This window comes from Emergencia sp. 1XD21-10 (assembly GCF_009936045.1).
Lineage (GTDB): Bacteria > Bacillota > Clostridia > Peptostreptococcales > Anaerovoracaceae > Senimuribacter > Senimuribacter intestinalis.
On record NZ_QWEQ01000003.1, the window covers coordinates 57672 to 173014 of the forward strand.

The 115343-nt window shown below is 45.0% G+C and carries 129 protein-coding genes, 1 tRNA gene, 2 pseudogenes and 1 CRISPR repeat array; of the genes and pseudogenes, 23 read left to right on the forward strand and 109 right to left on the reverse strand.

Going from position 1 to position 115343, the window contains the following annotated elements:
* Positions 1-80: 80 nt before the first annotated feature.
* Positions 81-665, reverse strand: a complete 585-nt coding sequence (locus tag D1151_RS01620) for a PhzF family phenazine biosynthesis protein (protein WP_334296733.1) — start codon at positions 663-665, stop codon at positions 81-83.
* Positions 666-978: 313 nt separating this feature from the next.
* Here D1151_RS01620 and D1151_RS01625 point away from each other — a divergent pair, with 313 nt between their 5' ends.
* Positions 979-1656: a GntR family transcriptional regulator gene (locus D1151_RS01625; protein WP_161907699.1), complete on the forward strand. Its 678-nt coding sequence runs from the start codon at positions 979-981 to the stop codon at positions 1654-1656.
* Between the two features lie 56 nt (positions 1657-1712).
* Here D1151_RS01625 and D1151_RS01630 read toward each other — a convergent pair whose 3' ends face one another.
* From D1151_RS01630 to D1151_RS01770, 29 genes are all read right to left on the reverse strand, one after another.
* Complete coding sequence (locus D1151_RS01630; protein WP_161907700.1) at positions 1713-2300, reverse strand: FMN-binding protein; 588 nt, start codon at positions 2298-2300, stop codon at positions 1713-1715.
* 10 nt (positions 2301-2310) lie between these two features.
* Entirely contained in the window at positions 2311-3339 is a 1029-nt protein-coding gene (locus D1151_RS01635) for an FAD:protein FMN transferase (RefSeq protein ID WP_161907701.1), read from the reverse strand.
* 76 nt (positions 3340-3415) lie between these two features.
* A complete protein-coding gene (locus D1151_RS01640; RefSeq protein WP_161907702.1) occupies positions 3416-4399 on the reverse strand; it encodes a hypothetical protein in 984 nt (327 codons plus the stop codon).
* Between the two features lie 100 nt (positions 4400-4499).
* Complete coding sequence (locus D1151_RS01645) at positions 4500-5300, reverse strand: RnfABCDGE type electron transport complex subunit B (protein ID WP_161907703.1); 801 nt, start codon at positions 5298-5300, stop codon at positions 4500-4502.
* A gap of 14 nt (positions 5301-5314) precedes the next feature.
* The gene (locus D1151_RS01650; RefSeq protein WP_161907704.1) at positions 5315-5893 is read right to left on the reverse strand and encodes an electron transport complex protein RnfA; all 579 of its coding nucleotides are present in this window, start codon (positions 5891-5893) and stop codon (positions 5315-5317) included.
* A complete protein-coding gene (rsxE, locus tag D1151_RS01655; protein ID WP_161907705.1) occupies positions 5886-6566 on the reverse strand; it encodes an electron transport complex subunit RsxE in 681 nt (226 codons plus the stop codon). Before rsxE ends, D1151_RS01650 begins: the two co-directional genes overlap by 8 nt.
* A gap of 5 nt (positions 6567-6571) precedes the next feature.
* Positions 6572-7663: an RnfABCDGE type electron transport complex subunit G gene (locus D1151_RS01660; protein WP_161907706.1), complete on the reverse strand. Its 1092-nt coding sequence runs from the start codon at positions 7661-7663 to the stop codon at positions 6572-6574.
* Positions 7660-8604, reverse strand: coding sequence for an RnfABCDGE type electron transport complex subunit D (locus D1151_RS01665; RefSeq protein WP_161907707.1), 945 nt, complete (start codon positions 8602-8604; stop codon positions 7660-7662). The genes D1151_RS01660 and D1151_RS01665 overlap by 4 nt, the downstream gene beginning before the upstream one ends.
* 16 nt (positions 8605-8620) lie before the next feature.
* Positions 8621-9943 (reverse strand): electron transport complex subunit RsxC, encoded by a 1323-nt coding sequence (gene rsxC / locus D1151_RS01670; RefSeq protein WP_161907708.1) that lies wholly within the window; start codon positions 9941-9943, stop codon positions 8621-8623.
* A 148-nt stretch (positions 9944-10091) separates the two neighbouring features.
* A complete protein-coding gene (locus D1151_RS01675; protein ID WP_161907709.1) occupies positions 10092-10997 on the reverse strand; it encodes a DNA/RNA non-specific endonuclease in 906 nt (301 codons plus the stop codon).
* 135 nt (positions 10998-11132) lie between these two features.
* Entirely contained in the window at positions 11133-11390 is a 258-nt protein-coding gene (locus tag D1151_RS01680) for a DUF3343 domain-containing protein (RefSeq protein ID WP_160201486.1), read from the reverse strand.
* Positions 11391-11418: 28 nt separating this feature from the next.
* Positions 11419-12669, reverse strand: a complete 1251-nt coding sequence (locus tag D1151_RS01685) for a D-alanyl-D-alanine carboxypeptidase family protein (protein WP_161907710.1) — start codon at positions 12667-12669, stop codon at positions 11419-11421.
* A 161-nt stretch (positions 12670-12830) separates the two neighbouring features.
* Positions 12831-13387: direct repeats of the CRISPR family, unit length 32 nt; unit sequence ATTTCAATCCACGCGCCTACAAGAGGCGCGAC.
* A gap of 218 nt (positions 13388-13605) precedes the next feature.
* Complete coding sequence (locus D1151_RS01690; RefSeq protein ID WP_161907711.1) at positions 13606-14586, reverse strand: D-isomer specific 2-hydroxyacid dehydrogenase family protein; 981 nt, start codon at positions 14584-14586, stop codon at positions 13606-13608.
* 1130 nt (positions 14587-15716) lie between these two features.
* Positions 15717-16007: a CRISPR-associated endonuclease Cas2 gene (gene cas2, locus D1151_RS01695; protein ID WP_161907712.1), complete on the reverse strand. Its 291-nt coding sequence runs from the start codon at positions 16005-16007 to the stop codon at positions 15717-15719.
* Between the two features lie 10 nt (positions 16008-16017).
* A complete protein-coding gene (gene cas1c / locus D1151_RS01700) occupies positions 16018-17049 on the reverse strand; it encodes a type I-C CRISPR-associated endonuclease Cas1c (protein ID WP_160202800.1) in 1032 nt (343 codons plus the stop codon).
* On the reverse strand, positions 17049-17717 hold the full coding sequence (gene cas4 / locus D1151_RS01705; RefSeq protein ID WP_161907713.1) for a CRISPR-associated protein Cas4: 669 nt from the start codon (positions 17715-17717) through the stop codon (positions 17049-17051). The genes cas1c and cas4 overlap by 1 nt, the downstream gene beginning before the upstream one ends.
* 2 nt (positions 17718-17719) lie before the next feature.
* Positions 17720-18637, reverse strand: coding sequence for a type I-C CRISPR-associated protein Cas7/Csd2 (cas7c, locus tag D1151_RS01710; protein WP_161907714.1), 918 nt, complete (start codon positions 18635-18637; stop codon positions 17720-17722).
* 1 nt (position 18638) lies between these two features.
* Entirely contained in the window at positions 18639-20432 is a 1794-nt protein-coding gene (gene cas8c, locus D1151_RS01715) for a type I-C CRISPR-associated protein Cas8c/Csd1 (protein WP_161907715.1), read from the reverse strand.
* Entirely contained in the window at positions 20429-21085 is a 657-nt protein-coding gene (gene cas5c / locus D1151_RS01720; protein ID WP_161907716.1) for a type I-C CRISPR-associated protein Cas5c, read from the reverse strand. Before cas5c ends, cas8c begins: the two co-directional genes overlap by 4 nt.
* A 24-nt stretch (positions 21086-21109) precedes the next feature.
* The gene (gene cas3, locus D1151_RS01725; protein WP_202620363.1) at positions 21110-23263 is read right to left on the reverse strand and encodes a CRISPR-associated helicase Cas3'; all 2154 of its coding nucleotides are present in this window, start codon (positions 23261-23263) and stop codon (positions 21110-21112) included.
* A 218-nt stretch (positions 23264-23481) separates the two neighbouring features.
* A complete protein-coding gene (locus D1151_RS01730) occupies positions 23482-24783 on the reverse strand; it encodes an MFS transporter (protein ID WP_161907717.1) in 1302 nt (433 codons plus the stop codon).
* A gap of 359 nt (positions 24784-25142) precedes the next feature.
* Complete coding sequence (locus D1151_RS01735; RefSeq protein WP_161907718.1) at positions 25143-26075, reverse strand: thiamine pyrophosphate-dependent enzyme; 933 nt, start codon at positions 26073-26075, stop codon at positions 25143-25145.
* Between the two features lie 2 nt (positions 26076-26077).
* The gene (gene porA, locus D1151_RS01740; protein ID WP_161907719.1) at positions 26078-27265 is read right to left on the reverse strand and encodes a pyruvate ferredoxin oxidoreductase; all 1188 of its coding nucleotides are present in this window, start codon (positions 27263-27265) and stop codon (positions 26078-26080) included.
* The gene (locus tag D1151_RS01745; RefSeq protein WP_160202811.1) at positions 27266-27568 is read right to left on the reverse strand and encodes a 4Fe-4S binding protein; all 303 of its coding nucleotides are present in this window, start codon (positions 27566-27568) and stop codon (positions 27266-27268) included. It abuts the gene before it with no gap.
* Positions 27569-27591: 23 nt separating this feature from the next.
* Complete coding sequence (locus D1151_RS01750) at positions 27592-28179, reverse strand: 2-oxoacid:acceptor oxidoreductase family protein (protein ID WP_161907720.1); 588 nt, start codon at positions 28177-28179, stop codon at positions 27592-27594.
* 567 nt (positions 28180-28746) lie between these two features.
* Complete coding sequence (locus tag D1151_RS01755) at positions 28747-29328, reverse strand: NAD(P)H-dependent oxidoreductase (RefSeq protein ID WP_160202813.1); 582 nt, start codon at positions 29326-29328, stop codon at positions 28747-28749.
* Between the two features lie 10 nt (positions 29329-29338).
* Entirely contained in the window at positions 29339-29557 is a 219-nt protein-coding gene (locus D1151_RS01760; RefSeq protein WP_160202814.1) for a YdbC family protein, read from the reverse strand.
* Between the two features lie 19 nt (positions 29558-29576).
* Positions 29577-31373 carry an ABC-F family ATP-binding cassette domain-containing protein gene (locus tag D1151_RS01765; protein ID WP_161907721.1) on the reverse strand — a complete coding sequence of 599 codons (1797 nt, stop codon included), beginning with the start codon at positions 31371-31373 and terminating at the stop codon, positions 29577-29579.
* 187 nt (positions 31374-31560) lie between these two features.
* Positions 31561-32733: a hypothetical protein gene (locus tag D1151_RS01770; protein ID WP_161907829.1), complete on the reverse strand. Its 1173-nt coding sequence runs from the start codon at positions 32731-32733 to the stop codon at positions 31561-31563.
* A 194-nt stretch (positions 32734-32927) separates the two neighbouring features.
* Between D1151_RS01770 and D1151_RS01775 the strand changes: the two genes are divergently transcribed.
* A complete protein-coding gene (locus D1151_RS01775) occupies positions 32928-33797 on the forward strand; it encodes a LysR family transcriptional regulator (RefSeq protein WP_161907722.1) in 870 nt (289 codons plus the stop codon).
* Positions 33798-33812: 15 nt separating this feature from the next.
* Here the strand turns inward: D1151_RS01775 and D1151_RS01780 are convergent, their stop codons facing one another.
* Positions 33813-34370 carry a biotin transporter BioY gene (locus tag D1151_RS01780; RefSeq protein ID WP_161907723.1) on the reverse strand — a complete coding sequence of 186 codons (558 nt, stop codon included), beginning with the start codon at positions 34368-34370 and terminating at the stop codon, positions 33813-33815.
* 183 nt (positions 34371-34553) lie between these two features.
* Here D1151_RS01780 and D1151_RS01785 point away from each other — a divergent pair, with 183 nt between their 5' ends.
* Entirely contained in the window at positions 34554-35336 is a 783-nt protein-coding gene (locus D1151_RS01785; protein ID WP_161907724.1) for a PHP domain-containing protein, read from the forward strand.
* Positions 35337-35444: 108 nt separating this feature from the next.
* Positions 35445-36728: a Na+/H+ antiporter NhaC family protein gene (locus tag D1151_RS01790; RefSeq protein WP_161907725.1), complete on the forward strand. Its 1284-nt coding sequence runs from the start codon at positions 35445-35447 to the stop codon at positions 36726-36728.
* Positions 36729-37480: 752 nt separating this feature from the next.
* Here D1151_RS01790 and D1151_RS01795 read toward each other — a convergent pair.
* Positions 37481-38059, reverse strand: a complete 579-nt coding sequence (locus tag D1151_RS01795) for an indolepyruvate oxidoreductase subunit beta (protein WP_160202820.1) — start codon at positions 38057-38059, stop codon at positions 37481-37483.
* Between the two features lies 1 nt (position 38060).
* Positions 38061-39839 (reverse strand): indolepyruvate ferredoxin oxidoreductase subunit alpha, encoded by a 1779-nt coding sequence (gene iorA / locus D1151_RS01800; RefSeq protein WP_160202821.1) that lies wholly within the window; start codon positions 39837-39839, stop codon positions 38061-38063.
* Positions 39840-40273: 434 nt separating this feature from the next.
* On the opposite strand from iorA, the gene D1151_RS01805 reads away from it, so the two are divergent.
* Positions 40274-40921: a GntR family transcriptional regulator gene (locus D1151_RS01805; RefSeq protein WP_160202822.1), complete on the forward strand. Its 648-nt coding sequence runs from the start codon at positions 40274-40276 to the stop codon at positions 40919-40921.
* A gap of 109 nt (positions 40922-41030) precedes the next feature.
* On the opposite strand, the gene D1151_RS01810 is transcribed toward D1151_RS01805, so the two are convergent.
* The 10 genes from D1151_RS01810 to D1151_RS01855 all read right to left on the reverse strand — a co-directional run bounded on the left by D1151_RS01810 (position 41031) and on the right by D1151_RS01855 (position 47252).
* Positions 41031-42116, reverse strand: a complete 1086-nt coding sequence (locus D1151_RS01810; RefSeq protein WP_161907726.1) for a hypothetical protein — start codon at positions 42114-42116, stop codon at positions 41031-41033.
* An 85-nt stretch (positions 42117-42201) separates the two neighbouring features.
* On the reverse strand, positions 42202-42441 hold the full coding sequence (locus D1151_RS01815) for a DUF6485 family protein (protein WP_160202824.1): 240 nt from the start codon (positions 42439-42441) through the stop codon (positions 42202-42204).
* Positions 42442-42468: 27 nt separating this feature from the next.
* The gene (locus D1151_RS01820; protein WP_330588241.1) at positions 42469-42723 is read right to left on the reverse strand and encodes a GyrI-like domain-containing protein; all 255 of its coding nucleotides are present in this window, start codon (positions 42721-42723) and stop codon (positions 42469-42471) included.
* A gap of 289 nt (positions 42724-43012) precedes the next feature.
* Entirely contained in the window at positions 43013-43975 is a 963-nt protein-coding gene (locus tag D1151_RS01825) for an ORF6N domain-containing protein (RefSeq protein WP_161907728.1), read from the reverse strand.
* Positions 43976-44245: 270 nt separating this feature from the next.
* On the reverse strand, positions 44246-45628 hold the full coding sequence (locus tag D1151_RS01830) for a site-specific integrase (RefSeq protein ID WP_161907729.1): 1383 nt from the start codon (positions 45626-45628) through the stop codon (positions 44246-44248).
* Between the two features lie 14 nt (positions 45629-45642).
* Complete coding sequence (locus D1151_RS01835) at positions 45643-45855, reverse strand: helix-turn-helix domain-containing protein (RefSeq protein ID WP_161907730.1); 213 nt, start codon at positions 45853-45855, stop codon at positions 45643-45645.
* Positions 45855-46265: a helix-turn-helix domain-containing protein gene (locus tag D1151_RS01840; RefSeq protein WP_161907731.1), complete on the reverse strand. Its 411-nt coding sequence runs from the start codon at positions 46263-46265 to the stop codon at positions 45855-45857. The genes D1151_RS01835 and D1151_RS01840 overlap by 1 nt, the downstream gene beginning before the upstream one ends.
* Positions 46258-46497, reverse strand: a complete 240-nt coding sequence (locus tag D1151_RS01845) for a helix-turn-helix domain-containing protein (protein ID WP_161907732.1) — start codon at positions 46495-46497, stop codon at positions 46258-46260. Before D1151_RS01845 ends, D1151_RS01840 begins: the two co-directional genes overlap by 8 nt.
* A gap of 127 nt (positions 46498-46624) precedes the next feature.
* Positions 46625-46876: a helix-turn-helix domain-containing protein gene (locus D1151_RS01850; protein ID WP_161907733.1), complete on the reverse strand. Its 252-nt coding sequence runs from the start codon at positions 46874-46876 to the stop codon at positions 46625-46627.
* Complete coding sequence (locus D1151_RS01855) at positions 46869-47252, reverse strand: type II toxin-antitoxin system PemK/MazF family toxin (protein ID WP_161907734.1); 384 nt, start codon at positions 47250-47252, stop codon at positions 46869-46871. Before D1151_RS01855 ends, D1151_RS01850 begins: the two co-directional genes overlap by 8 nt.
* Before the next feature lie 275 nt (positions 47253-47527).
* On the opposite strand from D1151_RS01855, the gene D1151_RS01860 reads away from it, so the two are divergent.
* Positions 47528-47758, forward strand: coding sequence for a hypothetical protein (locus tag D1151_RS01860; protein WP_161907735.1), 231 nt, complete (start codon positions 47528-47530; stop codon positions 47756-47758).
* Positions 47759-47829: 71 nt separating this feature from the next.
* Here the strand turns inward: D1151_RS01860 and D1151_RS01865 are convergent, their stop codons facing one another.
* Positions 47830-48258, reverse strand: a complete 429-nt coding sequence (locus D1151_RS01865) for a sigma-70 family RNA polymerase sigma factor (RefSeq protein ID WP_161907736.1) — start codon at positions 48256-48258, stop codon at positions 47830-47832.
* A gap of 359 nt (positions 48259-48617) precedes the next feature.
* Here D1151_RS01865 and D1151_RS01870 point away from each other — a divergent pair, with 359 nt between their 5' ends.
* From D1151_RS01870 to D1151_RS01945, 16 genes and pseudogenes are all read left to right on the forward strand, one after another.
* Complete coding sequence (locus D1151_RS01870) at positions 48618-48992, forward strand: TnpV protein (protein ID WP_016307781.1); 375 nt, start codon at positions 48618-48620, stop codon at positions 48990-48992.
* 127 nt (positions 48993-49119) lie between these two features.
* Positions 49120-49281 carry a helix-turn-helix domain-containing protein gene (locus tag D1151_RS01875; RefSeq protein ID WP_161907737.1) on the forward strand — a complete coding sequence of 54 codons (162 nt, stop codon included), beginning with the start codon at positions 49120-49122 and terminating at the stop codon, positions 49279-49281.
* A 156-nt stretch (positions 49282-49437) separates the two neighbouring features.
* Positions 49438-50139, forward strand: coding sequence for a lantibiotic protection ABC transporter ATP-binding protein (locus D1151_RS01880; RefSeq protein ID WP_016307783.1), 702 nt, complete (start codon positions 49438-49440; stop codon positions 50137-50139).
* A 3-nt stretch (positions 50140-50142) separates the two neighbouring features.
* The gene (locus D1151_RS01885) at positions 50143-50868 is read left to right on the forward strand and encodes a lantibiotic immunity ABC transporter MutE/EpiE family permease subunit (protein WP_016307784.1); all 726 of its coding nucleotides are present in this window, start codon (positions 50143-50145) and stop codon (positions 50866-50868) included.
* Positions 50869-50874: 6 nt separating this feature from the next.
* Positions 50875-51606, forward strand: a complete 732-nt coding sequence (locus D1151_RS01890) for a lantibiotic immunity ABC transporter MutG family permease subunit (RefSeq protein WP_016307785.1) — start codon at positions 50875-50877, stop codon at positions 51604-51606.
* Positions 51599-52414 carry a NisI/SpaI family lantibiotic immunity lipoprotein gene (locus D1151_RS01895; RefSeq protein WP_161907738.1) on the forward strand — a complete coding sequence of 272 codons (816 nt, stop codon included), beginning with the start codon at positions 51599-51601 and terminating at the stop codon, positions 52412-52414. Before D1151_RS01890 ends, D1151_RS01895 begins: the two co-directional genes overlap by 8 nt.
* Before the next feature lie 63 nt (positions 52415-52477).
* The gene (locus D1151_RS01900) at positions 52478-53137 is read left to right on the forward strand and encodes a response regulator transcription factor (protein ID WP_161907739.1); all 660 of its coding nucleotides are present in this window, start codon (positions 52478-52480) and stop codon (positions 53135-53137) included.
* Entirely contained in the window at positions 53128-54492 is a 1365-nt protein-coding gene (locus tag D1151_RS01905; RefSeq protein WP_016307788.1) for a sensor histidine kinase KdpD, read from the forward strand. Before D1151_RS01900 ends, D1151_RS01905 begins: the two co-directional genes overlap by 10 nt.
* A 168-nt stretch (positions 54493-54660) precedes the next feature.
* Positions 54661-54783: pseudogene (locus D1151_RS17210) on the forward strand (DUF2000 family protein); the annotation flags it as partial.
* Between the two features lie 15 nt (positions 54784-54798).
* Entirely contained in the window at positions 54799-54969 is a 171-nt protein-coding gene (locus D1151_RS01915) for a cysteine-rich KTR domain-containing protein (protein ID WP_016307789.1), read from the forward strand.
* Between the two features lie 484 nt (positions 54970-55453).
* Positions 55454-55669: a hypothetical protein gene (locus D1151_RS01920; protein WP_161907740.1), complete on the forward strand. Its 216-nt coding sequence runs from the start codon at positions 55454-55456 to the stop codon at positions 55667-55669.
* A gap of 4 nt (positions 55670-55673) precedes the next feature.
* Positions 55674-55976 carry a hypothetical protein gene (locus tag D1151_RS01925; protein ID WP_016307790.1) on the forward strand — a complete coding sequence of 101 codons (303 nt, stop codon included), beginning with the start codon at positions 55674-55676 and terminating at the stop codon, positions 55974-55976.
* On the forward strand, positions 55977-57329 hold the full coding sequence (locus D1151_RS01930; RefSeq protein WP_161907741.1) for a relaxase/mobilization nuclease domain-containing protein: 1353 nt from the start codon (positions 55977-55979) through the stop codon (positions 57327-57329).
* Positions 57326-58222, forward strand: a complete 897-nt coding sequence (locus D1151_RS01935) for a ParB/RepB/Spo0J family partition protein (RefSeq protein ID WP_016307792.1) — start codon at positions 57326-57328, stop codon at positions 58220-58222. Before D1151_RS01930 ends, D1151_RS01935 begins: the two co-directional genes overlap by 4 nt.
* Positions 58223-58231: 9 nt before the next feature.
* The gene (locus D1151_RS01940) at positions 58232-58516 is read left to right on the forward strand and encodes a hypothetical protein (protein WP_016307793.1); all 285 of its coding nucleotides are present in this window, start codon (positions 58232-58234) and stop codon (positions 58514-58516) included.
* A gap of 85 nt (positions 58517-58601) precedes the next feature.
* Positions 58602-60299, forward strand: coding sequence for a recombinase family protein (locus D1151_RS01945; RefSeq protein ID WP_161907742.1), 1698 nt, complete (start codon positions 58602-58604; stop codon positions 60297-60299).
* Between the two features lie 396 nt (positions 60300-60695).
* Here D1151_RS01945 and D1151_RS01950 read toward each other — a convergent pair whose 3' ends face one another.
* From D1151_RS01950 to D1151_RS01965, 4 genes are read right to left on the reverse strand one after another with little or no spacing between them, the layout of a single operon-like run.
* Positions 60696-60890 carry a cysteine-rich KTR domain-containing protein gene (locus D1151_RS01950; RefSeq protein ID WP_161907743.1) on the reverse strand — a complete coding sequence of 65 codons (195 nt, stop codon included), beginning with the start codon at positions 60888-60890 and terminating at the stop codon, positions 60696-60698.
* 17 nt (positions 60891-60907) lie between these two features.
* Entirely contained in the window at positions 60908-61306 is a 399-nt protein-coding gene (locus D1151_RS01955; protein ID WP_161907744.1) for a DUF4180 domain-containing protein, read from the reverse strand.
* Between the two features lie 12 nt (positions 61307-61318).
* On the reverse strand, positions 61319-62686 hold the full coding sequence (locus D1151_RS01960; protein WP_161907745.1) for an MATE family efflux transporter: 1368 nt from the start codon (positions 62684-62686) through the stop codon (positions 61319-61321).
* Between the two features lie 17 nt (positions 62687-62703).
* Positions 62704-63282, reverse strand: coding sequence for a TetR/AcrR family transcriptional regulator (locus tag D1151_RS01965; protein ID WP_161907746.1), 579 nt, complete (start codon positions 63280-63282; stop codon positions 62704-62706).
* Positions 63283-63507: 225 nt separating this feature from the next.
* Here D1151_RS01965 and D1151_RS01970 point away from each other — a divergent pair, with 225 nt between their 5' ends.
* Positions 63508-63867 (forward strand): helix-turn-helix transcriptional regulator, encoded by a 360-nt coding sequence (locus tag D1151_RS01970; RefSeq protein WP_161907747.1) that lies wholly within the window; start codon positions 63508-63510, stop codon positions 63865-63867.
* A 25-nt stretch (positions 63868-63892) separates the two neighbouring features.
* Here D1151_RS01970 and D1151_RS01975 read toward each other — a convergent pair whose 3' ends face one another.
* The 61 genes and pseudogenes from D1151_RS01975 to D1151_RS02265 all read right to left on the reverse strand — a co-directional run bounded on the left by D1151_RS01975 (position 63893) and on the right by D1151_RS02265 (position 115280).
* Positions 63893-65686, reverse strand: coding sequence for a lysozyme family protein (locus D1151_RS01975; protein ID WP_161907748.1), 1794 nt, complete (start codon positions 65684-65686; stop codon positions 63893-63895).
* Positions 65687-65722: 36 nt separating this feature from the next.
* Positions 65723-66508, reverse strand: coding sequence for a class B sortase (srtB, locus tag D1151_RS01980; RefSeq protein ID WP_161907749.1), 786 nt, complete (start codon positions 66506-66508; stop codon positions 65723-65725).
* A gap of 65 nt (positions 66509-66573) precedes the next feature.
* Complete coding sequence (locus tag D1151_RS01985) at positions 66574-66978, reverse strand: DUF6075 family protein (RefSeq protein ID WP_161907750.1); 405 nt, start codon at positions 66976-66978, stop codon at positions 66574-66576.
* Between the two features lie 66 nt (positions 66979-67044).
* On the reverse strand, positions 67045-69378 hold the full coding sequence (locus tag D1151_RS01990; protein WP_161907751.1) for a VirB4-like conjugal transfer ATPase, CD1110 family: 2334 nt from the start codon (positions 69376-69378) through the stop codon (positions 67045-67047).
* A complete protein-coding gene (locus D1151_RS01995) occupies positions 69371-69859 on the reverse strand; it encodes a PrgI family protein (RefSeq protein WP_161907752.1) in 489 nt (162 codons plus the stop codon). The genes D1151_RS01990 and D1151_RS01995 overlap by 8 nt, the downstream gene beginning before the upstream one ends.
* A 13-nt stretch (positions 69860-69872) precedes the next feature.
* The gene (locus tag D1151_RS02000; protein ID WP_161907753.1) at positions 69873-70175 is read right to left on the reverse strand and encodes a hypothetical protein; all 303 of its coding nucleotides are present in this window, start codon (positions 70173-70175) and stop codon (positions 69873-69875) included.
* Positions 70176-70186: 11 nt separating this feature from the next.
* Positions 70187-70396, reverse strand: coding sequence for a hypothetical protein (locus D1151_RS02005; protein ID WP_161907754.1), 210 nt, complete (start codon positions 70394-70396; stop codon positions 70187-70189).
* A gap of 12 nt (positions 70397-70408) precedes the next feature.
* The gene (locus tag D1151_RS02010) at positions 70409-71245 is read right to left on the reverse strand and encodes a hypothetical protein (RefSeq protein ID WP_161907755.1); all 837 of its coding nucleotides are present in this window, start codon (positions 71243-71245) and stop codon (positions 70409-70411) included.
* A 114-nt stretch (positions 71246-71359) separates the two neighbouring features.
* On the reverse strand, positions 71360-71698 hold the full coding sequence (locus D1151_RS02015; protein WP_161907830.1) for a glutamyl-tRNA amidotransferase: 339 nt from the start codon (positions 71696-71698) through the stop codon (positions 71360-71362).
* A 77-nt stretch (positions 71699-71775) separates the two neighbouring features.
* The gene (locus D1151_RS02020) at positions 71776-73569 is read right to left on the reverse strand and encodes a VirD4-like conjugal transfer protein, CD1115 family (RefSeq protein ID WP_161907756.1); all 1794 of its coding nucleotides are present in this window, start codon (positions 73567-73569) and stop codon (positions 71776-71778) included.
* Complete coding sequence (locus D1151_RS02025; RefSeq protein WP_161907757.1) at positions 73556-73753, reverse strand: hypothetical protein; 198 nt, start codon at positions 73751-73753, stop codon at positions 73556-73558. The genes D1151_RS02020 and D1151_RS02025 overlap by 14 nt, the downstream gene beginning before the upstream one ends.
* Before the next feature lie 15 nt (positions 73754-73768).
* Positions 73769-74632, reverse strand: a complete 864-nt coding sequence (locus D1151_RS02030) for a hypothetical protein (protein WP_161907758.1) — start codon at positions 74630-74632, stop codon at positions 73769-73771.
* Positions 74633-74634: 2 nt separating this feature from the next.
* Positions 74635-75483 (reverse strand): PcfB family protein, encoded by an 849-nt coding sequence (locus D1151_RS02035; protein ID WP_161907759.1) that lies wholly within the window; start codon positions 75481-75483, stop codon positions 74635-74637.
* Entirely contained in the window at positions 75425-76837 is a 1413-nt protein-coding gene (locus D1151_RS02040; RefSeq protein ID WP_161907831.1) for a relaxase/mobilization nuclease domain-containing protein, read from the reverse strand. Before D1151_RS02040 ends, D1151_RS02035 begins: the two co-directional genes overlap by 59 nt.
* Positions 76837-77169: a plasmid mobilization relaxosome protein MobC gene (locus tag D1151_RS02045; RefSeq protein ID WP_161907760.1), complete on the reverse strand. Its 333-nt coding sequence runs from the start codon at positions 77167-77169 to the stop codon at positions 76837-76839. Before D1151_RS02045 ends, D1151_RS02040 begins: the two co-directional genes overlap by 1 nt.
* Positions 77117-77281, reverse strand: coding sequence for a DUF3789 domain-containing protein (locus D1151_RS02050; RefSeq protein ID WP_161907761.1), 165 nt, complete (start codon positions 77279-77281; stop codon positions 77117-77119). Before D1151_RS02050 ends, D1151_RS02045 begins: the two co-directional genes overlap by 53 nt.
* Before the next feature lie 108 nt (positions 77282-77389).
* Positions 77390-77734 (reverse strand): hypothetical protein, encoded by a 345-nt coding sequence (locus tag D1151_RS02055; protein ID WP_243151135.1) that lies wholly within the window; start codon positions 77732-77734, stop codon positions 77390-77392.
* Between the two features lie 21 nt (positions 77735-77755).
* A complete protein-coding gene (locus tag D1151_RS02060; protein WP_161907762.1) occupies positions 77756-78745 on the reverse strand; it encodes a DUF3991 and TOPRIM domain-containing protein in 990 nt (329 codons plus the stop codon).
* Positions 78746-78864: 119 nt separating this feature from the next.
* Positions 78865-79026: a hypothetical protein gene (locus D1151_RS16605; protein ID WP_168354805.1), complete on the reverse strand. Its 162-nt coding sequence runs from the start codon at positions 79024-79026 to the stop codon at positions 78865-78867.
* 170 nt (positions 79027-79196) lie between these two features.
* Entirely contained in the window at positions 79197-79616 is a 420-nt protein-coding gene (locus D1151_RS02065) for a C-GCAxxG-C-C family protein (RefSeq protein WP_135976259.1), read from the reverse strand.
* Positions 79617-79650: 34 nt separating this feature from the next.
* On the reverse strand, positions 79651-80070 hold the full coding sequence (locus tag D1151_RS02070; RefSeq protein ID WP_161907832.1) for a nuclear transport factor 2 family protein: 420 nt from the start codon (positions 80068-80070) through the stop codon (positions 79651-79653).
* Positions 80071-80098: 28 nt separating this feature from the next.
* On the reverse strand, positions 80099-80437 hold the full coding sequence (locus tag D1151_RS02075; RefSeq protein WP_243151136.1) for a hypothetical protein: 339 nt from the start codon (positions 80435-80437) through the stop codon (positions 80099-80101).
* Between the two features lie 148 nt (positions 80438-80585).
* Positions 80586-80831, reverse strand: a complete 246-nt coding sequence (locus tag D1151_RS02080) for a hypothetical protein (RefSeq protein ID WP_135976257.1) — start codon at positions 80829-80831, stop codon at positions 80586-80588.
* 76 nt (positions 80832-80907) lie between these two features.
* Positions 80908-81681 carry a PhzF family phenazine biosynthesis protein gene (locus D1151_RS02085; RefSeq protein ID WP_161907763.1) on the reverse strand — a complete coding sequence of 258 codons (774 nt, stop codon included), beginning with the start codon at positions 81679-81681 and terminating at the stop codon, positions 80908-80910.
* A 128-nt stretch (positions 81682-81809) separates the two neighbouring features.
* On the reverse strand, positions 81810-82139 hold the full coding sequence (locus D1151_RS02090; RefSeq protein ID WP_135976255.1) for a DUF6664 family protein: 330 nt from the start codon (positions 82137-82139) through the stop codon (positions 81810-81812).
* A gap of 80 nt (positions 82140-82219) precedes the next feature.
* Complete coding sequence (locus D1151_RS02095) at positions 82220-83119, reverse strand: helicase (protein ID WP_161907764.1); 900 nt, start codon at positions 83117-83119, stop codon at positions 82220-82222.
* A gap of 40 nt (positions 83120-83159) precedes the next feature.
* Positions 83160-85017 (reverse strand): annotated as a pseudogene (locus D1151_RS02100) (recombinase family protein).
* A gap of 54 nt (positions 85018-85071) precedes the next feature.
* On the reverse strand, positions 85072-85263 hold the full coding sequence (locus D1151_RS02105; RefSeq protein WP_161907766.1) for a stage II sporulation protein R: 192 nt from the start codon (positions 85261-85263) through the stop codon (positions 85072-85074).
* Between the two features lie 71 nt (positions 85264-85334).
* Complete coding sequence (locus D1151_RS02110; RefSeq protein ID WP_161907767.1) at positions 85335-85565, reverse strand: YdbC family protein; 231 nt, start codon at positions 85563-85565, stop codon at positions 85335-85337.
* A 77-nt stretch (positions 85566-85642) separates the two neighbouring features.
* A complete protein-coding gene (locus tag D1151_RS02115; RefSeq protein ID WP_161907768.1) occupies positions 85643-86497 on the reverse strand; it encodes a ParB/RepB/Spo0J family partition protein in 855 nt (284 codons plus the stop codon).
* Positions 86498-86505: 8 nt separating this feature from the next.
* The gene (gene mobV, locus D1151_RS02120; protein WP_161907769.1) at positions 86506-87471 is read right to left on the reverse strand and encodes a MobV family relaxase; all 966 of its coding nucleotides are present in this window, start codon (positions 87469-87471) and stop codon (positions 86506-86508) included.
* A 476-nt stretch (positions 87472-87947) separates the two neighbouring features.
* Complete coding sequence (locus tag D1151_RS02125) at positions 87948-88988, reverse strand: AAA family ATPase (protein ID WP_161907770.1); 1041 nt, start codon at positions 88986-88988, stop codon at positions 87948-87950.
* Positions 88989-89138: 150 nt separating this feature from the next.
* On the reverse strand, positions 89139-89612 hold the full coding sequence (locus D1151_RS02130; protein WP_016296664.1) for an RNA polymerase sigma factor: 474 nt from the start codon (positions 89610-89612) through the stop codon (positions 89139-89141).
* A 66-nt stretch (positions 89613-89678) separates the two neighbouring features.
* On the reverse strand, positions 89679-90122 hold the full coding sequence (locus D1151_RS02135; protein WP_016296665.1) for a sigma factor-like helix-turn-helix DNA-binding protein: 444 nt from the start codon (positions 90120-90122) through the stop codon (positions 89679-89681).
* A gap of 501 nt (positions 90123-90623) precedes the next feature.
* Complete coding sequence (locus tag D1151_RS02145; RefSeq protein WP_161907833.1) at positions 90624-90815, reverse strand: cysteine-rich KTR domain-containing protein; 192 nt, start codon at positions 90813-90815, stop codon at positions 90624-90626.
* A gap of 28 nt (positions 90816-90843) precedes the next feature.
* Positions 90844-91344, reverse strand: coding sequence for an acetolactate synthase small subunit (ilvN, locus tag D1151_RS02150; protein ID WP_161907772.1), 501 nt, complete (start codon positions 91342-91344; stop codon positions 90844-90846).
* Positions 91341-93077 (reverse strand): biosynthetic-type acetolactate synthase large subunit, encoded by a 1737-nt coding sequence (gene ilvB / locus D1151_RS02155; protein WP_161907773.1) that lies wholly within the window; start codon positions 93075-93077, stop codon positions 91341-91343. The genes ilvN and ilvB overlap by 4 nt, the downstream gene beginning before the upstream one ends.
* Before the next feature lie 84 nt (positions 93078-93161).
* Positions 93162-93737 (reverse strand): TetR/AcrR family transcriptional regulator, encoded by a 576-nt coding sequence (locus D1151_RS02160; RefSeq protein ID WP_161907774.1) that lies wholly within the window; start codon positions 93735-93737, stop codon positions 93162-93164.
* 136 nt (positions 93738-93873) lie between these two features.
* Positions 93874-94248, reverse strand: a complete 375-nt coding sequence (locus D1151_RS02165; protein ID WP_161907775.1) for a TnpV protein — start codon at positions 94246-94248, stop codon at positions 93874-93876.
* Entirely contained in the window at positions 94229-100435 is a 6207-nt protein-coding gene (locus tag D1151_RS02170) for an LPD25 domain-containing protein (protein WP_306770837.1), read from the reverse strand. Before D1151_RS02170 ends, D1151_RS02165 begins: the two co-directional genes overlap by 20 nt.
* A gap of 158 nt (positions 100436-100593) precedes the next feature.
* Positions 100594-101184, reverse strand: a complete 591-nt coding sequence (locus D1151_RS17285) for a TnpV protein (protein WP_306770829.1) — start codon at positions 101182-101184, stop codon at positions 100594-100596.
* A gap of 615 nt (positions 101185-101799) precedes the next feature.
* Positions 101800-102258 carry a hypothetical protein gene (locus D1151_RS02175; protein WP_135976771.1) on the reverse strand — a complete coding sequence of 153 codons (459 nt, stop codon included), beginning with the start codon at positions 102256-102258 and terminating at the stop codon, positions 101800-101802.
* Positions 102259-102328: 70 nt separating this feature from the next.
* Positions 102329-102553: a hypothetical protein gene (locus D1151_RS02180; RefSeq protein ID WP_135976772.1), complete on the reverse strand. Its 225-nt coding sequence runs from the start codon at positions 102551-102553 to the stop codon at positions 102329-102331.
* The gene (locus D1151_RS02185) at positions 102550-102756 is read right to left on the reverse strand and encodes a hypothetical protein (RefSeq protein ID WP_135976773.1); all 207 of its coding nucleotides are present in this window, start codon (positions 102754-102756) and stop codon (positions 102550-102552) included. Before D1151_RS02185 ends, D1151_RS02180 begins: the two co-directional genes overlap by 4 nt.
* 12 nt (positions 102757-102768) lie before the next feature.
* Positions 102769-103017, reverse strand: a complete 249-nt coding sequence (locus tag D1151_RS02190) for a hypothetical protein (RefSeq protein WP_161907777.1) — start codon at positions 103015-103017, stop codon at positions 102769-102771.
* An 11-nt stretch (positions 103018-103028) separates the two neighbouring features.
* Complete coding sequence (locus tag D1151_RS02195; RefSeq protein ID WP_161907778.1) at positions 103029-103724, reverse strand: hypothetical protein; 696 nt, start codon at positions 103722-103724, stop codon at positions 103029-103031.
* Positions 103724-104329, reverse strand: coding sequence for a hypothetical protein (locus tag D1151_RS02200; RefSeq protein WP_135976776.1), 606 nt, complete (start codon positions 104327-104329; stop codon positions 103724-103726). Before D1151_RS02200 ends, D1151_RS02195 begins: the two co-directional genes overlap by 1 nt.
* Positions 104319-104477, reverse strand: coding sequence for a hypothetical protein (locus tag D1151_RS16610; RefSeq protein ID WP_202620368.1), 159 nt, complete (start codon positions 104475-104477; stop codon positions 104319-104321). The genes D1151_RS02200 and D1151_RS16610 overlap by 11 nt, the downstream gene beginning before the upstream one ends.
* 1 nt (position 104478) lies before the next feature.
* Positions 104479-104754 (reverse strand): hypothetical protein, encoded by a 276-nt coding sequence (locus tag D1151_RS02205; protein WP_135976777.1) that lies wholly within the window; start codon positions 104752-104754, stop codon positions 104479-104481.
* Positions 104744-105115, reverse strand: a complete 372-nt coding sequence (locus D1151_RS02210; protein ID WP_135976778.1) for a hypothetical protein — start codon at positions 105113-105115, stop codon at positions 104744-104746. Before D1151_RS02210 ends, D1151_RS02205 begins: the two co-directional genes overlap by 11 nt.
* An 8-nt stretch (positions 105116-105123) precedes the next feature.
* Positions 105124-105429, reverse strand: coding sequence for a hypothetical protein (locus tag D1151_RS02215; protein ID WP_135976779.1), 306 nt, complete (start codon positions 105427-105429; stop codon positions 105124-105126).
* Positions 105430-105591: 162 nt separating this feature from the next.
* On the reverse strand, positions 105592-109740 hold the full coding sequence (locus tag D1151_RS02220; protein WP_161907779.1) for a SpaA isopeptide-forming pilin-related protein: 4149 nt from the start codon (positions 109738-109740) through the stop codon (positions 105592-105594).
* 214 nt (positions 109741-109954) lie between these two features.
* Entirely contained in the window at positions 109955-110899 is a 945-nt protein-coding gene (locus D1151_RS02225) for a ParB/RepB/Spo0J family partition protein (protein WP_161907780.1), read from the reverse strand.
* Positions 110853-111680 carry a ParA family protein gene (locus D1151_RS02230; protein ID WP_161907781.1) on the reverse strand — a complete coding sequence of 276 codons (828 nt, stop codon included), beginning with the start codon at positions 111678-111680 and terminating at the stop codon, positions 110853-110855. The genes D1151_RS02225 and D1151_RS02230 overlap by 47 nt, the downstream gene beginning before the upstream one ends.
* Positions 111681-111827: 147 nt before the next feature.
* Entirely contained in the window at positions 111828-112163 is a 336-nt protein-coding gene (locus D1151_RS02235) for a hypothetical protein (protein ID WP_135325544.1), read from the reverse strand.
* Positions 112156-112350: a hypothetical protein gene (locus D1151_RS02240; protein WP_044947940.1), complete on the reverse strand. Its 195-nt coding sequence runs from the start codon at positions 112348-112350 to the stop codon at positions 112156-112158. Before D1151_RS02240 ends, D1151_RS02235 begins: the two co-directional genes overlap by 8 nt.
* 369 nt (positions 112351-112719) lie before the next feature.
* Positions 112720-112793: transfer RNA gene (locus D1151_RS02245), tRNA-Arg, on the reverse strand.
* 74 nt (positions 112794-112867) lie between these two features.
* Complete coding sequence (locus tag D1151_RS02250) at positions 112868-113269, reverse strand: GyrI-like domain-containing protein (protein WP_161907782.1); 402 nt, start codon at positions 113267-113269, stop codon at positions 112868-112870.
* Between the two features lie 2 nt (positions 113270-113271).
* Positions 113272-113598, reverse strand: coding sequence for a TfoX/Sxy family protein (locus D1151_RS02255; RefSeq protein ID WP_160202826.1), 327 nt, complete (start codon positions 113596-113598; stop codon positions 113272-113274).
* 28 nt (positions 113599-113626) lie between these two features.
* Entirely contained in the window at positions 113627-114379 is a 753-nt protein-coding gene (locus D1151_RS02260) for a GNAT family N-acetyltransferase (protein WP_160202827.1), read from the reverse strand.
* Positions 114357-115280: a YafY family protein gene (locus D1151_RS02265; RefSeq protein ID WP_161907783.1), complete on the reverse strand. Its 924-nt coding sequence runs from the start codon at positions 115278-115280 to the stop codon at positions 114357-114359. Before D1151_RS02265 ends, D1151_RS02260 begins: the two co-directional genes overlap by 23 nt.
* Positions 115281-115343: the final 63 nt, after the last annotated feature.

Genomic DNA, 115343 nt, shown 5'->3' on the forward strand with positions numbered 1-115343 from the left:
CTGCGACAGAATAAAGTGCTGCTTTTCCTGCCAGCTTTACGCGATCTGCGTCAAGTCTGCAGTACAGGGTACCTCCTCTTTTAGACGCTTGATATGCGATTAGTTCTTTTTTTCCCCAAGACCTCTGCCCAGTATGGTATGATATGGCAGTGCCCAGAACCACAAACTGGGTCTTCCGACACATTTAGTTTCGGCGCAAAGGTGCGAGACACGCAGTCCACATCGTTTCCCGGTGCAGTTACCTGCAACAGTAAACCATCCAGAGCTTTTAGCTTTTCCTGATTCGGCGCAAGGCTTTCTATAATCCCAACATCATCAAATACGCAAAGAAGGTCGCGTCCCATATAGGCCGCCTTCGGTCTTGCACCTATTGCCGCTATCATTTCTTCTGTCACCGCTACCGGCTGCAGATTATAAGCGGGAAAATCCATCTCGTAAAGATCGCCGGCTTTCACCACTGTCAGCTTGCCGCTCAAGGTATGAAATATAATCTGCTCTGCACCCCTTTCATATTCCTGCATTAAAACAAAAGCTGTCGCCAGGGTAGCATGTCCACAAAGGTCAATTTCTCCACCCGGTGTAAACCACCGCAAATGGTATCCGTCTCCCTCCTTCACTGCAAAAGCCGTTTCGAACAAATTATTTTCTATTGTAATATCCATCATCAGTTCATCTGATATCCACTGTTCTAAAATACAGATCGCGGCAGGATTACCCCAAATACGCGATCCGTAAAAGCGTCAACCACATATTGCTTTATCATGTTGAACTCCTCCTTGCCAAAGTTGTCATCATTATAGCATAAAAGCACTGATTTTAAAATCAATTCTTCATAAGACGGTTTATTGCGTTCTTATTTCTGCACAAATTTTTCTTTACTATTTTGCAAAATTTATCTTTATATTATAAACAATTTGCATTTTTCTATGTAATATGGTAAAATACAGATATTCTTTTATTGATTTTGAGAGGACTTCAATGAGCAATAAAACTACTTTATCCGAACAGATTTATCAGGAACTTTTCCACGATATCACAACACAAAAACTCATATTTGGGCAGAAACTGACCCTGCACGATTTGAAGAACCGTTTTCAGGTCAGTCAGACACCGGTTCGAGAGGCCTTAACCAGACTGATCGACGATGGTCTAGTTAACTACTATTCCAATTTAGGTGTTGCAGTAACAGAATTCACTGAATCGGATATCCAGAAACTTTACCAATGTATCAGCGAACTTGACGCACTTGCCATCCTTTTCTGCAAAAATTCCTTCACTACAGCACCTCTTATTTATGAACTTGAAAAAATCATGGAAGCTGGAGATAAATACCTGGCAGAAGGTAACATTGATCAGTGGCGGCATTATTCCGATGATGTACATACCGTGTTTTACCGCCATGCCCAAAATCATTACCTAGATGAAGCCGCTAAAAAAGTACGTGCTAAGATTTACTTCTTCTCTAATATGTACTATTATGACGATCCTGTTCATGTAGAAAACATTCATATGGGGCACCGCGAGATTTTAGAGAATATCAAGCTAGGAGATTTTGATGAAGCTGCTAATATCATGCGGCTGCACCTGCAATACAACATGGTATACGCACTCAACGCCTACAAAGAAGCTCCAAAAGCAAAGGATACATTTAAATAACCGCACGCATATTAAAAGACCTGGCAATGATTTGTCAGGTCTTTTGAACTCAATATTTATTCGGCAGCAGATACAGCATAGTTCGCAAGCACAAATTCCTGTGCGCGGTTTACACCGTCCACCACCGCCTTGGAAGAAATGGTTGCTTTGGAAATTGCATCAATTGGAGAACCCTGTGCAGTTTCGCCTGCAATCACAACCGGCAGATATCTTCCTGTAAACTGACCTTTAAAAGCGTCTGTTGCGATTTTTTCGCCCAGATACTCAGTTTCCTTCTGGCGCAACACATCAATGCCAAGTACTAGCGTGCCATCCGCAGAAATAGTGACAGCCAGTTCAATCGGCTCTTCAGCATTGTAGCCTACTGTAGTTCCCTTTACAACGTAGCCTACCAAAGCACCAGCTGTATCGTACGCTTCTTCCACTGCAGTTACGTTATAGTCTGCTGCATTGGTGCCTGCGATATCAATATCCTGTGTGGAGGCAATGGTAAAGTCCACTTCCACAGGTTCTGTATATTTCTTATTTGCACTGCCATAAATCGCCTCTGAACCAAAAATCACTGCCGCAGAAACTGCAATCATGACAACCAGCGAAATCACCCAGCTGGTAGATTTCGGATTAAAATGTGCACTCTGTTTCATACTATTCCTCCTATTTTATATATTGCTCAAAACCTGCGCTATAGGTCTTTTTATAGTCTTTATCCACCCAAACGGCTTCCACATCGTCCATGGAATCCACAAGACTGCGTCCCTCCTCAATTGACATATTGAAAAGAGTTGTGGACAAGGCATCGCCCAGCGCAGAATCCTTGCAAAGCACCGAAACGCTTGCCATATATTCCGCCGGCATTAGAGTCTTCGGATTGATAATGTGGCAGTATTTCTTTCCATCAACGATATAATATCTCTGATAATCTCCGCTAGTTACTACTGAAAGCTCTGTGATTGCAAGACTCTCAAGGTTTTCCTTGCTGTCAGGGTCAGGACTTTCTATCCCGATGTTCCAAAGTGTCTTCCCATCGTCATTCTTGTAACCGAAGGTTACTACATTTCCTCCGATACTGATTGCCGCCGAGGGCCAGAGATTTTCTTTTGCGTAAGCTGAGGCCTCTCTGACCGCAAATCCCTTTGCTACAGCACCTACATCTAAACGCAGATTTGGATCCTTAAAATAAACAGTACGTTTTTCTTTATCAATGATTAAGTCGTCAAAGTCTGTATGTTCTGCCGCCTGCTTCAACTCCTGCATATCCGGAAGATACGCTTTTTCGGGGTTGTTTACAGAATAGGTTCTGCTGTCATGCCAGAGAGAAAGTACTGTGCCAAAGCAAATGTTGGTCTGTCCATTGCTCATATCGTAAACTTCCCGGCAATATTCCAGAAGATCAATAATCCTTTGATCGACCTCTACCGGTTCGTCTTTTGCACGCTGATTGATGACAGCAAGATTCACCATACCATCGTAAGTATTGTAAATATCATACAGCTTATTATATTCTTCCAGCATTTGATGAAAGGTTTCTAAATGGGCATCAAAGTCCTCCTGGCTATTATCGTAAGCAATCACCGTCGAGGCCGTATCAAAGACGTCGATAAAACTTGAGGAAAACCTCTCCGTCTTACCGCCTTCGGAATTCCCACACCCGGTGCATACCATCATCAAAGCTATGAATAGCAATAAAATTTTTTTCTTCATAGTTACTATGGAAAAGAGAGCAAAGAAGCCCTTGCTCTCTTTTAAACTCCGTCAGTAATTATTTTGCCATTGCCTCTACGATTGTAGCAGCGATAGCAGAAACTACGATTGTGCAGCCAGCCAGAAGGTCTTCGTCTGTAGGGTATCCTTCACCGTCAACATCGGCATTGATTTCGTCTGCAGTTTTGCCTACTGCCCACTTTTCATAAGCAGCAGCCTGTTCGTACCATTCTTTTTCGATTGGGGAAGCGCCCTTCATGTTATAGTCTTCCTTCAATTCTTTCTTAGTCATATAGTTTCCGGCTTCAACTTTGAACTTGCCGCCGTCTAATGTGCATTTAGCCTGAGAAGCGTCGATGAGGCAGGAAGTGATTTTGCCGTCAGCGTCTACAGTTACAGCTGCATAAGCCGCGTCATACTGCAGATTTTCATCGTTGCTCTGATAGGATTTCTCAGCTGTAACAGCCAGCTTCAGAGTATCATCTGCAGAAGCGCCTAAATCCTGTGCGTTGTTGATAGCGTTAGTGATTGCTGTTACGATGTCGCTCAGCCAAATTGTACAGCCGGCAGTCAAATCTTCGTCAGTCGGATATCCATCATCACCGATAGCAGCGGCTACTTCGTCAGCAGATTTGCCCTTTGCCCATTCTTCTAAAGCAGCAATCTGTTCATACCACTCTTTTTCGATTGGGGAAGCGCCTTTCATGTTGTAGTCGTCTCTCTTGTCCAATTTGGATCTCAGGTCTGCAACTGTGCCGTCATCAGTTCCAAGGTCCGGCTTAATCTGCATTTCGTCAACTTTCAGGCTAACGATTTTGCCGTCAGCATCAACCAGAACAGCAGCAACTACAGAATCAATCGTCAATGTTTCATCTTCAACATCTGCGATAGAGCTTACTACTGCATAACCAGTCTTTGCTCCTGCCGCATTTGCGTCGCCGCCGGCATTGTCACCGCCATCATCAGAGCTGCCGCAAGCAGCAAAGGAAAATACCATAGCGAGTGCTAATGCAGAAATTAATAATTTTTTCATCTTCAGCATAGTTTCTCTCCTAATTTTCTTTTCATATTTTAGTATTAGCGTATAGTTATATTATATCGAACAATCTCTTGATTGTCAATATTTTATCAAAGATTCATGATTACTCAAACACTTTAATAATCCTTCTCGGGCACTTCTCCGCACATGCACCACAATGCGTACATTTGCTGTAATCGATTCTTGCAATGTTATTTTCCATTACAATTGCATCTGACGGGCAGTTCTTTGCGCAAAGCCCGCAGCCGATACATCCTGCTTTGCAAGCGTTCATTACCTCTTTACCCTTGGCAAGAGATACACACTGCACCCTGTGAGTTGAAGCAGCCGGTACCAATTCAATTAAGTCGTGCGGACAAACTTTGATACACTTTCCGCAGGCAATACAAAGCGCTTCGTCTACAACGGCTTTCTTATCGATAATACGGATTGCTCTCTCCGGACAAACCTTTGCGCAGGAACCATAGCCCAAACAGCCATATTTGCAGGCATACGGGCTGGAACCCGGCATTTTAGCCGCATAAGCACAGCTTTCGATACCGATGTACTGATAATCCACCTGTTTCATGTCGCTGGTTCCGTTACATCTGACATAAGCAACCATTTTCTCCATGTCGCCTACTTCCTGCCCCATAATCCTTGCGATTTCCTCTGCAACGGACTTACCACCTACAGGGCATGCTGTCACTGGAGCGCTGCCCTCTGCAATGGCTTTTGCAAGAGCGTCACAGCCCGCGTAACCACAGCCACCACAGTTACTGCCAGGCAGCACTTCACGAACTGCCACCTCAAGTTCATTGACTTCTACGTGGAACACTTTTTCAGCAATACTGAGCGCAATACCGATGATTGCACTAATCACACACAGAGAAACGACTGCGATTACAATTTCACTCATATTCATATCTGGTTCCTCCTCTATGCTAACATACCGAATCCGTAAAATGCGATAGACATCAGGCAAGCTGTCATTAATACAGCTGGTGTTCCCCTGAAGGAATCAGGGAAATCATTAGTCTCGCTCTTTTCTCTCACACCCGCCATGATAATGATAGCAATACCAAAGCCGACAGCAGTTCCAATTCCGGATACAACACTTGTGATGAAGTCATTTCCTGCCTGCACGTTGGTCAGCGCTGTACCAAGTACCGCACAGTTGGTCGTAATCAGAGGCAGGAATACACCTAAGCTCTGATAAAGTGGTGGAATCGCTTTCTTCAGGAATAGCTCTACAAGCTGCACCAGAAAAGCGATTACCATAATGAACACGATAGTTCTCAGGTAAGTCAAATCAAACCTTACCAGCAAGTAATCGTAGAGCAGGCTGGACACTGCGGAAGCAATAGTGATAACAAAGATTACTGCACCGCTCATACCAGCTGCTGTTTTTACATTCTTAGATACGCCCAGAAATGGACAGATTCCTAAAAACTGACTCAATACAACATTGTTAATCAGCGCTGTTGTAAGAAGTACTAAAAATAAGCTGTTACTCATTTGCTTCTACCTCCTTACATACAGCCGGGCACTGCTTGCAGTTGCCGCTGCAGCCACCTTCATCCTTGACATGACGGTTAGCCCCTTTCAATTTTAGCTTGTTCTGAATCATACAGAGTATGGACAGTACGAAGAACGCACCTGGCGCCATGACGAAAATAGAAATCGGTTCATAGCTTTCTGGCATAATCTGTATGTTGAAAATAGTTCCATTGCCAATCAGTTCTCTCACCATGCCGATAACGGTAAGACCCAGGGTAAATCCAAGACCTATGCCTACACCATCAAAGATAGAAAGGAATGGACCATATTTGGACGCATAAGTCTCTGCTCTCCCTAAAATGATACAGTTTACTACAATCAGAGGAATAAAGATTCCGAGACTTTCATAAAGGAATGTCATATATGCATGCATCAAAAGTTCCACAATCGTTACAAATGATGCAATAATAATGATATAAACCGGTACTCTGACACCGTTCGGAATCACCTTTCGCAAAAGCGAAATAATGAGATTCGACATAATCAGTACCGCCATGGTTGCGATACCCATACCGAAACCGTTGCTGGCACTGGTAGTTACTGCAAGAGTCGGACACATGCCGAGCATGAGCACAAAGGTTGGATTTTCCTTGATGACGCCGTTATATAATCTTTCTAATACTGCTTTCATCTATCTCACGCTCCTTTCAGTTCATTATTGTAGTACTCAATTGCACCGTTTACTGCGGTCAATACAGCATCCGTTGTAATTGTCGCACCAGCAATCATGTCAATTTCATTGTTTTCCTGCTTTGCGCCAGAAGAAACATGGGAAACAGTCGCTGCCTTCATACCGATAAACTGCGCTGCAAACTCATCGCTGGTACACTGTCCGCCAAGGGTCTTTGTCTCGTTACAAATCAGCGTGGAAAATCCTTTGATGATTCCATCTTTTCCAATTCCCAGTGCAATCTGCAAATCTCCATCATAACCATTATGTGCAGTTACGATAACGACATATCCTTCGCCCTTTGCGTCTTTGACCTCGTTGACAGTATAGTCTTCACCGCCGACTTCACTGAATTCAATGTCGGTCAATTCTTCCGGAGCAATGCCCGGGAATGCTTTTGCCATCGGATCTGCTTCCTCTGTCGGCGCAAGCCCGCCACCAAAGTTAGCTTGGTAGAATGCGATTGCTGCATTGGCTGCATCGGTTACAGCACCTGTCGTAATTGTTGCACCGCCAATAGCATCGATTTCATTGTCAGCAGAAGCGCCGGTCTTGCTATATGCGAGCTGTTCTGCTTTTTTTCCTTTAAATTGCTCTGTAAAAGCAGGTTCTGTACACTTGGAGCCAAGTCCTGCAGTTTCCGAATGAGATACTACATTAAATCCTGTCAATGTGCCATCAGAAGTAATTCCGACTGCGATCTGAATATTACCGCCGTATCCACTGGGGGAAGTCGCTGCGATAACATAACCCTTTGGTGTCGCACTGGAATCTGTCGGGTCGATTACTGCTAAAACATCATTAATAAAGCAGCCGTCGTATCCTGCTCCAGCCAGCATTTCTGCTGAGCCTTCAAGAAGCGCATCTGTGTTATCAATCTGAGCAAAACCCTTTGCCTCTGGATACACAACTTTGTAAACTTCTGCTCTGGCGTTGATTTCTGCCTGATCAATCGGACCTTTGGTAACCTGATAGACAACCGATAATGCCAGAATCGCTATAAAAGTAACAACTACTAATACTAATGTATTGGCAACCGTTGCTGTTTTCTTTTTCATGCTTTGCTTCCTCCTTTCGCCTTTTCACTGCCGAAAGGCTTTGGAATTGTAATATTCTCAATCAGCGGAACAAGAAGGTTGCAGATAATAATCGCATAGGACACACCTTCTGCGGAAGAGCCTACGGTTCTAAACAGAGCTGTGAACAGTCCCAGAAGAATGCCATAAAGCAATTGTCCCTTCGGCGTAATCGGGCTAGTCGCATAATCTGTCGCCATAAAGAATGCTCCCACGAGAAGACCGCCGGAGAGAACCTGTGCCAGCAGATAATTCATACTGATGTCACCGCCGTTAATCAAATTAATCAGCAGAATAAATGCTGCCGTTGACAGTATATAAGTAAGGGGAATTCTCACAGAAATCACTTTCTTTACAACCAGATAAATACCTCCCGCAAAAATCGCCAGCGCGGATACCTCTCCAATACATCCGCCGTGGAAGCCTAAAAACAATGCCAGCAAATCAGGCAGCTCTCCGGCCTTCATTGCTGCAAGCGGAGTTGCAGAGGAAACACCGTCCATAGTAAAATCTGTCATTCTTCCTGAAAATGAAATTAACAGAAAACATCTTGCTGCCAACGCTGGATTCATAAAGTTCTGACCCAGACCGCCAAACAGCATTTTTACTGCAACGATAGCAAAGAGACCTCCCAGTACTGGCATCCACCATATTGCTGTAGCCGGCAGATTGATTGCGAGAATCAATCCTGTCACTACTGCACTGCCATCAAAAACACTCACCGGTTTCTTGACTGCCAAATCAAATAAAAACTCTCCAATTACGCAGGTCACTACTGAAATAATAATTACCTGCAGAGCACCTATTCCGAAATGATACACGCCAAAGGCGAGAATCGGAAGAAGTGCAATGATTACATCCCGCATAATAGATTGGGTCGTACTTTGCTCCCTCACATGAGGAGACACTGAAACATTATACATAAAACACCTCTACTTCTTAACCAATGATACGCATTTCACGCACTTTTGCCTTGCCTAGCTTAAACATCTGCGTGAGTGGAATCTTTGCTGGGCAGCCATAAGTACAGCAACCGCACTCCATACATTCCATACCACCTAAACGGTCGAACTTCTCATAATTCTCTGCCTTAATTTCTTTTGCGAGCATTTGCGGAACCAAATCACTTGGACAAACGCCTACACATCTGCCACAATGGATACATGCGGACTGGGCAAGTGCAGCTACATCGTCCTGATTGAATACAAGAATGGCAGAGGAGGTTTTCACCACAGGAACATCCAAAGTGCTAAGTGCTGCCCCCATCATAGGTCCTCCGGCAATAAATTTCACTGCGTCCTCTCTCGCACCCCCGGCAGCTTCCAGTACTTCACTGAAAGACATCCCCAGCGGAACATCTAAATTACAAGGCGTATTTACACCCTCACCTGTAATTGTCATAATCCTGTGAATCAGCGGCATATTCTGATATACTGCTTCATAAATTGCAAAGCAGGTAGCTGCATTGACAACCAAACATCCTTTGTCTGCCGGCAGCATTTTAGAATTGATTTTTCTTCCTGTCACGGCATAAATCAGCTGTCTTTCGCCACCCTGCGGATATTTGGTCTTCAAAGAAACGACAGAGATTCTCTCTTCGCCTGCAGCCTTTTCCTGAAGCAGCGCAATCGCCTGCGGCTTATTGTCCTCTATTCCGATTACTGCTTTTGCTTTGTCAAAAAGTTTCAGGATAGCTTTAATGCCCAGAATCATTTCATTACTTTTTTCCAGCATTAAACGATAATCTGCCGTCAAATATGGCTCACACTCTGCGCCATTGATAATAATGGTGTCGATATCCTGCGGATTCTTCGGAGAAAGCTTCACTCCGCTAGGAAAACCTGCACCGCCTAGACCGACAATACCAGCTTCTGTAATCGCGTCAATAATTGCTTCTGCTGACATGCTGTCCAAATCACGGCTCTCACCATAACCATCTACGGTTTCATTCACATTATCGTTTTCGATTATAATGCAGTCTGTCTTTTCTCCGTTTACAACAGTTCGCTTTTCAATGGACTTTACCGTTCCTGACACTGCGCTGTAAATTGAAGCAGAAATATACCCGTCAGATTCTGCAATCATTTGTCCTCTTAGTACACGTTCACCCGGTGAAACAATTGCTTTCGCCGGCGCTCCAATATGCTGCAGCAAAGGATATACCATGGTATTTGTCGCAGAGACAGAAGTGATAGGACTATCTTTGGATAGCTCCTTCCCTTCATACGGATGAGCTCCTTTTTTTGCCTTATTTTGACTCATTCAATCACGCTCCTCTTATTAAATAGGCAGTTTTATATCTTATTCTAGCATAGTACTTTAGTACTAGCAACGATTTTGTTAATTTCTTGACAAATTTTCCTAATATATGTATAATATTTTCTAATATATATTATTCAGTCTATTCTATCTACTGTTTTGCTTTTCGATATCCTGCCTCAATCGCTTCTTCCTCTGAATCAAAAATAATCAGATTCTTGGAATCTTCCATCTCCCCATAAGCTCGCTGACCCGGGCAGTGATAAATCTTAGAGCGTTTATTACCCCTTATCTCTTCGACAATTTTCTCCTCTTCATCATCCTGCGCTGCTGCATTATTTAGGTCCAGTCGATTATCCCCATTGCTGTAATCAATTTCGATTCCTGGCTGTACATTATAAACAAATACATTAAAACAAACACCCTCGCCATCGTCCTCCACAGAATATCCTTCCATCTGCACTCCTCTGGCTACTAAATCGTTTCCATCATAAATTGGCGTTACACGATACAGCACATGTCCGCCTGTTTCTTTTACATAATCCGCCACCATATCTTCAAAGGGAAGCATTCCGTCCACATTCATATATCTGGTGCCGGTAATGAGATTCTTCTCATTGGCATTCTCTCCAGTTAGCTGATATCCCAGAAGATGGCAGCGATTATAAAGATATTTTCCGTCTACAATGTCGTATTTGGCAAGCTGCCAGCCGGACGGCTTGACCATGCCGATGCTGCCTCTCTTTTCGGTGGGCATTAAATCCCTGCCTACATTGGCAAAAGCAACACCGCAGCGTCCAAGACGGTCCAGATCGCTATATGTCTCAAAGGATTCTGTGGACATATCTGCTTCTGAAAACGCTGGCATATTATCTTCCAGTACAACATAAGGGCTGTTCTCATAAGGCGGAATTTCTGAAAGAGAATAAGACGCAGTCTCTGAAGTTTCTAAAATCCCCATCTGCTCAAGCTGACTGCACCCGGACAATAATACTGTCAAGGTTAAAATCAGTATTAAAACTCTATTCTTATTATAAAACAATTTGTATAAATCCATTCCTGTACGCTCCTATCTATTTATTCTATTTCATTATCTCAAAAGAACATTCGTTCGTCAAGAGTTATTTTCAAAAAAAAGAAAAACTGTGCATTCAATGTGGCACTGAATGCACAGTTTGGGTCCTATCTCTTTTTACACACTTCTATAAGACTTTGTTCCGCCAATACGAGTCACCTGATAGATTCCTCGAGTTGTAATCTGCCGTTCTGCCAACACTCCCCGCACCCGTTCTATTGAGTCAATCCTCAGATAGAGGCCAGTGCTGCAGGAATGAGTTATCTGCGGAGGCAACTTTCGCAGGGCAGCATGAAATCCATTTTCCTCCAGGACATCTTTGGCATAGGCTGCTTTATAAAAAGAAGAAAAGGAAAGAATATACTCATTCTCCATGGTAGTCTCCTTCTATGTGCTTCTGAAATCAGAATAAATTTTTTATCTTGCGTATGTAATAGGTTAGGAAGGAAACTTTCTTTACATCTCTGTCGGACACCAGATCGTAGGTACCTGCTTTTTCTTTTCCGATATATACAGTCAAAGTACCTACTTTGTCACCTTTTCGCAGAGGCAGTTTTATGTTCTTATTTATGGTAACTTTACATGCCGCCTGCTTTTCTTCTCCTTTTTTGACAAAAGCTGTTATTTTTTCGGTAGTTAATGCTTGAAAATAATAAGGCTCTCCTTTATCAAGGGTCACTTTTTTCATACGCTGCCCCTTGTCTGCCAAGGTGACCGACGCATAGTTAGCAAATCCGTAATTCAAAAGCTTTGAAACTTCTTCAAACCGGATTTTTGAAGTCTTTGCACCTAACACCACGGCTATCAGCGTAGTATCATCCTTTGTCGCCGAAGCGGAAAGACAGAAGCCCGCCTCCTGAGTAAAGCCAGTTTTTATACCATTAGCACCGGGATACTGTTTGATTAATTTGTTGGTATTGGTCAGTCCGAACTCCTTTTCTTTTCCGGGAAGCCCAACCTGTATCGTCGTCTGCCAGGTATTAAACCATTTTTGCGTGTGCTCGTGCTTCAAAAGCTTTTGCGACATCACTCCTATATCATATGCACTGGTGTAATGATCTGCTACAGGTAATCCGTTGGTATTTACAAAGTGCGTATCCCTCATGCCAAGTTCTTCTGCCCGCTTATTCATTTTTTCCACAAAAACTTCTTCACTGCCTGCAATGTATTCCGCTGTAGCAACACAGGCATCATTAGCACTGACAATGGCAATTCCTTCCAAAAGCTCCTCCAGTGTATGGGTTTCACCAACTTCCATATACATCTGGCTGCCTCCCATAGAAGCTGCTCTTTCAGAAATTGTTACCGGGTCGGTCAATTTAACTTTCCCATCTTCAACTGCTTCCATTGCAAGAAGCATGGTCATAACTTTGGTTACTGACGCTGGCGGCAGCTCTTTGTGAGCGTCCTGCTGATAAAGGACTTTACCCGTGTCCGCATCAATGAGTACTGCTGCCTTTACATCTAAATTCAAATTAGCTTTCTTTTGTTCTTCGGTTGGAGCACCCTCAGACGTCAAACTATCAGACACTGTTTCCAGCACTACAGGCTCCTGCGGGTTAGAATAGTATTTCACACCTAAAATTCCACCAGTTCCGCAAAGGCAAAGGGCACAAAGTAGGCATAACGCTCTTTTTCGATTCTTCCTTATCATAAAAACACCTCTCTCATTTGGTGTAATATATGAGAAAAGTGCAGCGGATATGCTAATTGCCGGAAAAGATTGCTGCAAGGTTCGTTGTAGTGATAGGGGATTTTCTAAATTATTGCTGGTTTTTCACCGTGGTACTAATCGGAAGAACAGCAAGCGACATTATTTCAATCCGCACGCCTGCAAGAGGCGCGACCTGAGCGTAGGCAGAAGTAAAGGGTATGAGGTATTTCAATCCACGCGCCTACAAGAGGCGCGACCCAGTCAATATGGAAGTATATATAATCCCACACATTTCAATCCACGCGCCTACAAGAGGCGCGACACGATGACAGAGCATACGCAAGAAGACGGTCAAGTAATTTCAATCCACGCGCCTACAAGAGGCGCGACACCTAATATCGGCGAGCAGGCTATTCTTAATAAGATTTCAATCCACGCGCCTACAAGAGGCGCGACGTTTACTGCAATTACTGCCGCAATTCCCATAAATATTTCAATCCACGCGCCTACAAGAGGCGCGACCCAACAGGGTCTGTGTGACGGATTTTATGCCCATTTCAATCCACGCGCCTACAAGAGGCGCGACATGTACCTTGATGACTGGATTAAGCTGTTTGCAATTTCAATCCACGCGCCTACAAGAGGCGCGACACATTGGACCATCTTTCCAAGGCTATAAACAATGGATTTCAATCCACGCGCCTACAAGAGGCGCGACTGCAAAATTATAAAAGTTTTCTATAATTTTTATCAATTTTTTGTTTTATTTCTATCTCTACATACTACTAAACTGTCAAAACTCTCTTAAGACCACCTCTTTTCATTGAATTACAGGTGCGAAACATCCCAGAAAGTCATGTTCACTTCATTTTCGCACCACCAAAATTTCATCTTTTCCAAAATATTTTTAGGACAAGTGTATTTTATCTGTCTCAATTATACCTCAAAAGGATTTTCTTCACCTGTAAAGTATTTCTTTGCTCCTAAAATAGAGTTTTCTGCCATATTTGCCACCGCTTCATCCGTGTAGAACGCCATATGAGATGTAACGATAACATTGGCATAAGACCTTAAGATTGCTAATCGCGGATTTCCCAGAGGCTCACCCATGCGGTCAAAATAGTACAGACCACTTTCGTGCTCGACTACATCTAGGCACGCAAATCCAACCTTTTCCGATTCGATCGCATCAATCAGTGCATCACTGTCAATTAAAGCACCTCTGGCACAATTTACAATCCCGACTCCGTCTTTCATCATGCGCAGTGCATTATTATCAATCAGGTGATAATTTTCATCTGTTGCAGGTGCGTGAAGTGTAATAATATCTGACTCACAAAACAGCTGTTCAAGTTCAACATACTCGCCCAAAGCTTTGACAGACTCTTTCTGATAAGGATCATAAGCTAAAATTTTACACCCAAATCCAGTTAAATTACGAATTACCGTTTCTCCTATCCGACCAGTTCCGATCACGCCGACAGTGCAACCTGGTAGTTCGCGCGCCAATTTTCCCCGAAGTGTAAAATCTTGTACATCCCCACGCATCATGATATGCTTCATTTTACGAAGCCCCATAAGAATCAGCATAACAGTAAAATCTGCCACGCTGGATGGCGAATAGGTTACATTTGTAATACCCATACCAAGTTTTTTCGCATATTTCCAGTCAATATGGTCATATCCAATCGTTCTAGTCGAAATACATTTTATTCCAAGCTGATAAAATTTATCAATTAACTCTCTGTCAATAACGGTTGTAATAATATCCACGGCATCATAGCCTGCTGCTAACTCTGCATTTGCTAAGCAAGGCGTTTCTGCAGTGTAACCATACTCCACATCATACTTTTCACAAAATTTGTCGAAGAAAGGCTTTTCGTCAAAGTCTCTCATACTATATACAAATAATTTCATGTCGCTACCTCTCGCATTTACTTGCATTTATCATACCACAAATAAAAAAGAATGCATAGCATTTAAGAATGATTGTCAAAATCTATTATTAAAAATTAATAATCTCTCGTCCATTTTAATAGAGGAATATAAATTGAAACTAACTGAAATTCTATATATTTTACTATTTTCACAGCCACCAACTTGTGACTATAAATAGGCACAAGTTGGAACCAGTGATCATAGAAGGTTACGGTAACTACAACCCCGGCGCATTTCAATCCACGCACCCCTCACGGGGTGCGACCTTTCTGTTCTTCCTGATGGCGTGGGGAGGCGGCTGATTTCAATCCACGCACCCCTCACGGGGTGCGACTACTTCCGAAGAAGCAACTTTCAAGTATTTTTGCTTATTTCAATCCACGCACCCCTCGCGGGGTGCGACTTTTGCTAATCCTTCAAAACTCCGGAAAAACACCGATTTCAATCCACGCACCCCTCACGGGGTGCGACACTCTTGTAACCGCCCAAAACTCTCATCAGTCAGCATTTCAATCCACGCACCCCTCACGGGGTGCGACTAGCAAACACCTTTGATGGCGAAACTGGTGAGTCATTTCAATCCACGCACCCCTCACGGGGTGCGACTCTGACACCATGATTGTATCTCCCACATCAAACGATTTCAATCCACGCACCCCTCACGGGGTGCGACTTTCTGTGCTTACAAGTATTTCCGTAGGATTACCAATTTCAATCCACGCACCCCTCACGGGGTGCGACGGATGTAGCACTGTATGAATCAGATCAACAAAGCATTTCAATCCACGCACCCCTCACGGGGTGCGACGTGCAAATAAACCTGTTTCTCCCTGTTCAAATCCGGCGCACTGGCCGCACCCCTCACGGGGTGCGACGCACGACTGTTCTGTCCAATCTTCTTTAAGTTGGCAAGGCGCACTGGCCGCACCCCTCACGGGGTGCGACGTGCAAATAAACGCCAATTTCCCAATAAAATCACCATTTATTTGTAAATTCTTTATAATTTTTAAAAGTATAAATACATATACTTCCAGAAAAGTAACTATTATGTCTATAATTCTGGTGCGAAAGCCCAAGGATTTTATGTCCACTTGCCTTTCGCACCTTTCTTAAACCATCAAAACGCCTTCAGCTTCATAACTTTCTTTGGCTCCGAAATGCTCTACTTTTGTTTGATAATTATTTCCCAAATAGTAAAACCTGACACTATCTTGTCTTTCGTCAATCAAAGACAAAAGTTTATCCTTTAAGAGCAGCATTTGTGAACTGTCCACTATACATTCAAATACCGAATTTTGTACACGCTGACCATAATTGACACATTCCTTTGCGACCTTTCGAAGCCTGGTCTTTCCAGCTTTGTCCTGTGTTGACACATCGTATGTAATTAATACTAGCATCTGAAACCTCCTACTTCCATAAAAACGGTGGATAGCCTTCCAGGTCTCCTCGAATAGTCCGCGCTAACAGCATTGCCTGTATATGAGGCACCAGCCCCCAGCAAAGCTTTTCCTCAAGAAATGGATGGGTAATCATCTCTTTCTTACGTTGTTGCCATGCCGACAAGAACTGTTTTCTTCCGTCTTCATTGAGCAATACCGCCCCATCTGCTTGCGTCTCAAAATGCACTGCTTTCATAATCTTTCGATTGATTAAAGAAAGCACAAAGCGGTCCGCCATAATCCCACGCAGTTCTTCCATCATATCCAGTGCCAAAGACTTTCTACCAGGTCTATCACTGTGCAAAAATCCTACATAAGCATCCAGTCCAACGCCCTCCAGTGCACCTGCACAATCATTTCCAAGCAAAGTGTATGCAAAGGAAAGCAGCGCATTCACTTTATCCAGCGGCGGTCGGCGATTGCGACCGCAAAACTGAAAATCTTCTTTCTGATTGATAATCAAATCATCAAAAACTGCAAAATATCGAGATGCCAGCTCACCTTCAATGCCACGTAAGGAATCCAGCGTATCACATGTGCGAATCCCGGAAAGCCCTTGATGGAGCTGTCCAGAAATTTCTTTGATACGCTCAATATCAACACGCAAACCGTGATCTCTGACAGTCCGCTCCAAGCTCCACCTGCAGTTAAAAACTTTTCCCAAAATCATTGCCTTTGCGTATGACAAACTTCTATCTACATCATCCGAAATTCGATATTGCTCTTTTCGTAGCAGCACATTTCCATATGGTATCCCTGAAGTGCGAGCCAAGAATCTGCCTTGCGGCGAGAAAAAACTCAGCCCAATTTCTTTCCGTGCACAAGCACCCATCAGCGCTGGTGAAGCACCTTTATACGAGAAACTGACAATCTGCTCCAGCGTATGAAGCGGAAATCTTCCGGCAGTTTCCTCATCACGAAGGATTACTACATTTTCTCCGTCCAGTGCCAGATACACATCCTCAGAAAGTACATATAATGTATTGAGCAGCTTCTTCACTACAATGCACCTCCTTCTCCCAGTCTATCTGCAATATACCGTTCCACATTAAGTTTCTTGTTTAATTTTGGCAAACAAAGATCCTTTAACGAACAGCTGCGACATTTTTTACTAGTTTTCACTTTGGGCGTGTTTCCCTTCTTGTAAAGTGTATGCATTTCCTCGCATAGCTTCTCAACTTGTCCTCGAAGTGTCATATCAAAAATAACTTCCGTCCGGCGCTTATTTTCGCCATAAAACAGATACCCTTTGGGAATATCCGTGAGAAACATCTCCTCCAGACATATTGCCTGGGCACAAAGCTGTACTGCATCTTCGCAGCCATCTTTCTCTGTTCCTCGCTTGTATTCCACCGGTACAACATCCCACGTTCCGTCATAATTAGACAAGGCTATGCCGTCACACGCTCTGTGAAACTCCACTACATCACACTGCCCAGAAAGCCCCAACTGCCGTGAGGAAATGCGGAGACCCCGCATGATAATTAAGTCTCCGCGCTTTTCCACAGACATCTCATCATGGGCTTTCTTGTGCATCAAAATCCCTGCTGTCGTTTGATAGTTTTCTGCCCACTGCTGTTCTACATGAATGAGCGCCCACTGCCTTCGGCAAAAGGCAAAGTGCTGAATGCCCGAAAGCTGGATGTATTCTTGTTCCTCATATCCCATAGCTATATTTTTCTTGTTACTTCTACAGACTCAGGAATCATTTCATCGTGAATCACAACTTCATAATCCTGATAACAACGAGGATAAACTACATCCACTCCCCGTCTAATCTCCACTGCTTCAAAGAGCTTATGTGCTGGACAATCCCCCAGTTCAGTGCTGTGCTTAAACACAATGAGCTCTCTAACTGCCATTTTGCCTCTTGCCGCAGAATGATCGATTTCAAACATATTGATAATTGCTTTCCACAATAATTCCAAATCCTCTTCAGAAAAGCCAGTTACCTTTTTCGCCAAATTAGCAGAAATATAGCCTTCTACCCGGTACAGACCATACGGTACAATGCTCTTTCTTCCCATTTCGTTCTGTTTCATTTCTGCATCCTTTTCAGTAGTAATTGCAACACGAGTAATGGTAACTTCCTGACTCATAATCGGATCAACACTACGGGCAAATCCCAGCTGCACAGGACCGCGTACCTGACCGCAATTGAGTGCATCTTTTACAAAAGTAGTCATCACAGCACCAAAGGTCCTGATGTCATAAAAATTTCTGCACATAAAGTCACGTACTTTCAAATCAATATCTGGGTTCGCTTTCTTTGCTTCCTTAATCCTCTTTTCATCCAACCCAAGATATTTATATGCCAAGCTGTCACTTCGATTTAGCGGAACATCACCTTTTATGTAAATTTTATAGCCCTGTCCTCCTTCGGAAATATCCTGTCCATAGTCGGGATCCATTGCAGTTTCTACATAGTTACGTATTTTTCTCTTCAAGCACACATCTGTAACAATACCATATCCGCTTTCCGGATCGATTCTTGGCAGATTTCCCGCGTCAGGATCTCCATTGGGATTGCCATTTTCCACATCAAACAAAACCACAAACTCATATCTGTTCTTGATTACTTCACTCATTTTACTTTACCTCCTGCTCCTTTTTCATATAACGGTCTTGTGTCTGGTGATAATACCCGAGAATAAACATACCCTGTTCCTCTAAGTTCAGCCGCTTAGGATAGGCGATTCCTTGATCATCCGATACAGAGAATTTATCCTGCAGTGTACCTAATTTCTGTTCAAACCAAATTTCAGTGCTTTTATTCCTTACTGCAATCTTTTTCATATGACTGTTTTTCAATTTCAGTAAAACAGGAAAAATGGATGCTGGCATAGCACAAGCCGAATTAAAATACCGATCTTTAATTGTAGCATTCACCTTACCCGGCTTATTGGATTCCTCCTGAATATGCTCAAGCACCGCAAACATCCTTCCTAGATTATATGGGACATTTTTACTGTTTTCATTCAGACTCACTGTAAGTTCCTCCTCTTCTGTTACCCTTGTATTTCGCATAAGGTATGCTTTGATAATTGCTGCACGTCCTCGTGTGATTTTATAAATACCTGCGTTGCTGTCATCCTGGTCAGCCCGTATTCTCTGCAATACTGCCTGATAAAGACTCTCCGGATAACGTCCGCCCGATAAAATCGCTCGAAACGAATTCCCTCCTATATGATCTGGCGCCTTTTTATCCTTTGACTTCTTATTTGCGATTTCCTGCAGCATTCTCCATACACCGAGATGTTTAACAATATCGCTGGCGGGTCGAATCACTTCCATTCGATCATAATGTGTCTTCAAATGGCTCAAAATGTTTCCAAATCCATCTTGATAGAAGAAGCGTACTGACAGTCTTCCCGCATTAGGTCCAAGACCCAAAATGCAAAACCTTTGTTCAGGATTGATAGCTTCTAAATCTGCATCAACATCGACGCTCCATCCCTTCTCCAAGTTTTTAAAAATACCAGCTACAATTTCCTGATTATCTGCGGTAGGCTCTATACAATCAGCAAAACTTTTTTGATAAATTTCCTCTCCACTTTCTGCCCAGTAGACAACCATAGTGGTTCCTATGATACTTCTATAGTCTCTATTGCTGATCAAGTAATTCAAAGCAGTTGTATAAGCGTATGCCGCATATTCGCTCACCGGTGCATTATAACTCTGCTCCTTTCCATAGGAGCAAAATGCCGGTGCATTAAATCCTACTAGCGATGCTCCGCTTGATTGTGCGCCGGGCACGCCTTTTATCTTCCCGTGTATTCTCGCAATAGGTGCACGCTTGCCCGTTACAAGACAGATTCCTTCCTTACCGCCATCTTTCTCATGGTAGGCTTTTTCCCAGGCATTCTGGATTTCATCATCCTCCTGTATAAAACGACCGTCTAATTGAAAAACCAAATTAGATGCAGCACACAATTCTTCATAATTGGCTGCAATCACCGGATGTTCCTCAGCATGCTCCGGATTCCAGCTTTGAAAAAAATTCTTTACCGCTTCGGCGGCTTCAGAGTGAACATCCGCTAAATCCTCTGTATGTAACTTTTTTGAAGCAAGAAAGCAATTTCTTGCTCGATCTGGTTTTCCCTTCGTATCTATGCCTAGAAAGTAGCTGACATTGTCACAGAGAAAATTGGGAGATATTCCGCTGGTCTTGACGCCCTGTTCCGGGACTTTGAGCAGAGATGGAATTTCCACAGTTTTTTTGCCACGCAGTTGCTCAGTTGTCAGCGTTACAATGCCCTTAAGTTCGCCGTTTGCTGCAATATCCAAAGCTGCTGCAACTTTTGCCTGACACCATCCCGGTGCAGTTACCTTGCCTTGCTCTTCTAAGGCTTTATAATATTCCACCAATGACTGCAGTATCATCGAACCACCTCACAATCAGTAAGATCGAGCATACCACCATTTAATACGGCTCTGAAAAACAATGGCTGTATTTCTTCCCCGGTATAGTCAAAGTCGAAAAACATATAGCCCAAATCCCTGTCTTCAGCAGAATAAGCTGTATCAACCCCCTGCTCCTCGTACAGTTCAAATTTTGCCGGAAACTCTCTGCACCCAAAATAAGGTTGATGATAGCACTTTCCGCTGCGCAGCCTGCGCATCATAATATCCTTAAATTTCCCCGGATTATCCCCTACATTTGCTTTTTCTGTCATCTCAAAATGCGCATCTATAACATAGTCAACATCTTTGAGCAAAACGGCTGCACGCTGTGCAATATCTTCTTTCGCATTGATATACAGAGGCTTCGCATTTCCGTTCATCACTGATAACACATTGGTGTGCTGTATTTTACTCTGTAGCTCATTTCTCCGCACGCTGGTAAAGGCAATAGGCTTTCGCACGTAAATCTTGTCAATGACCCATCGCATGCCCGGATGCCAATAGATTGCTTCTAAGATGCCCCTTGCTGCAGAAGGTGTTATCACATCGTAGCTGCAACGTTCCACTTTCATTTCCGGTCTGGAAAACAGGGCATAATCGCCCCACACATGTACTCGTACGCCATGACTCATAAATTTTCACTCCTTTCCTTTATTTTAATAGTAAAGACCAATTCCCATCTCTGCATTTAGCTGTATCCCGCAGCCTTCATGATAATATTCCGCCTGCTCTAATACGGCAAAGTCGTCAAACAAAGGTGTAATCATGCCTTTTTCCCATAGCGTTCTGTAATCATTTTCGTATACACTGATACAATACTTCCCTGCTTTTCTCATTAGCGGCAAGCAATACTGATCGTCTGCAAATTTTTCCGCAATTTCCTTTGCCTCATCTTCCAACGCAATGAGTACAGTCTTTGTATCCTGTTCAATGAGGTGAAACTCTTTTGCTACTGTTGCAAAAGGAAAGTTATAACTCCTAGTACCTTTTTCAAATGCCTCTACTACCTCATGCTTGTCCAAAAAATTTCTTCTGAAATCGTATAGTCTTGCAAAATAATCGTAAATTGCTTCCAAATCTGTAATATCTTCATATTTTCTTACAATCTGTTCTGCCACATCTCTCATCTGCTTCATACTGGATGGAAGTTTTCCTCGCTCCTGGCTTTCCAATTGAAAGAAAACAGTTTTACACTGTTCTGCCGACAGCATTCCTTCTCGATTGCACCGTCCTGCCGCCTGAATGATGGAATCAATTCCTGCCAGTTCCCTAAACACAAAAGGGAAGTCCAGATCTACACCCGCCTCAACCAGGCTGGTTGCGATTAATCTGCACGGTTTTCCTGCCATCAGCTTTTCTCTTACTGTTTTCAAAATCCGCTGCCGGTGTGCGGGATACATGTATGTAGATAAGTGATATATATCCTCTTCACCCTCTTCTAACAAACGATGATAGATTTCCTGCACATCCATTCTTCTATTCAGAATACAGAGGATCTGCTTTTTATTCTTCAGTTCATCAAGCAAATGCGCCTTTGTTATGATACCGCCGTTTTCCACATTGGTACGTTTAAAAAATGCATACATGTTGTGCACGTCTGGGCAGATTTCCTGTACATTTTTAGAAAGTTCTTCCGGAAAATATTTCATCAGCGCCGGCTGAGTTGCCGTACACAAAACCACCGTACACCCATAATTGTAAACCAGCTCGCTAATTGCCTGTATGCATGGCTTCAAATAATCTGTCGGGAGCATTTGCACCTCATCAAAGATAATGACGCTCTTTGCCAAATTATGTAATTTTCTGCACTTGGACGGCTTATTGGAAAATAACGATTCAAAAAACTGAACATTGGTTGTCACGACAACCGGCTTGTCATAGTTTTCTGCGGCCAGTCGGTGCTTTGCTTCTTCTTGCTCGTCTTCAAAAGAGATATTGCAATGATCCTCCAACACATTTTCAGCTCCTAAAATCTCCCGAAACACCTGCGCATTTTGTTCAATGATAGAAGTGAAAGGAATTACGTAGATGATTCGTTCCAGCTCATGTGTCACTCCATGGCGAAGCGCAAATCCAAGAGAAGATACAGTCTTTCCGCCGCCAGTAGGCACTGTGAGCGTATAGATACCCTGTTCTTCCTTTCCTTTCTCCAGACAAGCTTTCAAAATCTCTGTTCTTTTGCCATTGACTGTTTCGCATGCCTGATTGTCGAGCCAGGGTTTAATATGATCATCATATCTTTCTGTAAGCGTCTGCAATGATTCACCGCTTGATTCTCTGAAAACTCCCTCATTCATGAATTTTTCTGTATTCAGAAAGTCCGCATCTACTAGACACGAAAATAACATTCTAGTCCAGAAAGATATAGAAAATCCACCCTTTCCTAGGATCCTCAGCGGTGGTGGCACCAAGCCCCTTATCTCGATTTCTTCTTTAAATTGGCTATAGTCTTCAACTGGTTTCCGTAACCTTCCCTGTAATGTTGGAATTCCCGCTCCATCTGACGTCGTTCCTCCATCTGGAATTCCGCCGTGATGTCCGGCAACACAATATGCTGCGCAGTAGTTTAAACCGCTGCCTTTTCCATAAAGTTCTTTTGCGCCGGCTGTAGAATGGTCGACCCTCGCTCCGCCAAGCAGTCTTTTCTGAAAAGCATTGGAATATTTCCCCAGATCATGAGCCTTTGCCGTCTCCGCTGCTTGTGCACTGGAATAGAATGCCTTCGCAAAATCTCCTGCAAGCTCAGCAGTTTCTAAAAGATGCTCTTTCACAGACTGTTCTCTTTTTCCATCTTCACTGATGTGTGCCAAGTATTTTTCTTCCGTAATCGCTCACCTCTTTCTTCCCTCTGTTAATAAATTGCTTTGCTATTTATAATAACTTTACTATATATAACATTTCCCTTTATGTCAACACTTCAATAGATTTAGATATAATTTTATGCGAGTATCGAATTTAAATTTAGGATTAATATGAGTAATATTAAAACAGGGCCGCTCAGCGACCCTGCTTTTTTATATATAACCTATCACTCCTCCAGTTTCCATATGTGCTTATCCCTGCGAAACATCAAGCAGGTAACCACACCCAAAATGCCAATCACGAAGAAGAATAGCGCTGCACCAGCGCCTTTTCCACTGCCGAACAGACTGCACCACAGGCTGGCAGTACCGGCAGAAGACTGTACTGCCATAAACGGCTCAAAGACCCTGTCAACCAGCAGACCACCTAAAAGATAACCGATAGGAATGGTGAAAAACTGCAGCGTATTTCTTGCCGCATACACTCTGCCCTGCATCTCAACAGGGATATGGCTGCGCATAACTACATCCATATTGGCGTTCATAATCGGAATCCAGATCCATCCCAGCACTCCGCCGATACACCACACCGGTATCGAAGTACCTAAGGCTAAGATAAAATTCTCCGTACTCATAGCTAATAGAAGCGTATTACAGATAACACGGATTCGGCTTTTCGGCTCCGGCAGCAGCGAAGCTGCAATACTGCCTGCCAACATAGCAAGCCCCGTTGCCGTATTGACTGCCGCAAGAGCGGTTTCTCCTCCGCCTGCTCTTGACAGCAGCATTGCCGGAAAAGCTGCATTGTACATAGATGCCGTCAGATTAATTGCCGCCAGAAACAACATTAGGTCGAGAATCCCTCTATTGCTCCACAAATAGGAAAGTCCTGCCTTTGCAGACTGTACCAGAGGCTCCTTGCCTTCTCCTGCACACTTGCCCTCAGGAATTTTTATCCATAGGCACAGCGTTACAAAGGCGCATAGAAAAGTTGCCAGGTCAAAGTAAACCACCGCGGATAGACCAAACACTGCGTATAGTGTCGTTGCTGCTATTGGAGTCAAAATATTTACCACAGAGCCGGACAGCGACCGCAAGCCTGACACCCGTTGGTAATGCTTCTTCGGTACAATCAAAGTCACCGTCACATCTACTGCCGGCTGCTGCACCGTCCCCATGAGACCGTTCAATGCGTTTAGCGCATAAAGGTGCCAGATTTCCAGCTGCCCCGTTTTTAAAAGCACAAGCACCACGAATGTGCAGACCGCTGCAAAGCTGTCGCTTACCAGCAATGTCAGCTTTTTGTTCCACTTATCGCTGAGGGCGCCTGCAAAAATGCTCATCGCAACATAAGGCGCATACGAGCATACTGCCAAAAGCGCCGTCGTCAAAGCAGATCCCTTCTCCTCATATGTCCACAAAATCAGCACAAAACTGGTCATCGAACTGCCCAGCAGCGATAAGGACTGAGTAGACCACAAAATTAGGAAACTGTGAAGTTCCTTACATATCATTTTTAAATTGTTCATAAGACTTTGCTCCTTTTTATTTAGATAATTTCCAAATAGACTGCAAAGCCCTTGGGCGAATCTCCGTTCACTCCATACAAGTTCACCCTTAAGCCTTGCATGGAGCTGCTGCAATAGCCAGTTTCATCATTTTCACTCCCTTCATGCAAAATTCTAAGTAAAAGTATATCATATAATCTTATCCTTGAAAACTGCACCAAAGAAAATTTTCGTTCCTAACACATGTTTTGAAAAAGGTAAAAAACTCACAGCACAGCCCCTAAATAAACACCCGCCACGCATCCAACGCGTGGTTTTCTTATATATAAAATGACCAACTCCTATCAGCGTGATAGGAGCTGGTCATTTTTAAAACGATTTTATCGCTGGCATTTTTCTTTCAGTTTTTCCCACTGTTCGTCCACATAATTCTGGGCATCTTCAATCATCCACTCATTGCCCTTTGCGAACATGTGCTTAAATCTGCCCTGCTTTTCGAGGAAACGTTCCACCGGCAGTTTCTTTGCAGGCTCATAGGTCAGCTTCCATACGCCCTGCTCAATCTCATAAAGCGGCCAAACGCAAGTATCCACAGCCAATTTACAGATTTCCGCAAGATCTTCCATCTCGTATCTCCAGCCTCTGGGACAAGGAGAAAGTATGTTGAGGAAACACGGTCCTTCAGTGTAAATCGCCTTGTGTGCTTTGTTATGCAGGTCTCTAAAATCTCCAAGGAAAGTAGTCTGCGCTGCATAAGGCACGTTGTGCGCAGCGATGATTTCTGTCAAATTCTTCTTGTTCTGTACTTTTCCATAGGACTTGCTTCCTACCGGTGTAGTCGTCGCATCTGCAAAACGAGGTGTTGCAGATGAACGCTGAATCCCCGTATTCATATACGCTTCGTTGTCATAGCATACATAGACCATATCGTGACCACGTTCCATCGCCCCCGATAGAGACTGAAAACCGATATCATAAGTACCGCCGTCTCCGCCAAAGCAGATAAACTTATAGTTGTCCTTAATTTTACCTCTCTTTTTCAGCACATGATAAGCCGTCTCTACGCCACCGGTCATGGCTGCTGCATTTTCAAAAGCGCTGTGAATATAGCTGTCCTCATAAGCTGTATATGGATACATAAAAGTGGAAACTTCCAAACAGCTTGTCGCATTGGATACTACTGCTTTATCTCCTTCGTCAAGGGCACGAAGCACGCCGTTTACGGCAACGCCCGCACCGCAGCCAGCACAGAGTCTGTGTCCTGGTACAAATCTATTTTTCTTTCCTAATTCTGTCTTTAAACTGTAAGCCATGTCTATCTATCCTCCAAATCTCTAACGCCGATATGTCTGTAAACCTGGCCGACCTGACCTGTTTCTATCATTATAAAGAGGGCGTCGTAAATTTCTTCGTAAGTGGAAATGGTTACATCTCTGCCACCAAGACCATATACGTAATTGACTGCCATCGGTCTTTTTGCAAGATCGTATAAAGCACTTCGCGTCTCTGCAAAAATAGGACCGCCGCAAGCAGAGAAACCTTCACTCTTGTCCATTACCGCTACAGCTTTTACTTTGGAAAGGGCTGCTGCCAGTTCCTCCATTGGGAATGGTCTGAACACTCTCAGCTTAATGAGACCAACCTTTTTGCCTTCTGCACGAAGCATGTCCACCGCAGCTTTTCCAGTTCCTGCGGAGGAGCCGATTACTACTACCGCCGTTTCTGCGTCATCCATATAGTACTCTTCAAAGAACCCGTATTTTCTGCCGGAAACTTTCTCGTATTCCTTTGCAACTTCCAAGATTCTTGTCTTGGCGTCTTTCATGGCTTCAGCCTGCGCTTTTTTAATTTCCATATAGTATGGAGAAACGCCATAAGGACCTACCGCAAGAGGATTTTCAGCCTTTAAAAGATAGTTTTCCGGTTCGTATTCTCCAACGAAAGCTTTTACATCTGCATCATCGAGAAGCTCGATATTTTCAACAGCATGGCTCGTAATAAAGCCGTCCTGACAGATCATAATCGGCAGGCGGCAGCTTTCTGCAATCGGCATTGCCTGAATATAGTTATCGTAAACTTCCTGATTATTTTCTGCATAAATCTGAATCCAGCCTGCATCTCTGCAGCCCATGGAGTCGGAGTGGTCGTTATTGATATTAATAGGACCGGTCAGCGCACGGTTTACCACTGCCATGGTAATCGGCAGTCTGGAGGAAGACGCTACATAAAGCAGTTCCCACATCAAGGCAAGACCTGCGGAAGAGGTTGCCGTAATTGCTCTTGCACCTGCTGCGGAAGCTCCGATACAGGTGGACATTGCGGAATGTTCAGATTCTACTGCTACAAACTCTGTGTCTACCAGACCGTCAGCGATATACTTGGAAAAATACTGTGGAATTTCTGTAGATGGTGTAATCGGAAACGCCCCCATCACATCGGGGTTAATCTGTCTCATCGCCACTGCAACTGCTTCGTTGCCGCTCATTCTGTCTTTTACTGCCATTTACTTTTCCTCCTTTCCCATAGTGATTGCCCCAAAGGGACATACTTTTGCACAGACGCCGCAGCCTTTGCAGTGATAAAGGTCTGTATCCTCTCTTCTTCCGTCTTTCACCGGTATCGAAACATCTGGACAAAACGGCACGCACAGCATACAGTGCTTACATTTTTCTGCATCGAAGAAAGGAGTTAATACTCTCCATTCTCCGGTATTTACTAATCTGGAAGTGCCCGGTTCATAGATCTCTGCCCCTGTGGTCAGCTCCTGCCACGCACTCTGCTCGTTGATATTCTTTGCTAATTTCATCTCGACTTAACCTACCTTTTAACTTAACCTACTTTTACTTCGTTCATGGACATCTTCAGCGCTTCCATATTGCCTGCAATCACGCCGGGCTTGTTCGCAAATTTATGGCTGAAGGAAGTTTCCATATCCTGCAGAAATTTCTCATTGTCAACGACATTGCTGACCTTTACTACAGCAGCAAGCATCGGTGTATTTGGAAAGTTCTTTCCCAGTGTGGCAACAGAAATTTTCTCTGCATCTACTGTGCACACCTTTCCCCGATAGCCGCGTAGCAGCGGTCTCAGTTCTGAAGGCTCCTTGCTGCTGTTAATGATAATCGCGCCATCTTCAGAAAGTCCCGCTGTCACATCTACAGTATGCAGCAGGGTTTCATCTACCACAACCACATAATTAGGGTTATAAATATTAGAGTGAACTTTATTCTCATAATCAGAAATCCGATTATAAGCCGTAATTGGCGCGCCCATTCTCTCCGGACCGTATTCAGGAAATCCCTGTACTTGTTTTCCGGAGCTAAACGCTACATCGGCTAATAGCAAACATGCTGTTTTGGCGCCCTGACCGCCTCTGCCGTGCCATCTGATCTCTACCGTATCGTTATTCTTTTGCATTCGTTTTCCTCCTATTAATTAAAGATCTGTTCCAGATCACTTGCTTTGCTGCAGCCTGTTGACAAAAATGTCCTATTTCGCGAAATTTGTCAATGTCGCTCGCTATGAGGCGACGCTTCGCAAGGTGCTTTTCTTGAAACATACGGAAATATCGAAGACCCAATATTTCTCCTATGTCATAAAAAACTCCGTCCTGTATCAGGACGGAGATATAAAATCTTCGCTTAACCACCTGCTACAACATACCATCATATGTTCTTCCGATTACGGGGAAGGCCCGTCAGCACTTACTCAACCGCCGCATTTATTAACACAGGTTAGTCTTTCAGCCCTGCAACTCAGGAGTGATATTCAATCTATGCCTACATTCAGTACCGGGCTTTCACCATCCCCGGCTCGCTCTTACCTTTTTGGCGTAAATCTACTGTCTCCGTCAAAGTCTTTGGTTCATATGAAATTTAATTCATGACTATTCTACCTTTTGGCCAGCAGAATGTCAACAGTTTTTGTTTATATTCTACAAACATTTTTTCTTTTCTTTGTTTGTATTTCCCAAGCATACCTAGTCTATTTGAATTTGCAGCGAATTTCCTCGACGGCTTTCGCCACAATCTTCTCTGCATCAAATCCTTCGATATCCAGCGCTTCTGCTTTGATGCATTCTGTTTCAGGAATGCCAAGCATATCGGCTGCTCCACACATATAATCGTAACCATAATTTTTTTCTCCAATGAAGCCGCCCGCTGTCGTAATATATGTCAGCTTTTTTCCATTGCACAGTCCGATAAATCCTGTATTAGTAGCTTTAAAGGTCAAGTCTGCTACCATAATATTTTCGATGTAGACTTTAAGAATTGCTGCGAAGGACAAATCCCAATAAGGTGTGCCGATTACGATATAGTCCGCTTCCTTAAACTGTTTCGCCAGGCTGAACATCTGATGCGTGAAGTCTTTTTTGCGAACCAGGTCGTCCCGAATATCCAATTTCTCCATAGTGTGAGGCTGCACGCTGCCGTTTCTGAGGACTACCGTTTCAACCTCAGTCTCCGGATTTTTTTTCAGAAATTCTTCCAGATAAACGTCGCACAAAATCTTAGTTCTGGACCTTTCATCCCTGACACATGCGTCTATGAATAACAGTTTTTCCATTTCTCGCCTCCTACTGTATCTCGCCAAGCAAGGCTGCCAGCGCTTTTGCCTCATCTTTTGTTAAGGTAACGCCCTTTCCCATTTTCTCATGCGCAGGCGCCCAGTCTCGCAGATCATACTTCGGTGCAGCACCGTTCCAGCTGACCAAATTCAGCTCCTTGCGCCAACCTCTTGCACCTTCTGATAACACGCCGATTTCCTCTATGATTTCATATTTAATATCTGCCATAACACTCTCCTCACTCTTCTTATTTCTTGTAATTGGCAATTTCCTCTGCTAACTCGTTCAGATACGTCCACCGCTCTATCTTTTCAAGCAGCTGTGTTTCAAGTTCTTCCTTCTCCATCTGCAGCTCTGCCAGCTTTGAAAAATCCGTGGCATGTCGGCTCATCTCTGCTTCCGCTTCTGCCAGCCGGCTTTCCAGCGCCTCAATATCCGCATCAATCGTCTCAAACTCTTTCTGTTCATTATATGTGAAACGGGGTTTCTGCGGCTTTGTTTCTCGCCGCTTAGGCTCTGGTGCCTTTTCCTGTTTTGCTATTGTCTGCTGTTCCAAAAGCTCTAAACTGTGCTTTGCCTCATAGTCTGTAAACCCTCCATTGTACTGGCGTATCTCACCACCCGGTAAAAATGCAAAGGTCTTTCGGGTCACTCTATCCAGAAAATATCGGTCATGGGATACGGCGATGACCGCACCATTAAAATCGTCCAAATAGTCCTCCAACACCGTCAGGGTTTCGATATCCAGGTCATTGGTCGGTTCGTCCAAAATCAGTACATTTGGTGCTGTCATCAAAATACTGAGCAGGTACAGTCTTCGCTTCTCACCACCGGAAAGATGTCCAATTTTGACAGAGTGCATATGGGGCGGAAACAGAAAGCGCTCCAGCATTTGGGAAGCTGAGAAACTCCCTTCGCTGGTCTGCACAGTGCCTGCAATATCAGAAATATAACGAATCACTCTGGCATCCTCATCGAGAGCCTGATTTTCTTGCGAGAAATAGCCGATTTTTACGGTATCACCTTTTTCCACTTTACCACTGTCACTGGCGATTTGCCCCATAAGCATACCGAGAAGGGTCGACTTTCCACAGCCGTTAGGTCCGATGATACCGACTCTGTCATTTCGTAAAAGGATATAGCTAAAATCATCAATCAGCCGCAGATCGCCGTAGGCTTTGCTGAGATGTTCAATCTCAATAATCTTCTTACCCAGTCTGCTGGATGCGGCAGTCATTTCCAGCGCGGCATCGCCTATTACCAATTTACTTTCTTCCAGCTGATGGAACCTCTCAATTCTGCCCTTTGCCTTTGTAGTACGAGCCTTAGCACCTCTACGAATCCAAGCAAGTTCCTTGCGATAAATGGCCTGCCGCTTTCTCTCCGATGCCAGTTCCATCTCCTTTCTGGCAGCCTGGGTCTCCAAATAGTAATCGTAATTGCCATCATAGCTGTAAAGCTTTCCGCCGTCGATTTCCACAATTCGGTTAGCCACTCGATCTAAAAAATACCTATCATGGGTAATCATGAATATCGCACCTTTGTAGCGAAGCAAATATTCTTCCAGCCAAATAATGACATCGCTGTCCATATGGTTGGTCGGCTCATCCAGGATTAACAAATTGCTTTCCGCCGTCAAAACTGCTGCCATGGCAACCCGTTTCCTCTGTCCGCCGGAAAGCTGCCCCATCTTCTGTTCAAAGTCGGTAATGCCAAGCTTTGTCAGCATGGACTGGTACTGATACTGCTCAACTTGACTGCCAGTTTCCAAAAGATACCGCGATGCCTGTTCCATCACAGACAGCCCTGGGTCGTAGGGCGGATTCTGCGCCAGATATGCGCTGCGAAGCTCTCTGGATTTTGTGATGGTGCCGCCTTCCTCATCGACTGCACCCGCAAGAATCTTCAGCAAAGTAGATTTTCCGCTTCCGTTGACGCCGATTAGTCCAATTTTATCCTCCTGATCGATGGAAAGGTTCACATCCATCAGCAGCGGCTTTTCTGTATAACTCTTTTTAATATGTTCTGCATTTAGTAAAATCATGGTTCTATTATATACGCTTCCCTATATGAAAATCAACTCTTGTTATCACTTCTTTTCTATCTTTTCCGTTCCTTTGCGGACGTCAATTATGGCGCGCCTTCCGCTGCACCCAGTCAGAATTAGTGAAATAAAATACGGATGCCTAATCATGCAGCATCCGCATTTTACGATATAATTTAAGAAAGCTTTATCCAATAAGCATATATAATAAGTGTGCGCTGACACCAGCAATCAGACCGCCGATTGTATGGCAGAGAATTGCCTTTCCTGTCAATTCTCTGAATCTCAAAGAATCCATCATCGCAACGTGCGTACTCAGATAACCACTCCAACACATGCACATCGCTGTAAAAACTGCGATATCATTACCAGAAGCCAGACCATCTGCTACTAAATTCGGCACCAGTCCAATGGCAGCACCCGCAGCGCCCAGCGCCGTAATTGGCACAGAAATCCCTTCTGCCGCAGTAAAGCCAAACAATGGGGTCAGAATAAATTCCACTTTTTCCGCAAGCCACGGCAAAAATCCAACGCCTTCATAAGCTGCACCAGTAAAAGTTCCATCAGCAGAAGGTCCGCCAGTCAGCATCATCACGATAGTACAGATGATAAGCACGCCAGGAATAATGGCAAATCCCATAGATACGCCATTTTTTCCGCCTTCCAGCATAGCACCCATGAAACGTTCACCCAGGCTGCCCTCACGAATCATTCTTTCGTCAAGGGAAATCTGACCACAACCGGATTTCACATCGACTTCCGCTTCTGTTCCGTAAATTTTCTTTGTATGGCGAAGCATTAATCTTGCACTGACAATACTGCCAATGACTGCACCCAGATTACCAATCAGAGCCGCCACCACAAAGCTTTCGCCTGCCGGTGCCTTAATCCCAATCATAAAGGTAGTAATAATCATGCCCATACCAAAGGCCGTCCCAATGTTAGTCAATGCCGGAAGCTGATATTTTTTGAAATATCTTCTGAAATTATCGTCCTCTGCCAGAGATAAAATTGCTGGATTATCGGACAAATAAGTAGTAACTACGCCTACTATGCTTGCGCCTGGAAGCCCGTAAAGAGGCTTCATTAAAGGTGACAAAATTTTATTAATCGCTGCTACAACGCCGAATTCCGTTAATAATCCAGCAGCCGCACCAGCAAGTACGGCGATTGCCATAATATAAAATACCGTGTTCAGTAAGAGGTCATAGGCTGTATTCATCAGCGTATTCATCATATTGACAGTTCCCATGGTAATTCCAAGGTACCCAAATATCACGCCAAAGATTCCTAAAAATACTAATGTTTCCAGACTAAACGCATTTTTCACCCGGGGCTTTCTATTTTCCACAATTTTCATCTGTGGTTTTGTCAGCTGCGGTTCTCTCTGCACAGATAAATTCTCCTGCATTACAAATTCCTTCCTTCTTTTCACTTTCTTTTTTATCTGTCTTGTATTTTTCTCTCTCATACTGTATCATAAAAGTATAAATCACAAAAGCGAATTTTTTTCATGTTTTACATTATAAAATCAGATATATAGGAGTGAAAACGATGGAATCCAATTTACAGAAATACCAAGCCTTTCTCAAGACTGTGGAATATGGCAGCTTTACCAAAGCCGCTGAACTTTTGAACTATTCCCAGTCAGGAATCAGCCGCATGATTTCCGACATAGAAAAAGAATGGAATCTAACGCTTCTAGAGCGCGGTAAAGCTGGCGTCTTCTTGACCTCTCAGGGCGAAAAGCTGCTTCCGTTTATTCAGTCTTTATGCAGAGAATACGATGCCCTTACAGAACAGGTAGACGAGCTTTCCGGTCTTCACACAGGACTAATCCGAATTGCTACCTTCTCCAGTATTGCTACTCACTGGATTCCTAACATCATCAAACATTTTCAAGCGGACTATCCCGGCATTGACTATGAACTGCTCATGGGTGACTACGAAGAAATCGAAGCTTGGGTCGTCAGCGGCAAAGCGGATTGCGGCTTTCTGCCTCTCCCCATCCGATCCTCACTGGAAACCATTCATCTTGAAATGGACGAACTGCTGGTGGCACTTCCCAAAGGTCACCCCCTTGAACACTGCAAAAAATTCCCTCTAAAGGCGCTGTGCGACGATCCCTTTATTCTTCCAAAAACAGGAAAGCGCGTGGACGCTGAACAGATTTTTCGCTATCATCAGTTAACGCCCAAGATTCGCTGTTCTACTTTCGATGACTACGCCATCATGGCAATGGTGGAAAGCGGTCTGGGAATCAGCATTCTGCCCAGCCTGATTTTAAAGCGTTCCCCCTACAACATCATCACAAAGCCTTTAGAAGAGCCCGCCTACCGTGACCTTGCACTGATTTTGCGCAGCAAAAAAAACGCTTCCCTTGCGGTAAAGCGTTTTCTGGAATATCTGGATTATCGGAAGTAGCCCGCACAGATGAGCTTACTCCCATCCACTTTTCTTCATGATTTTTTTCAGCCTGTCACTAAGTATAAGTGCCAACACCATTTTTATGCTGTCCGGCAGCAAAAATGGGAATACACACCAGCCCAACACTGCGCTGAGACCGATAGCTCCCGTGTTTTGGGTATACACCACCATAAACCAAATAGTCCCAAATACGTAGTAGGTAACCATTCCCAAAACCATGGAGAGAGCACGCACCCAGATTTTCTCACCGAGCAGCCGCTCTAAACTCCAATAGAGAAGTCCGCTGAGCAAAAATCCCAGCACATATCCGCCGGTAGTACCCATCAGCACACCAAGCCCACTGGAAAATCCTGCAAAGACTGGAACACCAACAGCTCCCAGCAGAACATAGATAACAACGACCAGAGTGCCCCTCTTGCCCCCTAACACACCAAAGGCTAAAAACAGCGCAAAGGTCTGCATCGTAAAAGGAACCAAAGTAGGAATTGATATCCAGGAACATACTGCCATAATAACTGCAAACATTGCCACACAAATCATATCATAGGTTTTATTTCTTGTTGTAGTCATAATTAAATACTCCTTCTTTCTTGAACTAAAGAGAGTATAACATCTACGCCTCTTCATGTCAACCTTGTTTTTTAATAAAAGGTGACAATGATGCGGCACATTTCAAACTGCATTTTTGCATAAAATACCTGTATAAAATCCATTTCATATGTAAAGGCTATATCGCGAAAGGAAGTGAATTTGATGATAAAATTCGATATGCACTGTCACACCAAAGCCGGTTCCATCGATGCAAAAATTCCAATCGAACGCTATATTGAACTTTTAATATCTCACGGTTTCTCCGGTATGCTGATAACTGACCACGATACATACAAAGGCTATCGGTATTTTAAAAATTTTTGCCACAGCATAACCAGCGATTTTACAGTACTGGTCGGAGTGGAATACGACACCAGGGACGCCGGTCACATTCTGGTGATTATGCCAGATGGCATTTTTCTGCCTGTGCTAAAAATCCGCGGCATGTCCATTGCGCGACTGATAAAGCTGGTCCATCAGTATGGCGGAATTCTAGGACCTGCTCATCCTTTCGGCACTCGCTACAACAGCGCTCTGCTTCTCCGCAAGCTGCGCAAAAATCCTCAGCTTGTCAACCACTTTGATTTTATTGAAGGCTTTAACACCTGTGAAAGTCCCCTTGCCAACCAGAAAGCGCAGGCCCTTGCAAAAGCATATGGCAAACCCTGTATCAGCGGTTCAGACTCTCACAAAGAAGATTATGTTGGCATGGCATTTACTGCTTTCCATGAGAATATCACCTGCAACAATGATTTAATCTCCGCTATTACCTGCGGTGGAATCATTGCTTTCGGAGGTACAGAACGAATCATGCTCCCGAAGCACAAAAAAAGACATTCTATAGCCGCCTCCCTTGGATTCCGCGCCTACAATCGCAGTCTGGGTCTGCTTTATTCCCCTTACAGACAGCTAAAACTTCGCAAATTACCCTTGCACCGCAAATAATAATTTGATAAAATGTAAATAGCAATTGTCCCTGAGTCGAACCCCACAAAGGTCCGACTTTTTTTCTCAGGATTTTATTATTAATTTACGCAAAAAGGAGACGAAGAAATGAACGAATCAAAACCAAAGGCAAACGGCTGGGCTCTGCTTCCAATTCTGGTATTTCTAATCCTATTTCTAGGAACCGGAATTCTACTCAATGACTTTTATACCATGCCAGCTGTTGTAGGCTTCTTAATCGCGCTTATCGTAGCATTTGTCCAGACAAAGGGCAAAACCTTTACCGAAAAGCTGCACATTGCTGCTATTGGAATCGGGGAAGATAATATCATCACAATGTGCTTGATATATCTTGCCGCAGGCGCTTTTTCAGGAGCAGTATCTGCAGCAGGGGGAGTCGACAGTACCGTCAATCTGGGGCTTTCCCTGATGCCGCCAAGCGTTGCAGTAATCGGTCTGTTTGTCATCGGCTGCTTTATCTCAATTTCCATGGGTACTTCCATGGGTACCATCGCAGCCCTTGCCCCAATCGCTGTAGGCATTGCGGACAAGACCGGCTTTGCGCTGCCAATCTGTATCGGTGCAGTTGTGTCCGGCGCTATGTTCGGCGACAATCTGTCCATGATTTCAGATACCACCATCGCAGCGGTAAGAACCCAGGGCTGTGAGATGAAAGATAAATTCAGAAAGAACTTTCTGATTGTACTTCCAGCAGCAATTATCACCGTTGTCATACTGTTCTGCCTGACTCGCGGCGCTTCTTTTACATTAGAAGCAGAGCTCAATTATAATATCTGGCAGGTTATGCCGTATATCTTTGTATTAGTGACTGCCGTAATCGGAATCAACGTGTTTGTTGTTTTAATCAGCGGCACCGTACTTTCCATTCTCATTGGTCTTTTCACCGGCTCCCTTGTCGTATCTGAAGTATTCACTTCTATCGGCAGCGGCGTCACCGGTATGTATGATATCACTGTAATTTCCATGCTGGTTGCTGCCATCAGCGCACTGGTCAAAGAAAACGGAGGATTCGCTTTTATTCTCGAAAAAATCCATAGCCGTATTCATACATATAAAGGCGCGGAAGTTGGTATTGCTGCTCTGATTTCTGTTGTTGACGCAGCGACCGCCAACAACACCGTGGCTATCGTAATTGCGGGCCCAATCGCAAAAGAAATCAGCGACGACTACGGCATTTCACCGGAACGAAGCGCTTCCCTTCTGGATATGTTCGCCTCCGTATTTCAGGGGATTATTCCTTACGGCGCCCAGCTGCTGTCTGCTGCAACGCTGACAGGGCTAACCTCCTTTGATATCATTCCGTATCTGTTCTATCCTTACCTAATGGCAGTGTGCGGTCTGATCAGCGTCGCTGTCTCGAAGAAAAAATAATAACCCCATCTTGCATAAGGTTAAAGAAGCTGTCTCAAAATAAAATGAGACAGCTTCTTTTCGGCTTTAGGCCAGCGCCCGCTACAAGCAGCTAGTCCGGCAAGTTCATGTACGGGAGCAAACCTGGCAGAAAGAGAATCAAGATATGCCGATGATTTACCCCGCGCCATATTTTAGCTTGATTTCTGTATACATGGCGCGAACCTTTGAGAAAGTGCCAGATACAAAAGCTTTTTAAGAAAAAATGGCGGCTGCAGAAAGAAATGCAGACAGATAGTCGGAAAAACTTTGGTATCCTACAGTAAAATATCAAAAAAGCAAGTATCGGGCGGCAGGCTCGTGCCAGTATTTGAGAAAATGAATCCAAATATGGCGGTTGGCGGATGGCTGGCGCCATGTATACAAAAAAACGCTTAAAATATGGCGTTTTCCAGGAGATGAACGCCATATATACAAAAAAATCCTGAGATTATGGCGCACCGGTTTCTCCACAGCATGAAATACTGCATACCAATCATTAAATCAGATTAAACTTCATCCTGGCATTTGTCTTGGATTCTTTTTCGCTCCAATATCACTTTTACTTCAAAAGAACTGTCTCATTTCCTTACTTTTTAGATAGTTTTTTACATATTGTCAATCATCAGCTTCTCTACCTATTTTTCCTACTTAATAAAAAAATCCGTAGTACCAAAAACAGAAAAACAGGAATCCCTTTCATGCAAGAGATTCCTGTCTTTTAAATTTTATAGTTATTTTACAGCGTCTGCGCCTACTTTGAATGCTTTCAGGTTCAGATCGATGAACTTTTCTTTTACATTCTTTCTGATGATATCTTCCCAGTCGATATCGTCAAGCCCCATCAATTTTACAAGGGCGCCTAGAAGAATGACGTTAGCCGCTTTTACGTTGCCCAGGTCCGCAGCCATTTTGGATGCGTCCATGGTATGTACGCGGTCTGCTGCCTTTTCAATTTCTTCAATGACATCGTTTGCATATTCTTCTACGCCGGTCAGTACGGTCATGGAAGGAATTCTCTCTGTATTGACAACCACTGCGCCATCTGGTTTCAGATAATCCAGAGTTCTCAGCGCTTCCATTTCTTCAAAGGAAACGATGATATCTGCAGTACCCTTTTCGATGACAGGAGAGAATACTTTCTCTTTGCTGTATCTAACCTGAGAAACCACGTCGCCACCTCTCTGGCTCATGCCGTGAATTTCACTCATCTTTACGTCGTAGCCTGCTTCCATCAGACCGAAGGTCAGCATCTTTGCAGCAGTGATGGTGCCCTGTCCGCCGACACCTGATAATAAAATATTCTTTGTCATTTTATTTCTCCTCCTTTACGATGGCATCTACCGGGCAAACCTGTGCGCAAACGTCGCAGCCTACACAGTCAGCTCTATTGATATGTACTTTCTTAGTATCTTTGTCAAAGATCAGTGCAGGACATCCAGTCTTCTGACATGCCTTACATCCGATACACTTGTCAGGATCTACAACATCCTTTGTCTGGAACAGACCCGGGAATTCTTCCAGATCAGCCTGAGAGAATTTCTTCAGCACGCACGGCCATCTTGTGATGATAACAGATGGTTCATCCAGATCCCAAAATTCATCAAAGGCGGCGTCAACTGCTTTCAGGTCGTTCGGATCGATTACTTTTACATGCTTGATACCGATGGCTTTAACCAACGCTTCCATGTTGATCATGTTAGCTTCTTCACCTTTTACGGTGTAGCCAGTACCCGGATTCTGCTGATGACCCGTCATACCGGTAATTCTGTTATCGAGAATTACGTTGATGGTATTGCTGTTGTTGTAAACGGTGTTCATCAGGGAGTTTACGCCGGTATGGAAGAATGTAGAGTCACCCAGTACGGTAACAACCTTTCTCTTAATGCCTTCTCTGTTGAAGGTTTTCTGCGCGCCGTGCCCCATAGAAATAGATGCGCCCATACAGATCGCAGCGTCCATTGCATTATAAGGCGCGCCGTATGCCAAAGTATAGCAGCCGATGTCGCCAGTAATCATCACATCTTTTCTCTTGCCCAGTCTATAGAACAGTCCTCTGTGCGGACATCCTGCACAAAGTGTCGGCGGACGCTTGATGACTTTTTCTTTGTCATAAGAAATCTGCGGCAGTTCTTCACCGTAAAGCGCTTTTCTCAGCACGTCGGATGTCATTTCACCGTATGCAGGGAATGTATCCTTGCCGTGGCATGCAAATCCGAGACGCTGTACAAATTCTTCGATATATGGATCGTCTTCTTCTACGATATAAATCGTTTCTACCTTGCTGCAGAACTCTTTGATCATCTCTGTCGGCAGCGGGAATGTGAAGCCTAATTTCAGATAAGAAGCATCTTCTCCGAATACTTCCTTCGCATAGTAATAGGAAGGACCGGATGCGATAACACCGATTTTGGTTCCGTTCATCTCAGCAAAGTTGAACTTGGACTGTTCGGAGTACGCCTCCAACTTCTTGGTTCTTTCTTCCATGTTTACTCTGTTGACTCTTGCGTTAGCAGGCACGCAGACGAATCTTGCCAGATCCTTTTCCCAAGGTCTGTTGGCAACTTCTACTCTTTCGCCAACTTCTACCAGCGATTTAGAGTGACATACACGAGTAACCATTCTCATCAGCACCAATGCGCCATAGGTTTCGGAAACTTCATAAGCTTCCTTCATCATGTCAAGGCATTCCTGAGAGTCTGCAGGCTCAAACATCGGCATCTTTGCCATCTTAGCAAAGTTTCTGTTGTCCTGTTCATTCTGAGAGGAGAACATGCCCGGCTCATCAGCTGTTACCAGTACGGAACCGCCGTTTACTCTCATGGTGGCAAAGGTCATCATCGGGTCAGCAGCTACGTTTACACCTACGTGCTTCATGGAAGCCATGCTTCTTGCCCCAGCCATTGATGCCCCTGCTGCGGATTCCATGGCTACCTTTTCGTTCGGTGCCCATTCAGCGTAAATCTCCTTATATTTAGCAACATTTTCCAAAATTTCTGTACTAGGCGTTCCAGGATATGCAGATGCGTGTGTTACGCCAGCCTCATAAGCCCCTCTTGCAATAGCTTCATCGCCTGTTAATAATTTTTTCATAAGGGTGAATCCTCCTTCTTCTATCTACCAAGTAATCTCTTACATGATTAACTTCTTAACCACATTTTAGAACCGGAAATTTCCGTTGTCAATTGATTTCACCAAATCAACCTATATTTTTTTCAATTTTTTCCGCTTTATGTATATATAAACAATTTTTCTATCTATTTTTTATTTATTTATAATTATTGTATACAATAAACCGTGAATGCTCTATTTTTCCATAAATCCGATTTTTCCAATGATAAAGGTGCATATAATTACACATTTCCCGCATTTTCACCATATTTTTCCCGTAAAAATAAGGCATTATCAATCATTCATTATTTTTCGTCAAACCCTTTTCAAAGAAATCAGAAAACTATTGACATTATGGTGAAAATCCCTTAAAATATGCCTATCGATATGAAGACTAGACAAAGGAATACCAGACTATGAACAAGCCGATTAAGAAAGCCCCTATACGGGATCAGATTTACGACATCATCAAGAAAAATATAATTGAAGGAAAATACGAACCCGGAAGCCGCCTAAGCATTACAGCCCTTTCCAAAGAACTGAATGTCAGTAATTCTCCAGTGAGAGAAGCACTTTCCATGCTGAATCGCGACGGTATCATCGACATTTATCCCAATTCCGGACCCAGCGTCATTAAATTTTCCGAGCGAAGACTTGCACAGATTGCACAGGCAATTTTGAGCATGCTTCTTGGCGCCTTTGAAATCTGCCAGCAGACCGGCAGAATGGATCAGCTTGTAGAACTTTTACAGAAAACATTGAAAGCACAGATTGACCATCTGGAGGTAGACAATATGCAGGAATACGTTCGTTATTCCATCAGTTTCGAGTCCGCTTTCATCACCTGCTGTGACAATCCTTATATCACACGGCAGTACGGTCAAATCGAAGATTTATTTTACATGATTGTACTCTATAATCACTGGCATATTGACAGAAGCAGAAATCACACTGTCATGGAACACCAGCAGATTCTGAGCGCTATCATCAGCGGCGATTACAGCACCGCAAAGGATTTGCTGTCTGCCCATTATAATCGCTTCCAACTAAACGAAACAAACTAAATTCTTCCATCCCTTCTGCATACTCCCTCCTATTCTTTCAGAATTGAAGTATGCAATAGGAAAGCTCTTGCCTCTCCCCTTTCTGGCAAGAGCTTTTTTCATGAAAAAATTAATTTCTTTGCACAGTGTTCTTCCTATGTCCAATTTGCCACCGAAACACACAGAACAGCAGTATAATGCCCAGATATCCCGTAAAAGGATAAATAAATGCTACCAGTTTGTCAAAAGGCAGCTGCCCCAGGATAAAACTGTCAGCGCTGACCAGAAAAGCAATAATCAGAGACGCTTTACTCTTCGGTCTTGCAAGACCATTGCAGATGGACCAGAGCACCGGCGCTGCTGTAGAGAAGATGCCGCAGATCATAATACAGACAAACACCGTTCCCGCTGCAGATGATACGTTTTCTGCCAGTTTCAGAGAAGGCACGATACTGCTTTCTGCCAAATCCAGCCGTGAGGTCAATGCCAAATTCATGAAGATCACCGTAATCATCAGCAGTACGCCACCCGCAATGCCGCCAGCCGCTGCCTCTCTTTCAGATTTCGCATCCCTTCCCAGCGCCATCAGAAATGCAACTGAACTGACTGTATTATAGGCAACATACAAAATGCCGCTAAACCACCAGTTCTGTGCAGGGCGTGCATTCTGTAAAAATTCCACATCTACATTTCCCGCCATCAGATCACCAAAGTTCGCTGTAATCGTGCAGATTGCAATAAACACAGAAAAACCAATGATAAGCGGTCCCATAAGCCCTACAATATCAATGAGTTTATCAAGTCCAAAAGCAAAAGCGCCAAAGACCAGAAGCGCCATAATCAGTCCCCCTACATAGTAACTGACCCCGCAATACTCCGAAAGCGACGCTCCTGCACCGGAAATCATCACAGCAAGGACTGCAAATAAATAAAACAGAACAAAATATTCATAAAAAGTTCCCAGTATTTTTCCGCAAAAAAGCTGGTATGGCTTTTCTGCAGCTTTTTCACCTACCCGATGTCCAATCTTCATCAGGCTGCCACCTGCCCAGGAAAAAAGAATCATACTGACAATGGCTCCAGCGATTCCCATAGTTCCATAAGATGTATAAAACTGTAAAATTTCCTGTCCCGTTGCAAAACCAGAGCCGATTTCAAAGGCGATATAGGCTCCAGCATACTTCATAACCCGGATGATACTAATTCTTTCTTTCAACGCGAATCCCCCTTTGTACTTCCTACCAGAATATGCGGACAAAGAAAAAAATAGACCGAAAGCCTCTGCTTTCAGTCTATCCATTTTACATGTTCACTTGCTTGCCGTCCTCGCCAGAAGACTCTGCTACCACTCTTGCAAAATCCTCCCATTTATAGCTGCCCCGATCAGTCTCTCGATCCGGATCCTGTGCATTAAAAAAGCAGCTAGGAATTTCTCTTTCTTTCAGATTCTTCGCAATGCAAGGCGTGCATCCTTCATTATGATTGACCGGGTTAAAAGGACAATCATAGTCATTGCAGGTACAAAAACTCACTTTCCCCATGTTGTAGCGCCTCCTCGTTTTTTCTTATCATACTCTATTTTCCTCCGCTGCGCAAGCTTTCTTCACAGGATGCCGAATCACAGTTTTGCACCGCTGTGCGGCGACTCTTCTTGGATCGGACAGATAAATTTCGTGGTGCCGCCGGTTTTCTGTAAAGTCTGTCACAAAACCCTGCTCTGCCACGTATGCCTCCATCAGCGCCACCGTTTGCGGCTCGTCATCATAAGTCCCCACGTGCATGCACTGAACACAAAGTCCTTCCTCCATCGTCAGATATTCCACTTTGGAGTAGAACCATTTGCTAGTAGGCAGCTACCTCTTAGTGTTATATAATCCCTGTAAATCCCTACCTTTCACGAATCACGAATGTTATCTCGTACCGACCTGTGACTGCTGATTTTAAGGTGTTTTAGATGCTCCTTTTAGCAGGCGATTAGCAAGGGGATTGAATTTAGGGAAATGGTATGCTGTAAACCGTTTCCCATTTCGTATCTGCATTTCACAACTGGTGTTAAAATAGTTTAAACTGTTTGCTGTTTAAGGTCACAAATTGTGACCTTAAAGAAATCTACTATTCTTCGGTTTCCAGTTCCAACCGCTGCAATATGTCCTTGATAATTCCCTCGTCTTGGATAAGATTGATTCCAAAACACTTTTTCCCTGCGTCTTTCAAGGATGCTCCTACATGATAGGCTGTCGTTCGGTCAAGAATCAAAAACCTGTCATGAAATACTTTTGTATATTTTACTTCCAATGTCGGATATTGTGCATTAAAATTCTCCACATCCGTTTTAGTCAACTTTGTCCGTTTCAAAGTATATACCTTGACCGCCACATTTTCCTTTTTCTTGGAAAGAAGATTTAATGTCCCAACATCAACATATCCGTCTATTAGAGTAATCTCTTTGTCCGCTTTCTGAATAAGGCTGACAATCAGACTAAACGCATCATATATCTGCCCATCAAAAAACACCTTTTGATTAGATTCCTCATGTTCGGATATGTACTCAAATATCTGCTCTAATTTTTCGTCTGTCTGTTTTTGATATTCCAACTGCCGCAATTCAACTGTGCTAATACGTTCAAAGAGCAGAGCATTGTTGGAGATAAATCGCCGCATCTCTACAAAAGATTTCATTATACTTATGCTTACTTGTACAGCCACATCACTTCGTAAAACGGCAGAAAGCATAGCAATCCCTTGTTCTGTAAATACATATGGTAAATATCGTCTACCACCCTTTTTCATTTCATCTTCCTTTGAGGTCGCAAATTGCGACCTCAAAGATTCTGTCTCTTCTACATTTAATTGAAAACGGAATTCTTCTGGAAAACGAGCAATATTTCTTTTTACTGCTTCATTGAGCCTTTTAGTTTCTACTTGATACAGCATTGCTAAATCACTATCTATCATAACCTGTTGATTACGAACAACATAAATCATGCTTTTTATATCAAATTGAGTTACTTCGGTATGTGGCTCTTGAATATCCGTATTAACTTTTGTCAAGGCTTTCTGCTCGGTATCAGCCATATCTACCGTCCTTTCTATTTTTGAGGTGCCAATTTGCTACCTCAAAATCATCCAAAACTTGAAGTCGCAAGTTGCGACTTCAAATTCCCACACTTCGTATTATTCTAAACTAAAAATTCAAAATTAGAATTTCAAGTCTTATGTACGCTCATTGTTTGCCTTTATAGTATATCATACATTTTTCTACGGGAATAGACATAATCTTACCTTATCCATAGAAAAAGAGAATAAAACAACCTGTCTTAAAAATTGCCTTATCCTCTATGTTCCTTATAAATTTTTCGCCAATGTTTTCAACAACGCCGCCATCTCTGGATTGGCAAGCAGCTTGAGAAGCATTTCTTGGTCTGTCTGTGATGCTGTTTCTTCCTTTGTTTCTTCCTGCACTTCCTCCGCAACAGGGGCAGCTTTGCTCTGGTAAAACTGTTCTTCAAACCTCTGTGCATTTATCCGTCTGTCATCATCTATGATGTGGGAATACACATCGGCTACCATTTTGACCTGTGCATGTCCAGAATCGCCCTGCACGGATTTCATATCGCCACCGTTGAGCTTCAACTTATATGTGATACTCGAATGACGGAAACTGTGAAAGACGACTGGCGGTAAATCATTATCTTTAATGAGCTTCGCCAATGCCCGATTGATAACCTGTCCCTCAATCGGTCTGCCGCAGGATGAAGCGAATACAAGGTTAAAATCCATATATTCATCTCCGAACAGCTCTTTGAGGTTTTCTATATCCTCACGCCTGCTGACGAGCATTTGTGCAACCGTCTTAGGCAGGAATATCTTTCGGATACTGGTCTTTGTTTTCGGCTCTTTCAGCACCAGAGAGGTATGTGTGCTTGCTACCGCAGGTGGGAACTTGAATATAACACCCTTTTCCCCTAACTGTTCCAGAGCATTGCGGTTGACACGCTGCAACTCTTTATTCACGAAAATATAAGCACAATCGTTCTTGATGCTGTTTTCGGAAATGTCGATGCAGTCCCAAGTCAGACCGAGCATTTCCCCCATACGCAGAGAACAGGAAAAAGCAAGATTTAATGCCAATGACAGATTATCGTCATCGCAGACCTCCAATGCCTTGAATAAGGTTTCCGCTGTCCAGATGTCACGCTCCTTGTGTTCCTCTTTCGGAAGTGTAGCATTTTGTACGGGATTTCTTGACATCAGCTCCCACTTTACACCTTGATTGAAGGCGTTGCGAAGCAGCTTATGAATTTCTCTTACTGTATGGGCTGTGAGGTATTCATGGGTCGGCTTACGGTTGTTGACTACCTTTGCCTTGACTGACAACAGGCTCTGGTAATATTTGTCCATCGTCCTCGGTGTCACCTCTTCCAGTTTCATATCTCCGATAAGGGGATTGATATAATTGAAAATCAAGCTTCTTCTCGCTTCATAAGTTGACATCGCCCAAGTATTCACTCCATAAATGGACATATATTCTTCAAGCAGGTCGCTGACGGTACTTGCAGTCGGGACAATGAATGTCCCTGTTTCCTGCTCAAATTCCACCTGCACCTTACGCTTTTTTGCTTCAGCATTAGTGGCAAATGTTTCCCACTTCTGCCTTTTCACGCCGTTTTCATCTGTATAAGAATAAACTACGGAATAGCGGTTTTTTCTCTTTACGATTGATGCCATGCTTTCTCACCTCCTTACATCGTGCTGTCAAGCCAAGCGTCAAAGCTGCTTTTTACAATTCGGATTCCATTGCCCATGCGGACACTCTGAAACAGATTCTTCTTTATCAGTGCATAAGCGGTAGGTCGGCTTATGCCTAGCATCTGCTGAATCTCTGCAACAGAATAGCTTTTTTTATTCTGGGCGGTGTTCAAAGCCCCGCCCATCTCTGCAATATGTTCTTTCATCAGTCTATAACCTCCTTATGTACGTCAGCCTTTATGTAATGGGTCTGGGATTGATACCATTCCTCAAAGCTGTCTTTATAAATCCTTGTGGCTTGCCCCACCTTTGCGGTACGAAACATCTTTTTCTTTATCAGCTCATAGATGGAGCTATCGGAAACGCCGAGTGAATCTGCTGCTTCCCGAACAGAAAAGGTAATGCCTGTCCAGTTCTTCCCCGGCGGAGTGCCGTCAACCTTTTTATAATGGAGCTGATTATCATACCATTTTTCAAAGCTGTCCACCATTACCCGCATTTTTCCTGCGATAATGACCGTTTCAAAGTATCCTTTCTTTACAAGCCAGTAGGAATCTGTTTTCCCGATTCCAAGCAATCGCCGCATTTCTGTTACGGATATACTTTTCTTATTCATCAGCCTGCACCTCCCTCTGGGAGCCAAGCCATCTGTCAAAGCTCTTTTTTGATATGCGGTAATTCTTTCCTACTTTGACACAATGGAAACAGCCCTTTTTTACTAAATCATAAGCGGCTGTCCTGCCTATGCCTAAAATGCTCCGTATCTCGTCTACGGTATATACCCGCTTTTCGTATGTAATAAGAGGGGGAGAGGTTCTGCCGTCCCCATTTGCTTTATTTCTGCCCATTGATTTTCCTCCGTGATGTTTATATTCGGCTCGTCAGCCATTGCATCCTGCTATATAGCCAAGCATCTTTGCTTGGCTATATAGTATTGCATCACGGGTCAAATGTGAAACGTACAAAATCAGTTTTTCAGACAGTTTCGCACACTTGACAAGGGTTCATTTCATTATCAAGCCATTCATCAAAACTCTTTTTTGATATGCGGATATTTCCGCCTATGCGGACGCTGTGGAATACCCCCGATTTGACAAGGCTGTATGCGGCGTTCCTGCCTATGCCCAAAATGTCCTGTATCTCATCCACCGTATAAATCCGTTTCTCATACGGCAACGGCATCTCTGTTTCTTCCTTATTTAATGCTGCAATCTTATCTTCAAACATTGTCCACCCTCCTGTCTGCTTTCTGCACATTCTTTACGCCAATGCTGATAAGCAGGGGATTCGTGATTTCTTCCATACACCGCTCATCAAGCTGTGCCATCCTCTCTTTCAGCCGTTTCTTATCTATTGTGCGTATCTGTTCAAATAAAATAATGGAATCAGCGGGAAGTCCTGCAATCCCATCTAAACAGAAATGTGTCGGCAGTTTTCCCTTTTTCGGTCTGCTTGTAATAGCGGCGATAATGACTGTCGGGCTGAACCTATTGCCCGTATTGTTGGATATGATAAGTACGGGTCGTGTGCCGCCCTGTTCTGAACCGATAACGGGATTCAGCTCTGCGTAATAAATGTCACCACGCTTTATAATTCTATCCATAAGTGTCTGACCTCCTATCTGGATTTAGGCAGGTATATCCTGCCTATGTAGCAGCCAGACGCAGGGAAGTATTTAAGGTCGGAAGAGCATAAAACAAAACTCTGTTTCCATAGACCGCCCTGCATCTGGCTTTATGATAAAAAAGCATTTTCTATTTGTCCTCGACACCCCGAAAATGCAAATGCGTTGCTCACGCAGGGAAATCGCCAAACGGTCAGCAGCGAACTGACGCCACGGGAGTTGCACCCCAACTGTCGGTCTGACAGAGCCGCCCAATGCTAACATTCAAGACGGGAGTACCATTATTCTCTTTGTGGGTCATGGCGAAATCGGGAGCTGCCCGATATTTTGAGTCGGTATTTATCCGCTCACCACCTTTCATCGCTTTCTGCTTATCGGCAGGTCATGGCGTACCGCTGCACACGCTTATGCTCATCACAATCACAAAGAGGAAGTATTTGACGAATGAGTATTCAGTTGTCAAAGAGCTGTCCCGTTCTCGTTGAGTAAAGAAAACTGGGTGAGAGGATTTTTGCCCTCTCACCCAGTAGCCGATGGGAAAGTGTGATTTTCCCCTCTACCTGAAAAACTTTTTTAATTTTTCTTTGAGCCTGTCCATACGCCTGTAAACTGCTTTCTCTGTAATGCCCAGATATAACGCAATTTCATGGACAGAATAGCCGTTTGATTTCATCCATGCACTTTGCAGTGTAAGCCTGTCCACCATAATGAGGATTTGATAAAGTTGCGGATTTTCAATGCTGTCTAAAAATTCTTCTACCGTCCTCACTTCGGGCTGCGCTGCATCCTCCGCAATTTCATCAAGGTATGTACCTGCATCCTGCCATTTCTCATAGTACCGCCTGTCGGAATTGAATATCGCCCAATCATGGACATGGAGCTTTTCAATATCATCTTCATCAACTCCCAAACTTCTAAGCTGTCTTTCCTCAGCTTCTTTCCATATACGCCATTTCCGTTCTTCTCTGGCTTTGTTGTATGCCATAATTTCTTTCCTCCAATCTGAATTTTTTTGAAAATCCAGATTGGTAGGCGGTGAACGGCATCCAACACTCAAAACAATCTTGTGGCATATTTCATCAAAAAAAGACAAAAGAAAAACCGCAAAGGCTGTCACCACATAAGGAGATAATTTGAAAACATTATTGGAACACAACTTATGGGGAATAGCAAAGGCAAAGCCAGCGTAAGAAGCGTTTCTGCTTCTTATGCTGGCTTTCTTTATACCAAAAATAAAATCGCACATTCGCAAAGTGGAAAATCCTTTGCTACACTTTAGGCGAAGGATGTAGGACAGATTTTGCGGACATTTAAAATAAAAAAAGAATGTGGAGGTAACAGACAATGGCAAAGACGATTTTTGAGGAACTGGATGGCAAATACGAACGGCAAGGAGATTATCTAATACCGTGTATAACTTTACCCACCGAAGAAGAACAGCCGATAGGCACATGGGGACAGCGGCATCTGGACTATCTGAAGCAGTACCGCAAAGTTACATACACCAATCTTCTTACAAGCGGCAGACTGAATACTTACCTTGCCGATATTGACAGGCAGGCGCAGGAACGCTTTGAACGGCTCATAGAGGGAATGAAACAGGCACAGGGCATAACGGAACGCCTAAAAGAAGAAAACGCCTTAGAATGGACAGGGCGGCTGGGTAACATAAGGGCTTGTGCAAGGGAGATTGTGGAGGAAGAAATCTTATACACATAACGGAGTAGCGACAGGGTGTAAAGCTCTGTCGTTTTTCTTTTTTGGGGGATAAAAATTTGCGTTTTATGAATTGATATGTTTGTTCAAACGGCTATGGTAGATACCGTGCAATTTGAGGAGAACAGAAATGTTTGAGTATATGACGGCACAGGACGCAGCGGAGCTTTGGGGAATATCGGTAAGGCGGGCACAAAGGCTCTGTAAGGAAAATCGGATTGAGGGCATATTGAATATCAATCGGGCATGGCTCATACCAAAAGGAGCTGTTAAACTTGCCGATGCCCGATAAAGATAACCCGATAAAGCAAAATTAGCTTCTCCCATTTACCTTATACTGATATGGCAGACGTTAATCAGGATTTTAAAAAGATTCCTTATCTTTATGAAATCTTCAAAAACATCAGCTATTCTTTTTCCATAATCAAAAGAAAGGACAGTACAGACTATGGAAATGATTTTGAAAACAACAAACCTCTGCAAATCTTTCAACGGACAGACGGCGGTAAACAACATATCGCTGAACATTGAAAGAAACTCCGTCTATGGATTATTGGGACCGAACGGTGCCGGGAAATCTACGACGCTCAAAATGATTACGGGCATTTTGAAACCGACCTCTGGGAATATCGAATTTGACGGTCACGCATGGAAACGCAGCGACTTAAACCATATCGGAGCGTTGATTGAAATGCCGCCGCTTTATGAAAATTTAACTGCCTATGAAAATCTAAAAGTAAGGACTACTATTTTAGGACTGACAGATAAGCGGATTGACGAAGCGCTGCAAATCGTCCGGCTGACGGAAACAGGCAGGAAACGAGCCGGACAGTTTTCTCTTGGTATGAAACAGCGTCTTGGAATTGCGGTTGCATTACTGAACAACCCGAAACTGCTCATACTTGATGAACCAACCAACGGGCTTGACCCGATTGGGATTGAAGAACTTAGAGAGCTTATCCGTTCTTTTCCGGCGAAAGGTATTACGGTTATCCTGTCCAGCCACATTCTTTCAGAAGTGCAGCAGATAGCCGACCATATCGGCATTATCGCGGGTGGCGTTCTTGGATATGAGGGAAAATTGAACACAAACGAAAATTTGGAACAGCTTTTTATGGACGTTGCAAAAAACAATCACAGGGAGGGTTAAGGCATGGACTATCTGAAATCAGAACATTTGAAATTCAAGAGGACAATATCGAACAAACTGATTTTCATTGTTCCGCTAATCACAGCTATTTTTGCGTGGCTTATGGGTGGATTTATGGGATATCAGTACATGACGCTTTACTGGTGGTATGCGTTCCTGCTTCCGGGAGCAATCGCAATTTTGTGTTCTTTGTCACACAGAAAAGAAGAAAACGCCGGGAAATACTATTCGGTATTTTCTATGCCTGTAAACCTTTCAAGATTTGAATTTGCCAAGGGCATTATCTTAGTCGAAAAACTGCTTGTTTCAGCGATATTTTTAGCATTGCTTATTTCTATCAGTAATATCATTGCTCCGGCAACGGCAGTATATTCTCTTTTACACAGCATTGTAGGAAGTATCGGGATTGTCCTTGCGTCTGTCTGGCAAATCCCTTTGTGCCTGTACTTAGCACGCAAAACGGGAATGTTTGTGCCGATTGTGTTAAATACAATACTTGGAATTGTTCTATCTACTGCTACTGCATTAGGAAATACAATAGCATGGTGGTTTGTACCGTATTGTTGGGCGGCAAAACTGGCAGAGCCGCTTATGGGAATTGAAATAAACGGGACTTATGCGGGGAATTGTGGATTTTCTATATCCATTATAATTTCCATTGCGTTGTCAATACTCTTGTTCCTTATTTTGTCCTATGCCGACGCAAAGGATTTTTCCAAAGGGAGGTAGACGGAAATGGGTTTTATTTATGCGGTTCGTTCTGAACAGGTAAAAACAAAGCATACACCGTTTTGGGCTATCCATTTTTGTATACCTGCTATTGGGGCATTGTTATTTCTTGCTTACTATTCCCAGTATGGCAGCACAGCAGATAGTAAAAAGCTCAGAATGATATTGGAAATTACGACAACGTTTTTCCCATTGTTGATAAGCGTTATTGTCGGCCTTAATGTTGCACTGGAAGAAAAGGCTTCACACTTCCAAACGCTGCTTGCTGTACCGAACCGACACAAAAATATGCTTGCAAAATTAACTTATCTTTATGGTTCGGGGGTATTTGCATTGTTCTTTCTGTTCCTGTTATTTGTGATTGGCATACATCTTTTGGGAATGGCTGATACAGTACCGCTCAGAATGCTGATTGGAGCCGCCGTCGGGATGGCATTTTGTAATTTGATAATATACATCCTGCACCTGTTCCTCAGCTTCAAATTTGGATTAGGGTTATCCCTGTTTTGGGGCGTATTTGAAAGTCTGCAATGTATCTTATATAGCAATATAGAACTAAAAGGCATAGCAAGGTATATTCCCTTTTCATGGTCTATGAATTGGGTAAAGGATATTTTGAGCCGACAAATTTTCAACTATGGAGCGGAAAAAATATGGATTGCAGCATTAACGACAGGCGGCTTGCTGTTGACCTTATTATGGTTTTCTCATTGGGAAGGACGGAAAAATTATGAATAAAAATAGAAAAATGGTTATCGTCTTGCTATTTGCTTTTGTTGTATGCTTTTCTCTTGCGGGCTGTTCTTTACAGGAAAAAATCAAGGAATATTCCAGTGATAAAGAGCAATGCTATCTGGACGCAGAGAATGTGACGCAATTCTCCTTTAAGGGAAACGACTATACGATTTTGGAGGACACCGTTTCTAATGGCGGGCTTGGGGAATGGACTGGATATATCCGGCAGCTTGCAGCGGTAGACGAAACAGGAAAAGTATTGCTTCAGGAAAACATAGAAGCCGCTACCTTTCGGACGTTGGCAGATTTAGCGGATAAAGCCCCGGAAGCTGCTTATATTATCCCATTCTTGAATGTGTACGCAGCCCCTAACGCTGACGATTATCTGATTGTAGATGTAAACGGAGGGTATCACAAAGCTGTTAGAAAAGAAAATATCAAAGACACAGATACGGTCTTTGACTTCAAGGACACAGAGCAGTCTATGAGTGGAAAGTTTGAAATCAATCCCGAAAATGCAACGCAGCTCCTTTGTGACGGGATTATTTATCAAGTAACCTCTGATACCGCATCAAATGATGAATTGGGAAGCTGGATTGATATTATTGCGGAAAGCGTTACATTCGATACGGAAACGAAACGCCCTTTGTCCAAAGAAGATTTGAACAAGATTGACTGGGACGGAAAAAACGCCGGACAGGGGCGGGAACAATGGTTTTACGCAGATGTTTACGAGATTTACGATACGGATAAGACAGAAGCGGTTGCGGTAAAAATAAATAACCGCTACTATATTGCAGAGCAGAAATGACCGCTTTTCTGCCCTTGCGGATTATGCTATAATACGAAAAGAGCAACGAAAGGAGGCGACACTATGGCAGCAATCCTTATGGTTGATGATGAACGGCCTATTTTAGAGCTTGTGAAAAATGGGCTGCAAAAAGACGGACATTTCATTACTGCCTATATGTCTGCCGCACAGGTTCCGCTTGATAAGCTGAACAGATACGATTTGATTATACTGGATATTATGATGCCGGATATGGACGGATTTTCTTATTGCAATAAAATCCGTTCATTGGTGGACTGCCCTATTCTCTTTTTGACAGCTAAGACAATGGAAAATGATATTACATTCGGGCTTGGCTTGGGGGCAGACGACTATCTGACAAAACCATTCCGCATTGCGGAGCTGCGGGCAAGGGTAAATGCCCACTTACGCCGGGAACACAGGGAACGGCATGCCGCCCTTACCTTTGAACGGATAAAAATTGATTTGTCCGCAAAGGAGCTGCGGGTAGATGATACACCCATTCCCCTAACAAAAAGCGAATATCTGATTTGTGAATACCTTGCAAGAAATAAAGGACAGGTATTTTCAAAAGAACAGATTTATGAAGCAGTTTTGGGCTTGGAGGGCGACAGCGATAATTCTACCATTTCCACCCATATCAAAAATATCCGGGCGAAATTAAGCAAATTGGATATTCAGCCGATAGCGACAGTTTGGGGGATAGGGTACAAATGGGAATAAAAAAGCCAACATCATTGAAAGCGTCTTTTTGGAAATTTTTATGTATGCTGCTGATTGGGCTAATGGTTTCGGTAGCTATTCCATTTAGCCTTATCCTTGCCGGAACCAGAATGGGCTTTATTACTTATGCGGATTATTCAGAACGCAGCGCAAAAAATCTTGTTCCAATTATTGCTGCAACGCCGGATTTAACAGATGTACAGCTTCCTATGGGGTGCAAATACCTCATACTGGATAAGAATTATCAAATGCGGGAAACGTCTTTAGAGGGCGAAGATTTAGACAGGGCTATGGAGTATGCCCTGTCTGGAAAGATAAACGAAAACCTCAACAAGCAGTATCTGTTTGTTACCCGTGAAAATGAATATGTGGTGCTTCAATATTACATTGGCTCACAGTTTATAAATGAATGGTTCTATAATCATTTTCCCTCACCGGAAATTCTGCTATATATCCTCATGGGGATAAACTGTATCGCGGTCTGCGTGATATTAACAGCGAAATTTGCAAAAAATATGAGGGCGCAGCTCTCCCCGCTTTTTGAAGCAACAGAAAAAGTGGCAGAACAAAATCTTGATTTTGAGGTGGGACACTCAAAAATCAAAGAATTTGAAGATGTGTTATGTTCTTTCTCTGATATGAAAAATAATTTGAAATCATCTTTAGAGAAACAATGGAGTGCGGAACAATTACAAAAAGAGCAGATAGCGGCGCTTGCCCACGATTTGAAAACGCCTTTAACTGTCATTCAAGGAAATATCGACTTGATAAGCGAAACAGAGCTTGACGACGAACAGCGGTTATATGCGGGGTATATTATAGAAAGTTCCGGGCAGATGGGCGTTTATATCAGGACGCTGATTGATATATCCCGGACAGTAGCCGGGTATCATCTCAATTTGGAAGAATTTGATATAGCTGATTATATGCAACAGATTGAAGCGCAGGCAAATTCATTATGCCTTACAAAAGAAATTTGTTTACACATGGAAACAGGGGAAAATTTAGGAACTTTCAAAGCGGATAAATTACTACTGGAACGGGCAATTATGAATGTGATAGGCAATGCGATAGATTACTCTCCACCAAAAGGGACAATCTATGTAGAGGTGCAAAAGCCAGACGATTTTCTACAAATCGCCATAATAGATGAGGGAACTGGTTTTACAAATGAGGATTTGCATCATGCAAGGGAGCAGTTTTTTATGGGCGACATCAGCCGAAGCTCTAATATGCACTTTGGCATGGGGCTTTATATCACAAGCAGCATTGTAAAGCAACACAAGGGGGAACTTGCTCTTAAAAATTCCGATAAAACAGGCGGTGCAGAGGTTATAATAAAAATTCCATATTAGGATTTAATGGGCGATAGGAAACATCGCTCATTATTTTTGCAAATCTTTATGAAATCTTCAAAAATATTTCGTAGTATTTTAAAAGTGAACGATTGAACTTAAAGTCCACCATATAAAAAACGGCATGTTGTTGATTTTTCTGATTTGGCATAAGGGTGTAAAACTTACGATGAGATCATCGGTAAAATGACGAACACCTCAGAGGTTAAATTGAATTATATTGGCATCGCAATTTGCGGCAATAAAAAGCAGATTAACAAGTTGACAGGAAATATGCCTTTGTTAAGATAGGAGGAGAAATGGTTTATGAGAACTGAATGGGTACATTGTCCTGTTTGCGGAGCTAAAACCCGTGATAGGATTGGAGAGGATACTATTTTGAAGAACTACCCTCTCTATTGTCCGAAGTGTAAACAAGAAACATTGATAGAAGCAAAAAAATTCCAAGTAACCGTCATCAGAAAGGAAAACACATAATACGCAGAGCCAATAAACGAGTTGAATGAATCGTTCGTTGGCTCTTTCTTATGCCTAAACTATATAGTATTCCCACCTTCTGAAAAAATTATTCAAAAACTTTTTGGAAAGTATTGACAAACACTTATTTCATTCAGTACAATAAAATACTCTTTTATGAGAACCACAACCAATTACATATCCTCACAGAATTTGGGAGTACGGCTTTACGCCGTACACGCCTGCGGTATGCGAAAAAGAAATACCGCCGTTGCCATTGCCGCCTTGAACTGTCGGCGGAGGTCAAGCGTAACAGACAGTTTCGACTTTGAATTTCAAAGCCGGTTACATCATTGTGAAACCAAAACCGCAAGGGATAAGTCTATCCTTTTGTATTGGTCGGTACACATTGATGTGCCGGCTTTTTTTGCTGCCCAAATGCCGGCTACAACTAAATGACCGGCTGGATGGGATATGATTTTGCGATAACCTCTTTTTTCGGAGAGTGAGTGAAACAACGCCGCCTGAGATGGGGGCAGGGACAAAAAAACAACGTTCAGACAAACCGGCGGAAAACAACAGACCGTATGCGGCAGAAAGAGTGTCGCATACCGCAGCAAGCAGGGAAACTGTATTGACAGTTTCCGCCCCAACCGGCTTTATGAGCCGATTGCCCTTTGGGGAATACCCCAATCCCCTCAAAAATCCAAGAAAGGACTGATGTTATGAACGAAGCCAAGAACAAAAATTTATTTATCCGTGTGAGCGAAAAAGAGAAAAACATCATTGAGCAGAACGCCAAAAAGTGCGGGCTTTCCGTGTCAGAGTATCTCCGCCAGCGTGCTTTGGGGTATATGCCAAGAGCCGCCCTGCCCGAAGCATTTTTCTCTTTTAATGATAAGCTGGACGAACTCTGTATCGCTGTCGAAGGCAAAATTACAGCGGATACGGAAGAAAAAATTATTAGACTCATTGACAGTATTACCGAAGAACTGATACTGCCAAAACGTGAAAGGCTGGTGGTGTAAATGGCTACCACCGGCTTCTGGCCTGTCAAAGACAGGCTGAAGGAAGTGATTGATTATGCGGAAAATCCCGATAAAACCATAGACAAAAAGTATGTGGACAGCGATTTGTACACCGCTTTACAGTATGTATCCAACGATAAAAAGACCGATGAGCGTATGTATGTCAGCGGCATCAACTGCAATGCAAAGCGGGCGTATGAGCGTATGACGGCAACGAAAAAACGCTTCGGGAAAACAGGCGGCAATGTGGCGTACCACGGGTACCAGAGCTTCCAGACCGGCGAAGCCACGCCCGAAGAAGCGCACAAATTCGGCATGGAAACCGCAAAGCGGATGTGGGGAAACGAGTATGAAATTGTTGTTACCACACACCTTAATACAGACAATGTCCATAATCATTTTGTTGTAAATTCCGTATCCTTTAAGACGGGCAGGAAATTTGAAAACCATATCTCCGACCACCATAAACTCCGTGAAATCTCCGACTCTGTATGTTTGGAACATGGGAAAAGCATCTTGAAAGACGCAGAGTTTTACGGCAGAAGCAAAAAAGAATACTGGCGGAAACAAAACGGCGGGCTGTCACATCGGGAGATTTTAAAAGCGGATATTGACGCCGCCCTTGCCCAGTCCGCCAACTTCAAGGCATTTGAAATCCGTTTAAAGGATATGGACTATGAAATCTGCCGTGATGAGAACTTCGCCCATTATTCCGTAAAAGGGACAGGCTGGCAGAGGGCAGTCCGCTTAGACCGGCTTGGAAAAGAATACACGCCCGAAGCAATCAGGGCAAAACTGCTTGACAACCAGCGGCATGTCGACTATGTCCCATTCCACAAGCCGAAATATACGCCGCTCCTTACGCTTGAAATCGAGTACCGTAAAATACAGCGCATGGACGGCATACAGATACTTTTTTCCCTTGTGATTGAACTTTGCAGGCTGGTTACGGGAAACAACATTGCCCCCGAAACTCCCCGCCCACTCTCCCCCACCATGCGGCAGGAAATCGTAAAATTAGATAAAACGCTGAAAGAATACAAGTTCCTATGTAAAAACAACATTGATTCCCCGCAGGAGCTTGTTTCTTTTATCGGAGAAAAACGGGAGCAAATCGGCGCATTGGAAAAAGAACGGCAGTCAATTTACAACCGAAACCGCCACAAAAAAGATGATGGATTGAACAAAGCGGCAAGAGAAATCTCCGCCAAGATAAAACCTCTGCGGGCGGAATTGTCCCTTGCAAAAGCAGTCCTTGAAAAAATACCGAAGCTGAAAGAGGTAATTGAAGCCGAACGGCAGGCGGAAACCGCTGTTATAACCAAAAATAAGGAAAGAAGGTATGCACGATGACAAATAGCAAAATTAAAACCAATACCCCGCCGAAGAAAAAGGCGGCGAATATCCAAGTAGATAAACTCCGTACTTTTGAGGGACATCCCTTTAAGGTACTGGATAATGAAGATATGGGCAATCTTATCGTAAGCATCAGACAGCAAGGCATTATCTCCCCACTGATTGTAAGAGCAATTGAAAGCACAGATGAATATGAAGTGATAAGCGGACACAGGCGTTTACACGCCGCCATAAAAGCAGGGCTTTCCGAAGTGCCTGCTTTAATTTATCCCCTTGACCGAAACGAAGCGATGATTGCGGTTGTAGACAGCAACCTGCACCGTGAAAGGCTGCTCCCAAGCGAAAAAGCCTTTGCCTACAAAATGAAAATGGATGCAATGAAAGCACAGGGCAGGAGAACGGATTTAACTTTGTCGCAAGCTGCGACAAAGTCAGATACCGCCGCCGAAATAGGAAAATCACAGAATGAGAGCCGTGACCAAGTGTTCCGCTATATCCGTCTGACTTACCTTATCCCCGAACTGCTTGACAAAGTTGATGAAGGCATTATCGCACTCAGCCCCGCCGTGGAACTGTCCTACCTCTCCAAAGAACAGCAGAAAATACTGCTTGACGCAATGAGCCTGAACGACTGCACACCATCCCACGCACAGAGTATCCACATGAAGAAACAGGCTCAGCAGAATACTCTTTCCTCGGACGGTATTTATGAAATCATGTCGGAGGAAAAAGCCAACCAGACCGAGCGAATCAGCTTTAAAGTACAGGATTTAAAGGGATTTTTCCCGAAAAACTTTACGCAAAAACAGATGACGGACACGATTCTGAAGCTGCTTTATGAATACAACAGAAAACTGGAACGCAGACGAAACAGCCGTGATGAAAGGTAAGGTGGAAGTATGAAAAAATTAGAAACTTTTACAGTCAATCCAAATGCAGTCTATATGCTGCCGCATGAGCCGATAGATGAAAATGAGAAAATCAATTTATCGCAAGAGGTACTGCCCCGCTGTCCCGAAATCCGCATTGAAAGCGGAAAATTAGTGCGTTTCAGTGGTGAAAACGAGTTTTCATTAAAAATTGGCGGCACGACCTACAAGGTCAACACCCATTTCAGCAAAAAAGGAAGCCAAAGCGTATTGGAACAGTTTAAAGAACTGATATTGTCCGAGAAGCTGGTTTAATATTGCACATTGGAAAAAGATAACTGGGTATAGTAAGATAACCCTGCCTTTGCTATGCCCAGTTGTCGGAAAGGAGATTATTTTTATGACAACAGCAAAATTAAACGGGCAGACAGAAGAAAAAATCACAGCTTTGTATTGTAGGCTTTCGGTTGACGACGATAATAAAGACGAGGAATCCAATTCCATAACGAACCAAAAACAGATTTTAAAGGATTACGCCCGCAAAGAGGGATACAACAACACAATGTTTTTTGTGGACGACGGCGTGTCGGGGACGACCTTCCAAAGACCGAATTTTGTGCGTATGGAGCGTATGGCAGAAAACGGCGAAATCGGCACGATTATCGTCAAAGACCTTTCACGCTTCGGGCGTGAGCAGGTGGAAATGGGCAGGCTTACGCAAGTGGTGTACCCATCCCTCGGCATCCGCTTTATCGCCATACAAGAACGTGTGGACACTCTGACCGGCGACGGCGTGGAGATGATGCCCTTCCACAATATTTTCAACGAATGGTATGCGGCGCAGACCTCTAAGAAAATCCGTGCGGTGTGGCAGTCCAAAGCGGAACACGGCGAACGTATCGCTTCTATCGTACCCTATGGGTACAGAAAATCGGAAGATAACCCGAAACAATGGGTAATCGACGAACCGGCGGCGCAAACCGTAAGGAAGATTTTTGCCCTGTGCCTTGCAGGGAAAGGCCCGATGCAGATTGCAAGGCAGCTTGAAGAAGAACAGATACTCTCCCCCGCCGCCTATTTTGAATCCATCGGCAGGAAACATGCTCAGAAAGTCCCCAAAAACCCTTGCGGGTGGGAACAGGCGACCGTTGGCTATATCCTTGAAAACAGGCAGTACACCGGCTGCGCCGTCAATTTCAAAAGCACTACCGTCAGTTACAAAGTCCATAAGAGAATCCAGCACAGCGAGGAGGATTACCAAATCATCCCCGATATGCAGGAAGCCATCATCTCCGAGGAACAATGGCTGAGGGTGCAGGAACTTCGCAAACACAAGCGCAGACCGACGAAAACCGGCAGGACGAGCCTTTTTTCGGGGCTGCTCTACTGCTACGACTGCAAATCGAAAATGCACTTTGTCGCCGCCAAGAGCATGAAACGGAAACAGGAGCATTTCCGCTGTTCCCAATATAAATCCGGCAGAGGGAATTGCACCATGCACTATATCCGCGATATTGTCCTTGAAAGGCTTGTGCTGGAAGCTGTCAGCGATTTATCCGATTTTGTACGCTGTTATGAGCCGGTATTCCTGTATCTGCTGGCAAAGAAAAACAACGCCATGCGGCAGAAGGAATACCAAAAACTTCAGCAGGCTGTTGAGAACGGCACAAAGCGGATAGCGGAAATCGACAGGCTGATTGAAAAGGTATTTGAACAGAACGCAGGCGGCATCCTCTCCGACGAACGGTTTGCTAAAATGCTTCAGAACTACGAAAAGGAGCAGAAAGCATTGACGCTGGAATTGGAAGAAAACCGCCAGACCTTGCAGAATGCCGAACAGCGGGTAATGGATTTAAGGCTTGTCTTACGCACTTTGCGGGAGATGACCGACATTAAGGAGCTTACCCCTACGCTTGTCAATTCGCTGATTGAGCGTATCGAAGTCCACAACAGCGAAAATTTCGGTGGACACAGCCATGTGAAGGTGGATATTTATTTTACGGCGGTGGGGATGATAGATATTCCCACCGAAAAAGAAATCCTTGCCACAATGGAAGAAATACGGAACAATCCGCAGGACTTCAAATTCGTAGCATAACAAAATGATACGGTGTAATCCCTTTTACCGAGTTACACTGTATCTTACATAAAAACATCCTTATCTGGCGACAGCAAAGGCTGTTATACCTTTACGGCTCACGGAGATTTTATCGCTAATATACAGAGATTTAACCTCTACTTGCAGGGTAAAAATCTCCCTTGTGCTGACAAAGATTTTTTTAACGGACTATCCGTCCATTTTTTATGCAGCATATATAAATAGAAATCTCTGCTTGCAGACAAGAAAAATCCCTCCAAACTTCAAAAAGCGAAGTCGGAGGGTGTTCAAAGCATGACAAAGCAACCCACCCGAACATCGTTTTTTTTATTCGGCGGGTGTCTTACCTATTTACAATAAAAAAGCAGAGCCAATCATCTGCGATTTCTCACAAATTTATCGGCTCTGCGGCTTAGCGGCTGGCTCTGAAATAACTATCATCTTTAAATCTATAACATTTATCAGATTCTCATGTTTGCACTTTGGACAAAATAAAGGGAAGTTTTTTAGAATCGTGTCCTTTCGCATCTTATCCCTTGTTTTGCTTCCACAAACGGGACATCTAATCCATTCGGCTGTGTTTGCATCCATACACTACCTCCTGCAAATTAACGCTCGTAACTGTCTCTTTTTTTGTTTTTAACACATCCAGAGAGCTTGTCAACAGCCAAAGCAGCAGTAGGCTGAAAGTAAATGTCTTTTCCTTTATTACTCTCATACATAAAATCTTTCAATGGCTTACTCGTATATTTTGAAAAATCACCATATATCGCAAATCTTACGCCATAGTTGATAAATTTCTGTAATATTTCTCCTGCCAGACAAGTACTCAAAACAAAGAAATCATTTACAATAGCTCCCTTATTTACAGCAATATTGGTGCAGCCCGTTTCATATTTCACTGTCATAACCAAGTCTAAAGCGGACTGAACATCCCTAATCAATAACTCCTCGCTGTTCACAACTGCAACTTCTGTATTATTTTTCTTTATAACTTCTGTTTTCATTTTCTACCTCCATCAATTCTGAATTGTTTTCACAACGACTTTTGACTGCCACTTATTTCCTTTGTATCTCATAATAACAATAGCACTTGCTACACACCATCCTAGACAAGAAGCGATGGCAATCGAAAGAAGCCCTAATTTTCCTATCAACAATACGGTAACAAACAATTTTACAAGTATGGATGCCAGTGAATGAATACCTGCAATCAGTGTATCTCCAACTCCAGAAAGTACACCGCCTAATCCATATATCAAAGCATTTATCGGATAAAACCATAGGCAAATATGGAAATAGCTATAACCGCTTAATATCATTTCTTCGTTATTGCCAATGATTAACCCCAATATTTTCTTTCCCCAGAGCAGCAAAACAATGGAAAGCAGAGCTGTAATAACGATTGCAAGCATTATGCCAAACCTTGTGCCTTGCTTCATACGATTTTCTTCATTTGCCCCGATATTTTGTCCTGCAAAAATACTCAAAGCGTTTCCAAGTGCTTGAACAGGCAGTAAAATAAATGCTTCAATTCTGCTTGCTGCTGTCATTCCGCCTATGCTTGCATTTCCTAACTGGTTGATAAAGCCCTGCACAATCAACATACCGAGAAAAACTGCTAATTGCTGTATGATAATCGGTATACAGATTTTTAATGAAAGCTTTAATAATTCCTTGTCAAAAGAAAGCTCACTTATCATTGGAATTGCCATCGGAAATTTCTTTCGAAGCTGTATCAACAGGTACACACCAGAAATTGCCTGTGCAATAATGGTTGAAGCCGCAATTCCAATAACGCCTCCGCCATTTCTAACAAAAACGATGTTAAGCACTAAATTGATAATGGATGAAACAATCAGAGCAAATAACGGCATTTTTGTTTCACCAAAACTTCTCATAACTGCACCAAGCAAATTATACAGTATGGAAAATGGGATGCCTAAAAATACCGTTCTTAAATATACCGAAGCAAGCCCTAAAAGTTCGGCGGGTGTCTGGGTAATCTTTAATAAAGGTTTTGCTAAAATTGCCCCGCCAAACGCCATCACCAATCCTAAAACCAACAAAAATATAGACATCGTGGAAATAAGGCTTTTAATCTGCTCAAATTGCTTTGCTCCGAAAAATTGGGCAAGAAGTATCGTAATACCAATAGCCAAACCCAAGATAACCGAAACAAACAGCAAATAAATCGGAACAGATACGCCGATAGCAGATAACGCATCTTCACTTACGAAACGCCCCGCAACGACGGCATCAATAACATTATAAAGCTGTTGTAATAAAGTTCCTAAAAAAATGGGAATTGAAAACAAAACTAACTGTTTCTTTATACTCCCCGAAGTCAACGTCGTAGGCTGACCTCTTGTTTCTTTCTTCTGCATTTCTTTCCTGCCTCCTGCTATTCATACAAACTGTCAATCAAATGGTCAACCATAAAATCAAAAGTTTCCATATGATTGTGTGGAAGAATATCCCTATTTTTGATATTCATAATTAAAGAGTAAATAACTGACATTGCCAAACCCGCATCAACTTTAAATTTCAAATGCGGCTGACCCGAAAAAAGCTGCTCGCTCATATGATTGGATTCCTCAATTTTTTTTGCCTGTTCCTCTGATAATTTGTTCATCAATATTGTGAAGTCTGTACTGTCTGAATCGTATAAAAAGTTGTTTTTATCGTATTCCCGATAAATGAGTTTTAATGCTTCTGTGACACCATACTTATCCCTGTGCTTCTCAATTACTTCTGATGCTGCATTGCAAATCTGCTCTTGTACAGAACACAAGACCTCACAAAAGAGAGCTTCTTTCGATTCAAAGAACAAATAAAATGCTCCCTTTGAGATACCTACCTGCTTGCAAAGCTCATCGACACTTGTTTTCTTATAGCCATACTGTGTCCAACTCTGCTTACAGACATCCTGCAAACCTCTTTTGATGTTTTCCTTTTCTCGTTCGGTAAAACTTCTTGCCATAATTCTTCTCCTTTCTGTGACTTAAAATACTATTTCGGTCATAGATATAATATAATAATTGTGATGAAAAGTCAAGTAGTCTATTAAAAAATACAATTAAGCTTTTAAATCTCTCTTTATAAGATATTAAATCTCTTATTATAGGACATTTCATATCGTTCAATAAGACATTACATCTCTGTAAAATATAAAGGTAAAATTTTTCAGAGTATAGGTGGTGACCTTATGGACAAAAGAAACAACGATTTTGACTTTGATTTTATGCCGTTAGGACAGGCAATCAAAAAAGCCCGCAAAGCCCAAGGCATGACAAGAGAACAGCTTGCCCGTATAATTGATTATGACCCAAGACACCTCCAAGCAGTTGAAAACGAAGGTCAATATCCAAGCATAGAGCTGTTCATTCAACTTATCGTAATGTTTGATGTATCGGTTGATGAATATATACATACAGACAAAACGATAAGGAAAAGCTCTGTTCGCAGGCGTTTGGACGCCATGCTTGACCGATTGGACGATAAAGAGTTATCCATCGTTGAAGCAACAGTAAATGGACTATGTAAAGCAAAAGAGCCAGAGGAATAACCCTCTGGTATTCTTTTGTCTTTTTCTAATAGGCAACCACACCATAACCATAGATTGAGCTACTCCCGACTGGATAGCTCTGCTGCTTGCAGGCATCCCCAGAGTTGCCCTCCACGGTGTAGACCGTTCCATTCTCGCATTTCTCCACGATTCCTACATGGTCGATTGAACCGTCATGCCCCCAATCAAAGAAAATAAGGTCGCCTGTCTGCGGCTCATAGTTCTTATCCTGCCATTGCCCCTTGCCCTTGAACCAGTTTACACCGTCCGAGCAGAGGGAGAATTTCGGGATGATGCCGCTCTCCAGATAGCCGCACTGGTCGGCACACCACGACACGAAGCAGGCACACCATTCCACACGCCCGTCAAATCCGTACCAACTCCAATAAGGCTGACCGCCCTCATTGCCGAGCTGTGTCAAGGCAACCTCCACAATGGCTTGGTTTCCGCCGCTTGTAAACGCCCGCCCGTATGGATAGTAACGCAGCACATGGGCGGGGTACTGCGTGTCGCCGTATTTTTCCCAACCCAGACGGTTTGCCTGCATCGCAGAAAATTCCACCGCATTTGCATAGGAATAGCCGCCGTAATTGCTCTTTGCCCATGAGATATAGCCGTTGCCGAAGTTATAACCCTGCAAGGCAAGCTTGATACGCTCCATGTCTATCGGGCTTTCCACCTCGGCTGACGTGAGTGCGGCTTTCAATTCCTGCACGCCGCACTCAATGGAATACTCTGGGTCTTTGATGCCGTTCGGCTCATGGGGGTATTTCTTGTTGAAGCTCCCCTCCGCTGACTGCATCGGGTCGCTGCCCTTTCCCCCAGATTCCTGCATCATCACCGCCTTGATAAGCTCCACATATTCGGGGATGCCGTACTGCTTCGCATATTTTTGTATCAGCGGCGTGTAGGCTTCTACCTCCGCACTGACGGGGGTATAGGAAGTGCTGTCGCTGCCGCCGCCAAACAGGGAAACGGCACACCCAAGCAGGACGACAATGAGGATTATCACAATGGCAACCCACCCGCCTGCGATGAGTGCGGAAACCAGAGCCTTTGTGCCTGCGATAATCGCCTTGACTGCCGCAACGGTGGCTCTGACCGTGGCTTTCGTTGCTTCGGCTGTCGCTTTTGCGGTGGCTTTCGCCGTCTGTGCCGCCTTTTGTGTGGCTTTTGCGGATGCCTTTGCCGCTTTCTGTGCGGTCTTTGTAGTCTGCTCCGTAGTCTTAATCGCCGTCTTGGATGTCGCCCTTGCGGTTTTCACGCCTTTTTCTGTCGCCTTGACCGTGCCTTTTGCGGTGGTCTTGACGGTTTTCTCTGCATTTCTGGCGGTGGTTTTAATTGTCCGTTTCCCCTGCTGCCTTGTCTTTATCAACTGGCTTGCCCCTGTCTGCGTTGCTTCGTTCTTAACAGGAACATCGGGGACAGAAGAACGGCTCGCAGTTCCGTGACGGATCTGCGAGCCTGCCTGTTCTGCATACTCCTTTGCCCTTTTCTGCTCGGCGGCTTTCACCGCACGTTTGGTCTTAAATTCAGCGATTTTATCTTTAGCCCTGCCGATATTCTCTTTGGTTGTCTGGACATTCTTCTGTCCCTGCTTATTGAATTGATGGATTCCCTCGTCCTTAATACGCCCCGAAGCATGGGAAAACTTATCGGCGGCATATTCCGCAGGCGAATTTTCCTCCGCATAATATCCCTGCTCCGCCTTGTCCTTTGTCTTGGCATAAGCGGATTTCATGCGTTCGCCTGCGATGGCGGCTTTGTCCAACGTCTTAATCGTGCCTTTGACCGCATCTCTGGTCTTTATATCAGCCATACAAAACCTCCTTTCCCAGAGGATTTTGCGGTCATGCTAATTTACCTTTTTCGCCACGACTACAAGCCTGCCGTTCTGTGCGGAATATTCGCAGGTGGAGAGCGTAATCAGTTTATCCCCATATTCAGCGGTCACGCCCGTATCGTACAAAGCAAGCTCCTTGCACTTTACGACATAAGCGGCAAACTCTTTTTCATCTTCCGCATGGACAAAGTCATAATAGCGGTATCCCTGTGAGCTGTATGCCACGGTCTTAAACACGGCGATGATTTCATACTCCGCCTGCTCCGTGAGGGTGTCAAACTGGATGGTCTTGTGCTTCTCATAAAAGCTCTTGGATTTGTAATCTTCCAACGCCCCGAACATCCTGCCGCCCTTGATGTGGTGTCCGTAGATAATCAGATTGTCGCTTGTGAGAATATCGCAGTCCTCTTGGATATAAGGCACTCCCAAATCGCTGTACTGTTTTTCAAAGTTGTGCTTCAGATAGAAATTCGGACTGTTCTTGCTCTGCATGACGGGATAGTTAATATTTGTACCCTCAATGGCAATCCAACCCGCCATATCCTCATTCTGCAAATACAGCTCCTTGTACTTTGCCAGAATATCCTCGCCCTCGCTGACTGGCTCATCCTTATCTTTGGGCAGTTCTTCCTCTGGCTCGGCGTTCTCCACAACCTCCGCAATCTCCGCAAAGGCTTCGGTCTGCTCGTCTATCTGCTGATAATGGCTGTAAATCTTGAAGCCGCAAAAAACCGCCGCTCCCAAAAAGGCAACAGCGGCGGCAATACAGATAATGGATTTATAGTTTTTTAAATTCATAGGCTTTTTTTCCTTTCTCTAATCCCTGCCCTGCTTTCTGGGCAGAACAACATTTTTTCATAGCTTTACCGTGTATGCTCTGCCTGCTTTTTAGGGGCGGGTAAATCCCTGCAATATTCGGGATACCTTACCTTGATGCCCTCCATGAAATACGGGGCAAACTCGCAGCAGAACAATTCCTCTGGCGTAAAATATTTCTCACGCCCCTCCTCCGCATATCCGTTCCAGAGGTTAAAGGCAAGGTGGCAGACCTTGACCGTCCCGCTTGTCTGCCATCCTGCGTGCATCCCCTCTGGCTCAATGCAGTCTGTCTTAAAATCGAACATGGAATTGATATTCTTCCTCGTTTCCTCCGCAATCCCCATCACATAAAAAAATGCCCTGTGGTAACAGTCGTTGACCTTGCATTTCATCATGTTTTCCAGAAAGAAATCACGGTGGGCAGCGTTGCGGAATCTTATCTCTGACATAGAAAATCTCCTTTCCTTAATTCGCCCTGCTTTCTGGGCATAAAGGTATGCCCGCAGGGTGCTTTCCTAAACCTCGCCAAATTTGGTCGTCATCAGCTTATACAGCTCCGTATTGCGTGGGAACTTGTTGACGAACGGCACAAGGGAGCTGCCTACTTTCAAAAGCCCCTGCCCCGCACCAACATTCGTGATATAGCTCATCTGAAGGTCGGAAATGTTAAGGAGCTTCGCAAGCTCGATGCGGTCTGTCGATGCCTGATTCAGCATGATAATAAATTCGCTGTTGGCAAGCATCGTCCTCGCCGTATGGCTCTGCAAGAGGTCGTCCACGTTCTGCGTAATTCCAGTACAGTACGCCCCATACTTACGCACACGTTTCCAGAGTGTAAAAAGGAAGTTCGCAGAATACTCATGCTGAAACAGCAGGTAAATCTCGTCAATGAAAATAAAGGTGTTCCTGCCTTTCGCCCTGTTCATCGTGATGCGGTTCAAGATGCTGTCGAGGACAACAAGCATACCGATAGGCTGTAACTGTTTGCCCAAATCCAGAATGTCATAGCAGATAAGGCGGCTGTGGGTGTCCACGTTGGTATGCTTGGCAAAGGTATTGAGAGAGCCGTCCGTGAAAAGCTCAATCGCAAGGGCGATTTCCTGTGCTTCTGGCTCGTCCTGCTTCAACAGCTCCTCACGGAAGTCCTGCAAGGTCGGCGGCGTCCCCATATAGTTCCCCTGCTGATAGTAGCGGTACACGCCCGCCGTACAGCGGTCAATGATGGACTTCTGCTTTGCCCCCAGACTTGCACCGCCGATAAGCTGCTCGCACAAAGACAAAATAAACTCTGATTTCAAGATGACGGGGTTTGCACCGTCGCCGTAATCAGAGTTCATATCCATAGCATTTATATGGTTTTCGCTTGTAGCGGAAATGTGAATAACTTCCCCCTGCATCGCTTTCACAAGAGGGGAGTACTCACGTTCGGGGTCTATAATAATTACATCTGCGTTAGGGTCGGTGAGGATAATATTTGTCATTTCCTCCTTTGCTGTGAATGACTTGCCCGCACCAGACACGCCGAGGATAAAGGAATTTCCGTTCAGCAGATGGCGGCGGTTGGCGATAATCATATTTTTACTGATTACATTCTGCCCATAATACACACCGTCCTTATGGTAAATTTCCTGCACACGAAACGGGATAAACACCGCAAGGCTCTCCGTGGTGAGGGTACGCAGGGCATCAATCTTCCTCACTCCGAACGGCAGGGCGGTATTCAAACCGTCCATCTGCTGATACTTCAGCACGGCAAACTGGCAGAGATGTTTTCTCGCTGTCGTGAGTAATGCTTCAGTATCATTGTCGAGCTGCTCTTTGGTGTCCGCCGTATGCACCATCGTAAGCACCGCAAACATCATTCTCTGGTCACGGGTCGTCAAATCATCGAGGAACTCCTTGCTTTCTTTCCTCTGCTGCTCCAAGTCGTAGGGGATAACAGCGGAAAAGTTGTTGTTCTGGTTCTGTTTCCGCTGCCAGTTCGTGATGTTCGTTTCCACGCCCAAAAGACGGTTCTCCACCTCCCTCACGGCTTCGTCCGTAGGGACAGGGACGACATCAACGGAAAGCATCATGTTACGGTTTAACTCGCAAAGCTCCGCCACCATGCTGTCCTTGATATAGGCGGCATACTCACGCAGGAAAATCACACGCCCGTAACGGTTTCCGATGCGGAAATAATCTTTTTCAAATTCAAAAGAGTCTGGGCAGATATAGTCCTTGAAGTCGTGACCTTTCCGCATGGTCTGTGCCATGTCAAAAGAAAACGCCGTTTCCTCCCCTGTGCGGTAAAAATCATGGAAGATGCGGAGCTTATCATTGGCGTCCAGTTCCGTACATTTCGAGCCAAGACGGTTGAAATGCCCGATAAGGTCAGCACCCACACGGGCAAAATAATTCCTCGCTTCTTCGATGTTCTTCTTGCAGACGGAGATGGTCACATATTTGTCCTGCACGATGGAATTAGCCCCTGTCGCCTTGTCGAGCAGCATCTTGTTGTACTCCTTACGGTATTTATCCAGATTGTCCTCTGCCATCGGGATAAGGATGGTCTGCTCAAAATCCGCTTTATTGAGCCTGCGGTTATTGATGGTGATTTTCGTGGTCGCCCCGCTGTCAAGGGCGTTTAAAAGCTCCGAGTATTCAAGGAACATCGCTTCTTTGTCCTCACGGCTCGCCACGGCATAGTTGATGTCCTCAAACTGAAAGGTCTTTGCATATTTGTTCCTGCCGACAAGGAAAATGCCGTCCTCCCACATGGTCTTTAACGGGATGACCGCCTGCACCGATTTCGGCACGGCGAATTTCTCCTTGTCCTGTTTGAACAGATTCCTGAGCGTCTTAATCATAGTCTGCCTCCTTACGCTTTCTTGATTTTTCATTCTTCTTTCTTGCTTTTACAGCCTGCTTTCTCCGCTTTCTTGCTTCTTTCCGCCTTTTCGCCCTGCGTTTTTTCTTCCTACGCTTTTTCTGTACGGCGGGCGTTCCCTTTTCATGGGCTTCAATGCTCTGTTTCAATGCTTCATAATAGAGGTTGTCTGGGAGAAACAGCACCCTTTTGGGCATTAAAAACTCCGATTTTATCCATGCCCACACGAACTGCTCTGCGGTCATGCCGTTGTACCGTACAAAGCCCATCACCGCAAAGGGCGAAGCACCCAGAACGCACATCCAGCTCAAAGTTTCTGTGCCGAACCTGCCACGGAGAAGAAAAAACAATCCTACCGCAACGCCGCAGGCAAGGACAGAAAAAAGGAACTGCCGCATGGACAGCCCGAAGAACATACTCTCCGTATAATTACGGATTTCCTTATTTATCTTTACTTCCAATCATTCACACCTCCTATCGTTCCATTTCCTGTTTATGGCGGGGCGGGGTCTGCTTCTGCCGTTCCCTCTGGGGGAGTAAGAACGGCTCCCCTTCATTTTCACTTATGCGTGTGGGATAGCCTAACACCTTTAAAGCTTTCTGCAAATCTGCCACGCAATCCCTGTCTGGCTTGCAGACACCGATTGCCAGATACATCTGCAAATCCCCATACCATGATTCCTTTTCAAAATTATCTGCCCGAAAGAACACATCTTCCTTGATTTGCTCTATCGGCGTTTCAAATATCCTGCGGTATTCCGCTTCAAAATCATACAAAACAGCACCTCCTATCGCTCCATGCCAGATTTTCTCTTTGGGGGCTTCTTCTGGGACGGGTAGGGGATAAATTCTTCCTCCCCCACGATGATGCTGAACTCTGACCGAAGTATCGGGTGCGTTTCCTGTTTCTGATACTGGCGGATAAGGTCAACCGCACTTTCCCTTGTGGCTGTGCTTGCCTGCTGTACTCCATCCTTAAAAATATAAACACGTTTCATCCGTCCCCTCCTTTACAAGCCCATCATTTCCCTTACAACACGGTCTGCCATCTTCACCGCCCCGACAAGGACAAGCATATTGAATACCAGTTCCCCGATATAGCTCCATACCATCGTGACCGCAGCCGCATCGGGATTGACTACGGGCGGGGATGCCGCAAACACCGAAAAGATAATGCAGGCAAGCACGATAATCGCACCCTCAAGGCATACCGCACAATAGCTCTTGATAAAGCTCCTGCCCACGTTCTGGCTCGGCTCTCCCGCAAAAGAGGAGAGGGGGACAGGGGCGATTGCGGTATAAAGGTACAGCTTAAAAAACCTGCCGTACACCGACATTATCATAATGAACGACAGCACCGTGATGAACAGCCCGCCGATAAGCGTCACCGCCCATAGGGGTATGCTCTCGAAAAAGCCGCAGTCCTCCACGGCTGTCACAATCTCTGTCGGCAGCACCATCTTTTGTGCCGCCCCGAAGCCTGCGGCTTTCATTATGGTTGAAATCACGCCCTGCACTATCTGGAATAAAGCCATCATCAGCTCCAAGCCATAAGTCACCGCTCCTTTGGCAAGGGCGAAGCGGATAAAGAGCTTTACTGCGTGTTCGGGCTTCTTGACCTGTGCGAAATCGCCGCAGGTACGCATCACGCCCACGACAAAGAACAGCACGAGCAGGGCAAGCCCGATTGCCTGCAACGCACCGTGGATGTCAACAATGACTTTCCATATCGCACCGCCTTTGAAATTCTCTGGGGATTGGGTAATGAGCTGCCATATCTCGGCTAACTTCTCATTCCAAGTGTTGAGGGCGTTCTCCAAGTTCTGGACTACCCAGTTATCTGACATTCGACCACCTCCGTTCTTAAAATTGGATAACGGGGAAGTTCCGCAGGGCGGATCAACCCCGTTATCACGTCTTATATCAGCCTGTTATTTCTATTCGCTGTCTTTTCCCACGCATTAGCCTGTGATGAGTGTCAGAATCTCCTTTGCAAAGGTAATCACAACGCCGCCCGCAAGTGTCAGAAATCCGTTCGCCCTTTGGGACGGGTCGTGGGATTTCAGCGACAAGCCCACCTGCACGATACCGAAGCCGAGCATAATCATGCCGACCGCCTTAATCAGTCCGAAGATGAAATTGGAGAGGTTGTTCACCACGGCAATCGGGTCATTGGCGGCAAAGGCGGTCGTTGTTCCAAAAATCATGCAGCATACCAAAGCGGCATACACGGCAAACGCCTTTTTTGCCTTTCTGCCCATCGGCAGCTTCTGGGTTTCCTCTTTTCTGCCGAACGGCATAGAGGTATCCTTGTAAAGGGTTGCTTTGTTCTGGCTGTTCTCGTTCTTCTTAAAAAGTTTCATAGGGTAAATCCTCCTTATAAATTGAATATTTCTTCCAAGTCCTCATCGGACAGAAGCTCGTAGGAAGTGCTGACGGCTTCTGGCGTAACAGCGTTCTTAGGAATATCGCCGTCAAACACAAGGGTTGCGACAGACTGCGTAGGTTCGCCGTGGATATAAGGCGGTTTTCCTCCGTCCGCTGTCAGTTTCACGTTCGGGTGTTTCAAAATATCATACTTAAAATCCATCACGGGGCGTTCCCCTCGCACAAAAAGAAGTGCGTAGCGGTTGTCGAGCATACGCACTTCGTCTGGGGTTAAAAGCTCACGCCCCGAAATCTGGTAGTTGGTGGAATAGTTGCCGCTCCGTCCAGAGCTTTTCCCGTAGGTGTTCGTGTCTATCGTGGATTTGCCGAGCAGCTCGCTCACAAACTTGTGCGTACTCTGCTCGTTGCCGCCCAGATAGAGGAACTCATCAGCGTTGCCGACAATGCTTTCCCACTGTTTCTCAAACAGGGCTTTAAGCTGTGCCAGATTTTGCAGGATAATCGAAACGGATACGCCCCTTGACCTCATGACCGACAGTATCTTGTCGAAGTCATCGGGCAAACTGACGTTCGCAAATTCATCCATGATAAACTGGCAATGGACAGGCAGGCTCCCGCCGTACTTGTGGTCGGCAAGATAAAATAGCTGTTGGAATAGCTGCGTGTATAAAAGTGACACTAAAAAATTAAAACTGGTGTCGTTGTCTGGTATCAGAGCGAACAATGCCACTTTCTTCTCGCCCAAAGACGGCAAATCAAGCTCGTCCGTGGCGGTCAGAGATGCAAGGCTCTCCAGATTGAACTTCTCAAGCCGTGCGGCAAGGGTTATCTGGATGCTCTTTAAGGTCTTGGCACTCCCGCTGTGGTAATCACGGTAATACTTCAAAGCGATATGCTCTGGGTTTACCATCTCCAAACGGTCAAACAGTTCGTCAAGCGGGCTTACATAGCTGTCGTCGTCCTCCCGTACCTCTCCTGCACGGAGCAGCTCCATCACCATCGGGAAATTCTGCTCCTCTGGCGGGGCTTCGTATTTCAGATAGAACACGAGGGATAAGAGCAGCATACTCGCCGCCGTGTCCCAGAACGGGTCTTGCGACTGTGAGCCTTTCGGCGTGGTCGCCTTAAACAGATTTGTAACAAGCCGCTGCACATCATTGTCATTCCTTAAATATACAAACGGGTTGTAACAATGGCTTCGGTGCATATTGATTAAATCAAGGACACGCACCTCATAGCCTTTCTTCTCAAGCAGACCTCCCGTGTCACGGACAATCTCGCCTTTCGGGTCTAAGATTACCATTGACGTATTGCACTGCATGACATTAGGTTTACAAAAAAATCTGGTCTTTCCCGCACCAGAGCCGCCCACCACAAGGATATTCAAGTTCCTGCGGTGTTTCTTCCCGTCAAGCCCGATGCGGACATTCTGGGTCAGCAGCTTGTTCTCTGATGCGTCCTTATCTCGGTACTTCTTATTGAGCGTACCTGCGTTGCCCCATTTCGCAGAGCCGTGTTCCTCTCCCTTGCGGTAGTTCCTGCGTGTGGAGAAATAAACGCCGATTCCCATGCCGTAGGCAAGCAGAAAAATGAGGACAACTCTGGGAGTGTCCCCGCATACCGTTATCTGCAACGGATTCTCGATTGCTACAGACAGGTTACTGATTATCTCCACGATGCCGCCGCTGACATAAGGGGCTGTCAGCAGGGCAAGCCATACAACAGGGATAATGCCGAACAGGGAGAGGATTACGCCTGCTTTATAATCGTCACCGTTCTTCATGGCACTTGCACGGGGCGACTTTTACTTTTCTGGTAGGGGCTTTGGAAACTTTGATAATCAGCTCGTCAACGGGGTCGGTGGGGCGTTCCTCCCTGACCTGCTCAGTACGCAGGGTGTTTAATGCGTTGAGCATGATGCTTTTATCATATTTATCCAGAGCCAAATGGTAGCGTTCTTCTTTCATGGGCTGCACCTCCGATTAGCGTTCCTGCTCTTTGGATTTGGGCGGCTTGTTCTTCTCAAGGCTCTTATACATATCCGACTGGATTTCTCCGAGGACGTCACGCATCGAGCCAAGCTCGCCTTTGAACGCCTGCGTTTCCATGCCCTCAAATTCTTTCGGGAGCTTGTCAAAGTTAAAGCCTTTGGTGTCTACGCCATAGCGGGAGCTTACCATATAGGCGACGCAGAACGATTTGAAATCGGAATCGTCACGGTTTTCCTTATGCTTGAAATCAAAGACCGCCGCCGACACTTCCTTTGCCATGCTGACAAAGAGCTGTTCCTCGTTTAAGCCTGTGCGGATAAAAATAGTCTGCTGTGAGCTGTCGTAGAACGCAGGCAGCTCAAGGTCATCGACAGGCACAAAGGAAACGGGGCTTGCGTCAATCATCGCCGACACAAGCTCCCGCATGGTTTTCTGCTCCTGCGGCTGCTGCCTGTCCTTTGCCGAGGTCTGGGAAACGTCATAGACTACTTTGGCGTTGTAGCCGACCGCCTTTGAGCCGTCCTCCCGCTGATACTCTTTCCCCGGCTCAAGGATGGTAACTTTCTGTGCGTCCTTATCCACATAGACACGGCTCTGTTTCCAACTCCCATAATCTTTTAACTGTGTCGCTTCGGGCATCTGTGCCGATACCAGAATGGCGTTGTTGACGGAATAGCGGTCAAAATGCCCCTGCACGTCAAGGTACTGGCGGAAGCTGTCGCCGTTTGCCATCATTTCAGAGCAGGTATTGTCAATCAGCTCATAGGCTTCTTTCCGCTGCTCCTGTTTTGCGGCAGCCCATTCCTCTTTGTTAAAGGCTCTGCTGCCGCCGCTGAATACATCATAAATGCTCATGCTTATCTTGCTCCTTTCGATTTTGGTTTCCATTTCCGCTTCTGGGGCTGCTTATGCTCCGTCTTTCCTGCGGGCGGTTTCTTTGCGGAAGATTTCTCTTTCGCAGGGTTCGGGGAAACATCCGATTCCTGCTCCTTTCTGCCCTCTTTGATTTTCCGCAGTTCTTCCCTGACTGACGGCTTTTCCGTCTTAATCATAGTAGCCCCCTCTGCGGACTTCCTTTGCTGCTCTGAGGTAGGCTCGGACAGAGGGGATTTTTCTGTCTTTGCCAATGAGGGGTTTGGGGCGTTCTCCTCTTTCTTTATGGGCTTGCCCATCAAAGCGTCCATAAGCCTGTCTTTCTCCTCTTTGCCCTGCAAGCCGATGTCTGGCTCTGGCTGACCGTCCTTTGCTTCTGCTGTCTTTGCTGCATCTTTCGGTTTGGTCTTTGCCCCTTTCGATTTCTCCGCTTCGGTCACGATAGAAGCGGCGTCCACCGATGCAAGGTTAAAGCGTTCCACGATGCGGCTGATTTTCGATGCGTCCTCCGCACGGGCAATCACGTCCACCTCCGCATTGGGGTCTTTATTCCCCCTGTCCGCAAGGACGCAGTAGAGTACGCCGTATTTCTTCGCTTCCTGCGTGAACTTCTTTAAATCTCCGTTCTTGACGGTAAAGACTTTCAGCTCCTTGCCAGAGCGGAGCATGTTTGTGAGCCTTGCCTTTCCCTTTGTTTTCTGTTCCTCTTTTAAAATGGAGTAGAGCAGGATGGCGATATTCTTCGCACCCGCCCCCGTGATTCTGGCTGCGACCTCAAATCCCTCCAAGCTCATCCTCACGATTTGCTCTGCCGCTTCGCCGCCTGTGTTCATGCTTCATCAGCTCCTTTCCTTTCTGCTGTTTTTCATCTGCCCGTATAACTGCTAATTTTTCTTTGAGGGCATCGCTGCGGGCTTCGATTCCCTCACACAATCTGACCTCCTTTCGGATGGTTTTCATCCTCCCCGTGATTTCCGAGATGCGAGCCTTGACCGCTTCTTTTTCTTCGCCGGCTGCTTTGCGGCTCTGGGAGTAAAGCCCCTTACGCTGTTCGGTCAGCTTCTGCATCTCGGATTCCAGAAAATCTTTATATGACAAAAGCTGCTCCGCCGTATCTATGTGGTTATGGCAGAGCAGCCTTGTTTCTTTTGTGATGGCGTCCATCTTCATCAAGTCGTCTTTCAGAAGATAATGAAGCCGTGCATAATTCTGTTTCTTCCCTTTTGGCAGGATGCCGAGCCTGTAACAGTAATGAAGATACAGCCCACGCAAGCCGCCGATTTTCTTTGCGTCTTTCAGAGAGCCACGGACACGGTAGACCTTGACATGCGGCTGTGGTTTGGAAAAGCTCTGGAATTTTACCGCATAGGAATTTTCTTTAATGCGTTCCGTAATCCTCTCATTGGTATAATCTTCTCCGAGCTTATAGAGCCGCTTCGGTCTTTCCCAACCTCTCCCGATAATCGTCCAGTATTTGCGGTTGGGGTCAAAGTTGACACGGTATCCCATTTCCCCTAACTGGCGGTCAAAGTCTTTCAGCGTAAAAGATTTTGAAATTGCTTCGTCCACCGCCTGCCGTGCCACGGTGTCCCTTGTGGGTAAGCCCTGCTTCTCGGCTTGGTATAAAGCGTATGGCTTCTTCCTGCCGCTTGGGTGTTCGATGACCGATAAGGAATACTCACGACACAATTCGTCCGAACGCTGACGGAGCAGACGCAGATTCTTCTTATTGTCGTGATAATGCTTTCCGTCCACATAGGAAACAGAGTTGACAACAAAGTGGTTATGCAGACACTCCGTATTCAGATGGGTCGCAACAACGACTTGGAATCGGTCGCCCCACATCTTCTCGGCTAACTTCACGCCGACTTCATGTGCCTGCTCTGGCGTGACCTCGCCCGCCTTGAAGCTCTGGAATCCGTGGTAGCAGACAATCTCACTCTGGTCGTTCCATTGGGCTTTGGCTATCGCCATCTCGTCCCGTGCCGTAGCAGGGTCGCAATTTACGCCTGTGACAAAAAACTGCTTCTCGGTCTTGTCGCCGTTGGTGGCGTACTTCATCACATCGCCCATCGCCTGCAGGTCGGCTTTTGTATATTTGGGGTTAGCGGTCTTTTCTGGATTCTCGGCGTAGTCGATGGGATGGTCGAGCCTGCCTTTCACGTCCCAGATTTCGCAGACCGCCATCAGCCCGACATCTTCCTCGGAACAAGGAAACTCCTGCTCACGTCCAGACGGAAGTCCCGCCAACGCTTGGCTTCGTCATAGAGCATCGGCGTGTCTACAAAATTCAAGGCGTTCGCTTTTGCCGCAAGCTGGTTGATGCGGTTGCCGATAGCCGACAGCTCCCGCATGATTTTATAAAACTCTGGGTCTGGCTTCTCGCAGAGCCGATAGCCCATGACCATTGACTGGAGCAGGGCTTGTCTGGAATGACCTGACCTCTCGGCAAGGGAGCAGAGATAGTCAGCTTCCTCCTCGGTCAGACGGAAAAGTATCTGCACATTCCTTTTTCGCATCGAACCCCTCCTTTCCCTCGGAGAGCCTGTTAATCTGCAAAAGGCACATACACGCCACGCCGACTAAGCCGCCGAGCGTCGTGCCGATGGCAAAAGATAAAAACTCACTCATTCTTGGATTCCTTTCTTTTCATGGGGTATTAGGGGCATCCCCTAACAAGCGAATTTTGTTTCCATCGCCAGATGGATAACCAAATTCAGTGCTTGGTAAGACGTGTCTTTAATCTTCGCCCTCATACATACATTCTCCGCACACGGGGCAGAAGTACGGACAGTCGGAACAATCCTCATTCTCAAAGCCACCGCCCTCGCTCTCCATTTCTTCACATCCGTCCTCATTTTCATCCTTAATATCCGCTTCGCCGCAGACAAAATCCCCATCGGAAAACCTAACAAGGTCAGTATCAAACAGGATAATTTTCAACTTTTCCGCTACCTGTTCGGGGCTGTCTGCATAGATGGAAACGGTCTTTTCAAAGTGACCTGTGAGTGTTACTTCATATTGCTTCAATGGCAAATCCCTCTCTTTCTTTGTCAATTCTTCTTTAATTTCTGGCTCTTTCAATCAGAAAAAATCATCCAACAATCAACGGGCATCCCCCCTTTCACGGCTCTGTTTCTGCCTTGCAATCCCCAGATATGACATTAAAAAATCGTTGAAGTCCTTGCCGACTGGCGGCGGTTCATCAACGATTTTATAATCTTTCTTCAATAATTCTGTTAGGGCAGCGGTACATAACCGACCTGCCCTGTCCTTATCCAGATGCAGAAATATAGTTTTAATTTGTGGGTTTGCTTTCAAAAAAGTCGTGAGGGCAACGGGGATTTTGCTGTCCTTTATCTCTTTCTTTGGCTGATACACGCCCGACAGGGAGAGAAGATTCTCTGCCTTATAATCCTTTCCCTCACATTTTAAATAGGTGGCATAGGATAATAAATCAATGGCGGCTTCAAATAAATGCACCGAAGCACACGGTTCTCTCGCCAGAAGCCGAAACGAATACCGCTTGTCGCTGCCCGATGCATCACGCTTAAAGCTGCTGATTGTGCCACGGCAGGCGGCGTATTTGGGCGTTCCGCTTTCATCCTTGCCGATAAAAACGGCGTTGTGGTAGTCGGCACTCTCGAAAATAATCCCCTCGGCGATGCACTCCTGGATAAGCTGATAATCAATGCCACGCCCGAAAAGATACTTCGCCACCCTGTCGCAATTTTTGTTTTTCGGCGGCAGGAGCAGCACCTTTGGCTCGTCTTTTTTCACGGCAGGGGGCGGCGGCTTCCAGTCCGCCATCGTCTGCCCCGTGAGGATTTCCACGGCTTCTACAAAGCCGTATTCCTTAACTTTCATCAGATAATCAAGGGCGGAATATCCGCCGAAGCCCCTCGACCACCAGTACCATTTGCCGTTGGAAATCTTTAGGCTGTCATGCTCTGCGGTACAGTACACGTTCGTTGTGCCTTTGACTTTGACAAGATTGGTCGGCTCATAGGCTCTGAGATAGGAAAGCAGGTCTATCTGCCTTGCCCGTTCAAGCACGTCTGGATCAATCTGCATATAGGGTTTAGATGCTCTCATTCAAATAAAAATCACCTCCATAAATACAATTAGCCGAAAGATTTTCGTAAATGAAAACCTCTCGGCTATGTAAAATAGTATTTAATTCCAATCATGATTTACAGATAAACATAAAATAGTCACTTTCTATTTCGGTAAAAAGCGATACAAACAAGGGCAAATACCATTGGAATAATAGCATATCCCGCATTTATCTTCCCACCATTATACAAAACATATCCTGCACCAACAAAGGTTAAAATAATAAATATTATACTCAATATAAGAGCTGCTTTCTTCATAATGTCCTACCTTTAGATTCTGCTTCATAAGTCTGCTTTTACTTCCAGGCTGTAAATTTTAAATTATCCCGTCTTTTATATATCTACCATATAGAAAATTTATCTCTATTTAGCTATGTATCAAACAATGTTCAATTCTAACTATTGGGCATTAACAAATTAGTTTTTGCTTACTTTTCTGTGATTCCCAAAATATATTGATATGCAAATCCGATTCCATTACAAGTCAAGTTTTCACACATATGTGGCGGGTCGCTCTCTGAAAAACCCGTAGGACGTAATTCAAAACATCTTAATGAACCAAATTCTCTATCAAAGGCAGACGCAAAATTATAGCAGGCAGATACAATTTCATCTTCTGATTTTCCTATCATATGAAGATAAATTCCAATGAACATAAGCGTACCTTCAACTAAACCACATTGTGCCCTATATCCACCCGCACCATGCAATCCAACCGCAGACCAGATTGTTTGCGGCTCAATGACAATTTCAAATAATTCGCTCAAACAGACAAGTGCTGTCCTTGCACAATTTATATCTTCTTTCCAGTACAATTCATGTACCCGCTTTGTTATATATTCTTTCATTAATATGACACATCTATGATTTCCACATTTTATATCAAAACCAATTTGCCTGTTCTTTTCTAAATTGTGGTACATCGCCATGTTGATATGGGTTATAATTATTTAAATTACAGCCAAATTCTTTTAACAATTTTATTTTGTTATCAGATGTCCATTCGATAAGTGACATACCATCAAATTCCTCAATGCTACCATCGTTCATCTCATTCTTAAAATACCATTCTACAATAGTTTGGCTTTCCTTATGGAAGTACTGTTTTATATCCCATACAAGAACTTTACCACGAGTGTTCCATTCTTCAAACCAATGTTTAACGGTTATACGGTTTTCATATTTCGGACTCCAACTTTCAATATAAATAACATCTTCCGTAAAAATATCATCTATCCCTAAGTCTTTTTGTTGCAGCCACATATCAAACCACAAACGGATTATCCTTTCTCTTTGATTCATCATTCAACACCTCTATAAGCTAATGTTGTCAACGGCATTCATTTTCACTTCGTCGTCCAGTGCCATGCCTGTAGTTTTCTAAACGCTGTTTATAACTTTGAGCAATCAGACTTTTTTCAGTAATACTACCGTCTGCATTGATAATATTGCCGTCCTCATTATTCCATGCCTTAATTGCTATATCCATTAATGGCTCTACAATCTTCATTGGCAATTCATCAAGATTATCAATTGCAAGCCACGGAAATGCACGAAACATTTTATCATTACCAATAAGGAACATATAGCCTATCAGCTCTTTTTCTCTAAAAACAAAATAAAACTGTGGCATTTTTTCTCCAAATGCCTTATCCATTATCCGACGCATTGTTTTTATACTTCCATATGCAGGAAAAAAACAATAGAGCTTAAAGAATTTAAAGCGAATTTCCGTTGCTCAAGTGACATATTCCGATAATTATAAAACCGTTCCATACACCACCACACCTTTCAAATAAAATTCATCTTTCTCTTTGTCACTCTTGATAACCAATGACAGCAATGACTTTTTCTTCTTTTAAAATGAAAGCAACTTTCTTCCCCTCTTTCAGCAATTCATTTTTACAAGTCAAAATATCTTCGGATACATTATTTGGAAGTTCAGATAAAACAATGTATTCACTATTATAAATACCAGATTTGTAATCTATAAAAATCTGCTCTAATTGTTCCAAACTAATTTCTTTTGCAGGCAACCATGAAAAAATATCTAATACTTTCATTAAAACTATCCCTCTTTACTCAATCCCCATAGCGTCTATTATACTTTAAAAAAATAAAAATTTGGTCGCATCATAGTCATAACAAAATACTTCCTTTTGAATAAATGACTGCATTTCCTGAAATTTTTATATTATTATTGCTACATTCACAATAGAGAGTGCCTCCTCTTTTAGATAATTGTTTTGCCAATAGTTTATTTTTTCCCAACTTATTGCTCCATATTGGTACTAAAGTGCTGTGGGCAGAACCTGTTACTGGGTCTTCAAACATCAATTCTGGACAAAAATATCTCGAAACAAAATCAGCATTATTACCCTTTGCTGTTATTACAATTCCAAGCCAAGAATCTAATTTTTTAAGTTTCGTATAATCTGGAATATAATTTTTAACTTCTTCTTCATTATTCATTACTACATATAAATCCCGTTCAGAATAAAGCTCAAGCGGCTCAAAACTGAGTGATTCAACAATATCTGGCTTTTTCATAATACTCTGTGCTATTCTTTTTGGAAAAGTCATTTCATACAAATCCCCTTTTCGAATAACGCTTAAAACGCCAATAACAGTTTCAAAATTAACTTTATCTGAATTGCAATCTAAGTGATTAAAGACAATAAAAGCAGCTGCTAATGTTGCGTGACCACAAAGGTCTATTTCAAATGATGGCGTAAACCATCTTAATATATAATCCTTGCCATTCTTATAAATAAATGCTGTTTCGGATAAATTATTTTCAAATGCTATATTTTGCATAACTTCATTGGAAAGTGTTTTTTCTGACACACATATGCAAGCTGGATTGCCACTAAACAACTTATCAGTAAAAGCATCAACCACATAGTAATCCATATTAGGCACCTTTCACACTTTAAATTTTTGTTTATTTTACCATATACTTATGAAATTTTCCACTACATGGTTATGTAAAAGACGGCATCAGCTTTCACACCAACACCGCCTTTTTCTCAGTCAGTCCATCATAAAATTCCTGCTTTTTTCAGATACCCTACGCTGTCATAACAGCCACGGAAGTAAACCGACTGCATCTCCATATCCGTAAGTTTGTTCCTAAGCTCCATCACTTGAATGAGTGCGGCACATTCCTCTTCGGTCAGTTCCGCCGATGTTTCCGTATCAAACACACCTAAAACTTTCGGATATTTCTCATAAAGGCTCTCAATTTCAGCTCTTATGGCACGGTATTCCTCATTTTCTCTGGACAGCTTTGCGATGACAGAACCGAGGTATTCATTAAAGATATTGCTGTGGACGTCTACAAAAGTTTCAAATCTGAACGCATCAGACATTCTTCCTCACCTCCGATTTTTTCTTACCGTCACTTATTATACTGCCCAAAATAAAGCAATACAAATGTGCAAACTGGATTTTACCTCTCCCTGTCCGCACTTTTTTTCTCTGCCGGCTCACCGTTCTGCTCTTGCTCATCGTCAATAACAGCGTTGTCCTTTTCATTCAGATTCAGTTCGATATTGAGGGCGTTCAGCCTTTCCGTCTTTTCTTTCAGCTCATTTTCAAAGGCAAATGGTTTCTTTACTTCCTCTTTTGCTGTTTCAAGCTGTGCGATGGTTTCCTCCTTTCTGGTCTTGGCGGCTTCCAGTCTGGCAGGGAGTTTGGCAATCTCATTTTCAATTCTGGTCAGATTGCCCAGAGCGTCCACGCCTAAATCCACCTTGTGTTTCCTCATTCCGCAGAGGTTTAAACAGTAGTTGGCATTGACGGTATCATAGTAAACCTCCATCTGAAAGCCACGGTAACTGCCGATTGCTATCGGCTGTGACAACGGATTTTCCTTACAGATGGCAAGAAGCATCTCGCCTGCATCCGCTTTTTCTTTGTAGGTCACGCCTTTTAAGGTCATGGGGCAGAACTTGTCCTCGCCCTGCGGCTTATGCTGACTGGCAATCTCCACATCATTCCCATAGGCTGTAATGCGTTCCTCATAGTCTTTAATCTCCTGCGGGTAGTGCTTCAGTATCCTGTCCTCAAGGTCGTAATGCTCGGAAAGATAGCTCTGCTTCAAGACTTTCAGCTTCGCCACCTGCATATCCAAATCCATTTTTTCCTTGAAACGCTCGTCGCCTGTGGCAAGCATTTTGACCTCCGCAAAGGAGAGAGCCACTTCGTCCACGTCCTCGGCAGAACGGACGGGGCTTTTGCTCGTCATTATCTGGCTGATAAATTTCTGCTTTCCCTCCACCAACTGAAAGAGGTAGGCATCAAAGGTCTGTTCCGTCACATAGCGGTAAACTTCAACCTCTGGGAACATATTGCCCTGCCTTTCGAGCCTGCCTTGACGCTGTTCCAAATCAGTCGGTCATTTTTTGCGGACAGTTCAATACATACCATCCTTTTCTGTTCCCTGCTCCTGCGTCTGCTCTCGTTTGACTTCTCCCTCTGCACCTTTTTCGCACATATCGGGCAATATTTTGAGATAGCAGAGCCGGGGACATATTCAACACCGCACACCGTACAATTCTTTGGCGGCAACGCTGTCCACCGTTTTGTGGGTGTAATATGTAATTCACCGACAAAGCCGATGAATTTATAATAAATCTTGATTTCCTGTTTCACTGTTCCGTCTGCCATCTTCTCACGCTCCGAAACAAGTATCTTGTCTATCAAGGCGTTTACAATGGTTGCGTCCAGTTCCTTAATGCCTTGGTAGTTGCGGATAAGGGAGAGGAAGTCACGGATTCCCTGCGATTTCTCGTAGCTTTCATTGAGCGTTTCCGTTACTTTTTTCAGTCTTGCTTCAATTTCAAGCTGTTCTTTCTGGTATTTCCCCGACATCATCTCAAAATTCCGCTCGGTGATACGCTCCATGACCTTATCCTCATAGAGAGAGGAAAACAGCCTGTCAAGCTCCGCAAGGCGTTTGTTCAGCTTCTTTTGTTCTTTCTCCATTGCTTTCGCTTTGCTCTGGTCTGTTTCCGTGAGCCGCTTCTCAATCGCCCTCACCGCCCGCTCGTCATTCACCGCCATATCCGCAAAACGGTTGATGTCGGCAAGCACGGCGTTAAATAAATCCCTCGCTTCAATGGCGTGTGCGGTACACATAACATTGCCGTACCTGCCATAATTATTACAGGTGTATTGTACGCAGTCGATGATGTCGGGGCGTTTCCTCCTGTTTGCGCTCATAGCCCGCAAAGCGTAGCCGCAGTCCGCACACTTGATAACGCCTGCAAAAATGTTCTCAAAGCCGCCCTTATTTTCGGGTAATCTGCGGCTTGTGATAAGCTGCTGTACGGTGTCAAATTCCTCCTGCGTGACTATCCCCTCATGGGTGTCGGGTATCACTTCCCATTCTTCGGGCAGCTTAGAGGGGCGTTTCCTGCTTTTCATGTTGGCGGCAATCCGCTTGTAGCCTGCAAGGTTTCCCGCATAGATAGGGCTTCTTAAAATGCCCCTCACGCTGTTCTCGCTCCAGATATAGCGGTTTTCTTCGTTGTCCTCAAAGTACCGTTCATAACCTGTTGCCCCCTGCTCCGCCGCATAAGCGGCAGGGCGTAAAATGTGCTGTTTATTGATGTGCTTACGGATTTTGGAGATTCCGTTTCCTGCTAATGCAAGGTCAAATATCTCCCTTACCACATGGGCAACCTTATCATCTATCAGCAGATGGTTGTGGTCGGCAGGGTCTTTGATATATCCGTAGGGTGCATACGTCCCCATGAATTTTCCCTGCTGAAATCTCGCACGGTATGCCGATTTTATCTTGACCGACACATCGGCGGAATACATTTCGTTTAGGATATTTCGGAATGGGGTAATATCCATCGCTGATTTATTGAGCGTGTCCACGCCGTCATTGACCGCTATATACCTTACATTGTTTTCGGGGAAAAAGACTTCCAGATATAATCCGCAGTCAAGATAATTCCTCCCCAATCTTGATAAATCTTTTGTAATCACGCAGTTTATCAGCCCGTTTTCAATGTCCTTAATCATGTTCTGGAAGCTCGGTCTTTGGAAATTCGTACCAGAGTACCCGTCGTCCACATACGTTTTTGCCAAGTGCCAGCCCTGCTTTTTTACATAATCCGTGAGGATGGATTTCTGTGTGGCAATGCTCGCACTCTCGTTATCCGTGCCATCGTCTTTCGATAAGCGGCAGTAAATGCCTACTTCATAAATCTTATTTTCCGTTCTTATTCCTGCCATGCTGTTAAACCTCCGTCTTTGCTCTACTTAATTTCATGTTCCATTGCGTACATTCTAAGCGGATATATCCTCATTGTCGAAGGTGTCATCTTTGGCAATCTTCCTCCGTATATCCTCGGAGATAATCGGGATAAATGCTTCCGCAACAGTCTGTGTGCCGACATATTCCCGACTGATAATTACCTGCACTCGTGCTTTTGGCACGATACGCTTTCTCTTTCTGTTCGCTGTCTTATCCTCGCCCATATTCAAATCTTCCTTTCCAGACAGGGAAGGGGAGCGTTTGAAAATGCCCCCACCCTGCCAATCAGATACCATCAATCGCCGCTGTTCAATTCTTTCTGCAATGCTTTAAGGAGTGCCGCCGCTTCATCAGCGGTCAATGTGATTCCCTTTCCACATTTCTCATGGTTCGGGGAAAAACTGCGGATGTCATACTTTGGCTCGTTCCCATTCCATGAAAGCAAGTTGATTTCCTTTGTATAGCCGCTTCCGCTCGCAGACAATACGGCAATTTCCTTTACAATCTCATACTGGATTTCTTTCATTTTCCACCTCAACTTTCTGTCTTATCTGGCTGTCTTTTTCTTCCACTGCCTTATATTTACCTCCCGAAAAGAGAAGATTAGCGGCTGTCCCTGTTCCGTTTCCTCTGTAATTCACGCTCTAAAAGTTTGATGATGGTGTCCTCCATCTGCTTCGGCGTTGTGTTCTTCGGGAAATATTTTTTCAGCTTGCTTGTGTTGATTTTCAATGTTTCTTTCTGGTTTCCCTTTTCCTCCGTCATAATCTCAAATATCGTATCCATATCAAGACGCCCGCTCTGGCTCAAGGTTTTCATCCGCTGTGCCTGTGAGAGTGAGGGCGTTGCTTCTTCACTTTCCATTGTGGCGAATAAATTCTCCTGCTCGTCTTTCTTCAAAAAAGACAGCTCCACCGCAGGCGTGAGGGCGATTTTCCCCTCGTCCACCATCTGCAAAATCGGCGGTATCAGCTCCGTCAATCGGATAAAACGCTGCACGGTCATCCTGCCAATGCCGAAGCTCTGCGCCACTTTATCGTCCGTCCGCAACTTCGTCCCAACTTGTGACGAGGTTAAATCTGTGCGGAAGCCCTGCCGCTTCATGGCTTCGGATTTCATCTTGTAGGCAAACGCCCGCTCGCTCGGCAGGATATTTTCACGCTGTAAATTACTGTCTACAAGGGTGATAATGGCTCGGTCACGGTCTAAGGGCAGGACAAAAGCGGGGATTGTGTTTACCCCTGCAAGCTCCGAAGCACGCACACGCCGCTGCCCTGCAATGATTTCATATCCATCCCCGTCCTCTTTCGGGCGTGTGATGATCGGCGTTACAATGCCAAACTCTTTGATACTCTCTGCTAATTCTGACAGCATTTCGTCCTCCACTACATGAAACGGGTTATCGGGAAACGGATATAAATCTGCGGTCTTTAATACCTTAAAATCCTGTTTCTTCATTCACATTCCTACCTTTCTTTCGCTCTATTCCGATTGCTTTTCTGCAATTCCGCTAATACTTCTGACGGTACTTTTTTCAATAACCTTTCCATCTGCTGATTGGTTTTCTGCAACTCAAATATCCTCTGGTTGGCTTTCTGTACCTTTAATTCCTGCTCGTACTTTTCATCACGCATACGCCCCGCATAATCGGATTCCTGCCCGATTCTCTCTTTCAAGCTGTCAATATACGTCTGCTGTTTTCCGATTTCCTTAGAGAATTTCTCCACGTCTGGGAGCCATGCCGCAATCAGTTCCAGAGCCTTGTCACGCTTCTTTCCTGCGTTAAAGGCGTTGATGTCGGAGAGGGCAGACACGATTTCCGCATACTGTTTATCCAGCCTGCCGCCCAGTTTATAGAGCCATGTGGGGATATGCTTCCGTCTGGTTTCCATTGAGGACTGACCTCTTTCAAGCTGATTCCATCGTGAGGACATCCGCTCATGGTAGGCGGTCTGCCACTCGGATAAGGATTTCTGGTTGCCTAAGATGGCTTTCGCTGACAGCTTGTTATCTGGCGTAATTGGTACAAAACATAAGTGCATATGGGGCGTTCTCTCGTCCATATGGACAACAGCGGAGAGGATATTCTGCTTCCCCACACGCTCCGAAATGAAGTCAAGAGCCGTCTGGAAATACTCTCTTTGTTCTTCGGTCGGTAAGCTGTTCATAAATTCTGGGGAAGCTGTGATGAGTGTTTCCACCATCATCACGCTGTCTTTCCTCACTTTACAGCCTGCTTCAGCTACCATTCGGTTTATCTCTTTCTTGTAGGTGTAACGGGGCGGATTCACAAGATGGTAGTTATCTTTGGAGCGTCCCACGTCAATGTCTGGATTGCTTTTATAGGCTTCTTTCTTCCGCTCGTTGTGGCGTTCACAAGCCGCAACGCCGCCCGCTTTCCGTTTCTGGAAACGAAGGATTGCATAGGACATAGTTCATCATCTTCCTTTCTTTCGGCGGGTAATCTTCCAAAGGGTGACGGTTGGTGACGGTGGTGACGGTGTTTTTGGGATACCCCCACGGGAGCCGCCGACTGTCACCGCACATTCTTCCATCCGTAGCCGCAGGGCGTAGGATGGGCAGGGCGTAAGCCCTGCATTAAGGGAGTCCAGAGGGAACGTCTGGCACACGACTTTGCAGGGCAAAGTGTAGTGTGTTACACCCTGTAAACGCAGTCGGAAAAATCGGAGGATTTTTCTGACCGCAGGGGTGGCTTTACAAGCCGAAAAGGGCGAGTAATGCCCACGCCTGCACTTTGCGTTTATGGGGTGTTCTCCCGAAGGGCAGAACCGCCGATTTTACATACATTTGCTATGACGGTGACAGCAACAGGGGGTATCCCAAAAACACCGTCACTACCGTCACTGACCGTCACGCATAAGCCAAAGCCGCCGACTTCACATAGCTTTTAGGTGACAGTGACAGCGGCAGGGGGTATCCCAAAAACACCGTCACCATCGTCACTACCGTCACCGTCCGTATCCTCCTGCCTTGCAAGGGAAATCAGCCTGTGGCTGTTCTTGCGGCAAAAGTCATAGCGGATATGGTTTTCAAGCAGGAAGTCAAGGCGGTACTCGTTCATCCATTTTGTTAAGACATTCGCCGCTGTCCCTGTTTCCCCTAGAGCGTCCAACAACTCTGTGGCTGTGCCAGTCCATTTCTCTTTGTCCTGCATGAAATTTACAATCCGAAAAAGGATATCTGGTATCGCTTCTTTGGCAAGCTGTTCCTGCTCTTTCCGCTCCACCAGTTCCCAACTGCAATCACGGAAGCGGAGCGTGAACTCCTGATAGGGCGTGTCCCTGCCCGTCACATACAGCTTTGCGGCATTGGATACACGGCTTTCCTGTTCCAGAACAAAGGTTGCGTCCGCACTCCCCGTCAAGCCTGTCGTGCCAGACACCTTATTGAACACATCGCTGTCATTCTGCTTTCGGATGTGGTGGACGACTACCACCGCAAGAGAGTGCCTGTCGGCAAAGTCTTTGATAAGGGAAATATCCCCATAATCACTGGCATAGGCGTTGTCTTTGGAAGTGGTACGGACTTTCTGCAAGGTGTCAATGACAATGAGCCTGCTGTCTGGATATTCTTTCAAATAGTCCTCTAACTGCACGATAAGACCGTCTGGCAGCTTATCGCTCGCCACGGCAAAGTGAAGCCGCCCGCTTGCTTCGTCCGTTAAGCGAAACAGCCTGTCTTGTATGCGGCAGAATGTGTCCTCAAGGCAGAGGTAAAGCACATCGCCCTCCTGTGTGGGCATATCCCACAATGGGATTCCCTGCGACACGCAGAGGCAGAGCTTTAACATGAGCCAGCTCTTGCCGATTTTCTGTGAGCCGCAAAACAGGATTAAGCCTGTGGGTATCAGACTATCCACCACAAAGGACGGCTTCTCAAGCGGCTCATAAAGGAGCGTGTCGGCGTTGACGGTCTGAAGCTTCTGCATGGGATTCCTCCTTTCGGGCGGTGTCTTTGGTTTTGTTGCACATAAAAATAAACCTCCTTAAAAAGATTTACTCCCACGAATAAATGAGAGTATGTAATGCCGCCAGTCCCACGCCAATCAAGAGCAGATTTCTTTTTCGGGCGGTAACGGTCACGGTTGGAGATACTTCCTCATTTCTGCCTTAACCTTTTCCCTTGCAACAGAAACGGATTTCTGAATTGCGGAAGCGGTGCAATGCTCCATCTTACCGATTTGGTAAAAGTTGAAATCATACTCGTAGTAGAGCAGGAAACGCCGCCTTTGTATCTCTGGCAGTCGGGCAACCGCCTTATAGAACATTTCATTTCTTTCTTTTTCAATCATTCTTTCATCAAGCGTTTTAGGCACTCGCAACGCACGTCTGTAAAGGGTTTCATCCCATACCTCGTTAAATTCCCTGTGCCGCTGATTCCATTGTTGAAGATTCCTGTTCCTGCGTTCCATCTGCCGAAATTCAATGAATAACTGCTCTGACACTTCCAGCTCGTGATGTTCCCCCTGCCCGTCCTTAAAACTGATAGAATACCTTGTGCCGCTTTCGGCGGCTTCTTCTTTCAGCGTATATGTCTTTGCCCCGTATGCCATTTCCTTTCCTCCCGAAAAAAATTGAGTGAGAGGATTGCCCTCTCACCCAATAGCCCGTAGGGATGCTTAAATTTCCCCGAAAGGATAAAAAATAGGCTTTAATTTTTTACGGAGCCTTTCAAGGCGTTTATAGACCGCCCTTTCGGTAAGTCCTGCCATTGCCGCAATCTCCCTTGTGGAATACCCCTGCATTTTCAACAGGAGAATGAGCAGGGTATGCTTGTCCACCGTAAGCAATGCTTGATACAATTTCTCGTCCTCAATCTCGTCCAGTAAGTCCGCAACGGTATTCGGCTCTGCCTGCTGTTCGGTGTCCGCCATTCCCTCAAGGTATTCCCCGAAGTCGCTCGTCCATCGGTAAAACCGCCTGTTGGAATTAAAGTCTGCCCTGTCCTCTATGCGGATTTGCTCAATGACCGCTTCATCAACGCCGCACTCCCGCAGCACCTTTTCCTCGGCTTCTTTCCAGATACGCCACTTCCTGTCCTCTCGTCCGTGGTTATATGCCATTTCTTATTTCCTCCAATCCGAATTTTTGAAAATGTAAAAATCCAGATTGGAAAGGCGGCGAACGACAGCCAACAGCGGAAACAGCCTTGCGGCATATTCCGATAAAAAACGACAAAAGAAAAACCGCAAAGGTTCTGTGACCTCTACGGTTATAGGAGATACATATTCTGTTAAGTGGAGATTCTACTTCTGGTTTCATGGTGAGAAGTAGCGTTGCATTGGCAGGGATTTTTTTAACTGGCTTCCTGCCATTCCCCGATATGCTATGTATAGATAAATATTGCTTTGTATGAAAAAATAAATAACCACTCGAAAAAAGGACATAAAAAATCCCTCCAAACTCTAAAACAGGTCTGGAGAGTGTCTGTTAAGTCTTTTCGGGCATAGCAATACCGCCCACCACACGCCGTTTTTTTATATGGTGGGCGTTCGCCTTAAACCCTTATGGAATAAAACAGAGCCGATAAACTGTGATTGCTCACTTGTTCATCGGCTCTGCGTCTATGCGTCTGGCTCTTTAATAATTGAGATATTCCATTTCTCTGCATTGATTAGGGTTTCCTGCCTGCATTTCGGGCAAAACAGTGGGAAATTTTTTAACACTGTATTATTTCGTAACTTCAACCTTGTCTTATTATTGCAAACAGGACATAAAATCCACTTTTCTTTTTGTCTTTCTTTTCTCTGTTTCATTTCTATTTTGCATGAAGCATTACAGCCGTTATCTTTCCGAAATACTAACTGATTCAACTGCAACACTTCCCCCTCTCGTTACTTCAATTCTATTCACAAATTTTCTTTTCAACAAAACGATTAAATCATCATTCTTGTTCTCTGTCTGCATACATTCCAGAAGAACCGTAGAACCATCATAATCAATGACTGTAATTCCAAATACTTTTGAAATGCGAAATAGTTCCGTTATATCTGCATCCGAACAATGATTAACTTTAACAAATAAAATTTCCTTCATGTGGAGTGGTGTATCGGTATAATCTACCACTTTAATCACTTCAACGCTCCTGCTTAATTGTTTTTTTATCTGTTCAAAAGTCCCGTCATCGCTGGTTAGGCTGATTGTCATCCGTGATATCGTCTTATCCTCGGTAATCCCAACGGTCAAACTGTCCAAATTATAAGACTTACCAGAAAACAAGCCTGTGATACGGGCAAGTACGCCTATTTCATTTTCCACAAATAGACAAATCCATCTCTTTTTCATTCTGTACTTTCCTCACTTTCCAAAATCATGTCATTAAGGGAGTTCCCCGGTGGAACAATCGGCATAACATTGATTTCTCTGTCTATGATAAATTCAATAACCGTAGGCGTTTTCGTATTCTGCTTTGCTCTTATCAAAGCTGTTTTTATATCCTCTGGTTTTGTAACACGGATGCCTTTCGCCCCGTAGCTTTCTGCCAATGCTATAAAATCAGGCGTATATTCTGGACAGCAGTGATTCGGGGTATTACATCCTGTTTCACAACTTCTTCGGTAACGCATACAGGTACTCGAATAACGCCTGTCATAAAACATCTCCTGCCATTGCCGCACATTCCCCAAATATCCATTATTCAATATACAGATAATAATAGGCAATTCATAAACAATGGCAGTCGCCATTTCTTGAATGTTCATCTGCATACCGCCATCACCAGAGATGGCAATTACATCTTTATGGGGATTGCCAAGTTTCGCCCCGATTGCGGCGGGAAAACCGTATCCCATCGTTCCCAAACCGCCAGATGTCAACATTTGCTTATTCTCGTTAATATCAAGAAACTGCGTTGTCCATAACTGATTTTGACCTACATCAGTGGTTACAACAGCATCTTCAAAAAGTTCATTAATAGATTGAATAACCCTCTGCGGTGTCAAACCGCTTTTTTCCATGTCAATCGGATATTCCATTTTTAGGCGGTTTATTTCATCTGTCCATTCTGAAATATGTAGTGGCTTTGCCTTTTCAAGCAAAGCACATATCGCCTTTTTCGCATCGGCTACGATTGGAACGTCAACAACAATATTACGGGAAATAGATGCCGTATCAATGTCTATATGGATAATCTTGGCATTTGCTGCAAATTCTTCGATTTTCCCAGTAATACGGTCATTGAACCTTGTTCCTATTGAGAAAAGGACATCGCATTTACTGATTGCAGAATTGGCTGCATAACTTCCGTGAATGCCTATATTTCCAACATACAAATTACTTGTCGTCGGAATTGCTCCTTTTCCCATAATAGTTGTAATAACGGGAACTCCCGTCATTTCTGCAAGCAGTGTCATTTCTTTATTTGCATGGGCAATATTAACTCCGCCGCCTATCAAAAAAACAGGTTTTTTAGCATGGCACAAAATATCCAATGCTTTATTTAATTGCCCCATATGAACGGAAGTATTCGGCTTATAACCCCTTACAGTAATTTCCTTTTGATAGCTGTCGCTGCCATATGCTTTCTGGACATCCTTTGGCAAATCAACAACAACGACTCCCGGCTTTCCTGTCTTTGCAATATAAAAAGCCTTTCTAATTGTTTCTGCCAAATCCTCTCTTTTTCGTACAGTTACCGCATATTTGCTAATGCTTCTTGTAATGCCTACGATATCTACTTCTTGAAATGCATCATTCCCAATAAGGCTGGTTGGCACTTGCCCCGTAAAGCATACAAGCGGAACACTGTCATAATTTGCAGTGGCAATACCCGTAACAAGATTGGTGGCTCCCGGTCCACTTGTCACAAGACAGACACCCACTTTTCCTGTGGAACGAGCATATCCGTCTGCCGCATGAACTAAACCCTGCTCATGACGTGGCAAAATAACATCTATTTCCTTTTCTCCATATAACGCATTAAATAGGTCTATTGCCTGCCCTCCTGGATAAGCAAATAAAGTTGTAACAGATTCCTCTTTTAATGCTTTTACAAATAATTCAGCTCCTGTTATCTCCATAATAATATTCCTCCTTTCGTATGCGTGTACTTGCTTGCATACAACTTATTTTTTTCGGTACTACCATAAGGGCAGTACCGATTTTTACTGTTCCAATCCTTTTATAAACATTTGTACACTGCTTTTTATATATTCATCTTTTTCCACTTTAGATAATTCATTGCCGAAAGATGCATTTAAAAACGCATAGCCAAATGTTGATGAAAAAACTGTTAGAGCCAGAGCATCAAAATCTGCTTTTGGTATTTTTCCCAAATCAAACATTTTATTAAGATACTGCGTGAACGATGATAAAAAAGCCTGTGGAACTTTCATAATGAGGGCAGACGTTTCCTCATATAATTGAGGTGCTCTCAAACCGATAGACAAATTTACAAAATCTGGTGTCATCCTGTCCATATATGCTTTCATAAACATCTCTATATCTGCCTGCAAATCCCACTGCACATTTTCAAAAATTTCTGGGGTTATATTTGCCCTCCATCCCGCTTGGCTTACACCTTGCAACACAATATCTTTTTTATTCTTAAATTTCCGAAACAGAGTACACTCATTCACTCCTGCCGCTTTTGCAATCGCTTTCGTTGTAGTGGCAACATACCCATTATCTCTTACTAGCATCATTGCAGCATCTATAATTTTTTGACTTGTTTCATCCAAATTATCACCTCCATGCAAGTGAACACTTTCATTTTAACAAAAAAATACTTTAAAGTCAATAAAATAGATTTTGCCACATTTTATTGAATACAGTGATTAAAATATCGGCAAGGCTTTTGACCTTGCCGATACTCAGTTATGCATATATGAGTTCTTTTCCTACAATCTCCCTCGCACAAGCCCTTATGTTATTAAGACGCTGTACCCATTCCAAGGCGTTTTCTGCCTTTAACTGTTCTGTTATGCCCTGTGCCTGTTTCATGCCCTCTACGAGCCGTTCCAAGCGTTCCTGCGCCTGCCTGTCAATGTCGGCAAGGTATGTATTCAGCCTGCCGCTTGTGAGAAGATTGGTGTATGTAACCTTACGGTACTGTTTCAGATAGTCCAAGTGCCGCTGTCCCCATGTGCCTATCAGCTCTTCTTCTTCGGCTGGTAAAGCTATACATGGAATTAGATAATCTCCTTGCCTTTCGTATTTGCCGCCCAGTTCCTCAAAAATCGTCTTTGCCATTGTCTGCTACCTCCACATTCTTTTTTATTTTGAATGTCCGCAAAACCCGTCCTACATCCGACGGTCGCCACGGGCAATCTAAATTATGGATGGCGATTAGCCTGTCCTGCACGTTTGTACCTGCACCCATCTTCGGGGTAGAGCCGAACAGCACACGCACCTCGCCGCTCCTTACCTTTGCAAACAGTTCTTTTTTCTGTGCATCGGTGGTCGCTTCGTGGATGAAACGCACCTGCTCCGCAGGGATGCCACGCTGTATGAGTTTCTTCCTCATATCATCATAGACATTATCAAACTGGTCGGGAATCATTTCATAAACATTTTCTCTGACTTCCTGCGTTTCTATTATCTTTTTATTGGTGGGCGTCGATAAATCACAAAAGGCGAGTTGTGCCGCTTTGGTGTCGGCGTGTTCCTCCCAGATGCGGTAAATATTGTCCACGCAGGCGTTGACTTTGCTCTCTGGGTCGTCTGGCAGCATCGGGTCAATCAGCCTCTGGTCGAGTGCCAGTTTCCTCCCGTCATTCGTGATTTTGAGCATATTATCCTGCTGCGGCTTTACAAGCCTTGCCCTTACTTTCTCGGCTCTCTTGGCAAGCCCCACCACCATTTCCGTCTGGATTTCGCTCGGTTTGGTCTTGATATTGTGGTAATTGACCTTTGGCACGGGGAGTTTCAGCATATCGGCGGTCTGGATGTCCGCAACCTCACGGAACATCTGCATCAGCTCTGGCAGGTTATAAAACTTCGCAAACCTCGTCTTGGCTCGGTAGTTTGTCCCCTCTGGGGAAAGTTCCAGAGCCGTGACCGTTTCGCCAAACGTGGACGCCCAACTGTCAAAATGCTGCAATCCGTTCCTCGCAAGGGTGTCATACTGCAAATACCTCTGCACGGAATACATCTCGACCATCGAGTTTGAGATAGGCGTTCCCGTTGCAAAAACCACGCCACGGCTGCCCGTGATTTCGTCCAGATAGCGGCATTTCATAAACAAATCGCTCGACTTCTGGGCTTCGGTCTGGGCAATTCCGCCCACGTTCCGCATCTTGGTGTAAAGGTAAAGGTTCTTGTAAAAATGGCTCTCATCTATAAAGAGCCTGTCTACCCCCAGTTCCTCAAAGTTTATCACGCTGTCTTTCCGCTTGGTATCATTGAGTTTGTCGAGCTTTGCTTTGATAGCTTTCCTTGTTTTCATGAGCTGCTTGACCGTGAACTGCTCCCCGTGGGATGCCTGCACGTCGTCAATGCCACGCTCAATATCGTCAAGCTGACGCATGAGCTGTTCCCTCTGGCGTTCCTCGCTGATGGGGATTTTCTCGAACTGCGAGTGTCCGATAATCACCGCATCATAAGCCCCTGTCGCAATCCTGCCGCAGAATTTTTTACGGTTTCCCGTTTCAAAATCCCGCTTGGTCGTCACAAGAATGTTGGCAGATGGGTAGAGCCTTAAATACTCCGACGCCCATTGACCGACAAGGTGGTTCGGCACGACAAACATAGACTTCTGGCAGAGTCCGAGCCGTTTGCTTTCCTGTGCGGCGGCGACCATTTCAAAGGTCTTGCCCGCCCCTACTTTGTGTGCAAGGAGCGTATTACCGCCGTAAAGGATATGGGCAATCGCATTGACTTGGTGCGGTCTTAATTTAATCTCTGGGCTGATGCCGCCAAACGTAATATGGCTTCCGTCATATTCACGGGGTCTTATACTGTTAAATGTGTCATTATAATAGCGGACAAGGCGGTTCCTCCGCTCTGGGTCTTTCCAAATCCAGTCCCCAAACGCCTGCTTTATCACCTCCTGCTTTGCCTGTGCCGCCGTGGTTTCCTTATGGTTTAATACCGCTTTTTTATTGTTGTGTTCGTCATAAATATAATCAAAGATACGGGTGTCCCTTAAATTTAAGGTATCCTCCATAATGCGGTAGGCACTTGCCCGCTTCGTGCCGTAAGTGCTGTCCGCCTTGACATTCCCCACGTCGGAACTCTTATTCTCGATAAACCAGTCGCCGTTATATGCCGTGTAGCGTACTTTCAGCTTGCCCTCCGCATAGCTCGACGGCGTTAAAAGCTCCAACATAAACTGCTGTATATCTTCCTGCGGTATCCACGTCGTACCCAGACGGACGGAGATTTCACTTGCGGGCAAATCCTTTGGGATGACTTTTTCCAGAGCCGCCACGTTGACGGCAAGCTCTGGGTCTGCCTTTGCCGCTATCTTTGCAATTTTCAGTTTCTCCCGCACGTTGCCCGATAAATACTCGTCTGCGGTTACATACCTTGCAGGCTCGGAAGATGGCACTTTGAAGATAACGCCCTGCAAATCATTGATGATTTCCTCCTGCATCATGCCCGTGAGCTGTGCCATATAGGATAAATCGACACGGGCTTTCTCCCCGATGGAGAGGGCGAGGGCTTCACTGGCGGTTTCCACAAAGGTCACTTCATGATGGGGCTTTATCGTCCTCTTGGAGAACATATCCGCCTTTCTCTTAAATTTCCCCTCATCGTCAAGCACTTCAAGGGAGCATAACAGGAAGTAGCTTTCATCTGCCGCAAAAGCAAGGTAGTTCCCCCTGCTGTTAATCAGACCGTACTTTTTTGTAAACACATCGTATAAGCGGTTTAAGTTTTTCTGTTCGGTCTGTATCATTTCCTCTGGGTAATCGTCGGTCTGGTACTGGATGAGCTTTCTCACGCAATCACGGATTTCCAATAATCCCTTAATGCGGTTTTCTGCGGTCATGGATACCTTTGCAGGGGTCATGGTGTTATTCTCTCGGAAGTAAACCCTGCCGTCCACAAGGGCAAAAGAGAAGTTCCGCACGTTCGGGTCGGCAGGGATGGATTTATCCTGCTCGTCAGAGATTCGGTCAATCTCATTTTCAATCTCTGGGATTTCGCCGTCTATCCGCTGCATGGCTTCATGGAGAAGCCCCGCAAGCGGCATATCGGGATAGGCTTTGCAGGCACTGTCCATGCCGAACCTTGTGCTTTCCATCTTCATCTTGCCTAAAATCATTTCTGGGTGGGATACAAAATAGCTGTTCATCGTGACGCCGTTTTCATCTGTGTCAAGGTGTACCCACTCTGGTTCAATGTCAATTACGCTGTCACGCTTTTGCAGGATAAGGATGTCGCTCGTGACCTCCGTGCCTGCGTTTGCCCGAAATGTGTTGTCGGGAAGCCTTACCGCACCTAAAAGCTCGGCTCTCTGTGCGATATACTTCCGCACCTCTGGGCTTGCTTTGTCCATTGTGCCCTTAGAGGTGATGAACATCACAACGCCGCCTGCCCGCACTTTATCCAGAGCCTTTGCAATAAAATAGTCGTGGATTAAAAACTTCTGGGCATTGTAACGGCTGTCATTGACCTTGAACTCCCCGAACGGGATATTGCCAAGCACCACGTCAAAGTGGCTGTCTGGGAGCTTTGTGTCCTCAAATCCCTCAATAGCGATACTGGCTTTCTGGTAGAGCTGCTTCGCAATCCTGCCCGATATAGGGTCAATCTCAATGCCGTGCAGTTTTGATTTCTCCATGTTTTCGGGCAGAAGTCCTAAAAAATTGCCCGTGCCGCAGGACGGCTCTAAGATGTTCCCCTGTGAGAATCCCAGACGGTCAAGTGCTTCGTACATCGCCTTAATGACGACTGGCGGCGTATAAAAAGCGGTCAGCGTGGATTCCATAGCGGCACGGTATTCCTCGTCGGAAAGTTCCGCTTTCAGCTCCTTGTATTCGTTTGCCCATGCCGCATTTTTTTCATCAAACGCCATAGACAGACCGCCCCATCCCACATACTTTGCAAGGGTTTCCTGTTCTTCGGGCGTGGCAAGTCGGTTTTCTATCTGAAGGTCGTGGAGAAGTCGGATTGCTGCCATATTGTTTCGGAACTTCTCTTTTGCACCGACAACGCCTAACGCATCATCGGTAATATGATAATTGTGGCGGTCGGCAGAAACAGCAGGAGAAGTCGGATTTGCCGTTTTGGGAACTTCTGCTTTTTCTTCGGGCGGTAATTCTTCCTGTGCCTGCTCCAAGAGCCTGCGGACATAGCCGATTTTCTCCACACGGTTTATCGGAAATCCCATGCTGTTCTGGAAAGTGACGTCACGCATGGAAACATCGCCGCTGATTTTACCGACGCTTTCTATTACATAGCGGCGGTTGTCAATCACAATCTCTTTGCCGATGAGGTCAGAATTATCCTGTGCAGGCAGAAGCCCTCTGTCTTGGCTCTGCGTAGGCTCGACAGCCTTTTCCGCTTTCGGGCGGTGGGAGTACAGGGCTTTTTCCGCTTCATCAAATGTGTCAAAGCCGCCTGCTGTCGTATTGGCAGTATCCTTTTGCTCATCATATCCGTATCGGTTGTAATATTTGCCGTTAGGATACTGCATGATAACGATGGCTTCATCACCAGACAAGTATCTTGCTATGATAGGGCTTGCCGCTTCCTTATCCGCAGCGGTTTTTCTGACCTTTAAAAGTCCTGCTTCGGCATCTTCCTCGGTTGGATAGGTCAGTACCATACCGTCCCCGTTGATATAATAATCCCCACGGCTGTTGTCCCAGATAGCATAAGCATCTTCGGGGTCTGGGAAAGCGTCGGAAGTCATTGTGACCTCAAACCGTTCTTGTAGCGGCTCGGTTTCCTGTTCCTTAGCAGACATTTCATCAATGGCAGGCTGTTCCTCTTTATTTTCTATTTCTTCGGTCTGTTCCTTATCCCCGCCTTTCCTGTTCCAGTCGGATTCGGTAGCCAAAATCTCGGCAAGGAGCTTTTCATCTTCTGCCGTCAGCTCGGTATGACGCTCTAAGAATGGGATGAACACATCCTGCCCGAAACGCAGGGATTCCATTTTCTCTCGGTAGTAATCTTCCCCCTGCCGTTTCCATTCTGGGATAAACGGGCAATCGGGGGAGAGGGAGTATTCATAAAAATTTCGGATATGGGCAATCAAATCTCCCTCACCATCACCGATGTCAAACCGCCCCTCATAATGAAATTCTTCCCCGCCGATAACTGCATGGATTTCAAAGTCGGTCTTTTTATACCAGCCGACACCCTTACTCTCATCCAGTCTTTCATAATGCTGTTTTTCATCTAAAACGCCAAGCAGCCTGTTCCCAAGTGCAAAGCTAAGCTCCGTAAATCGGTCGTTCAGCTCCCTGTCATAAAAAGCAGGATGCTCGGAGAACCCGATGGAAAACGTGATGCTGTCGGGCTTTTCCTCGGCAAGCGTTTCCGTTTTCTGGCTTTCGGTGATGACCGTTTTCAGATGGTCGTTGGCAGGGTTTTCTTTTAACTTTTCCTCAAAATCACCCCTGCTGAACTCTTTTCCAAACAATGGGAACTCCGCATTACGCAAAGACACGGCGTTTTCATCAAAGGCTATGATTTCATATTTATCCGCACCGATATATACCACATCGCCCTCATGGTAGAGGTAGTGGAGAGGGTACAGCTCCGTAAGCTCCTGAGAAAAACGCCACGAATTGCTTCGGCTGTAAACGCTTGTAGTCTTTTTCTGCACTAAAGCCAAAAAATCAAGCATTTCCTGCACGTTATCTGGATGCTGCAACGCCTGCTCCATAAGGTCGGCAGGCATATCCGCAAAATCCTTGCAGCCAACCACGCCCAACAAATCTTTCTCATATCCGTCCAAATCTCGGATAAAATCAGAGAGCCGCAGGGCGAGCGTGTCCCTCTTGTCGGCAGGCGGCAGCTCCCTTTTTTCTTCAATGAACCGCTGCCTTTTTAGCTTCCTCTGGGTGTCGATTTCATACTGTGGGGCAGATATGCTTTCCAGATAATCGGCATAATGGTCTTTCTCTTTGGGATTGAGATAGCGGTTATCCTTAACAAGCTCACGCAGGCGTTTTTCCGCTTTAGACCAACTTAAAACAAGGTCATGTTCAGTGGAAATGCCGGCACGGTCAATGGCGATGCCCTTGCCGCTATACCACACATATCCCTCCGTGCCGTCTGAAAAGTCAACAAAGAAACCGCCCGTGCCGTATTCCCTTTTCAGAAAATCAATGTTATTCTTTTTATCTTCCTGCTTCTGGAACTGATGGTAGATGCGGTATTTACCATCCGCATAGCTGCTTCCTTTTACAAGGACGGCATCAATATCCTCCTGTGAAACAGCAAAAGCAGAGGATTTTTCGTCCTCTGCTTCAGCTATCATTTCAATCTGTTCGTCTACGGTCGGGAGATTTGCGGCAACCTCTTCCTCATTGGCAACGCTGCCTTTTTCAGTTCCCGCCTGTTTTTCTGGCTCTGCTGTCTGTGCCGCAGCCGTTTTTTCTTCCTGTCTGCCACCGTCCGATTCTGGCTCTGATTTTTCTAACTGTAAATCAGTTCTTCCAGTATCACTTCCTCCGCCTGGCTGCGGATGGCGTTCATCGCCTGCACCCACTGCATCGGTGCTTTCTCTTTCAGTTCCTCCGTCACGCCCTGCTCCCTGCAAAGCTGCTTCGTCAGAAGCTCCAGCCGCTGCAATGCCGTCTGCTCGGTCTGGTGCAGGTGTGCGTTCAGCCCGCCCGACGTCAGCAGGTTGAGGTAAGCCACCCTCTTGTTCTGCTCCAGATAATCCCTGTGCATCAAAGCGTACCTGCCAAGCGGAAGCTCTGGCTCTGTCGGTAATGTTAGGTCGGGAATAAGATAATCCGCCTGTTTCGTGTAAGTGATTTCGCTCATTGTATTCGCTCCTTTCGGGTTGTTTCCTGCCTTTATCATACTGGCTTGTGATATTTCTTGCAAATGTGCGGTTCTGCTGTTTCGCTTCGATTTGCACATTTCGGACTGCCGCAGAGATTTCCCGCAACGCCATCTCGGAAATGTCGCTTGTGGCGATGCCGATGGCATTAAGGGTGGCAGGCGTATTGAAATTTGTGATGTCAACAAAATCCTCAAGCTCAAAATAGCCGTCCGCATCCAGTCCGCAGCGGCTCAAAAGCATATATGCCACGCTGTTTACGGCAAGCCGCTTGTAAATCACTTCTATATTAAAATCGTCCAGTTCCTCTAAAAAACTGTCTTTCGTACAGCCTTTAAGCTGTGAAAGGTAATCGGGCAGGTTATCCTGCACGGCGTTCTCCGCCGTCTGCATTAAGAAATCAGCAAAGTCGCTGCCCTCCGTACCGCCGAACCTGTCCGCAAGCCGTTCCATGACAGGCTGCTCGTACCGCTTATCCATCTGCCATATCGGGACGGGTCGGCTTCCATAATAGCCCTCATGGGTGTCGGAAACGTCAAAATAATATTTCAGCGTGTTCCTGCGTCCTTTCGGGTCAAAGACCGCTATGCCCCTGCTGTCCTTATTTACCCACCTCTTAAAGAGCCTGTTCCAAGTGCCAATCTCGGCAACAGCGACAGCGTCTGGGCGTTGGGCATAGATTAAGAGCTGCTCGTCAAAGCGGCACTTGTAGTTGCGGCAGGCAGAGGATAAAAAGCCCTGCCAAGCCTGCGGGTTTCTCGTGACGTCCCTCCCTGTGCGGCGGTACAGCTCTGTGATTAGCTGGTACTTTGCAGCCATAGGCTCACACCTCCTTATCGTCCTAAATCCCTGTTTTTATGCTTCCTGTCATATTCCCCGCACCGTTCGGCGATTTCGGAATACATCTTTTCCCTCATATCCCGCTCATAGGCTCGGTATTCCTTTGCCTTTTCCGTGGGCTTGTACCAGACGCTTTTCTGGTCGGCTTCGTCCATCTGCCCGTAACGGTCGTCAATCTGGTCAATAAACCTCTGATAGATGGCACGGGCGGCAGGGGCGTCCTTTGCATAACGGTAACGGTCAAGGCTTTTATGAGAGCCACGAAGCTCGGCATATTCATAGAGCATACGGATAACCTCACGGTCAAGCCCTTTCTGCCCCTCGGCGGCATAGATTTCCGACAATCCCTTGCACCTCCATGAATGGTAGGGAGATGTGTCATTGGAGCTGTGGGAAGACACATACACGCCGTCTTTCTTTACCGTAATGCGGTTGATAAGCTCGGTACTCAATCCCTATCACCGCCCGATAAAACAATCTGTTCCATAAAATATCAATCCTCCTGTTGTCCATGCCCCGCCTTTAGGCAGGGGCATAGCTGATTTTGTTTTGTTCCATCCTCTGTGCAAACTCCCGAACGGCGTATTTTACGCCGTCAATCTCTGCATGGGTTTCGTCCAGATAGCGGCAGACGGCAAAATAATCCTCCCCGTTCCCGTAAAGCATACGGATGATGCCGCCATCGGGAACAGAAAAAAGTGCCTTTCCTACGCTGTCCGTCATGCAGATTTTCCGTCCTCCGCTCATTCCGTGCCACCTCCCAGAAAAGAGATGACCTTGTTCCCTTTGATGCTCTTTTGCAGCTCATTGATGAGAGTGATGTCCGCAACCGTGATTCCCTGCATGGAGAGGATGTCGTCCATCGTCATGGCGGCGATGGCTTTCTCATCAGTAAACCCTGCTTCAAAGACTTTGTTTAACACTCTGACCGCTTTCTGGTTTACAGCCATTCCATATCCCTCCTATCGTTCATACTCTTTTTGCTTTGACGACAAAGACGGTAATCTTCCGCCATTCAAATCCAATATCTGCTCAAGATATTCTTTTTCCTTATCCTCAAATATCTCATAAAAGAAATCAGCAAAACCCTCGCCGTCTTTCCTTTCGGGTGAATTGTCAATACCGTCACACCATTGACGACAGGCTTCCTCCAATACCATAGCAAAAACAGCTTTCTTTTCCCTGCTTCTTGATATATCCTGAATCGTCATACCACTTCTCCTTACCGCTCATGCTCTTTATGCTTCACCGCTCTTTGCTGTTTCACATCTTCTGTTTTAGGCTCATAGGCGTGTCCGTTCCTCTCCATACGCTCGGCAAACTCGCAGATGTGGTAAAGGTTGCTGCCTACCTCGGTATGGTACTCGTCAATATAGCGGCAGGTCTTTTCCGCTTTTTCTCCCCAACCATAAGTGATGATGATTTTACCGCCGTCTGGGATGCGGAACTTCTCTTTGTAATGCGGGTCAATAAAACGGATGCCCTGTTCTGCTTTTGCCATATGCTTATCAAGCCATTCTTTCACATAGCAGTAACAGTAAAAATTATAATCACCTTTGGTCGGGTTGCATCGGAGCAGGAAAGCGTGTTTCTCCGTATCCACACGGAAGCCGTACTCCGCACAATAATTACCCTTAAAAGCACTTTCGGGATTCTTCCCCGCAAACGCCGCCATATCATAGCGGTTGTGGAGAATCCCTTTATCTTCACGCAGGGCGTTTATCACATCATCAAGCTCCGACTTAAATTCATCCGTTTTCCACTGCTCCCTTGTATCAAACCAAGTAGTGTAAAAGCCATATCCAGAAGCTGCAAAATCCCCTCGCAGATGCCCGATGCACCCTGTCTGCCCCTCAAGCTGCATACTCTGGGCATAGGTGTATTTCTGTTCGGGCTGCGTCAAAGCTCGTATCTCCATCAGCGTTCCTCCCTGCTCTTTGATTTTTTCGCCTTTTCCTGTTCCTTGATTTTAGAAAGGGCTTCCTTTGCCCAATTGGGCATTTTCTCTGGCTTGATTTCTCCAAGCACATCGTACCTTTCCCATCGGGCGTGCCTGCCGTCTGCAAGCGAAGTTCCAAACACCGCCTGCCCCCTGCCGCCCCTCGCACCGTGCCCGCCGTCCACCAATACAAGCTGATAGGCGGAATGTCGGTACTCATAACGATTGACTTCGGCATTGATGACAACAACTTTTCCCACAATATTTTTATCCCTGTCATCGGGGAAACAGTCAGAAATGGTAAACGGCGTCATGTCGAACTTGAATTGTTCCTGCTCGGCTCTCACAATCCCTATCTGCTCCTGCACCCTGTCCGTAAAAATCTGCATGGCTTCCAGATAATCGTCAGAACCGACCGCATCCGTCACCCATTCTGCGGACAGGGGATTGTCATAAGTGCAGTAGCAGACTAAAAAAGGATATTCCTCTTTCAAATCCACACCGAACACGACTTCCTTTTTACCGATATGGATGCTCTGTGTGACCTCATAGGAGCTAATCATCCGTTTTTCTTCATTCTCCATCGGGCTTCTCCTTTCCCTGCTTTTTCTCCCTCTGCTCATCTAAAATCTTTCGGATACAGACATCGCAGAAGATGGTACGACTGTCCTTATATCGGGGATAAGGACAGGTCGTGCAGTCATATTTCTTTGGGTTTTCATTGCTGCTCATGCTACCGCTCACGCCCATCGTGCTGCTTCGCCTTTTTATCGGGCTGCTGATTGTACGGCATCTGACACTCCGACTGGTAGCGTTCATTCATCTTTTCCCTTGCCGCTTCAAGGGTGTTGCAGTAACAGCCCCAATAATAGTTGCCGCCGCCTTTGCAGTACCAGCATACATACGGGTTCGGGGCTTTCGGGTGATGCCCGATGACAAGCTCCGTATTCCCGATAGTGCAGCTCTCTATGATTGCATAGCCCTGATTGGAGCGTGTTTCACCGTTCATAGGCGTTCCTCCTTTCTCTGGTTTGCCCACGTTCTCTGGGCATAGAGGTATGCCCTTGTGGTATTTCCTTTTGTTTTCCGTCCATATATTGCTGCAATTCATACTGGCAGGGGACGTACAGCCTGCCGTTCTCCACGCAACGGAAAATATCGCATTTCTTATCCGTGGATGCAGCGTAAAAATCATCATAAGAGTAGGAAAATTTCTGGCTTCCCTTACCATAATAGTCAGCGGCAAAAAAGCCAAGTTCCCTGTCTGTTTTTAATCTGCGGGTAATCTTGAAAAAATCATCTTCCCGCTTTGTGAACTGCCGCTCTGGGATAAAGTGATGCCCACCGTATTCAAAAGATTTATCCTGCATTTTTCACCTCACGATTCTTTTGCATATTTACGGTATGCTTTTTCGCCTGCGGCTCGAAGCCTCCGTACTCTTGTGCTGCCAAGCAGTTCGGGGTATTTCTCCTGTAGCTTGCGGCGTGTCCTGCCTACGCTTTCAAAGCTCGGCAAGCCAAGCTCTTTATGATTCGTCAGTATCTGGGCAAGGGGCATATTTCCCGCATCCGCCAGATAAAGATTGCAGAGGGCAAGATACAGCACCATATCGTCATTTCTGGCATCCTCATTCTTTTGCAGGACAGCTTTCACTTTCCCCTCTATGGTTTTTAAATTGTCCATAGTCACCTCCGTACATGGAAAAAGGACGGTCGCTATGAACCGCCCCAATCCATAAAACCATATTTTTACTTATTTCTTCCTGTTACGGATTTTCAGCCATACCGCCGCACTTACCATGAATACGGCAAGAGTGGCGGCAATGATTGTCTTTGCCCTCATCCCTTAATCCTCCTTTTTCTTTCTTCCGCTCTTGTAGCCCACAAATCCGAAGATTCCTGCACCGATTGTAAATGCCGCCGCAAGGCTTACCCATAAGCCTAAGCTGAAATCATCGCCTGTTTTCGGCGTGTCACGGAGTTCATTGTGCATGGTGACGGTCGCCGTTTCATCTGTCTTGATAGTCACTTTCTGGTCGGCAGGCAGGATATAGCCAGAGGATGCCTTGTCGCTGACTTCGGACACGGTATATTCACCGATACGCAGCCCCTCAACAGTAATCTCACCTTTCTTGTCTGTCGTAAATGTCTGGTCATAATCTTTGCCAGTCACACGGAAAGAGAAGCCCTCTACCTTGCCGTCAGAGGAAGTCTTGACGATTTTGAGTGAGCCTTTCTGTGCTTCATTTAAGAATCCTTTACCTGCTTCGTTCTCTACGTTATAGGTCTTGCCGTTTTCCTCAATGGATACGGGGTAGATATTCTCATCAATCACAAATCCTGTCGGGGCGGTTTTCTCACGGACAAGGTACTTGCCGTAACGCAGGTCGTCCATCTGGTACACGCCTTTCTCCACCTCGCCCATCTCGCCGAGCAGCTCGTCTTTCTTATCCAGTTTCCCATCTTCGTTTGTATCCGAGTAAACCTCAAATACCGCACCCGTGAGCTTGTTTTCTGGGTAGTCCTTGTCTACCTTAGTCAGAGCGATATTGCCTGTGATAAAGTAATTGACAAGCTCTATCTCCACAACTTCATCCACTTCACTGATTGTCACGCTGATTTCTTCCTCGGAGAGTACATAACCTTTCGGGCTTTCGATTTCACGGATGACCCATGTGCCATACGGAACATCCTCAAAAGAAAAACTGCCGTCATCTTCCGATGTGGCAGTCGCAATCGCATTTTCCTTTGTATATTCTGTTGTGCCTGTCTTAAAAATGCCGATAACAGCACCGCCTAAATCTTTGCCGTCCTCATTGGATTTTTTACCGCTGACCGTGCCGTAAATCAGTTCGTTTTCAATGGCTTCGCCCTCATTCGCTGTGATATGCACAACGGCGGTATCCTGCCCTGCATATTCAAATACGACAGGATACTTTTCATCGCTGATAAGGTAAGCGGAATTTGTGCTGATTTCCTGCACATAGTAGCTGCCAATCGGTAAATCGCTGACTGCCTTTCCGTGACCGTTTTCATCAAGGAAGATAACCTCAATCAGTTCATCCGCAGGGATAGAAGAACCGTCTGCGGCGGTCAGTTCCTCGGCGGCATACAGCCCGAACGTAACGTCTTTAATCTCCCCGTTGTTGCCTACGCCGTATGCTTCGTCAACCTCAAGGCTCTTGATTACATTGATTTCCACACGCTGACGCTCATTGTAAAAATCCGTGCCTGCTTCCGTCACTTCGATTTCCTGCCCTGCATACACAAGCTCCACGGCGTGGACTTCCCCACTTAACACCATGCCATACGGGGCGGTCACTTCTTTGACTTCATATCTTCCCAGATACAGTTCTTTGGATTCTGCCGTGCCGTCCTCGCCCGTAGTGAGCGTATCTACAACCTCGCCTTTCTCGGCTCTGACCGTCCCATCCATTGTGATAATGTCCTCGGCTGCTGTAATCTCATAAACCGCACCCTCAAGGCTGTCTACTGCAAAAATCGGCTGATACAGCCCCTTATTTCCTGATACCCTGCTGAATACCTCCCCAGACTTTTCTACCATGATTTTTCCTTTTTGTGCCACGTTGGAGCGTTCCACTTTGACAATCGTGATGCCGCTTTCATCCTCGGAATTTTCCTGTTCTACATCAAAATAAACTGGCTCGGAATCCAGAACGTAGCCATACGGAGCCTGCACCTCAACCAGAGAATATCCCTTGCCGTATTCCAGAGTCTGCGGCGTGATAAGCTCACCGCCTGCCGTGGTGTAGAATGTGTCAATCTTTGTTACTTCGGGATAAGTGAACGTCATTGTTACAAGCTCCCCATTCGGGTCGTAAATCTGGAAGCCTGCACCTGCATACGGGATAACCTTGCCTGTTTCTATATCCTTTTTCACAATCTTGATATAGCTCTCAAAATTGGCATTGTTGATAAGGTAGCGGTAAGTCTGGCTGTCCTTGCAGATAAACACGTCAAAGTCTTTCATCAGCTCACGCCCATTCCATCCAGAAGTCTGGTGAACCGTATAGATGCCGTATGGCATATCCTTTGTCTGTGCAAATCCGTTCTCATCGCAGATAAGCGTGTCACGTTCCGTTTCCTCCGCCGCATCAAAGCTGCCTGCGGATTTCAAATATACTTCAAAAACAGCACCCTCCTCTGGCGTTTCAATCTGGGTTTCGCCGTTGTCGGTGTGCTTGATGATGGCGATATTCCCTTTGATGACCTGCTCGTTTACGTCATTCTTTGCAGAATTATATTCCACGGTGTAAAGCTCTGGCTCTGCCCCCACATGGTGTACGGTCGTGTCCAAAAGATAACCCTCGGACGGGGTAATCTCACGGATGCTCCAGTCATCGCCGCATACATAATATTTTGTTGTAAACTGCCCGTTTTCATCGGTGGTGTAAGTGTCAACCAGTTCCTCGCCTTTATAGATGCCGTAAACCGCACCTGCAAGGGAAGCGTCGCCCTGCGGCTTCTTTCCTGTTTCCACGTCGGTCTTTAATACCGTAACATTGAACTTCTTTAAAATGTTGTGGAAGCTGCGGTTTGTGACCTTTTTCCACTCAATCGGGGCGGTCTGGGATGCAGGGACGACATAGCGGACTGCCGTGTCCACTTCCTCAAGGGTATAAGGCGTGCTGCCGCTGATAAGGACGTTCTCAAACTTTGCCAGTCCGTTCTTATCGGTTATGGCATATTCATCAACGGCTAAGCCGCTCAATGATGTTCCGTAAAGGTGGAACTTCACGCCCTCCACCAGATTATCCTCGGATGTTTTCACTACTTCAAGGCTTCCACGCTTCAAGGTATTGCTGAAAGTGACCGTAGAGGTTTTCCCTCCGATAATCGTCACGGTCTGGGTTTTCTGCGGCTCATAGCGGTCAATGGACTGCTCCGTAACGGTATAAGTGCCAGGGAACAATCCCTCCACTGTTATATTTCCGTTCTTGTCGGTTTTCACGGTCTTATTGAAGCCGTCACCCTTGATGGTAAAAGAAATCCCCTCAACAACACCGTCCTCGGAAGTCTTTTTGAGTGCAACCGTGCCTGTCGGTGTTTCCACGTTGATATATGCCATCATGGTGTCCACGTTTTCCACACCCGTAATGACGTCCTGCAGGTTTGGGTCGCCGTAGGCAATCATCATCGCACCGCTGCTGACCGTCGGCGTGTTGTTTCTTGCTGCGGTAATCCTTGCCTTGCCATCAATCGCCTTTGATGATGTGATAGTCAGCTTGTTTCCAGACTTAGACACTTTTACATTGCTGTCAGAGCTGGTAAAGGAATACTCGGATAAAACGCCGTTGCTGTCGGTCAGCGTAAGGCTGTATTTGCTGTCCTTATAGGCAAGCTCCTTTGTGATGTCTTTCTTCCCTGCCGACATAAAGCTCGGAATCGTGCTGTGCCTTGTAAGCAGGGACACAATCTGGTCGTAAGCCGCCCTCGCCCCACTGTTCGCATAATTAGAGCCAAAGTGCAGGCTGTAAACGGTCGTGCTTGTCTGGCTGTACGGGCTTGTGGCGTTGCGGCATCCCGTAACAAACTCCCATACAAGGGTCTGGGTGGCAAGCCATTTCTCATCATCGCTCCCAGATAAATTCCCGCTGTTGCCCTGATACCCATAGAGCAGGGCAAGCCCCACCGCTTTTCTCTGCTCTGCGGAGAGGGCGTTCCAAGCGTTGGAAGATGCCTTTGCAAGCGTGTTCCCTGTTTTTAAAGGCACGCCCGGCTGAAGGCAGAACGCCGTTTCCCCGTCCACATACATACGGTATTTGTATTCGCCTGCCCCTCCTGCGGTATGACCTCCAATGTTGGCACTGGAATTATATCTCATGGCGTTCCCTGCACCGTCGTAGGTGTGGGTAAAGCTGATTGTTCCGATGTCGCCCGCTGCAAACGCTGTCGTGGCAGGGACGGCGGACAATGCCGTGACCGCAGCCAGAGCAAACGCCGCAGCCCTTTTAAATAATTTACGAATCTTCATTCATTACCTCCTGTTCATTCTCGTGTTGATAGTTGACTTCTGGCAGAAAAAAAGCCGCCCATGTGGACAGCCTTTAATAGTTCTTTTCTCGGATAGTTACTGGCAGTATCTAGGGGGAGAGGTGTGGAGAGGGGGAAGTTAAAAAATTTTTTCTGTTTCCCAAAGGGCAGACTTTCCCCTCGGTGTCCACTTCAAAATCCCCATCTTTCCTGCCTTACCTCTCGTGAGCCTTGTTCCGCTGCAAGTGGCGGTTATAAAACTCCAACGCCTTTACGACAAAATCCGTTTCCTGCCCTCTGGGGATGGATTTTGGTATGAGCTTGGTTATCCGCTCGTCCTTAAAGGCAGGCTTCTCTTTCTGGTTCGGCTTATCCTCCTGCATAATGCTCTGGATAACCTCGTCCGTGAGCTTTCCCTCCTGCATAAACTTTTTCATTTTGATAGCCTGTGCAAGTGAAGGCGTGGCATCATTGTAGCCCATTGCTTCAAGCAGGGTGTATTGCTGTTCCTCGGAAAGATAAGAAATCTCTACCGCAGGACGAAAAGCAATCTGGCGTTCATCTACCATTTGCAGAATTTCGGGTACAAGTTCAGTTAAGCGGATAAAGCGACGTACTTGGTCTTGGCTTTCGCCAACAAGCTCACTTAATTTCTCACGAGAAGTTTTGTTTTCTGACTTCTGTGCCACTGGCACAGAAGTTAAATCACTTCTCTGTCCTTGCCTGTTCATAGCTTCTAACCGCATCTTATATGCAAAGGCTTTCTCACTCGGCAGAATAACAGAGCGTTGGAGATTACTTTCAACCATGACAATAATTGCTTCATCATGTGTCAGCTCCTTAACCTCACATTTCAGAGTTTCAAGCCCTGCAAGCTCACAAGCCTTTTTCCGCCTGTGACCGCTGATAAGCTCGTACCGTCCGTCCTCTTTTTGCCGAACTGTCGCAGGGGTCATTACGCCGCTCCGACTGACACTTTCAACAAGCTGCTCCATATCCTCATTCATCAAAACCTTAAATGGGTGGTCTGGGAACTCATCAATTTCGGAAATGGCTATCTCCCTTATCTTGCTTAGATTCGCTTCTGCTCGGCTCTCGTCTGTTTCAAAGAGGTCATCGTATGCAGTCAGCTCGATTCCTGTTCTTTTGCTTCTCGCCAATCTTTGCTACCTCCTTTCCAAACTGCTCATAAGCTGCGGCTACCTTGCCGCCTTTGTCGTAGGCAAAAATGCTCTTGCCCTCTGCGGTGGCTTCTACCGCACGGATGGAATGAGGTATCTGGGCATCGAAAACTTTAATCCTCTGCCCGTAGGCACTCTTTACCGTTGCAGTAATCTCTTTAGAGATGTTCGTGCGTGGCATTACCATCGTCATCAATATACCGTCAATCCGCAGATGGGGATTGATTTGCCGCTTGACTTTAGACACGGAGCGAAGCAACAGCTCTAAGCCCTTTGCAGAAAGATAATGGGGCTGTGTCGGGATAACCACGCTGTCAGCCGCCGCAAGTGCATTGATTGTGAGCATACCTAAACTCGGCATACAGTCAATAAGGACAGTATCATAATTCTTTTTTACCTCATGGATGCAGGTTTTCAGTACACTTTCACGGCTTATGGCGTTAATCAGCCTTACTTCCAAGCCCGACAGTTCAATGTTAGACGGGAGCAGGTCAACGCCCTCGTCATGGTGCAGGATGCTTTTGGAAACATCGACGGATTTATCATCAATAATATCCTGCATAATGGTTGAGAGTGTATTGGGTAAATCATCTGGTCGGCTGTAACCGAGCGACATGGTTAAATTTGCCTGTGCATCGGCATCAATGAGCAGGACTTTCTTACCCTGTTGTGCCAGAGTTACTCCAAGATTGACCGCTGTGGTGGTCTTGCCGACACCGCCTTTCTGGTTGGTTAAAGCAATCACTTTGCAATTTGACATAGGTGCGTCCTCCTTTCGCATAAATTTAGCCACTTTGTCAAGGTGGCTATGTAAAGGATTCATGGCAATAAAAAAAGCCGACTGGCTGTTTTGTTATAAACTACACCAATCGGCTATGTAAAAATATATTCAGTTTTATTATCTGCCTTACCTGTTCTTTCGTGATAAAGCTTCCCTTATTCTCTCTGTATCCCATTTCTCTGGGAACAATACCGCCATAATATGAAACGCATCTATCAGTCCTGCAATATACGCATGAGTACCGTATTCAAAATCCTGCTTATCCCTGCAATCTATAAGATGTTGACAAACTTCCCTTTGTTTCTCTGTCAAATCAAGCTGATTAAAGGCATCCTCTGCACTTCCCTCATTGTTACTATCCTTTTGATAACTTGCATCCGCTTGTAACAGTTTCAATACAGATTCATCTTTTAGTTTCTCGACCGCTATTTTCACCAGTTCTTTAAATTCCTTATCACACATCACTTCTTCCTGCCATTTCTACCCTTAACTTTTTTACAGGTGCATGGATAACCTTGATAATAAGCTCATCAACGCAATCCGTATATCTTCCTTGCTGTATGAGCTGATTTTTTAATCCCACAAGGCTATGCAACAGGAGTTTTCGTTCTTCACTATCCACATATAAATGATTTTTCTTTTCTCTCATTCATATCACCGTCCTTTTTTCTTTCATTATATAAACGGACGGCAATATATTCAAACATACGGGATTATGTAACACCAGAAAAAAGCTCTTTGAACGAGTAACTTTTGCCTTTTCAATTAGCAGACTTTTTAGCACGATTTTTTCTCCGATTAGCAGGAGAGCCATTTTGATTAGCAAAAACATCAAATTTCTTGCTAATCATTAGCAAGCTAATCGGTGACGATAATTAACAGTTCAATTTCTCTTTAGTCAAATCTGATTAGCAAAAATCGCTCCTGCTAATCGCACATTGCTACGAGTTCAAATTTATTTGGAAAATGAGAAACGCCGAAAACCTTGAAAAATCAATGTTTTCGGCGATGTTTTCAGCGTCGCTAAGAGGATTTGAACCTCCGACCTACCGCTTAGGAGGCGGTCGCTCTATCCAGCTGAGCTATAGCGACAGTTACAAAATCTATATTTAGTTTTACTTGTTACCTTTTCCCTTGTCCTCTTAGGCGAGTGTTTTAACACTTTCTTAGGAGAAATCCCGTTTCTTCTTTGCTGTTGCTTCCGAGATCGCCCAGTCGAATTCTTCTCTGGTCACAAAATCCGGCAGCCGAATGGCTGAAATCCACTGAAAATCTTCTTTCCTGCTGAAATCGACGCCCTGCACGCCTTCCTGCCACCAAAATCCTTCCAGCGGAGGCACTACATAGTCAAAATAGCCCTCAATGCGATGGCTGCCCAATTTGCTCATCTTAATCGTAAAAGCAATGGCATATAGTAATCCGATAGCTTCTTTGTACGCGCCTCCCTCTTCATTGGGGTCTCCCTCTCCCCTAACTGCAATATAACGCATCTTGGGCACTTCCACCAAAGACGGCTTCTTCCCCGGTTGATAAAACTCTTTGTATTCCTTTTTATAATCAAACGCCATTGTTACTTCACCTTCTTTTTCTTCGGTTTCGGCATAGGCAGATCCGCCCACGTTGTTTTCACAAAGCTGACTAGAAATTCCCGATTGTCGATATCTTCAAAAAGAAAATAATCCTTCGCACTTTCATAAGGCGGCGCAAGGGTCAGCTGGGGTGCGAGCCTGCGCCCTGCCTCAGTTACCTTGATGAACAGCTGGTCATCGCAAATGACCGCAAAAATTTTACCGTCCAGATACATGCCGTACTCGCCGAACATTTTCCGGTATGTGATTTCTCCCGCTTCCGAAAGCTGTCCTGCCACATATTCTACGAATTCTAAATGAGATGCCATCCTTTTACTCCTTTCTTACCCGATTTCGTCAAAGCAAAGTTTCACAGAGACGTTCAAACTTTTTTTCTGAAAGAATTTCATGGGTGATATAAGTTCCATTATAAAACAGTCCGTAATTGGTCCATGCCATGGGCGCATTCTGCGCCTGCTCACAGGTTTCGATTTTTCTCTTCTCAAAAGCGATACCCTTTGCCTCTGCCAGGTTTTCAATCACCGGCACATATTTTGCGGTGAAAGGACAGCCGCTGGTGTAATACAGCGTAAAGCCCTCCTCTTTCAGCGCCGGTTGCTTCGCATTGGGACGAAATACGGGTTTTGCCGCGTCCGCCGAAAACGGCAGATACAGCAGCGTAAAATACGGTTCCGCCGTATCAGCAAGCAGAAAGCCTTTATGCTGCAGATACTTTGGATCAGACAGAAAACCTTTCTTTTTTTCAGATGAAATGATTGAAAGACCCGATTTACCCTGTGCTTTTGCGTCTGCAATACAGGTGCGCAGAAGTTCGCTGGAATAGCCGTGCCCCTTGCTTGCACCCGACACCCAAAAGCAGTTAATGTGCATGTAATTTTCAGCCTCAATAGGCAGCCACGCCTTTTCCGCAGGGATATACTCGATAAAGCACTTTCCCCTGGTATCAGCCCGCAGAAACACTAAACCATCTGCAAACCGTTCTTTCAGCCAGCCTTTCTTGCTGGTCACCTGCGGGTCTCTATTCGATGATATGGCACAGCAAATGTGCTCTTTTTCCAGATTTTCTTCAGTCAGTTTGATGTACTCCATTGTATTTTTCCTCCATTTTTTGGATTATCTGGCGCAATTCTTCTCGTAGTTCTTCCGGCTGCAAAAGTTCCGCCTGCGCTCCGAAAGTAAGCAACCATGTCAGCAGACTTTCCTTGTCGGTATAGTCCGCACAAAAAAGCAGCCTTCCATCTTCCTGCTCTCGAAAAGAGTCCACTCCAAACTCCTCAATCAATCGCCATTTTGCCCCGGCTTCAAAGAGTGCTTTTACCTTGATTTCTCCCGGAAAAATTTTCTCGTTAGAAAGTTCCGGAAAAGGTACATCACGCCCAGCAAAGCATTCCCCCACCTTTTCCACGTAGGTCATCCGATTGAGCTTAAACAGACGAAAATCCTGTCTCTTTTCGCACCACGCCCACAGATACCAGCTGGACCAGTGAAATACCAGGTAATACGGCTCCACCGTTCGCATTTCTTCTCCTTTCGGCGAATAATACCGAAATGTCAGCTTCCTTTTCTCCGAAATCGCCTCCTGCATCAACTGAATCTTCGGCGCCAGAGTCTCTTTGTACCAAGAAGACAAATCAATCAGCATAAAATCGCTGCCGCAGGTAAAGCTCGACGCGCCAGGCTTTAACTTTTCCATCAGCTGCTCATAATAACTGCTTCCGCTAACACTGTCAAGGCTCCGCAGACCTGCTAAAATCATCTGCATATCCTTTGTCGTAAGCAGTGTTCTGTCAATTTTGTAGCCATCCATAATAGAAATGCCTCCGCCGCTTCCCTGACTGGTCGCAATAGGAATCCCCGCCTTGCAGAGGACTTCGATATCTCTGTTGATGGTTCTTCTGGACACTTCAAAGCGTTCTGCAAGTTCTGGCGCTGTAACCTGTTCACATCGCAAAAGCACAGATAAAATGCCGATTAGCCGGTCGATTTTCATAAATAAAATCTCCTCTTTTGTATAGTATCCTCATAATAGCAAAGCAAACACGACAGCAGTGTG

Bases quoted from the DNA above. Each gene is read 5' to 3' on its own strand.
- D1151_RS01620 (WP_334296733.1), bottom strand. From the start codon at position 665: ATGATGGATATTACAATAGAAAATAATTTGTTCGAAACGGCTTTTGCA.
- D1151_RS01625 (WP_161907699.1), top strand. From the start codon at position 979: ATGAGCAATAAAACTACTTTATCCGAACAGATTTATCAGGAACTTTTC.
- D1151_RS01630 (WP_161907700.1), bottom strand. From the start codon at position 2,300: ATGAAACAGAGTGCACATTTTAATCCGAAATCTACCAGCTGGGTGATT.
- D1151_RS01640 (WP_161907702.1), bottom strand. From the start codon at position 4,399: ATGCTGAAGATGAAAAAATTATTAATTTCTGCATTAGCACTCGCTATG.
- D1151_RS01645 (WP_161907703.1), bottom strand. From the start codon at position 5,300: ATGAATATGAGTGAAATTGTAATCGCAGTCGTTTCTCTGTGTGTGATT.
- D1151_RS01650 (WP_161907704.1), bottom strand. From the start codon at position 5,893: ATGAGTAACAGCTTATTTTTAGTACTTCTTACAACAGCGCTGATTAAC.
- rsxE (WP_161907705.1), bottom strand. From the start codon at position 6,566: ATGAAAGCAGTATTAGAAAGATTATATAACGGCGTCATCAAGGAAAAT.
- D1151_RS01660 (WP_161907706.1), bottom strand. From the start codon at position 7,663: ATGAAAAAGAAAACAGCAACGGTTGCCAATACATTAGTATTAGTAGTT.
- D1151_RS01665 (WP_161907707.1), bottom strand. From the start codon at position 8,604: ATGTATAATGTTTCAGTGTCTCCTCATGTGAGGGAGCAAAGTACGACC.
- rsxC (WP_161907708.1), bottom strand. From the start codon at position 9,943: ATGAGTCAAAATAAGGCAAAAAAAGGAGCTCATCCGTATGAAGGGAAG.
- D1151_RS01675 (WP_161907709.1), bottom strand. From the start codon at position 10,997: ATGGATTTATACAAATTGTTTTATAATAAGAATAGAGTTTTAATACTG.
- D1151_RS01680 (WP_160201486.1), bottom strand. From the start codon at position 11,390: ATGGAGAATGAGTATATTCTTTCCTTTTCTTCTTTTTATAAAGCAGCC.
- D1151_RS01685 (WP_161907710.1), bottom strand. From the start codon at position 12,669: ATGATAAGGAAGAATCGAAAAAGAGCGTTATGCCTACTTTGTGCCCTT.
- D1151_RS01690 (WP_161907711.1), bottom strand. From the start codon at position 14,586: ATGAAATTATTTGTATATAGTATGAGAGACTTTGACGAAAAGCCTTTC.
- cas2 (WP_161907712.1), bottom strand. From the start codon at position 16,007: ATGCTAGTATTAATTACATACGATGTGTCAACACAGGACAAAGCTGGA.
- cas4 (WP_161907713.1), bottom strand. From the start codon at position 17,717: ATGGGATATGAGGAACAAGAATACATCCAGCTTTCGGGCATTCAGCAC.
- cas7c (WP_161907714.1), bottom strand. From the start codon at position 18,637: ATGAGTGAAGTAATCAAGAACAGATATGAGTTTGTGGTTTTGTTTGAT.
- cas8c (WP_161907715.1), bottom strand. From the start codon at position 20,432: ATGATACTGCAGTCATTGGTGGAATATTATAAAGCCTTAGAAGAGCAA.
- cas5c (WP_161907716.1), bottom strand. From the start codon at position 21,085: ATGAGTCATGGCGTACGAGTACATGTGTGGGGCGATTATGCCCTGTTT.
- D1151_RS01730 (WP_161907717.1), bottom strand. From the start codon at position 24,783: ATGAACAATTTAAAAATGATATGTAAGGAACTTCACAGTTTCCTAATT.
- D1151_RS01735 (WP_161907718.1), bottom strand. From the start codon at position 26,075: ATGGCTTACAGTTTAAAGACAGAATTAGGAAAGAAAAATAGATTTGTA.
- porA (WP_161907719.1), bottom strand. From the start codon at position 27,265: ATGGCAGTAAAAGACAGAATGAGCGGCAACGAAGCAGTTGCAGTGGCG.
- D1151_RS01745 (WP_160202811.1), bottom strand. From the start codon at position 27,568: ATGAAATTAGCAAAGAATATCAACGAGCAGAGTGCGTGGCAGGAGCTG.
- D1151_RS01750 (WP_161907720.1), bottom strand. From the start codon at position 28,179: ATGCAAAAGAATAACGATACGGTAGAGATCAGATGGCACGGCAGAGGC.
- D1151_RS01755 (WP_160202813.1), bottom strand. From the start codon at position 29,328: ATGGAAAAACTGTTATTCATAGACGCATGTGTCAGGGATGAAAGGTCC.
- D1151_RS01760 (WP_160202814.1), bottom strand. From the start codon at position 29,557: ATGGCAGATATTAAATATGAAATCATAGAGGAAATCGGCGTGTTATCA.
- D1151_RS01765 (WP_161907721.1), bottom strand. From the start codon at position 31,373: ATGATTTTACTAAATGCAGAACATATTAAAAAGAGTTATACAGAAAAG.
- D1151_RS01770 (WP_161907829.1), bottom strand. From the start codon at position 32,733: ATGAAAATTGTGGAAAATAGAAAGCCCCGGGTGAAAAATGCGTTTAGT.
- D1151_RS01775 (WP_161907722.1), top strand. From the start codon at position 32,928: ATGGAATCCAATTTACAGAAATACCAAGCCTTTCTCAAGACTGTGGAA.
- D1151_RS01780 (WP_161907723.1), bottom strand. From the start codon at position 34,370: ATGACTACAACAAGAAATAAAACCTATGATATGATTTGTGTGGCAATG.
- D1151_RS01785 (WP_161907724.1), top strand. From the start codon at position 34,554: ATGATAAAATTCGATATGCACTGTCACACCAAAGCCGGTTCCATCGAT.
- D1151_RS01790 (WP_161907725.1), top strand. From the start codon at position 35,445: ATGAACGAATCAAAACCAAAGGCAAACGGCTGGGCTCTGCTTCCAATT.
- D1151_RS01795 (WP_160202820.1), bottom strand. From the start codon at position 38,059: ATGACAAAGAATATTTTATTATCAGGTGTCGGCGGACAGGGCACCATC.
- iorA (WP_160202821.1), bottom strand. From the start codon at position 39,839: ATGAAAAAATTATTAACAGGCGATGAAGCTATTGCAAGAGGGGCTTAT.
- D1151_RS01805 (WP_160202822.1), top strand. From the start codon at position 40,274: ATGAACAAGCCGATTAAGAAAGCCCCTATACGGGATCAGATTTACGAC.
- D1151_RS01815 (WP_160202824.1), bottom strand. From the start codon at position 42,441: ATGGGGAAAGTGAGTTTTTGTACCTGCAATGACTATGATTGTCCTTTT.
- D1151_RS01825 (WP_161907728.1), bottom strand. From the start codon at position 43,975: ATGGCTGATACCGAGCAGAAAGCCTTGACAAAAGTTAATACGGATATT.
- D1151_RS01830 (WP_161907729.1), bottom strand. From the start codon at position 45,628: ATGGCATCAATCGTAAAGAGAAAAAACCGCTATTCCGTAGTTTATTCT.
- D1151_RS01835 (WP_161907730.1), bottom strand. From the start codon at position 45,855: ATGAAAGAACATATTGCAGAGATGGGCGGGGCTTTGAACACCGCCCAG.
- D1151_RS01840 (WP_161907731.1), bottom strand. From the start codon at position 46,265: ATGAATAAGAAAAGTATATCCGTAACAGAAATGCGGCGATTGCTTGGA.
- D1151_RS01845 (WP_161907732.1), bottom strand. From the start codon at position 46,497: ATGGGCAGAAATAAAGCAAATGGGGACGGCAGAACCTCTCCCCCTCTT.
- D1151_RS01850 (WP_161907733.1), bottom strand. From the start codon at position 46,876: ATGTTTGAAGATAAGATTGCAGCATTAAATAAGGAAGAAACAGAGATG.
- D1151_RS01855 (WP_161907734.1), bottom strand. From the start codon at position 47,252: ATGGATAGAATTATAAAGCGTGGTGACATTTATTACGCAGAGCTGAAT.
- D1151_RS01860 (WP_161907735.1), top strand. From the start codon at position 47,528: ATGCTAACATTCAAGACGGGAGTACCATTATTCTCTTTGTGGGTCATG.
- D1151_RS01865 (WP_161907736.1), bottom strand. From the start codon at position 48,258: ATGGCATACAACAAAGCCAGAGAAGAACGGAAATGGCGTATATGGAAA.
- D1151_RS01870 (WP_016307781.1), top strand. From the start codon at position 48,618: ATGGCAAAGACGATTTTTGAGGAACTGGATGGCAAATACGAACGGCAA.
- D1151_RS01875 (WP_161907737.1), top strand. From the start codon at position 49,120: ATGTTTGAGTATATGACGGCACAGGACGCAGCGGAGCTTTGGGGAATA.
- D1151_RS01880 (WP_016307783.1), top strand. From the start codon at position 49,438: ATGGAAATGATTTTGAAAACAACAAACCTCTGCAAATCTTTCAACGGA.
- D1151_RS01885 (WP_016307784.1), top strand. From the start codon at position 50,143: ATGGACTATCTGAAATCAGAACATTTGAAATTCAAGAGGACAATATCG.
- D1151_RS01890 (WP_016307785.1), top strand. From the start codon at position 50,875: ATGGGTTTTATTTATGCGGTTCGTTCTGAACAGGTAAAAACAAAGCAT.
- D1151_RS01895 (WP_161907738.1), top strand. From the start codon at position 51,599: ATGAATAAAAATAGAAAAATGGTTATCGTCTTGCTATTTGCTTTTGTT.
- D1151_RS01900 (WP_161907739.1), top strand. From the start codon at position 52,478: ATGGCAGCAATCCTTATGGTTGATGATGAACGGCCTATTTTAGAGCTT.
- D1151_RS01905 (WP_016307788.1), top strand. From the start codon at position 53,128: ATGGGAATAAAAAAGCCAACATCATTGAAAGCGTCTTTTTGGAAATTT.
- D1151_RS01915 (WP_016307789.1), top strand. From the start codon at position 54,799: ATGAGAACTGAATGGGTACATTGTCCTGTTTGCGGAGCTAAAACCCGT.
- D1151_RS01925 (WP_016307790.1), top strand. From the start codon at position 55,674: ATGAACGAAGCCAAGAACAAAAATTTATTTATCCGTGTGAGCGAAAAA.
- D1151_RS01930 (WP_161907741.1), top strand. From the start codon at position 55,977: ATGGCTACCACCGGCTTCTGGCCTGTCAAAGACAGGCTGAAGGAAGTG.
- D1151_RS01935 (WP_016307792.1), top strand. From the start codon at position 57,326: ATGACAAATAGCAAAATTAAAACCAATACCCCGCCGAAGAAAAAGGCG.
- D1151_RS01940 (WP_016307793.1), top strand. From the start codon at position 58,232: ATGAAAAAATTAGAAACTTTTACAGTCAATCCAAATGCAGTCTATATG.
- D1151_RS01945 (WP_161907742.1), top strand. From the start codon at position 58,602: ATGACAACAGCAAAATTAAACGGGCAGACAGAAGAAAAAATCACAGCT.
- D1151_RS01950 (WP_161907743.1), bottom strand. From the start codon at position 60,890: ATGGATGCAAACACAGCCGAATGGATTAGATGTCCCGTTTGTGGAAGC.
- D1151_RS01955 (WP_161907744.1), bottom strand. From the start codon at position 61,306: ATGAAAACAGAAGTTATAAAGAAAAATAATACAGAAGTTGCAGTTGTG.
- D1151_RS01960 (WP_161907745.1), bottom strand. From the start codon at position 62,686: ATGCAGAAGAAAGAAACAAGAGGTCAGCCTACGACGTTGACTTCGGGG.
- D1151_RS01965 (WP_161907746.1), bottom strand. From the start codon at position 63,282: ATGGCAAGAAGTTTTACCGAACGAGAAAAGGAAAACATCAAAAGAGGT.
- D1151_RS01970 (WP_161907747.1), top strand. From the start codon at position 63,508: ATGGACAAAAGAAACAACGATTTTGACTTTGATTTTATGCCGTTAGGA.
- D1151_RS01975 (WP_161907748.1), bottom strand. From the start codon at position 65,686: ATGGCTGATATAAAGACCAGAGATGCGGTCAAAGGCACGATTAAGACG.
- srtB (WP_161907749.1), bottom strand. From the start codon at position 66,508: ATGAATTTAAAAAACTATAAATCCATTATCTGTATTGCCGCCGCTGTT.
- D1151_RS01985 (WP_161907750.1), bottom strand. From the start codon at position 66,978: ATGTCAGAGATAAGATTCCGCAACGCTGCCCACCGTGATTTCTTTCTG.
- D1151_RS01990 (WP_161907751.1), bottom strand. From the start codon at position 69,378: ATGATTAAGACGCTCAGGAATCTGTTCAAACAGGACAAGGAGAAATTC.
- D1151_RS02005 (WP_161907754.1), bottom strand. From the start codon at position 70,396: ATGAAACGTGTTTATATTTTTAAGGATGGAGTACAGCAGGCAAGCACA.
- D1151_RS02010 (WP_161907755.1), bottom strand. From the start codon at position 71,245: ATGTCAGATAACTGGGTAGTCCAGAACTTGGAGAACGCCCTCAACACT.
- D1151_RS02015 (WP_161907830.1), bottom strand. From the start codon at position 71,698: ATGCCGTTCGGCAGAAAAGAGGAAACCCAGAAGCTGCCGATGGGCAGA.
- D1151_RS02020 (WP_161907756.1), bottom strand. From the start codon at position 73,569: ATGAAGAACGGTGACGATTATAAAGCAGGCGTAATCCTCTCCCTGTTC.
- D1151_RS02025 (WP_161907757.1), bottom strand. From the start codon at position 73,753: ATGAAAGAAGAACGCTACCATTTGGCTCTGGATAAATATGATAAAAGC.
- D1151_RS02030 (WP_161907758.1), bottom strand. From the start codon at position 74,632: ATGAGCATTTATGATGTATTCAGCGGCGGCAGCAGAGCCTTTAACAAA.
- D1151_RS02035 (WP_161907759.1), bottom strand. From the start codon at position 75,483: ATGAACACAGGCGGCGAAGCGGCAGAGCAAATCGTGAGGATGAGCTTG.
- D1151_RS02040 (WP_161907831.1), bottom strand. From the start codon at position 76,837: ATGGCGGTCTGCGAAATCTGGGACGTGAAAGGCAGGCTCGACCATCCC.
- D1151_RS02045 (WP_161907760.1), bottom strand. From the start codon at position 77,169: ATGCGAAAAAGGAATGTGCAGATACTTTTCCGTCTGACCGAGGAGGAA.
- D1151_RS02050 (WP_161907761.1), bottom strand. From the start codon at position 77,281: ATGAGTGAGTTTTTATCTTTTGCCATCGGCACGACGCTCGGCGGCTTA.
- D1151_RS02060 (WP_161907762.1), bottom strand. From the start codon at position 78,745: ATGAGAGCATCTAAACCCTATATGCAGATTGATCCAGACGTGCTTGAA.
- D1151_RS16605 (WP_168354805.1), bottom strand. From the start codon at position 79,026: ATGAAGAAAGCAGCTCTTATATTGAGTATAATATTTATTATTTTAACC.
- D1151_RS02065 (WP_135976259.1), bottom strand. From the start codon at position 79,616: ATGAAAGAATATATAACAAAGCGGGTACATGAATTGTACTGGAAAGAA.
- D1151_RS02070 (WP_161907832.1), bottom strand. From the start codon at position 80,070: ATGAATCAAAGAGAAAGGATAATCCGTTTGTGGTTTGATATGTGGCTG.
- D1151_RS02075 (WP_243151136.1), bottom strand. From the start codon at position 80,437: ATGCGTCGGATAATGGATAAGGCATTTGGAGAAAAAATGCCACAGTTT.
- D1151_RS02080 (WP_135976257.1), bottom strand. From the start codon at position 80,831: ATGAAAGTATTAGATATTTTTTCATGGTTGCCTGCAAAAGAAATTAGT.
- D1151_RS02085 (WP_161907763.1), bottom strand. From the start codon at position 81,681: ATGGATTACTATGTGGTTGATGCTTTTACTGATAAGTTGTTTAGTGGC.
- D1151_RS02090 (WP_135976255.1), bottom strand. From the start codon at position 82,139: ATGTCTGATGCGTTCAGATTTGAAACTTTTGTAGACGTCCACAGCAAT.
- D1151_RS02095 (WP_161907764.1), bottom strand. From the start codon at position 83,119: ATGTTCCCAGAGGTTGAAGTTTACCGCTATGTGACGGAACAGACCTTT.
- D1151_RS02105 (WP_161907766.1), bottom strand. From the start codon at position 85,263: ATGGGCGAGGATAAGACAGCGAACAGAAAGAGAAAGCGTATCGTGCCA.
- D1151_RS02110 (WP_161907767.1), bottom strand. From the start codon at position 85,565: ATGAAAGAAATCCAGTATGAGATTGTAAAGGAAATTGCCGTATTGTCT.
- D1151_RS02115 (WP_161907768.1), bottom strand. From the start codon at position 86,497: ATGAAGAAACAGGATTTTAAGGTATTAAAGACCGCAGATTTATATCCG.
- mobV (WP_161907769.1), bottom strand. From the start codon at position 87,471: ATGTCCTATGCAATCCTTCGTTTCCAGAAACGGAAAGCGGGCGGCGTT.
- D1151_RS02125 (WP_161907770.1), bottom strand. From the start codon at position 88,988: ATGCAGAAGCTTCAGACCGTCAACGCCGACACGCTCCTTTATGAGCCG.
- D1151_RS02130 (WP_016296664.1), bottom strand. From the start codon at position 89,612: ATGGCATACGGGGCAAAGACATATACGCTGAAAGAAGAAGCCGCCGAA.
- D1151_RS02135 (WP_016296665.1), bottom strand. From the start codon at position 90,122: ATGGCATATAACCACGGACGAGAGGACAGGAAGTGGCGTATCTGGAAA.
- D1151_RS02145 (WP_161907833.1), bottom strand. From the start codon at position 90,815: ATGAAACAGAGAAAAGAAAGACAAAAAGAAAAGTGGATTTTATGTCCT.
- ilvN (WP_161907772.1), bottom strand. From the start codon at position 91,344: ATGAAAAAGAGATGGATTTGTCTATTTGTGGAAAATGAAATAGGCGTA.
- ilvB (WP_161907773.1), bottom strand. From the start codon at position 93,077: ATGGAGATAACAGGAGCTGAATTATTTGTAAAAGCATTAAAAGAGGAA.
- D1151_RS02165 (WP_161907775.1), bottom strand. From the start codon at position 94,248: ATGGCAAAGACGATTTTTGAGGAACTGGGCGGCAAATACGAAAGGCAA.
- D1151_RS02170 (WP_306770837.1), bottom strand. From the start codon at position 100,435: ATGATAGCTGAAGCAGAGGACGAAAAATCCTCTGCTTTTGCTGTTTCA.
- D1151_RS17285 (WP_306770829.1), bottom strand. From the start codon at position 101,184: ATGCGGACGGCTATTTTGAGCTTGAGGATTTTGTTGACATCACAAATT.
- D1151_RS02180 (WP_135976772.1), bottom strand. From the start codon at position 102,553: ATGAGCGGAGGACGGAAAATCTGCATGACGGACAGCGTAGGAAAGGCA.
- D1151_RS02185 (WP_135976773.1), bottom strand. From the start codon at position 102,756: ATGGCTGTAAACCAGAAAGCGGTCAGAGTGTTAAACAAAGTCTTTGAA.
- D1151_RS02190 (WP_161907777.1), bottom strand. From the start codon at position 103,017: ATGACGATTCAGGATATATCAAGAAGCAGGGAAAAGAAAGCTGTTTTT.
- D1151_RS02195 (WP_161907778.1), bottom strand. From the start codon at position 103,724: ATGGAGATACGAGCTTTGACGCAGCCCGAACAGAAATACACCTATGCC.
- D1151_RS02200 (WP_135976776.1), bottom strand. From the start codon at position 104,329: ATGGAGAATGAAGAAAAACGGATGATTAGCTCCTATGAGGTCACACAG.
- D1151_RS16610 (WP_202620368.1), bottom strand. From the start codon at position 104,477: ATGAGCAGCAATGAAAACCCAAAGAAATATGACTGCACGACCTGTCCT.
- D1151_RS02205 (WP_135976777.1), bottom strand. From the start codon at position 104,754: ATGAACGGTGAAACACGCTCCAATCAGGGCTATGCAATCATAGAGAGC.
- D1151_RS02210 (WP_135976778.1), bottom strand. From the start codon at position 105,115: ATGCAGGATAAATCTTTTGAATACGGTGGGCATCACTTTATCCCAGAG.
- D1151_RS02215 (WP_135976779.1), bottom strand. From the start codon at position 105,429: ATGGACAATTTAAAAACCATAGAGGGGAAAGTGAAAGCTGTCCTGCAA.
- D1151_RS02220 (WP_161907779.1), bottom strand. From the start codon at position 109,740: ATGAAGATTCGTAAATTATTTAAAAGGGCTGCGGCGTTTGCTCTGGCT.
- D1151_RS02230 (WP_161907781.1), bottom strand. From the start codon at position 111,680: ATGTCAAATTGCAAAGTGATTGCTTTAACCAACCAGAAAGGCGGTGTC.
- D1151_RS02235 (WP_135325544.1), bottom strand. From the start codon at position 112,163: ATGTGTGATAAGGAATTTAAAGAACTGGTGAAAATAGCGGTCGAGAAA.
- D1151_RS02240 (WP_044947940.1), bottom strand. From the start codon at position 112,350: ATGAGAGAAAAGAAAAATCATTTATATGTGGATAGTGAAGAACGAAAA.
- D1151_RS02250 (WP_161907782.1), bottom strand. From the start codon at position 113,269: ATGGCGTTTGATTATAAAAAGGAATACAAAGAGTTTTATCAACCGGGG.
- D1151_RS02255 (WP_160202826.1), bottom strand. From the start codon at position 113,598: ATGGCATCTCATTTAGAATTCGTAGAATATGTGGCAGGACAGCTTTCG.
- D1151_RS02260 (WP_160202827.1), bottom strand. From the start codon at position 114,379: ATGGAGTACATCAAACTGACTGAAGAAAATCTGGAAAAAGAGCACATT.
- D1151_RS02265 (WP_161907783.1), bottom strand. From the start codon at position 115,280: ATGAAAATCGACCGGCTAATCGGCATTTTATCTGTGCTTTTGCGATGT.